General features: G+C 66.2%; 103 protein-coding genes (1 of these 103 only partly in view). 60 read left to right on the forward strand and 43 right to left on the reverse strand.

All coding sequences use genetic code 11. The features are described from left to right. Positions 1–144: 144 nt before the first annotated feature. The gene (locus tag AC1DIP_RS12955; protein WP_477733987.1) at positions 145–822 is read right to left on the reverse strand and encodes an alpha/beta hydrolase family protein; all 678 of its coding nucleotides are present in this window, start codon (positions 820–822) and stop codon (positions 145–147) included. A gap of 69 nt (positions 823–891) precedes the next feature. Here AC1DIP_RS12955 and ligD point away from each other — a divergent pair, with 69 nt between their 5' ends. Then, positions 892–1,914 carry a non-homologous end-joining DNA ligase gene (ligD, locus tag AC1DIP_RS12960; RefSeq protein ID WP_477734053.1) on the forward strand — a complete coding sequence of 341 codons (1,023 nt, stop codon included), beginning with the start codon at positions 892–894 and terminating at the stop codon, positions 1,912–1,914. Between the two features lie 30 nt (positions 1,915–1,944). Here the strand turns inward: ligD and AC1DIP_RS12965 are convergent, their stop codons facing one another. Beyond that, positions 1,945–2,565 carry an L-threonylcarbamoyladenylate synthase gene (locus AC1DIP_RS12965; protein WP_476210930.1) on the reverse strand — a complete coding sequence of 207 codons (621 nt, stop codon included), beginning with the start codon at positions 2,563–2,565 and terminating at the stop codon, positions 1,945–1,947. A gap of 154 nt (positions 2,566–2,719) precedes the next feature. Here AC1DIP_RS12965 and AC1DIP_RS12970 point away from each other — a divergent pair, with 154 nt between their 5' ends. The 5 genes from AC1DIP_RS12970 to AC1DIP_RS12990 all read left to right on the forward strand — a co-directional run bounded on the left by AC1DIP_RS12970 (position 2,720) and on the right by AC1DIP_RS12990 (position 5,975). Continuing rightward, positions 2,720–3,151 carry a VOC family protein gene (locus tag AC1DIP_RS12970; RefSeq protein WP_476210932.1) on the forward strand — a complete coding sequence of 144 codons (432 nt, stop codon included), beginning with the start codon at positions 2,720–2,722 and terminating at the stop codon, positions 3,149–3,151. Between the two features lie 83 nt (positions 3,152–3,234). Next, positions 3,235–3,723, forward strand: coding sequence for an HAD domain-containing protein (locus tag AC1DIP_RS12975; protein WP_477734054.1), 489 nt, complete (start codon positions 3,235–3,237; stop codon positions 3,721–3,723). A 152-nt stretch (positions 3,724–3,875) separates the two neighbouring features. Continuing rightward, the gene (locus AC1DIP_RS12980; RefSeq protein WP_477733988.1) at positions 3,876–5,123 is read left to right on the forward strand and encodes an inorganic phosphate transporter; all 1,248 of its coding nucleotides are present in this window, start codon (positions 3,876–3,878) and stop codon (positions 5,121–5,123) included. Then, positions 5,120–5,341, forward strand: coding sequence for a hypothetical protein (locus tag AC1DIP_RS12985; protein WP_476210936.1), 222 nt, complete (start codon positions 5,120–5,122; stop codon positions 5,339–5,341). The genes AC1DIP_RS12980 and AC1DIP_RS12985 overlap by 4 nt, the downstream gene beginning before the upstream one ends. A gap of 73 nt (positions 5,342–5,414) precedes the next feature. Next, the gene (locus AC1DIP_RS12990; protein ID WP_477733989.1) at positions 5,415–5,975 is read left to right on the forward strand and encodes a dihydrofolate reductase family protein; all 561 of its coding nucleotides are present in this window, start codon (positions 5,415–5,417) and stop codon (positions 5,973–5,975) included. An 11-nt stretch (positions 5,976–5,986) separates the two neighbouring features. On the opposite strand, the gene AC1DIP_RS12995 is transcribed toward AC1DIP_RS12990, so the two are convergent. After that, the gene (locus tag AC1DIP_RS12995; RefSeq protein ID WP_477733990.1) at positions 5,987–6,451 is read right to left on the reverse strand and encodes a hotdog fold thioesterase; all 465 of its coding nucleotides are present in this window, start codon (positions 6,449–6,451) and stop codon (positions 5,987–5,989) included. 217 nt (positions 6,452–6,668) lie between these two features. Here AC1DIP_RS12995 and polA point away from each other — a divergent pair, with 217 nt between their 5' ends. The 3 genes from polA to rpsA all read left to right on the forward strand — a co-directional run bounded on the left by polA (position 6,669) and on the right by rpsA (position 12,403). Continuing rightward, the gene (gene polA, locus AC1DIP_RS13000) at positions 6,669–9,311 is read left to right on the forward strand and encodes a DNA polymerase I (RefSeq protein ID WP_477734055.1); all 2,643 of its coding nucleotides are present in this window, start codon (positions 6,669–6,671) and stop codon (positions 9,309–9,311) included. 80 nt (positions 9,312–9,391) lie between these two features. Continuing rightward, a complete protein-coding gene (locus AC1DIP_RS13005) occupies positions 9,392–10,690 on the forward strand; it encodes a GNAT family N-acetyltransferase (protein ID WP_477733991.1) in 1,299 nt (432 codons plus the stop codon). Positions 10,691–10,927: 237 nt separating this feature from the next. Beyond that, complete coding sequence (gene rpsA, locus AC1DIP_RS13010) at positions 10,928–12,403, forward strand: 30S ribosomal protein S1 (protein ID WP_159632080.1); 1,476 nt, start codon at positions 10,928–10,930, stop codon at positions 12,401–12,403. A gap of 129 nt (positions 12,404–12,532) precedes the next feature. On the opposite strand, the gene AC1DIP_RS13015 is transcribed toward rpsA, so the two are convergent. From AC1DIP_RS13015 to AC1DIP_RS13030, 4 genes are read right to left on the reverse strand one after another with little or no spacing between them, the layout of a single operon-like run. Then, on the reverse strand, positions 12,533–13,033 hold the full coding sequence (locus AC1DIP_RS13015; RefSeq protein ID WP_477733992.1) for a GNAT family N-acetyltransferase: 501 nt from the start codon (positions 13,031–13,033) through the stop codon (positions 12,533–12,535). Then, positions 13,017–13,706 carry an IMPACT family protein gene (locus tag AC1DIP_RS13020; RefSeq protein WP_477733993.1) on the reverse strand — a complete coding sequence of 230 codons (690 nt, stop codon included), beginning with the start codon at positions 13,704–13,706 and terminating at the stop codon, positions 13,017–13,019. Before AC1DIP_RS13020 ends, AC1DIP_RS13015 begins: the two co-directional genes overlap by 17 nt. A 10-nt stretch (positions 13,707–13,716) precedes the next feature. After that, the gene (locus AC1DIP_RS13025; protein WP_477733994.1) at positions 13,717–14,997 is read right to left on the reverse strand and encodes an ABC transporter permease; all 1,281 of its coding nucleotides are present in this window, start codon (positions 14,995–14,997) and stop codon (positions 13,717–13,719) included. A 2-nt stretch (positions 14,998–14,999) separates the two neighbouring features. Beyond that, positions 15,000–15,938 (reverse strand): ABC transporter ATP-binding protein, encoded by a 939-nt coding sequence (locus AC1DIP_RS13030; RefSeq protein WP_477733995.1) that lies wholly within the window; start codon positions 15,936–15,938, stop codon positions 15,000–15,002. 57 nt (positions 15,939–15,995) lie between these two features. On the opposite strand from AC1DIP_RS13030, the gene coaE reads away from it, so the two are divergent. Further along, positions 15,996–17,210, forward strand: a complete 1,215-nt coding sequence (gene coaE, locus AC1DIP_RS13035; protein WP_477733996.1) for a dephospho-CoA kinase — start codon at positions 15,996–15,998, stop codon at positions 17,208–17,210. A gap of 79 nt (positions 17,211–17,289) precedes the next feature. Continuing rightward, a complete protein-coding gene (uvrB, locus tag AC1DIP_RS13040; RefSeq protein ID WP_476210955.1) occupies positions 17,290–19,404 on the forward strand; it encodes an excinuclease ABC subunit UvrB in 2,115 nt (704 codons plus the stop codon). Positions 19,405–19,515: 111 nt separating this feature from the next. Here uvrB and AC1DIP_RS13045 read toward each other — a convergent pair whose 3' ends face one another. Continuing rightward, positions 19,516–20,835, reverse strand: coding sequence for an ABC transporter substrate-binding protein (locus AC1DIP_RS13045; RefSeq protein ID WP_477733997.1), 1,320 nt, complete (start codon positions 20,833–20,835; stop codon positions 19,516–19,518). Positions 20,836–21,148: 313 nt separating this feature from the next. Between AC1DIP_RS13045 and AC1DIP_RS13050 the strand changes: the two genes are divergently transcribed. Together AC1DIP_RS13050 and AC1DIP_RS13055 are read left to right on the forward strand one after the other, a co-directional pair. After that, on the forward strand, positions 21,149–22,177 hold the full coding sequence (locus tag AC1DIP_RS13050) for a TerC family protein (protein WP_477733998.1): 1,029 nt from the start codon (positions 21,149–21,151) through the stop codon (positions 22,175–22,177). Positions 22,178–22,307: 130 nt separating this feature from the next. Continuing rightward, positions 22,308–23,651, forward strand: a complete 1,344-nt coding sequence (locus AC1DIP_RS13055; protein ID WP_477733999.1) for an MFS transporter — start codon at positions 22,308–22,310, stop codon at positions 23,649–23,651. Here the strand turns inward: AC1DIP_RS13055 and AC1DIP_RS13060 are convergent. The 3 genes from AC1DIP_RS13060 to AC1DIP_RS13070 all read right to left on the reverse strand — a co-directional run bounded on the left by AC1DIP_RS13060 (position 23,637) and on the right by AC1DIP_RS13070 (position 28,077). Then, positions 23,637–24,902 (reverse strand): alpha/beta fold hydrolase, encoded by a 1,266-nt coding sequence (locus AC1DIP_RS13060; RefSeq protein WP_477734056.1) that lies wholly within the window; start codon positions 24,900–24,902, stop codon positions 23,637–23,639. The genes AC1DIP_RS13055 and AC1DIP_RS13060 overlap by 15 nt on opposite strands. A 64-nt stretch (positions 24,903–24,966) precedes the next feature. After that, on the reverse strand, positions 24,967–25,473 hold the full coding sequence (locus AC1DIP_RS13065; protein WP_477734000.1) for an N-acetyltransferase family protein: 507 nt from the start codon (positions 25,471–25,473) through the stop codon (positions 24,967–24,969). Between the two features lie 63 nt (positions 25,474–25,536). Further along, positions 25,537–28,077 (reverse strand): DEAD/DEAH box helicase, encoded by a 2,541-nt coding sequence (locus tag AC1DIP_RS13070; RefSeq protein WP_477734001.1) that lies wholly within the window; start codon positions 28,075–28,077, stop codon positions 25,537–25,539. 96 nt (positions 28,078–28,173) lie between these two features. Between AC1DIP_RS13070 and AC1DIP_RS13075 the strand changes: the two genes are divergently transcribed. The 17 genes from AC1DIP_RS13075 (at position 28,174) to AC1DIP_RS13155 (ending at position 47,524) form a co-directional block, all read left to right on the forward strand. Beyond that, positions 28,174–28,953: a trans-aconitate 2-methyltransferase gene (locus tag AC1DIP_RS13075; RefSeq protein WP_477734002.1), complete on the forward strand. Its 780-nt coding sequence runs from the start codon at positions 28,174–28,176 to the stop codon at positions 28,951–28,953. Between the two features lie 154 nt (positions 28,954–29,107). Beyond that, a complete protein-coding gene (locus AC1DIP_RS13080; RefSeq protein ID WP_477734003.1) occupies positions 29,108–30,838 on the forward strand; it encodes an ABC transporter ATP-binding protein in 1,731 nt (576 codons plus the stop codon). 92 nt (positions 30,839–30,930) lie between these two features. Then, positions 30,931–32,649, forward strand: coding sequence for an ABC transporter ATP-binding protein (locus AC1DIP_RS13085; RefSeq protein ID WP_477734057.1), 1,719 nt, complete (start codon positions 30,931–30,933; stop codon positions 32,647–32,649). Continuing rightward, positions 32,646–33,026, forward strand: a complete 381-nt coding sequence (locus tag AC1DIP_RS13090; protein ID WP_476210970.1) for a GntR family transcriptional regulator — start codon at positions 32,646–32,648, stop codon at positions 33,024–33,026. The genes AC1DIP_RS13085 and AC1DIP_RS13090 overlap by 4 nt, the downstream gene beginning before the upstream one ends. A gap of 47 nt (positions 33,027–33,073) precedes the next feature. Next, a complete protein-coding gene (gene uvrA, locus AC1DIP_RS13095) occupies positions 33,074–35,995 on the forward strand; it encodes an excinuclease ABC subunit UvrA (RefSeq protein ID WP_477734004.1) in 2,922 nt (973 codons plus the stop codon). Positions 35,996–36,074: 79 nt separating this feature from the next. Next, complete coding sequence (locus AC1DIP_RS13100; protein WP_477734005.1) at positions 36,075–36,791, forward strand: HAD hydrolase-like protein; 717 nt, start codon at positions 36,075–36,077, stop codon at positions 36,789–36,791. Next, the gene (locus AC1DIP_RS13105; protein ID WP_476210975.1) at positions 36,778–37,446 is read left to right on the forward strand and encodes a 1-acyl-sn-glycerol-3-phosphate acyltransferase; all 669 of its coding nucleotides are present in this window, start codon (positions 36,778–36,780) and stop codon (positions 37,444–37,446) included. The genes AC1DIP_RS13100 and AC1DIP_RS13105 overlap by 14 nt, the downstream gene beginning before the upstream one ends. An 80-nt stretch (positions 37,447–37,526) precedes the next feature. Next, positions 37,527–39,527 carry an excinuclease ABC subunit UvrC gene (gene uvrC, locus AC1DIP_RS13110; protein WP_477734006.1) on the forward strand — a complete coding sequence of 667 codons (2,001 nt, stop codon included), beginning with the start codon at positions 37,527–37,529 and terminating at the stop codon, positions 39,525–39,527. A gap of 67 nt (positions 39,528–39,594) precedes the next feature. Continuing rightward, on the forward strand, positions 39,595–40,518 hold the full coding sequence (rapZ, locus tag AC1DIP_RS13115; protein ID WP_477734007.1) for an RNase adapter RapZ: 924 nt from the start codon (positions 39,595–39,597) through the stop codon (positions 40,516–40,518). Continuing rightward, positions 40,518–41,537: a gluconeogenesis factor YvcK family protein gene (locus tag AC1DIP_RS13120; RefSeq protein ID WP_477734008.1), complete on the forward strand. Its 1,020-nt coding sequence runs from the start codon at positions 40,518–40,520 to the stop codon at positions 41,535–41,537. Before rapZ ends, AC1DIP_RS13120 begins: the two co-directional genes overlap by 1 nt. A 9-nt stretch (positions 41,538–41,546) precedes the next feature. Beyond that, on the forward strand, positions 41,547–42,527 hold the full coding sequence (whiA, locus tag AC1DIP_RS13125) for a DNA-binding protein WhiA (protein ID WP_043454785.1): 981 nt from the start codon (positions 41,547–41,549) through the stop codon (positions 42,525–42,527). A gap of 102 nt (positions 42,528–42,629) precedes the next feature. Next, on the forward strand, positions 42,630–43,256 hold the full coding sequence (locus AC1DIP_RS13130) for a superoxide dismutase (protein WP_141181542.1): 627 nt from the start codon (positions 42,630–42,632) through the stop codon (positions 43,254–43,256). A gap of 259 nt (positions 43,257–43,515) precedes the next feature. Next, the gene (gap, locus tag AC1DIP_RS13135) at positions 43,516–44,526 is read left to right on the forward strand and encodes a type I glyceraldehyde-3-phosphate dehydrogenase (RefSeq protein ID WP_477734009.1); all 1,011 of its coding nucleotides are present in this window, start codon (positions 43,516–43,518) and stop codon (positions 44,524–44,526) included. Between the two features lie 10 nt (positions 44,527–44,536). Then, positions 44,537–45,763, forward strand: a complete 1,227-nt coding sequence (locus AC1DIP_RS13140) for a phosphoglycerate kinase (protein ID WP_477734010.1) — start codon at positions 44,537–44,539, stop codon at positions 45,761–45,763. A 106-nt stretch (positions 45,764–45,869) separates the two neighbouring features. Next, positions 45,870–46,685: a triose-phosphate isomerase gene (gene tpiA, locus AC1DIP_RS13145; RefSeq protein ID WP_476210987.1), complete on the forward strand. Its 816-nt coding sequence runs from the start codon at positions 45,870–45,872 to the stop codon at positions 46,683–46,685. Positions 46,686–46,733: 48 nt separating this feature from the next. After that, complete coding sequence (gene secG, locus AC1DIP_RS13150) at positions 46,734–46,991, forward strand: preprotein translocase subunit SecG (RefSeq protein ID WP_306904099.1); 258 nt, start codon at positions 46,734–46,736, stop codon at positions 46,989–46,991. Between the two features lie 140 nt (positions 46,992–47,131). Next, positions 47,132–47,524, forward strand: coding sequence for an RNA polymerase-binding protein RbpA (locus AC1DIP_RS13155; RefSeq protein ID WP_477734011.1), 393 nt, complete (start codon positions 47,132–47,134; stop codon positions 47,522–47,524). Here AC1DIP_RS13155 and pgl read toward each other — a convergent pair. From pgl to tkt, 6 genes are read right to left on the reverse strand one after another with little or no spacing between them, the layout of a single operon-like run. Beyond that, on the reverse strand, positions 47,477–48,295 hold the full coding sequence (pgl, locus tag AC1DIP_RS13160; protein WP_477734012.1) for a 6-phosphogluconolactonase: 819 nt from the start codon (positions 48,293–48,295) through the stop codon (positions 47,477–47,479). The genes AC1DIP_RS13155 and pgl overlap by 48 nt on opposite strands. Then, on the reverse strand, positions 48,285–49,226 hold the full coding sequence (locus AC1DIP_RS13165; RefSeq protein WP_476210992.1) for a glucose-6-phosphate dehydrogenase assembly protein OpcA: 942 nt from the start codon (positions 49,224–49,226) through the stop codon (positions 48,285–48,287). Before AC1DIP_RS13165 ends, pgl begins: the two co-directional genes overlap by 11 nt. Then, positions 49,223–50,782 (reverse strand): glucose-6-phosphate dehydrogenase, encoded by a 1,560-nt coding sequence (gene zwf / locus AC1DIP_RS13170; protein WP_477734013.1) that lies wholly within the window; start codon positions 50,780–50,782, stop codon positions 49,223–49,225. The genes AC1DIP_RS13165 and zwf overlap by 4 nt, the downstream gene beginning before the upstream one ends. A 15-nt stretch (positions 50,783–50,797) precedes the next feature. Further along, positions 50,798–52,429 (reverse strand): glucose-6-phosphate isomerase, encoded by a 1,632-nt coding sequence (locus AC1DIP_RS13175; protein ID WP_477734014.1) that lies wholly within the window; start codon positions 52,427–52,429, stop codon positions 50,798–50,800. 5 nt (positions 52,430–52,434) lie between these two features. Further along, entirely contained in the window at positions 52,435–53,550 is a 1,116-nt protein-coding gene (gene tal / locus AC1DIP_RS13180) for a transaldolase (RefSeq protein ID WP_477734015.1), read from the reverse strand. Between the two features lie 26 nt (positions 53,551–53,576). Continuing rightward, positions 53,577–55,694 carry a transketolase gene (tkt, locus tag AC1DIP_RS13185; RefSeq protein ID WP_477734016.1) on the reverse strand — a complete coding sequence of 706 codons (2,118 nt, stop codon included), beginning with the start codon at positions 55,692–55,694 and terminating at the stop codon, positions 53,577–53,579. A 521-nt stretch (positions 55,695–56,215) separates the two neighbouring features. Here tkt and AC1DIP_RS13190 point away from each other — a divergent pair. Further along, positions 56,216–57,175 (forward strand): heme o synthase, encoded by a 960-nt coding sequence (locus tag AC1DIP_RS13190; RefSeq protein WP_476210999.1) that lies wholly within the window; start codon positions 56,216–56,218, stop codon positions 57,173–57,175. A gap of 175 nt (positions 57,176–57,350) precedes the next feature. Continuing rightward, positions 57,351–59,618 (forward strand): SulP family inorganic anion transporter, encoded by a 2,268-nt coding sequence (locus AC1DIP_RS13195; RefSeq protein ID WP_477734017.1) that lies wholly within the window; start codon positions 57,351–57,353, stop codon positions 59,616–59,618. Between the two features lie 67 nt (positions 59,619–59,685). Here the strand turns inward: AC1DIP_RS13195 and AC1DIP_RS13200 are convergent, their stop codons facing one another. The 3 genes from AC1DIP_RS13200 to AC1DIP_RS13210 are packed head-to-tail and all read right to left on the reverse strand — an operon-like array spanning position 59,686 to position 62,370. Next, positions 59,686–60,630 (reverse strand): COX15/CtaA family protein, encoded by a 945-nt coding sequence (locus AC1DIP_RS13200; protein ID WP_477734018.1) that lies wholly within the window; start codon positions 60,628–60,630, stop codon positions 59,686–59,688. A 7-nt stretch (positions 60,631–60,637) separates the two neighbouring features. Continuing rightward, positions 60,638–61,405, reverse strand: a complete 768-nt coding sequence (locus tag AC1DIP_RS13205; RefSeq protein WP_477734019.1) for an ABC transporter permease — start codon at positions 61,403–61,405, stop codon at positions 60,638–60,640. Continuing rightward, positions 61,402–62,370, reverse strand: coding sequence for an ABC transporter ATP-binding protein (locus AC1DIP_RS13210; protein WP_477734020.1), 969 nt, complete (start codon positions 62,368–62,370; stop codon positions 61,402–61,404). The genes AC1DIP_RS13205 and AC1DIP_RS13210 overlap by 4 nt, the downstream gene beginning before the upstream one ends. Before the next feature lie 157 nt (positions 62,371–62,527). Here AC1DIP_RS13210 and AC1DIP_RS13215 point away from each other — a divergent pair, with 157 nt between their 5' ends. The 6 genes from AC1DIP_RS13215 to AC1DIP_RS13240 are packed head-to-tail and all read left to right on the forward strand — an operon-like array spanning position 62,528 to position 67,597. Continuing rightward, positions 62,528–63,334, forward strand: a complete 807-nt coding sequence (locus AC1DIP_RS13215) for a MarR family transcriptional regulator (RefSeq protein WP_476211007.1) — start codon at positions 62,528–62,530, stop codon at positions 63,332–63,334. Continuing rightward, the gene (gene sufB / locus AC1DIP_RS13220; RefSeq protein WP_477734021.1) at positions 63,334–64,797 is read left to right on the forward strand and encodes a Fe-S cluster assembly protein SufB; all 1,464 of its coding nucleotides are present in this window, start codon (positions 63,334–63,336) and stop codon (positions 64,795–64,797) included. Before AC1DIP_RS13215 ends, sufB begins: the two co-directional genes overlap by 1 nt. Continuing rightward, entirely contained in the window at positions 64,797–66,038 is a 1,242-nt protein-coding gene (gene sufD, locus AC1DIP_RS13225) for a Fe-S cluster assembly protein SufD (protein WP_477734022.1), read from the forward strand. Before sufB ends, sufD begins: the two co-directional genes overlap by 1 nt. 20 nt (positions 66,039–66,058) lie before the next feature. Further along, positions 66,059–66,415, forward strand: a complete 357-nt coding sequence (locus tag AC1DIP_RS13230) for a non-heme iron oxygenase ferredoxin subunit (RefSeq protein WP_477734023.1) — start codon at positions 66,059–66,061, stop codon at positions 66,413–66,415. Between the two features lie 42 nt (positions 66,416–66,457). Then, positions 66,458–67,252 (forward strand): Fe-S cluster assembly ATPase SufC, encoded by a 795-nt coding sequence (sufC, locus tag AC1DIP_RS13235; RefSeq protein WP_224026050.1) that lies wholly within the window; start codon positions 66,458–66,460, stop codon positions 67,250–67,252. Between the two features lie 12 nt (positions 67,253–67,264). Continuing rightward, a complete protein-coding gene (locus AC1DIP_RS13240; protein ID WP_110543073.1) occupies positions 67,265–67,597 on the forward strand; it encodes a metal-sulfur cluster assembly factor in 333 nt (110 codons plus the stop codon). A gap of 137 nt (positions 67,598–67,734) precedes the next feature. Here the strand turns inward: AC1DIP_RS13240 and ypfJ are convergent, their stop codons facing one another. Beyond that, on the reverse strand, positions 67,735–68,616 hold the full coding sequence (gene ypfJ / locus AC1DIP_RS13245; RefSeq protein WP_477734024.1) for a KPN_02809 family neutral zinc metallopeptidase: 882 nt from the start codon (positions 68,614–68,616) through the stop codon (positions 67,735–67,737). Between the two features lie 57 nt (positions 68,617–68,673). On the opposite strand from ypfJ, the gene AC1DIP_RS13250 reads away from it, so the two are divergent. Together AC1DIP_RS13250 and AC1DIP_RS13255 are read left to right on the forward strand one after the other, a co-directional pair. Beyond that, positions 68,674–70,080 (forward strand): class I adenylate-forming enzyme family protein, encoded by a 1,407-nt coding sequence (locus tag AC1DIP_RS13250; RefSeq protein ID WP_477734025.1) that lies wholly within the window; start codon positions 68,674–68,676, stop codon positions 70,078–70,080. Next, positions 70,043–71,263, forward strand: coding sequence for an acetyl-CoA C-acyltransferase (locus AC1DIP_RS13255; RefSeq protein ID WP_476211021.1), 1,221 nt, complete (start codon positions 70,043–70,045; stop codon positions 71,261–71,263). The genes AC1DIP_RS13250 and AC1DIP_RS13255 overlap by 38 nt, the downstream gene beginning before the upstream one ends. A gap of 22 nt (positions 71,264–71,285) precedes the next feature. Here the strand turns inward: AC1DIP_RS13255 and AC1DIP_RS13260 are convergent, their stop codons facing one another. The 4 genes from AC1DIP_RS13260 to AC1DIP_RS13275 form a co-directional block, all read right to left on the reverse strand. Beyond that, a complete protein-coding gene (locus tag AC1DIP_RS13260) occupies positions 71,286–71,909 on the reverse strand; it encodes an energy-coupling factor transporter transmembrane component T family protein (RefSeq protein WP_477734026.1) in 624 nt (207 codons plus the stop codon). Further along, on the reverse strand, positions 71,906–72,637 hold the full coding sequence (locus AC1DIP_RS13265; RefSeq protein WP_477734027.1) for an energy-coupling factor ABC transporter ATP-binding protein: 732 nt from the start codon (positions 72,635–72,637) through the stop codon (positions 71,906–71,908). The genes AC1DIP_RS13260 and AC1DIP_RS13265 overlap by 4 nt, the downstream gene beginning before the upstream one ends. A 3-nt stretch (positions 72,638–72,640) precedes the next feature. Beyond that, positions 72,641–73,288 (reverse strand): biotin transporter BioY, encoded by a 648-nt coding sequence (locus AC1DIP_RS13270; protein ID WP_477734028.1) that lies wholly within the window; start codon positions 73,286–73,288, stop codon positions 72,641–72,643. A gap of 144 nt (positions 73,289–73,432) precedes the next feature. Next, positions 73,433–74,335 (reverse strand): hypothetical protein, encoded by a 903-nt coding sequence (locus AC1DIP_RS13275; protein ID WP_477734029.1) that lies wholly within the window; start codon positions 74,333–74,335, stop codon positions 73,433–73,435. A gap of 157 nt (positions 74,336–74,492) precedes the next feature. Here AC1DIP_RS13275 and AC1DIP_RS13280 point away from each other — a divergent pair, with 157 nt between their 5' ends. Further along, positions 74,493–75,056 (forward strand): dihydrofolate reductase family protein, encoded by a 564-nt coding sequence (locus AC1DIP_RS13280; RefSeq protein WP_477734030.1) that lies wholly within the window; start codon positions 74,493–74,495, stop codon positions 75,054–75,056. A gap of 51 nt (positions 75,057–75,107) precedes the next feature. Here the strand turns inward: AC1DIP_RS13280 and AC1DIP_RS13285 are convergent, their stop codons facing one another. Next, on the reverse strand, positions 75,108–75,308 hold the full coding sequence (locus tag AC1DIP_RS13285) for a three-helix bundle dimerization domain-containing protein (protein ID WP_476211032.1): 201 nt from the start codon (positions 75,306–75,308) through the stop codon (positions 75,108–75,110). Positions 75,309–75,459: 151 nt separating this feature from the next. Between AC1DIP_RS13285 and AC1DIP_RS13290 the strand changes: the two genes are divergently transcribed. Both AC1DIP_RS13290 and AC1DIP_RS13295 read left to right on the forward strand, forming a co-directional pair. Further along, positions 75,460–75,897, forward strand: coding sequence for a VOC family protein (locus AC1DIP_RS13290; protein WP_477734031.1), 438 nt, complete (start codon positions 75,460–75,462; stop codon positions 75,895–75,897). 96 nt (positions 75,898–75,993) lie between these two features. After that, a complete protein-coding gene (locus AC1DIP_RS13295; RefSeq protein ID WP_477734032.1) occupies positions 75,994–77,001 on the forward strand; it encodes a DUF808 domain-containing protein in 1,008 nt (335 codons plus the stop codon). 24 nt (positions 77,002–77,025) lie between these two features. Here AC1DIP_RS13295 and AC1DIP_RS13300 read toward each other — a convergent pair whose 3' ends face one another. Then, positions 77,026–78,090, reverse strand: coding sequence for a spore photoproduct lyase family protein (locus AC1DIP_RS13300; RefSeq protein ID WP_477734033.1), 1,065 nt, complete (start codon positions 78,088–78,090; stop codon positions 77,026–77,028). Positions 78,091–78,297: 207 nt separating this feature from the next. Here AC1DIP_RS13300 and AC1DIP_RS13305 point away from each other — a divergent pair, with 207 nt between their 5' ends. Continuing rightward, entirely contained in the window at positions 78,298–79,896 is a 1,599-nt protein-coding gene (locus tag AC1DIP_RS13305) for an ATP-binding cassette domain-containing protein (protein WP_476211038.1), read from the forward strand. Between the two features lie 363 nt (positions 79,897–80,259). Here AC1DIP_RS13305 and AC1DIP_RS13310 read toward each other — a convergent pair whose 3' ends face one another. The 3 genes from AC1DIP_RS13310 to AC1DIP_RS13320 are packed head-to-tail and all read right to left on the reverse strand — an operon-like array spanning position 80,260 to position 81,830. Continuing rightward, positions 80,260–81,138 carry an SURF1 family cytochrome oxidase biogenesis protein gene (locus AC1DIP_RS13310; protein ID WP_476211040.1) on the reverse strand — a complete coding sequence of 293 codons (879 nt, stop codon included), beginning with the start codon at positions 81,136–81,138 and terminating at the stop codon, positions 80,260–80,262. Further along, a complete protein-coding gene (locus AC1DIP_RS13315; RefSeq protein WP_476211042.1) occupies positions 81,139–81,402 on the reverse strand; it encodes a hypothetical protein in 264 nt (87 codons plus the stop codon). Next, complete coding sequence (locus tag AC1DIP_RS13320; RefSeq protein ID WP_476211043.1) at positions 81,399–81,830, reverse strand: DUF3099 domain-containing protein; 432 nt, start codon at positions 81,828–81,830, stop codon at positions 81,399–81,401. The genes AC1DIP_RS13315 and AC1DIP_RS13320 overlap by 4 nt, the downstream gene beginning before the upstream one ends. Positions 81,831–81,983: 153 nt before the next feature. On the opposite strand from AC1DIP_RS13320, the gene AC1DIP_RS13325 reads away from it, so the two are divergent. Together AC1DIP_RS13325 and AC1DIP_RS13330 are read left to right on the forward strand one after the other, a co-directional pair. After that, complete coding sequence (locus AC1DIP_RS13325) at positions 81,984–82,709, forward strand: beta-ketoacyl-ACP reductase (RefSeq protein WP_477734034.1); 726 nt, start codon at positions 81,984–81,986, stop codon at positions 82,707–82,709. Positions 82,710–82,849: 140 nt separating this feature from the next. Beyond that, positions 82,850–83,602 (forward strand): SDR family oxidoreductase, encoded by a 753-nt coding sequence (locus AC1DIP_RS13330; RefSeq protein ID WP_477734035.1) that lies wholly within the window; start codon positions 82,850–82,852, stop codon positions 83,600–83,602. A gap of 70 nt (positions 83,603–83,672) precedes the next feature. Here the strand turns inward: AC1DIP_RS13330 and serB are convergent, their stop codons facing one another. Next, the gene (gene serB / locus AC1DIP_RS13335; protein ID WP_476211049.1) at positions 83,673–84,566 is read right to left on the reverse strand and encodes a phosphoserine phosphatase SerB; all 894 of its coding nucleotides are present in this window, start codon (positions 84,564–84,566) and stop codon (positions 83,673–83,675) included. A gap of 125 nt (positions 84,567–84,691) precedes the next feature. Between serB and AC1DIP_RS13340 the strand changes: the two genes are divergently transcribed. The 5 genes from AC1DIP_RS13340 to AC1DIP_RS13360 all read left to right on the forward strand — a co-directional run bounded on the left by AC1DIP_RS13340 (position 84,692) and on the right by AC1DIP_RS13360 (position 88,729). Beyond that, positions 84,692–85,477, forward strand: coding sequence for an ABC transporter ATP-binding protein (locus AC1DIP_RS13340; protein WP_141181567.1), 786 nt, complete (start codon positions 84,692–84,694; stop codon positions 85,475–85,477). Positions 85,478–85,497: 20 nt separating this feature from the next. Further along, a complete protein-coding gene (locus AC1DIP_RS13345) occupies positions 85,498–86,283 on the forward strand; it encodes a TSUP family transporter (protein ID WP_476211051.1) in 786 nt (261 codons plus the stop codon). Positions 86,284–86,290: 7 nt separating this feature from the next. Next, positions 86,291–87,100, forward strand: a complete 810-nt coding sequence (locus AC1DIP_RS13350; protein WP_476211053.1) for a TrmH family RNA methyltransferase — start codon at positions 86,291–86,293, stop codon at positions 87,098–87,100. A 176-nt stretch (positions 87,101–87,276) separates the two neighbouring features. Further along, positions 87,277–87,534, forward strand: coding sequence for a type B 50S ribosomal protein L31 (locus tag AC1DIP_RS13355; protein WP_018761303.1), 258 nt, complete (start codon positions 87,277–87,279; stop codon positions 87,532–87,534). Between the two features lie 97 nt (positions 87,535–87,631). Beyond that, positions 87,632–88,729 carry a lipoate--protein ligase family protein gene (locus AC1DIP_RS13360; protein WP_477734036.1) on the forward strand — a complete coding sequence of 366 codons (1,098 nt, stop codon included), beginning with the start codon at positions 87,632–87,634 and terminating at the stop codon, positions 88,727–88,729. Positions 88,730–88,838: 109 nt separating this feature from the next. On the opposite strand, the gene pepN is transcribed toward AC1DIP_RS13360, so the two are convergent. Next, complete coding sequence (gene pepN, locus AC1DIP_RS13365) at positions 88,839–91,472, reverse strand: aminopeptidase N (RefSeq protein ID WP_477734037.1); 2,634 nt, start codon at positions 91,470–91,472, stop codon at positions 88,839–88,841. A gap of 33 nt (positions 91,473–91,505) precedes the next feature. Then, positions 91,506–92,564: a putative sulfate exporter family transporter gene (locus tag AC1DIP_RS13370; protein WP_476211057.1), complete on the reverse strand. Its 1,059-nt coding sequence runs from the start codon at positions 92,562–92,564 to the stop codon at positions 91,506–91,508. A gap of 113 nt (positions 92,565–92,677) precedes the next feature. Between AC1DIP_RS13370 and AC1DIP_RS13375 the strand changes: the two genes are divergently transcribed. The 3 genes from AC1DIP_RS13375 to AC1DIP_RS13385 all read left to right on the forward strand — a co-directional run bounded on the left by AC1DIP_RS13375 (position 92,678) and on the right by AC1DIP_RS13385 (position 96,084). Beyond that, positions 92,678–94,234 (forward strand): circularly permuted type 2 ATP-grasp protein, encoded by a 1,557-nt coding sequence (locus AC1DIP_RS13375; RefSeq protein ID WP_307356585.1) that lies wholly within the window; start codon positions 92,678–92,680, stop codon positions 94,232–94,234. A gap of 75 nt (positions 94,235–94,309) precedes the next feature. Continuing rightward, positions 94,310–95,236, forward strand: coding sequence for an alpha-E domain-containing protein (locus AC1DIP_RS13380; RefSeq protein ID WP_141160461.1), 927 nt, complete (start codon positions 94,310–94,312; stop codon positions 95,234–95,236). Beyond that, entirely contained in the window at positions 95,233–96,084 is an 852-nt protein-coding gene (locus AC1DIP_RS13385) for a transglutaminase family protein (RefSeq protein ID WP_477734038.1), read from the forward strand. The genes AC1DIP_RS13380 and AC1DIP_RS13385 overlap by 4 nt, the downstream gene beginning before the upstream one ends. 44 nt (positions 96,085–96,128) lie before the next feature. On the opposite strand, the gene AC1DIP_RS13390 is transcribed toward AC1DIP_RS13385, so the two are convergent. The 3 genes from AC1DIP_RS13390 to glgC all read right to left on the reverse strand — a co-directional run bounded on the left by AC1DIP_RS13390 (position 96,129) and on the right by glgC (position 99,566). Further along, entirely contained in the window at positions 96,129–96,596 is a 468-nt protein-coding gene (locus AC1DIP_RS13390; RefSeq protein ID WP_476211059.1) for a pyridoxamine 5'-phosphate oxidase family protein, read from the reverse strand. A gap of 19 nt (positions 96,597–96,615) precedes the next feature. Continuing rightward, the gene (locus AC1DIP_RS13395; RefSeq protein WP_476211061.1) at positions 96,616–98,067 is read right to left on the reverse strand and encodes an SDR family NAD(P)-dependent oxidoreductase; all 1,452 of its coding nucleotides are present in this window, start codon (positions 98,065–98,067) and stop codon (positions 96,616–96,618) included. A gap of 89 nt (positions 98,068–98,156) precedes the next feature. Continuing rightward, positions 98,157–99,566, reverse strand: a complete 1,410-nt coding sequence (glgC, locus tag AC1DIP_RS13400) for a glucose-1-phosphate adenylyltransferase (RefSeq protein ID WP_476211063.1) — start codon at positions 99,564–99,566, stop codon at positions 98,157–98,159. Positions 99,567–99,668: 102 nt separating this feature from the next. Here glgC and glgA point away from each other — a divergent pair, with 102 nt between their 5' ends. After that, positions 99,669–100,874 carry a glycogen synthase gene (gene glgA, locus AC1DIP_RS13405; RefSeq protein ID WP_477734039.1) on the forward strand — a complete coding sequence of 402 codons (1,206 nt, stop codon included), beginning with the start codon at positions 99,669–99,671 and terminating at the stop codon, positions 100,872–100,874. A gap of 91 nt (positions 100,875–100,965) precedes the next feature. Here the strand turns inward: glgA and AC1DIP_RS13410 are convergent, their stop codons facing one another. Together AC1DIP_RS13410 and AC1DIP_RS13415 are read right to left on the reverse strand one after the other, a co-directional pair. Next, complete coding sequence (locus AC1DIP_RS13410) at positions 100,966–103,077, reverse strand: acyl-CoA dehydrogenase family protein (protein WP_477734040.1); 2,112 nt, start codon at positions 103,075–103,077, stop codon at positions 100,966–100,968. A gap of 1 nt (position 103,078) precedes the next feature. Further along, entirely contained in the window at positions 103,079–103,807 is a 729-nt protein-coding gene (locus AC1DIP_RS13415) for a TetR/AcrR family transcriptional regulator (protein WP_477734041.1), read from the reverse strand. Positions 103,808–103,869: 62 nt separating this feature from the next. Between AC1DIP_RS13415 and AC1DIP_RS13420 the strand changes: the two genes are divergently transcribed. Genes AC1DIP_RS13420 through AC1DIP_RS13430 form a run of 3 tightly spaced genes read left to right on the forward strand, consistent with a single transcriptional unit; the run spans position 103,870 to position 107,480 of the window. Then, positions 103,870–105,222 (forward strand): acetyl-CoA C-acetyltransferase, encoded by a 1,353-nt coding sequence (locus AC1DIP_RS13420; protein ID WP_477734042.1) that lies wholly within the window; start codon positions 103,870–103,872, stop codon positions 105,220–105,222. A gap of 9 nt (positions 105,223–105,231) precedes the next feature. Continuing rightward, positions 105,232–106,572: a 3-oxoacyl-ACP reductase gene (locus tag AC1DIP_RS13425; protein WP_476211071.1), complete on the forward strand. Its 1,341-nt coding sequence runs from the start codon at positions 105,232–105,234 to the stop codon at positions 106,570–106,572. Beyond that, complete coding sequence (locus AC1DIP_RS13430; protein ID WP_476211073.1) at positions 106,569–107,480, forward strand: MaoC/PaaZ C-terminal domain-containing protein; 912 nt, start codon at positions 106,569–106,571, stop codon at positions 107,478–107,480. The genes AC1DIP_RS13425 and AC1DIP_RS13430 overlap by 4 nt, the downstream gene beginning before the upstream one ends. Positions 107,481–107,519: 39 nt before the next feature. Here the strand turns inward: AC1DIP_RS13430 and AC1DIP_RS13435 are convergent, their stop codons facing one another. The 5 genes from AC1DIP_RS13435 to AC1DIP_RS13455 all read right to left on the reverse strand — a co-directional run bounded on the left by AC1DIP_RS13435 (position 107,520) and on the right by AC1DIP_RS13455 (position 112,142). Next, the gene (locus AC1DIP_RS13435) at positions 107,520–108,572 is read right to left on the reverse strand and encodes an FUSC family protein (RefSeq protein ID WP_476211074.1); all 1,053 of its coding nucleotides are present in this window, start codon (positions 108,570–108,572) and stop codon (positions 107,520–107,522) included. A gap of 93 nt (positions 108,573–108,665) precedes the next feature. Beyond that, positions 108,666–109,775: a serine hydrolase gene (locus AC1DIP_RS13440; RefSeq protein WP_476211076.1), complete on the reverse strand. Its 1,110-nt coding sequence runs from the start codon at positions 109,773–109,775 to the stop codon at positions 108,666–108,668. Between the two features lie 43 nt (positions 109,776–109,818). Next, on the reverse strand, positions 109,819–110,901 hold the full coding sequence (locus AC1DIP_RS13445; protein ID WP_476211077.1) for a glutathione S-transferase C-terminal domain-containing protein: 1,083 nt from the start codon (positions 110,899–110,901) through the stop codon (positions 109,819–109,821). Between the two features lie 29 nt (positions 110,902–110,930). Continuing rightward, on the reverse strand, positions 110,931–111,671 hold the full coding sequence (locus tag AC1DIP_RS13450; RefSeq protein ID WP_477734043.1) for a M50 family metallopeptidase: 741 nt from the start codon (positions 111,669–111,671) through the stop codon (positions 110,931–110,933). Between the two features lie 168 nt (positions 111,672–111,839). Further along, positions 111,840–112,142: a DUF4193 domain-containing protein gene (locus AC1DIP_RS13455; protein ID WP_018761323.1), complete on the reverse strand. Its 303-nt coding sequence runs from the start codon at positions 112,140–112,142 to the stop codon at positions 111,840–111,842. Positions 112,143–112,348: 206 nt separating this feature from the next. On the opposite strand from AC1DIP_RS13455, the gene AC1DIP_RS13460 reads away from it, so the two are divergent. Then, a complete protein-coding gene (locus AC1DIP_RS13460) occupies positions 112,349–113,488 on the forward strand; it encodes a glycosyltransferase family 9 protein (protein WP_477734044.1) in 1,140 nt (379 codons plus the stop codon). Continuing rightward, positions 113,485–114,153 carry the 5' portion of a glycosyltransferase family 9 protein gene (locus tag AC1DIP_RS13465; protein WP_477734045.1) on the forward strand. The gene runs 303 nt beyond the window's last position, so the window shows 669 of its 972 coding nt (coding positions 1–669); its start codon is at positions 113,485–113,487; its stop codon lies off the right edge, out of view. Before AC1DIP_RS13460 ends, AC1DIP_RS13465 begins: the two co-directional genes overlap by 4 nt.

Consider the following 114,153-nt stretch of genomic DNA (forward strand, 5'->3'; position numbering starts at 1 on the left):
ACCCCCTACCCGGCCAACAGGCACCAAAAGCCCGGAACCACCCAAAATACTTCAACCCCAGAAACCCCAACCCACAAAAGGAAGGGCTGGCCCGACAGCGAACGCCACGGACCAGCCCTACAAAGCACTTAGTTCAGCAGTCTCCTAGGTGTGTGCTGCGATGAACTCAGCCGCCGGGGCCGCCAGGGACGCGCCCACTTCATCGGCGGCCCGTTTCCGCCCCGCCACCGCAAACGAGTGGTCCCCGCCCTCTACCCACTGCAGGACGGCGTTGCGGCCGATCCGGGCGACGACATCCTCGAGGATGCCGGGCGTGGCAAACGTGTCCCTGGTTCCCTGCAGGAACAGCATGGGCACCGTCAGGCCGTACAAGTGTTCGTCCCGGAGTTTTTCCGGTTTCCCGGGAGCATGCAGGGGATATCCCAGGTATACAAGCCCGGCGGCGTCCATGCCCCCGGCGACGGCCATGGAGGCCATCCGACCCCCGAACGACTTGCCCGCCGCCCACAACGGTCCGCCGTCACCATGGGCATCAGCCTGGGCGCGGGCGGCGGCCATGGCAGCCCGCCAGGCAGCGATCACCGCCGGCGGACGGTCAGGGAACTTCCGTCCCGCCTCCCGGTAGGGGAAATTGAAGCGGAGCGTGGCCAAGCCCAGGCTGTTGAGCGCATCGGTGAAGCCGCGAAGGAACGGGTGCTCCATGCCGGCGCCGGCCCCATGCGCCACCACCACGGTGGCGGTGGGATTCGCGGGGCGGGCATGGACGGCGGAGAAAGAGGCTTCGCCCACGGCCAGGGTGAGCGGCTTATCGGATGCTGGCATGGACCCATCATGCCGGAGGCCAGGACGGATATGCCCATCCCGGCCGGCGGCGGGGTGTACGTTGTCCCCATGGCGAGTGAACAGACCACCATCACCGTGCAAGGACCCAACGGACCACGCGAGATGCGCATTTCCAGCCCCAGCCGCGTTCTGTGGCCGGACCTGGGCCTCACCAAGCTGGACCTGGCGAACTACATCTGCGATGTGGGGGAGGCGTTCATCGCCGCCAACGGGGACCGGCCAGTCTCCCTCCAGCGGTACTCCGACAACATCGACGGCGACATGTTCTTCTCCAAGAATCCGCCCAAGGGCACGCCGGACTTCATCCGCTCCGTCAAGGTGGTCTACCCCAGTGCGAGGTCCCACCCCCAGTTGGTGTTCGATGAGCCTGCCGCAGCCGTCTGGGCCGTCCAGATGAACACGGTGGTGTTCCATCCCTGGCCGTCGCGTGCCGGAAACACCGACAATCCGGACCAGCTGCGGATCGACCTGGACCCGCAGCCCGGCACCGATTTCGACGACGCCATCCCCGCAGCCCTGGTGCTGAAGGACGTCCTGGCCGAAGCCGGGCTGGCCTGCTTCATCAAGACCTCCGGGAACCGGGGCCTCCACGTCTACGCCCCCATCGAAACCACCCGCGAGTTCCTCGACGTGCGCCACGCGGTCATCGCTGCAGCCCGGGAAGTGGAACGGCGCATCCCGGACAAGGTCACCACGGCCTGGTGGAAGGAAGAGCGTGGCCGTCGGGTGTTCCTGGACTTCAACCAGGCGAACCGCGACCGTACCATCGCCGGCGCTTACAGTCCGCGCGCCCTTCCACACGCCCCGGTGTCCTGTCCGCTGGGCTGGGATGAACTGGAAACCGCGGATCCGAAGAACTTCACCATCCTTACCGTGCCGGAGCGGCTGAAGACGGTGGGCGACCCGTGGGCGGACTTCAGTGCCGCGCCCGGCACCATCGACACCCTGCTGCAGTGGTGGGACCGCGACCTCAAAGCGGGCCTCGGGGAGTTGCCCTTCCCGCCCGATTACCCCAAGATGCCCGGAGAGCCCCCGCGGGTGCAGCCCAGCAGGGCACGCAAGCAGGACTGACCGGGCGCACCGGCAGAAGGTCCGGGGGAGTTACTCGAAGCGTGACGGATCGCCCATCCCGTGCCGCACTACCTCGGCCACGCCGCTGGAGAAGTCGACCACCGTGGTGGGCTCGGCGCCGCAGTCCCCGGCATCAATCACGGCATCGACCTGATGGTCCAGGCGTTCCTTGATCTCCCAGCCCACCGTCAGCGGCTCCTCCTCGTCCGGCAGGAGCAGCGTGCTGGAGAGCAGCGGCTCGCCCAGTTCGGCCAGCAGGGCCTGGACCACGCGGTTGTCCGGGATGCGTACGCCCACCGTCTTCTTCTTGGGGTGCAGCAGCCGCTTGGGAACCTCCTTCGTGGCGGGCAGGATGAACGTGTAGCTGCCGGGTGTCACCGCCTTGATGCTGCGGAAGACGTCGTTGCCGATGTTCACGAACTGGCCCAACTGCGCGAAATCCCGGCACACCAGCGTGAAGTGGTGTTTGTCGTCCAGGTGCCGGATGTTCCTGATCCGGTCCAGGGCTTCCCGGTTTCCCATCTGTGCCCCCAGGGCGTAGCAGGAGTCCGTGGGGTAGGCGATCAGGCCGCCGTCCCGGATGATTTTTACCGCCTGGGCAATCGCGCGGGGCTGAGGGTCGTGCGGATGAACATCGAAGAATCTGGCCATGCCCCGAGCCTACGTTCCCCGCGCCCCGCCGCACCATACAGAGGGCCCGACAGGGGCCTGTTTCCCCTACCGGTCTTCACCCGGATCGGGCAGGATGTTGCTGGGCCCGGGTTTCGGGCCCAGCAACTTCCGGCACTGTGAAGGAGATCCCGACATGCCCACGATCCTCAATCCCTACCTGAGCTTCCGCGACAATGCCCGCGATGCCATGAACTTCTACCAATCTGTTTTCGGCGGCGAACTGACGCTCAGCACTTTCGGCGACTTCCAGGCCAGCGAGGATCCCGCGGAAGCGGAGAAGATCATGCACGGCATGCTGACCACCACCCAGGGCTTGGTGCTCATGGGCGCCGACACCCCGAACAGCATGGAGTACCACGCAGGATCTGCCATTTCGGTATCCCTGAGCGGCGACAGCGAGGCGGAACTCCGTGGCTACTACGAAAAGCTCAGCGGCGACGGGGGAACGGTGACTGTCCCCATGGAGCAGGCGCCGTGGGGCGACGTCTTTGGCATGTGCACGGACCGTTTCGGTGTCTCCTGGCTGGTGAACGTCAACTCAGGGCAGGCAACCGCGGCGCCGTGACCACCCGGCGGCCGGACGCCCGGCGGGTCCCGGGCCTGCACCCACCAGGGGCCGGAGCTGCCCCGGGTGGGTGCACGCTCTACCTGGACGTCGACGGAGTCATCTGTCCGTTCAGCCCCGAAGGGACCACCGGGTGGGGTTCCCCCTGGCAGCGCGCCGACGCCGGCTTGCTGCCCGTCGCCTTCGCGGCCGAGCTCGTGGCCGGGCTGAACTCCCTGGCCCGGATGCCGGGACTGCGGTGCGTCTGGCTGACCAGCTGGGAAGAACTGGCCGCCCAGTACCTGTGTCCCGCCGTCGGCCTCAAGGGCGGCGGGTGGCCGTACCTGGCCGCAGACGGCGCAGCCGGCGGGACCGGCTGGTGGAAACTCCGTGCCATCCAGGACGACGTCGAAGAGACCGGGCCGAGGGCCGTCGCCTGGGTGGACGACCAGCTGGCGTTCGAGGCCGAAGCGCAACGATGGGCGGGTTTCCTGGGGCGGCGCATCCTCACCGTCTCACCCCATCCACGGCTCGGAATCACGCCTGCGGAACTCGACCGGATCCGCGCATTTCTGGCCCAACCCGTGTTTTGACCTCATGCCGTGGACGCGTACGATCGATAAGGTTTCCCACCGGTTGTGCCAACACCACAAGTCATTCCACGCAAACAGCCGGTGAACTATGCTGTCCACGGCAGCCTGGTACGAGAAACTGCTGAACGTCGACTCTGCAGATTGGGCAACAGGTGGATATCACCTTCATGGTGGCGCTGGTCATTGGACTGGCACTATTTTTCGACTTCACGAACGGCTTCCACGACACCGCGAACGCCATGGCAACGCCCATCGCAACGGGTGCCATCAAGCCCCGGACAGCAGTGGCCCTGGCCGCCGTCCTGAACCTGGTGGGTGCCTTCCTCTCTACGGAGGTGGCCAAGACCGTCTCCGGCGGCATCATCCGCGAGGGGTCCGAGGGGGTGCAGATCACCCCGGAAATCATCTTCGCCGGGCTGATGGGGGCCGTTCTATGGAACATGATCACGTGGTTGAAGGGCCTGCCCTCCAGTTCCTCCCACGCCCTCTTCGGCGGACTGATCGGTGCCGCCGTTATCGGCTCGGGCTTCAACTCGGTCAACTTTGAGAGCCTGCTGCAGAAGGTCATCCTGCCGGCTGTCTTCGCCCCCGTTATCGCCGGACTTGCCGCCTACGTGTGCACCCGCCTGGCCTACGCCCTTACCGCGCGCCAGGATCCCGAGACAGGGTCCAAGCTCACCCAGAAACGCGGCGGCTTCCGTACCGGCCAGGTCTTCACCTCCAGCCTGGTGGCGCTGGCCCACGGCACCAATGACGCACAAAAGACCATGGGCATCATCACGCTGGTGCTGATCGCTTCCCACAGCCAGGCACCTGGCTCCGGTCCCCAGCTCTGGGTGATCACCTCCTGCGCCCTTGCCATCGCGGTCGGAACGTATGCCGGCGGCTGGCGGATCATCCGCACCATGGGGTCGGGCCTGACCGAGGTCAAACCCGCACAGGGTTTCGCTGCCGAAACCAGCACCGCCTCTGCCATCCTTGCCTCCTCGCACCTCGGCTTCGCCCTCTCCACCACGCAGGTGGCCTCGGGGTCCGTCATCGGCTCCGGGATGGGACGCCGCGGCACCACCGTCCGCTGGAACATGGTGGGCAAGATCGCGCTGGGGTGGCTCTTCACCCTGCCGGCCGCCGGCGTCGTCGGTGCCCTAACCGCGCTGCTGGTGGGTACCGGCGCCGTGGGTGTCCTGATCGCTGCGATCGCCGGCACCGCGGCGGTCCTGTTCATGTTCTTCTATTCCCGCAAGTCGTCCGTGAGCCACCAGAACGCGGTCGAGGTCGAGGAAGCCGGCCAGGCCGTCCGGTTCGCCAAGAAGAAGGCCCTGGCCCGCGCCCGGGCCGAAGCAAAAGCCAAGGCGCAGGCTGACGCCAAGGCCAAAGAATCCAAGGAGAATCAGCGATGAAGTGGTTGGAACTCCTGACCGTTGCAGGCACCACGCTCGTATCGGCGGCCATTGTGGTGACCCTCTACTCGCTTGGGGTCCGGTTCACGGCCATCGCCGGCGATGCCCAGCAGGCGTCCCCCGGGGTCAAGCGCTCCATCGCCTACCTGTGCTTCGGCCTGTGCGGGTTGGCTGTGCTTTTCGGGCTTTACCTGATCATCCCGTACTTCACCAAGTAGCGGCCCGGGCCTGCCGGCGGACACCGTTGGCCGGCCTGTTGGCCAAGGGGAGCCAGCTGGCTACGCTGGGGCCATGCCGCGCATCCAATACTTTGTGGCCGCGTCCCTCGACGGCTTCATCGCCACACCCACTGACGATCTCGCCTGGCTGCTGCAGTTCGACGGTTTCGAGGGCGGGACCGACAGTTACAACGACTTCATGGCCGGTGTGGGCTGCATTGTCATGGGCGGGGAAACCTACGCCTGGCTGATGGAGCATGAGCCCGGTACCTGGCCGTACGACGGTACGCCCTGCTACGTCTTCACCCACCACGAACACCGGGCACCGGACGGGGCAGACATCACCTTTGTGCGCGGGGACGTGCAGGAATTCACTGCCGACTTCCGCCAGGCGGCCCGGGACCGGAACATCTGGGTGGTGGGCGGCGGCAAGCTGGCGGCCCAGTTCGCGGACGCCGGCCTGCTGGACGAGATCATCCTCTCCGTCATTCCCGTGGTGCTGGGGGAGGGGAAGCGGTTGCTGCCCATGAAGGGCCCGACGCCGCCACTGGAGTTGGCTGCCTCACGCACCCTGGGCAGGGGGATCGTGGAGTTGCGGTACCTTCTGCAGCCCGGGACCGGCCAGCAGTCCTGAGGCCGCCCGCGTCAGCCGGCGTTGTCCCGCAGCAGGTTGGTGATCCGCGCCGTTGACAGGCGCCGCCCCTGGGCATCGGTCATGACGATTTCGTGGGTGGCCAGGGTCCGGCCCAAATGGACCGCGGTGCACGTGCCCGTGACCAGGCCCGTAGCGATCGACCGGTGATGCGTGGCATTGACTTCGATTCCGACGGCGTGGCGGCCCGGGCCCGCGTGCATGCCCGAGGCGAAGGAGCCCAGGGTTTCGGCGAGCACCACGTGCGCGCCGCCGTGCAGGATTCCGGCCACCTGCGTGTTGCCCTCAACCGGCATGGTGGCAACGGTGCGCTCCGGGCTCATCTCCAGGAAATGGATCCCCATCTTGACGACCAGCGCACCGACCCCGAAGGCGCCCAGCCAGTCGTGCATATGGCCGGGAATCCCGGCGGCTGCCAGCTCGTCGGCGAAAGGGCCCGGCGTGAAATTGTCTGTCATGGCAACTAGGCTGGCACCTGTGAGTGAAACAACCAAACCGGCTCCCTTCCCGTCCCAGGCCATCGATGAGGCCGCTGCCGGCCAGCGCCCCGCCGACGCCCCAAAGCCTGCAGTGAAGAGCGCCGCCCCCGCCGCCGGCGGGTCCGTTTCAGCCACCGAAGCGCCGGTGGTTCCCATCACCAGCCAGCCGCGGCTGCTGGTCCTTGATGGCCACTCGATGGCCTTCCGTGCCTTCTTCGCGCTCCCGGCGGACAAGTTCTCCACCTCCAACGGCCAGCACACCAACGCCATCCACGGCTTCACCTCCATGCTGATCAACCTCATCAAGGAACAGCAGCCCACCCACATCGCGGTCGCGTTCGACGTCTCCGACGAATCCACCCACCGCAAGACCGAGTACAGCGAGTACAAGGGCGGCCGGAACGAAACCCCGCGCGAAATGAGCGGCCAAATCGACCTCATCGGCCAAGTCATGGAGGCCTGGGGCATTAAGACCATCAAGATGCCCGGTTACGAGGCCGACGACATCCTGGCCACCCTTGCTGCCATGGGTGAGAAAGCCGGGTTCGAGGTGTTGCTCGTCTCCGGAGACCGGGACGCGTTCCAGCTCATCACGGACAACGTCTTCGTGCTGTACCCGCGCAAGGGTGTCAGCGACATCCCGCGGATGGATGCTGCCGCCATCGAGGCGAAGTACTTTGTCAGTCCTGGCCGCTACTCCGACCTCGCCGCCCTGGTGGGGGAGACGGCGGACAACCTTCCCGGCGTGCCCGGCGTCGGACCCAAGACGGCAGCCAAGTGGATCAACCTCTACGGCGGCCTCGAAGGCGTCCTGGAGCACGTCGATTCGATCGGCGGCAAAGTGGGCGATGCCCTGCGGGAGAACGTTGACGCCGTCAAGCGCAACCGCCGACTGAACCAGCTCCACACCGACCTCGACCTCCCCGTAACCTTGGAGGACCTCTACCAGCCGCGCCCGGACCAGGCTGCCATCGAGGACCTCTTCGACCAGCTTGAGTTCAAGGCCATCCGCGGCCGGTTGTTCGCCCTGTACGGCGACGCCGACACCCCCGCTGCGGAGCGTGAAAGCATCGAAACCCCGAATTACAGCACCCCCGCCGGTGCCGCGGAGCTGGCCGCCTTCCTGGCCGCCGGCACCGGGCAGCGGTCAGCACTGGCCGTGGACCTCGTGCCGGGCCGGATTGGCGAGGACGCTGACGCAGTGGCCATTGTCCGCGGTGACGCCGCAGTCTATGTGGAGCTCTCCGGACAGGACGCTGAAACCGAAAACGTGCTGGCCGCCTGGCTGCGCGATCCCGGGGCGCCCAAGGTGATCCACGGTTTCAAGGCTGCGCTCAAGGCACTGACGGCCCGTGGACTGGAGCTGGAGGGCGTGGTGGACGACACCTCCATCTCCGGCTACCTGATCCAGCCTGACCGGCGCACCTACGAACTCGCTGAACTCGCCCAACACCACCTCAACGTGGGCATACCGGCCGCCACGGCCAAGGCTGGTCAACTGGAGCTGTCCTTCGACGGCGACGACACGGCGGCCGCCGACGCCCTGGTCCAGGCAGGCGCCGTAGTGCTGGCCCTGAGCCGCTTCTTCGAGGACGAACTCAAGGACCGCCGCGCCGAGGAACTCCTGTCCACCCTGGAGCTGCCGGTCAGCCGCGTCCTGGCGGACATGGAACTCGCCGGCATTGCCATCGACATGGACAAGATGGAGGACCAGCTTTCCGACCTTGCCAGGGTGATCGACCAAGCCCAGGAACAGGCGTTCGCCGCGATTGGCCACGAGGTCAACCTGGGCTCGCCCAAGCAGCTGCAGACCGTCCTGTTCGACGAACTCCAGCTCCCCAAAACCAAGAAGATCAAGTCCGGCTACACCACCGATGCCGCGTCCCTGAAGAACCTGCTGGAGAAGACCGGGCATGAGTTCCTGGTCCAGCTCATGGCGCACCGTGAGGCCGCCAAGCTGCGGCAGATGATCGAGTCGCTGAAGAAGTCCGTGGCGGAGGACGGGCGGATCCACACCACCTACGCCCAGAACGTGGCAGCTACCGGCCGCATCTCGTCCAACAACCCCAACCTGCAGAACATCCCCATCCGCAGTGAGGAAGGCCGCCGTGTGCGCGGTATCTTCGTGGTCAGCGACGGGTATGAGTGCCTGCTGTCCGCTGACTACTCGCAGATCGAGATGCGCATCATGGCCCACCTCTCCGGCGATGCAGGCCTGATCCAGGCCTACAAGGACGGCGAGGACCTGCACCGGTTCGTCGGCTCCAACATCTTCCACGTCCCCACGGACCAGGTCACCAGTGCCATGCGTTCCAAGGTCAAGGCCATGTCCTACGGCCTTGCCTACGGCCTGACGTCCTTCGGCCTGTCCAAGCAGCTCGAGATCTCCGTCGACGAGGCCCGTACCCTCATGAAGGACTACTTCGACCGATTCGGCGCAGTCCGCGACTACCTCCGGGGCGTGGTGGACCAGGCCAGGGTGGATGGCTACACCGCCACCATTGAGGGCCGCCGCCGCTACCTGCCGGACCTCACCAGCACGGACCGCCAGCTGCGCGAGAACGCCGAGCGGATCGCGCTCAACAGCCCCATCCAGGGTTCCGCCGCCGACATCATCAAACGTGCCATGCTGGGCGTCCACGCCGAACTGGAGTCGCAGGGGCTTAAATCGCGGATGCTGCTCCAGGTCCACGATGAACTGGTCCTTGAGGTGGCCGCCGGTGAACGCGCCGCCGTCGAGAAGCTCGTCACCGAACAGATGGCTGCCGCAGCGGACCTCAGCGTGCCGCTGGAAGTCCAGATCGGCGTCGGGCCCAGCTGGTACGACGCCGGACACTAGGCCCTGACGCGGCGGCACCCCGCCATAAAGGATGCGTTCATGCTGGTCAGGCGCCGGATGCATTGACTAGGCTCGGACAAATGGGTGATCTGAGTGGAAACTACAAAATCCGGCGCTTTGAACCGGCTGCCAAAGAAGATCCTGCCTACCCGCAGACCGTCGACTGGATGCGGGCCGTTGCCTTCGGGTTCCATGACGCACGCCGCAGCGACGAACGGGTGGACCGGGGCATCGGGATGCAGCGCGCGGACGGGCGGGTGATGACCGGGGCCTACCAGGTTGGGCCAGTGGCCGACCACGCCCTGGCAGCCAACGTCCCGGTGGCAACCTTCGGTACCTTCGACAAGACAATGAACATCGGCTTTGGCCGGATGCTCGACACCCGCCTCGTCACCGCCGTGACAGTCCGGACGTCGCACCGGCGGAGGGGACTGCTGCGCCGCATGATGGCGGAGGAGCTGGAACTGGCCCGCCGGGAGGGGCTGGCGATGGCGGCGTTGACCGCGTCGGAGGCCTCGATTTACACCAGGTTCGGATTCGGAGTGGCTACGCGGGAGCAATCAATCAAGGTGGACACCAGCCGCCGCTTCGTCCTCAACCACCACGCCAGGGGCCGCGTTGACGTGGCCGATCCCAAGGTTCTCCTTGACCTGGCGCCGAAGGTCTTCGAGCAGTTGCACCGCCTCACGCCCGGTTCGATCGGCCGGCACGAGTTCTACCGCCAGCTCGCGTCCGGATCCATCAGCCGGGCCGAGGACGAGGATCCCAAGGTCAAAGTGGCGCTGCACTACGGGCCCGAAGGCGTGGTTGACGGCTACGTCTCGTATAAGTTCGCCGGCTGGGACACCCGGCCGTTCACCATGGAGGTGGTGGACCTGGTGGCAGCCACCGACCATGCGTACCTGGAGCTCTGGCAGTACCTGGGCGCCATCGACCTGGTCGAAAGTGTCACGTGGGAAGAGGCAATGGTCGATGATCCACTGCCATGGGCGCTCGAGGACTCCCGCTGTGTTGAAGCCTCCGAACCCCGCGACATGCTTTGGCTCCGGATCCTCGATGTCCGGCAAGCCCTGGAGGCACGGCACTACCCGGCCGACGGCCGGCTGGTGTTCGAGGTCGCCGACCCCCTGGGCTTCGCGCGGGGAACGTTCGCCCTGGAGGTCAAAGCCGGCCAGGCCGCCGTCGAACCCCTGCCCGACGGTGCGCCCGCCGACCTCGCCCTGGACGTCTCTGCCCTGTCCTCCATCTATCTCGGCGGGGTTTGCCCCGTGACGCTCAAGGCGGCCGGCACCATCGTCGAAGCGTCGCCGGGGGCTGCGTTCCGGGCGCGGCAAATGTTCGCGGTGGAACGGGCCACGCACTGCCTCACCCACTTCTAGGCCGGGCGGTACGGCTGCCCACCCGCTTTGACCCCCATTGCCGGCAGCGACTAGAATAAACGGGCGTGTACCACGTGCACGCGCTTGCGGTCCCTTAAAGACTGCATTGAAAGCAATCCACAAATCAGGATGACCCGGGGAATCCATCGGATTCACCGAGAATCGCGCCTGCGTTCCATAACGCGGGCGCGCCGGTTTGCCTGACCGACTAACTATCCACAACGGAGCCCCTACTACATGACCATCACCTCCACCGAGAAGCCCGGTACCCCCGTAGTCGCGATCAACGACATCGGTACCGCTGAGGACTTCCTCGCAGCTGTCGACGCCACCATCAAGTACTTCAACGACGGAGACCTCGTCGAAGGTACCGTCGTCAAGGTCGACCGCGATGAAGTCCTGCTCGACATCGGTTACAAGACCGAAGGTGTCATCCCCTCCCGCGAGCTGTCCATCAAGCACGACGTTGATCCCGGGGACGTTGTCTCCGTTGGCGATCAGGTCGAAGCCCTGGTGCTCACCAAGGAAGACAAAGAAGGCCGTCTGATCCTCTCCAAGAAGCGTGCTCAGTACGAGCGCGCCTGGGGCGACATCGAGAAGGTCAAGGAAGAAGACGGTGTTGTCACCGGTACCGTCATCGAGGTTGTCAAGGGTGGTCTTATCCTCGACATCGGCCTGCGTGGCTTCCTGCCCGCATCCCTCGTCGAGATGCGCCGTGTGCGTGACCTTGCTCCGTACATCGGCCAGCAGATCGAAGCCAAGATCATCGAGCTCGACAAGAACCGCAACAACGTGGTCCTGTCCCGCCGTGCATGGCTCGAGCAGACCCAGTCCGAGGTCCGCTCCACGTTCCTCAACAAGCTGGAAAAGGGCCAGGTCCGTCCCGGCGTCGTTTCCTCCATCGTCAACTTCGGTGCATTCGTGGACCTGGGCGGCGTAGACGGCCTCGTCCACGTTTCCGAGCTCTCCTGGAAGCACATCGACCACCCGTCCGAGGTTGTCGAAGTTGGCCAGGAAGTCACCGTCGAGGTTCTCGAGGTCGACCTGGACCGCGAGCGCGTCTCCCTGTCGCTCAAGGCTACGCAGGAAGATCCGTGGCAGACCTTCGCCCGCACCCACGCCCTTGGCCAGGTTGTTCCGGGTAAGGTCACCAAGCTGGTTCCGTTCGGTGCGTTCGTCCGCGTCGAAGACGGCATCGAAGGCCTGGTCCACATCTCCGAGCTCGCCGTGCGCCACGTTGAGCTGGCCGAGCAGGTTGTCTCCGTTGGCGACGAACTGTTCGTCAAGGTCATCGACATCGACCTGGAACGCCGCCGCATCTCGCTGTCCCTCAAGCAGGCCAACGAGGGCGTCGACGCCGACAGCACCGAATTCGATCCGGCTCTGTACGGCATGGCCGCAGAGTACGACGAAGAGGGCAACTACAAGTACCCCGAGGGCTTCGACCCCGAGTCCAACGAATGGCTCGAGGGCTACGAGAACCAGCGTGCAGCCTGGGAGCAGCAGTACGCTGACGCCCAGACCCGTTGGGAAGCACACAAGAAGCAGGTTGCCCAGCACGCTGCCGACGACGCTGCGGCTGCAACGTCCGGTGACAGCGATTCCGGCACCACCAGCTACTCCTCCGAGCCTGCTGCCACCGATTCCGGTGCCGGCACCCTGGCTTCGGACGAGGCACTTGCTGCCCTGCGTGAGAAGCTGACCGGCAACTAATTGCCGCCGGCCCGGACTTCCCGGGCTAACGCAACGGGCCTCCGCGAAAGCGGGGGCCCGTCGTGGTTTAAGCGGCAAGCGCGACGCTGCAGCAGGCCCGCGCTGTGGGCGCGTTCTCTGCTTCCGGGGCTAAAGGTCGATGACGGCGTGGACGGTGCCGTCGTCGTCGTGCGTCAATGCCGCGCCGGCTGCGGTGAGCAGCCGCTGGGCGCCATGGTTCCCGGCCAGGGTTCGTGCTGTGACGCGCTGCAAACCTGCCCGGCGGGCTTCTGCCAGGACCAATTCCAGCGCGGCGCCGCCAATTCCCTGGGAACGGAAACTCCGGCCAAGCCAGATGCCGGTCTCCGCTGAAGGGATCTTTGCGCCGGGTTCGCGCTTGAGCCGCACGGAGCCGGCAAGGTTTGGGCCCCTCAACACGGCCCATGACTTTTCCGCCGCAGGTCCGTCCAGCCCGCCGGCTGCGGCCCGGTGATATCCGAAGAACCAGGCGGTGCGCTCAAGGTTCCAGCCGGGCCCGCCCAGCGGGGGCGCCACCTCGTCGGGGGAGGCGTCGCCCTTGGCCAATTGGAGCAGCCGGTCCGCCATTGCTTCGTCAACGTCCGCCAGGGCCACGTCAGTCGAAAGGCTCATCGATCCACTCCGTTCCTTCGCCAGTGAGCGCGGCGGACCCGGCTGTCAGCTGCTGCAGGAGCCCGGATGCGGCAGCGATGGCGCCGGCGTCGTCTGCGACGGCAATCCGCAGCACCGTGCACCGGTCCTGGTAGCTGGTGCCCGCCATCACCATGCCCGCGGCGCGCAGCTCGTTCTCCAACCGCCCGGCAACCGCGTGCGGCACGGCCGTGGAACAGATCCGGCGCCTGCTGCGACGGACCAGGGGCGCCAGGTCCAGTGCTGCCGAGACTGACTCGGAATACGCCCGGACCAGGCCGCCCGCCCCGAGCAGGACGCCGCCAAAGTAGCGGACGACGACGGCACTGACGTCGCTCAGGTCACTCACCCCGGGTGCGGTTTCCCTCTTCAACAGCGCTTCGAGCATGGGGATGCCGGCAGTCCCGGCAGGTTCACCGTCGTCACTCGAACGTTGCACGGTCCGGTCCGGTCCAATGATGAACGCCGAGCAGTGGTGGCGGGCATCGTGGAACTCGCGGCGGAGGCCTGCCACAAGGTCACGGGCAGCGTCTTCGCTGGCCGCCCGCCGGAGGAACGTGATGAACCTGGAGCGCTTGACCTCAAGTTCGTGCCGGAAGTCCCCGCCGGCTGACAGCGTGGTGTAGGCGGTGGCCCGGCCCTCTTGCTCCTGCATCCGGCCCAGTCTAGTGGGGCGCCGGTTGGCGGGGTGCGTCGCCGGAACGGCGATGGAAGGTGCTCATGATGGACAGCTTCCCGGTGTACTGGATGGAGCCGTAGCGGAACAAATGAATGGCCAGGCGCAGGACCAGGATTCCCACGATGAAGAGCTCGGCAATGATGATCACTGATTCAACCGGGCTGAGCGTGCCGAAGCCGTTACGGAGCATCGCGGTTACCGGGGCCGACAAGGGGAAATACGTGAACACCTGGACGATGGGGGAGTGCGGGTCGCTGAGGATGAGGCTGATGGCATAGAAGGGGACAAAAATGAGGGCCATCAGCGGACCGAAGATGACCCCGGCTTCCTTGGCGTTCGGCATCACCGCACCGATCGCACCCAGCACGGCGGTGAAGAGTGTAAAGCCGCCCAGCAGGAGCAGGGCGCCCACCAGCAGCGGTCCCGGCTCGAAGACGACATCCCTGAGGTCGATGGCCGGAAGCGAGAGCCTGTCGCGGAAGAAGGCATACCCAATCACGATTGGGGCCAGGAACACGGAAATCTGTACCAGGCCAACCAGCAGCAGTGAAATGATCTTGCCCACGATGAGGGTGGTGGGATTCAGGGTGGTGAGGATCATCTCGGTGACCCGGTTCTCCTTCTCTTCCAGGGTGCTGTTCAGCATTTGGTTGGAGAGCAGGATGATCGTGATGTAGAAAAGCACCAGGAACATCAGGGGTGGTATCGCGGCACCAAACCCTCCTGCCACTTGCCCGTCCCGGTAGGTTTCGGTCTCCACCTTGATGTTGCCTCCGGCGGCCGCCGCAACGTCCGCCGAACCGATCCGTGCGTGGGCTGACATCACCAGGAGTTGCCTGGCCACCGCCTCGTACTTGCCGTTCTCAAATACGCCCTTGTCAGCGCCGTAAACCTGCACTGCCTCCGTGGCAGGGTTGGCCGGGAAAGCGAAAAACGCATCGAGGCGTCCCTCCTTCACCTCGCGAGCCCCGTCGGTGGAGCTGACCGCCTTGGTGCCGCCCATCGCGGCGGCAACCTGGTCCGGAATGATTCCCGACCTGTCCGTATAGCTGAATTCCAGGGCAGCGTTTTTCTGCGCATTGGCAGAGGCGCTCGTGGAGCTGTTGCTGATGAAGATCAACCCGAAGATGATGGCCATAACCACGGGAATCGCGAGGGTTGCGATCCAGAACCGCGGCTTTTTGGTGGTGCGGAAAAACTCGAAGCCCACTACGGTGCCGAGGTTGTGGCGGTTGGGGGAGGGTTTCCTGGCCGGTGCCGTCGTCATGGTCAAACCCCTGCTTCCGCGTGCTGGTCGCCGTACACCTGGATGAAGATCTCCTCGAGGGAGACCCTGGAGGTGGTAAAACCGGTGACCGGCAGTCCCGCGGCAACAAGCTCCCGAAGGACTGCTGCCTCATTGCCGCCGGGGCGCGGGGCGAGTTCCGCGCGGCCGTCTCCCTGCCGGACCACGTCGTACAGCGTGGAGGCGGGCAGGACCTGGTCGCCCCCATAGGAAAGACGGTAGACCGTGCCGCCGAATTGGTCCTGGACGTCAGCCACCGTCCCATAGGCGCGTGAGGTGCCGTCCTTGAGGAGGACCACACGGTCGCAGAGGCGCTCCACCTCCTCCATCTGGTGGGTAACCATGATCACCGTTGCCCCGCCGCGCTTGTGTTCCTCGATGATGTCCATCAGCAGGCGTCGGTTCACCGGGTCGAATCCCTTTGTAGGCTCGTCCAGGATCAGGAGTTCGGGGTCGTTCATGATGGTGACGCCGAGCTGCACCTTCTGCTGCTGGCCGCTGGAGAGTTTATCCAGGTTGATGGTTGCCTTGTCCGCCAGCTGGACGCGTTCCAGGTATGCCAGCGACCAGGTGCGGGCCTGCGATTTGCCCAGGCCCTTCAGCCGGCCGAAATACACCATGACATCCAGGACGTGTTCCTTCTTGTAGAGGCCCCGTTCTTCCGGAAGGTACCCAAGCCGGGCCCCATCACCGGGCTCGAAGGGCTTTCCGTCGATGTGGAGGATTCCGGACGTCGGCTGGTAGATGCCCAGGAGGGCGCGGAGGGTTGTGGTCTTTCCCGACCCGTTGCTGCCGAGGAAACCGAATGTCTCACCTGCATGGACATCGAAGGAGAGGTTCCGGATCACGGTGGTGTCACCGAAATCCATCCGGAAATCCTCGATATGAACCAGCGGCTCCACTGCCGCACCCCCTGCAGTCATGCCTTCAGCCTATCCGCATTGGCACCGGATGCAGCTGCGGATCAGTAGGGTGGGGGTGTGCTGAAAATCGGGTTGACGGGCGGGATCGCCTCGGGGAAGTCGGTGGCGGCCGCGCGGCTGAAGGAACGCGGCGCCGTGCTGGTTGACGCGGACGCGCTGGCCCGGGAAGTTGTGGAGCCTGGTACCGAGGGGCTGCAGCGCATCGCGGAGGAGTTTGGGGCAGGAATGCTAGACGACGGCGGGCGGCTTGACCGCGCCCGGCTCGGCGCGGCGGTCTTCGGCAATCCGGGGCGCCTCGCCGCGTTGAACGGCATCGTCCATCCGCTGGTGCGCGCCCGCGCCGCAGCCATGACGGCCGCGGCGCCCGGTGACGCCGTGGTGGTCCAGGACATACCCCTCCTGGTGGAGACCGGCCAGGGCAGCAGCTTCCACCTCGTGGTGGTCGTCGATGCACCGGACGACGTGCGGCTGCAGCGCATGCTCGAGCACCGGGGAATGACCGGGGAAGCAGCGCGTGCCCGGATGGACGCCCAGGCCACGCGCAGTGACCGGCTGGCCGCTGCCGATGCGGTGCTGGACAATTCCGGTACGGTGCAGCACCTGCTGGACCAGGTGGACCGGCTCTGGGACAGGCGGCTGGTCCCCTTCGCCCACAACCTGGCTGCGGGCCAGCGGGCCGCGCGGAATGGCGGCCCGGTCCTGGAACCGCACCGGGCTGACTGGGCGCAGCAGGCGGCCCGGATTGCGGCCCGGCTGTCGGCTGCCGCTCCGGAGCAGATTTTGGCGGTGGACCACATCGGATCCACCGCCGTGCCCGGCCTGTCCGCCAAGGACGTCATTGACCTGCAGGTGGCCGTGCCGGACCTTGCGGCCGCGGCTGCGATCGACCCGCTGCTGTCCGCCGCCGGTTTTCCGGCGGTACGGGGCGTCGAGGCCGACACCCCCAAGCCCAATGCCCCGGCCCCCGCTGAATGGTTGAAGCGGTTCCACGCCAACGCGGACCCGTGCCGTGCCGTCAACGTCCATGTCCGGGCGGCCGGTTCGGCCGGATGGCGGTACGCGCTCATGTTCCGCGACTGGCTGCGGAGCGATGCCTCAGCGCGGAACCTTTATGAAGCGCACAAGGCGGAGCTTGCGGCGGCGCACGCCGCTTCGGGCACCACCAGCTCCTACGCGGAGGCGAAGGAACCGTGGTTCACGGACGTCGCGTGGCCACTGATGGCCGCATGGGCCGAGGCAACCGGGTGGGAACCGCCGTCGTACGGTTCCTGACCCCGCTCCAGGCCCGGCGGATGTTCGCCGGTAACGGACGGGACCGTTCCATGTCGGTGCCCGGCGGTAAATTAGATTCATGAGCCTTGCGCAGGAGATCAACCGTGTTGTAGCGCCCTTCGAAGTGATCAGCGAGTTCAAGCCCGCGGGCGACCAGCCGGCCGCCATCGCGGAGCTGACGGAGCGGATCAACAACGGCGAGAAGGATGTGGTGCTGCTTGGCGCCACCGGTACCGGCAAAAGCGCCACCACCGCCTGGCTTATTGAGCAGGTGCAGCGGCCCACCCTGGTCATGGTGCAGAACAAGACCCTTGCGGCGCAGCTCGCCAACGAGTTCCGCGAACTGCTGCCCAACAACGCCGTGGAATACTTCGTTTCCTACTACGACTACTATCAGCCCGAAGCGTACGTGGCGCAGACGGACACCTTTATCGAGAAGGATTCCTCCATCAACGAGGAAGTGGAACGGCTCCGACACTCCGCCACCAACGCGCTGCTGACCCGCCGGGATGTGATCGTGGTGGCCACGGTGTCCTGCATCTACGGCCTGGGAACCCCCGAGGAATACATTTCCGGCATGGTGACCCTCCGCCGCGGCGCCGAGATGAATCGGGACGACCTCCTCCGCAAGTTCGTCTCCATGCAGTACGCCCGCAACGACATGGACTTTCACCGCGGCACTTTCCGGGTGCGCGGTGACACCGTGGAAATCATTCCCATGTACGAGGAACTGGCCATCAGGATCGAGTTCTTCGGCGACGAGATCGAGAGCATCCACACCCTCCACCCGCTCACCGGCGAGGTCATCCGCGACGAGGAAGAGATGTACGTCTTCCCGGCCTCCCACTATGTGGCCGGCCCGGAACGGATGGCTCGGGCCATCAAGCGGATCGAGGATGAGCTGGCAGACAGGCTCAAGGTGCTGGAAAGCCAGAACAAGCTCGTCGAAGCCCAGCGGCTGCGGATGCGCACCACGTACGACCTCGAAATGATGCAGCAGATGGGTTTCTGCAACGGCATCGAGAACTACTCGGCGCATATTGACGGCCGCGGGCCCGGCACCGCGCCGCACTGCCTGATCGACTACTTCCCGGACGACTTCCTGCTGGTGGTGGACGAGTCCCATGTGACCATCCCCCAGATCGGCGCCATGTACGAAGGAGATATGTCCCGCAAACGGAACCTGGTGGACTTCGGGTTCCGGTTACCTTCTGCCATGGACAACCGGCCGCTGAAGTGGGACGAGTTCCTGGAACGCGTGGGCCAGACCGTTTACCTCTCCGCCACCCCCGGCAAGTACGAGCTGGGCAAGGCGGACGGTTTCGTCCAGCAGATCATCCGGCCCACCGGCCTGGTGGATCCCGAGGTGGTGGTCAAGCCCACCAAGGGGCAGATCGATGACCTCCTGGGCGAGATCAAGACCCGCGTGGAGAAGGATGAGCGCGTCCTGGTGACCACGCTGACCAAACGCATGGCGGAGGATCTCACCGACTACCTGCTGGGCCACGGCGTGAAAGTCGAATACCTGCACTCCGACGTCGACACCCTGCGGCGCGTGGAGCTCCTGCGTGAGCTGCGGCTGGGGTCCTTCGATGTCCTGGTGGGCATCAACCTCCTCCGTGAAGGCCTGGACCTTCCGGAGGTGTCCCTGGTCAGCATCCTGGATGCGGACAAGGAAGGCTTCCTGCGCTCCTCCACCTCGCTGATCCAGACCATCGGACGTGCCGCCCGCAACGTCTCCGGCCAGGTGCACATGTATGCGGACCGGATCACCGACTCCATGGCCAACGCCATCGATGAGACCAACCGGCGCCGCGCCATCCAGGTGGCGTACAACAAGGAACACGGCGTCGATCCCCAGCCGCTGCGGAAGAAGATCGCGGACATCACGGACCAGTTGGCCAAGGAAGACGCCGATACCGATGCGCTGCTGGGCAGCTTCGACTACGGCAAGGGCAAACGTGGCATCACGGGGGCGAACAAGCCCGGGGCCAAGAAGGGCGCTGCACAGGTCCGTTCCGACGGGCTGGCGGCCGCGCCGGCCGAGGACCTGGTGGGCCTGATCGGGCAACTCACCGAACAGATGCACGGAGCCGCGGCGGAGCTGCAGTTCGAGGTGGCGGCACGGATCCGCGATGAGGTCAGCGAACTGAAGAAGGAGCTGCGCCAGATGCAGGCGGCAGGCCACGCCTAGCTTGGCGGTCCGGGCACCCTGTGCCGGCAGCGCGCCGGCCTGAAAGCCAGGAACGGCGGACACCCTGCTGGTGGGGTGTCCGCCGTTCTTGTTGGCGATGTGCTTCCTGACCTATTTCCTGGCCGAGTCGATCATGGCCTTTGCTTCCTGCATCAGGCCCTTCGCAGCGTCGGCGGGGGACTTGCGGTCGAAGAGGACGTCGGTGCTGTAGCGCTGGATCAACGCCTGGACTCCGGAAGAACCGGTGGGAGGGACAGGAGGGCCGCTCTTGAGCTCCGGCTTGACGTCCTTCAGGAATGCGGCAGCGGCCTTATCCGCGGGCGTCAGCTGTGGATCGATGGCCGCCTGGACATCCGTGTTCGTGGGAAAGCCGCGCTCGGTCAGGATTGTTTTCGCCGAATCCAGGTTGTTGAGCATGTAGTTGACAACTTCTGAAGCCTCCTTCGGGTGCTTGCTCCTCGAGGAAACGGACCAGAACATTGAGGGTTTGTAGGACATGCCGTTCTCCTTGGCGCTGCCGCCGGAGCTGGGGGCGCGGAGGATCTTCACGTCGGTCTTCAGTGCGGACTGCAGGGCGTTGACCTGGTTGGTCCACCACCAGGAAATTGCCGTCTTGCCGGTGGCGAACAGGGTCTGTTCCACGGGCGCACTGATGTCCTCCGTGGCGATGTTGGCCGGAGGGGCAGCTCCCTTGTTGCGCAGGTTCAGCACGTTCTGGAAGAAGGACGTGGCCGTGGCCTCCTTGAAGCCAAGTCCGCCATCGGCCGAGTACAGCGACTCGCTGTGCTGCATGGCCCAGGTGTTCAGGTCGGAGTCCGTCAGCGAGTAGGAACTGCCGTAGTTGGTCTGGCCCGCCTTGGCCGCCGCAGCGGCCACAGCGGCGGCAGTCTTTGCGTAGTCATCCCAGGTCCAGGTCTTGTCGTCCGGGACGGGCACCCCGTAATCCTGGAACATTTTGGTGTTGATCATCACCGCCTTGGCGTTCTGCCCCGTGCTCAGGCCGTACTGCTTGCCGCCCACCTGACCGGACTTCAAAGCGTCCTGGTCGATCTTCGACGTGTCGATGTTGCTTTGCCTGGACAGGTCCAGGAGTGCACCCCGGCCGCCGTACTCAGCGATGTAGGCCTGGTCCATCTGGATCACGTCCGGAGAGTCGTTCGCGGCGGTGGTGGTGGCGAGCTTGTCCCAGTAACTGCTCCACACGCCGGGTTCAGCCTGGATCTTGATGTTGGGATGCGAGGCCTGGAAGGCGTCGATCACTTGCTGCGTCTGTTTGTTCCGCAGGTCGTTGCCCCACCAGGTGAAGCGGACCGTGACGTTTCCGCCGCTGTCGGTCGACGACGCGGGCGTACAGCCGGCGGCGAGCATGGTGACCGTGGCGGCCGCGGCGAGCGTTTTGAGCACGATGCCGGAGCGAAGGGAAGTCTTCATTGACCCTGACTTTCTGAAAGTGACCCAGGTTGGACGAGAAACCGCTTTCTCGCTGCGAGAGATTATTGCAAGGGCCTTCGCCGGGCGTCAATGGAAATTGGAAAACGTTATCCCGCGGGTGCTGACCGGAGCGCTCCCGCGACTGCCTGGGGTAGAGTTATAGGCACGTAGGGGAGTATCCCAAGCGCTACGATCGTCAACACGCAGGGCAAAGCTGCCCTGCCGGGCGTAGCGGGCCGCCACATCAGCACACAGTGCAAACGCCGGCCGGAGAGACTTACACCATTTTGTGTACCCTGCGAAAGGCTTTCCCGTGCTCGATTTGCCTGTGTGGTTTGAGGTTGGCTCATTTGCCGTCCTCGGCCTGATTCTTTTGGTTGACCTTCTCCTGGTGGTGCGGCACCCGCACGAACCGTCCATGAAGGAAGCCGGCCTGTGGGTAACCTTCTACGTCACCCTTGCCCTGGCATTCGCCGGAGCCATGTTCGCATTCACCGGGCCCGAATTCGGCAGCCAGTTCGTCGCAGGCTGGGTAACCGAGTACAGCCTCAGCATCGACAACCTGTTCGTCTTCATCATCATCATGGCCAGGTTCTCCGTGCCCCGGAAATACCAGCAGGAAGTATTGATGGTGGGCATCATCATTGCGCTCATCCTGCGCGGCATCTTCATCATGCTGGGTGCCATCGTCATCGAACAGTTCAGCTGGGTGTTCTACATCTTCGGCGCCTTCCTCCTGTGGACAGCCTGGAAGCAGGCCCAGGACGAGGGTGAAGAGGAAGAGGACCGCGAGAACCCGCTGATTGCGAAGATCCGCAAGGTTATCCCGATGTCGGAGAAGTTCGACGGCGGCAAGCTGCGTACCGTCGTCAACGGCAGGAAGGTCTTCACCCCCATGGTGATCGTCTTCATCACCATCGGCCTCACTGACCTGCTGTTCGCCGTGGACTCGATCCCCGCGATCTTCGGCCTCACCCAGAGCCCCTTCATCGTGTTCACCGCCAACCTGTTCGCCCTGATGGGCCTGCGGCAGCTCTACTTCCTGCTGGGCGGCCTGATGAACCGGCTCATCTACCTCAAGCACGCCCTGTCCTTCATCCTGGCGTTCATCGGCGTCAAGCTTGTCCTGCACGCCATGCACGTCAACGAGCTTCCCTTCATCAACGGCGGACACCACATCGAGTGGGCACCCGAAATCCCCACCTTCGTCTCACTCGCCGTGATTGTGGGCACCATCATCGTCGCCGTTATCGCCAGCCTGCTCAGCTCCAAGGCCCAGGCCGCCAAGATCGATCCGCGCCTCGAAGAGGACGCCCGGAAGAGCCACAGCGACGCCGAGTAGGCACCTGCCCGCGTCAACACGACAGGTAATCCCGGCCGCCCACGCGGCCGGGATTACCTGTTTAAGCCTCCGCAGGACGCATCGGCCCACACCCCTGTGGGACGCGTGGACGCAGGACTATGCTCAGATCATGGGCCGCACGCTTGTGATGGATCCGGACGCGCGCCGTGTGCAGCGGCGAACCGTTTTGCTGCTGAGCGTGGCCCAGGTGTTTGGTGGACTCGGGACCGGATCAACCGTGTCCATCGGCTCCATCCTCGCCGTGGAACTCTCCGGTTCCAGCGCCTGGGCGGGTTCGGTGGCCACCGTGATGACCCTGGGCGCCGCCGCGGCGGCCCTGCCGCTGGCCTCGCTGGCGGAACGCCGTGGACGGCGGGCTGGCCAGGTGGCCGGCCTCTCGGCTGCCCTGGCCGGCGCTGTCCTCATGGTCCTGGCCGTTGCGTCCGGGCTTTTCGTCCTGCTGGTGCTCGGCTCGGCAGGCATTGGCGTCGGCACGGCAGCGAGCCTGCAGGCAAGGTTTGCCGCCGTGGACCTGGCCGGCGCCGAACACCGCGGCCGGGCACTGTCCACGGTGGTTTGGGCGGTCACGGTTGGTGCCGTCGCCGGCCCCAACCTCATCCAGCCCGGAACGGTCGTGGGAACACTCCTGGGCCTTCCCCCCATCGCGGGCCCATTCGTGATTTCCGGGGCCGGTCTCCTCATCGCCGCGGTGCTCCTGTTCGCGGGCCTGCGGCCGGACCCGCTCCTGCTGGCACGCCAACTTGCAGCGGCATCCACCGTTCCCACCGTGCCGGGGGAAGGGGAACGCCCGGCCGCAGCCCCGCCACACGGCCGGCGGTCGCTCCACCGCGGCCTGCAGGCCATTCGCGGTTCCCGGCCGGCGCTGCTCGCAGTTTCCGCCGTCGTCGCAGCCCACGCAGTGATGGTGGGCGTCATGTCCATGACTCCTCTTCACCTGCAGCACCTGGTGGAGGGGCCGGGCCAGCACGCGGACCACATTGCCGCCGGGGACGTACTGGTGATCATCGGGTTCACCATCTCCCTGCACATCGCCGGGATGTTTGCGCTGTCTCCGTTGATGGGATGGCTGACCGACAGGGCAGGGAGGCTGGAGACCATCATGATTGGCTTCATGCTGCTGATCGCTGCCGTCGCGGTCGCCGGCCTGGGGGAGTCCTCAACCGGCGCGGTGGCCGTGGGGCTGGTCCTGCTGGGCATGGGCTGGTCTGCGGCGACGATCTCCGGCTCCACGCTGCTGGCCGAAAGCGTCGGCAGGGAAGCCCGGGTGGCCGTGCAGGGCGTGTCCGACATGCTGATGGGCGCCGCAGGTGCCGTAGGCGGGGCGGCGTCCGGGCTCGTCCTGGGCTACGCCGGCTACCTCGGCCTGAACCTGCTCGGCGGACTGGTTGGCGCAGCCGTCCTGGGCGCCGCCGTCGTCACCCGAACATCACGCCGGCGGTCAGCGCCCGCCTGAGCGTGCCATGCCCAGCAGTCGGGCAAAAATCCGCTCACCGTCGTCGGCGATCCCGTCATGATGGAAGTCGGCAGTCTCCCAGACCTGCAGCCCGTTCACGGCGGTTGCCGTCTGCAGGGACAGATCCCGGTCCACGTAAATGTCATCCGTGTACACCGCCGCCGCGGCCGGAACTGTGTTAGCCGCCAGCACCGCGGGGTCGTACAGTGGCGTCCAATCCTGCTTGGCCGCCAGCAGGTCAGCCACTTCCCGCAGCGGCTCAAGTGCGGGGTCCTGTTCGAAGTACCACGGGTATACCATTTCGCCGGTCAGGAGCAGTGGCTCGGCGTCAGGCCTGAACCAGGGGTTCTCGCCGAGCATGCGCCAGGCTGACCAGTTGGTGGCCTGGTCCTGGCCGTAGATGGACTCGTGCATCAGCGCATACAGCGGGTTTGATCGTCGTGAGACCACCGCCTGCATCTGTTCCAGGAACGTGTCCGACAGCCGGGGAACACCGGACTTTTCCACGAACGCGTCCTCCAGCAGGTAATGCAGGCTGTCCACGCGGGTGTTGCCGCCCAGGAATGCGCCCGCCATCTGGAACCGCCCCACCGTGAGCGGGCTGCCGTCGGGCAGGAACTCCGGGGTGCGGCGCAGGTGGCCGGCGATGCGTTCCACCGTCTCCCGGTCTTCCGGATACCAGCCGAAGTATTCGTCGTTCCGTGCCGCCACGCGCTGATAGGTGGCCCGGTAGACGTCGTCCGCGCTGCCGGCGAGGGGGGCCAGGCCGCCCGTGATGAGGGCTTCGCGGAGTCCTTCCGGGGCGAAGGACAGGTACGTCAGGGCGCAGAAGCCGCCATAGCTTTGCCCATAAATGGTCCAGGGAGGGGAATCCAGGGCGTGGCGGATCAACTCCGCGTCCGCCACGATCGAGTCAGCGCGGAAGTGCTCCAGGAACGCGGCTTGTTCAGCGGCGGTCCCACGGGCGGGAAGGGTGTTGCGGTCAAGGGGAGTGGAGAGGCCGGTGCCGCGCTGGTCCAGCATCAGGATGCGGAAGTCCTGCGCTGCGGCCTTGCTCCAGCCGCCCAGGGAGCCCCACCGGTTGCCGCGCCCGCCCGGGCCGCCCTGCAGGAAGAGGAGCCAGGGAAGTTGAGCGGCAGCCTCGGGGGTGTGGGCCGCAGATACGTACTCACGGGCGAAAACCGTGATGGCCTCGCCGGCGGGCGCGGCATGGTCCAGGGGGACGGTGAAGTAGTGCTCCACCGTGCGCATCCCGCGGAATTCGTGCCTGGCCCTGACCTCGTGTCCCGCAACGGGGGCCGCCGCCCGGCGCACGTCAGCCACGGGCAGCAGCGGGAAGGGAGCTTGCCTGGCCGAAACGGTCCAGTTCCACGCCCGTCAGGCGGAACGTGGACCAGCCGTCCATGGGCCGGGCGCCGAGGCTGCGGTAGAAGTTGATGGAGGGCTCATTCCAGTCCAGCACGCTCCATTCCACGCGCGCGTAGCCGTTCTCCACGGCGGTCGACGCGAGGTGCTGGAGGAGGGCCTTGCCGTGCCCTTCGCCGCGGGCGTCCGGACTGACGTACAGGTCTTCCAGGTAGATCCCGTGCACACCCTCCCAGGTGGAATAGTTCAGGAACCACAACGCAAAACCCTGCACCTCGCCTGCACTGTCCTCGGCCATGGTGGCAAAGACACTCGGGTTCGATCCGAACAGGGCCCGCTCCAGCATTTCCGGGGTGTTCCGGACAGCATCGGGTTCCTTCTCGTAACGTGCCAGCTCGTGGATCATCCGGAGGATGGCGGGTACGTCTTGCCGGTTTGCGGGGCGGATTACACTCATTATCCGAGCTTACCGCCGGCTCCGTCGCGCCCGCCGCAGGGGATGCGCCGGGCCAGTCCGGGGCTAGAGCCGGTTCACATCCGTCACCCGCACCACGGCCGTTCCGGTCGCGTCGGAATCCGCCAGGTCCACCTCCGCCGAGATGCCCCAGTCGTGGTTGCCGGCAGGGTCGTCGAAGATCTGGCGCACCTTCCAGGTCCCGCGTTCTTCGGTGATGATCAGCAAACCGGGGCCGCGCGCGTCCGGTCCCGTCCCGATGTCGTCGTGTTCGTCGAAGTAGTCATCCAGCGCATCCTCCCAGCGCCCGGCACCCCAGCCGGCGGCGCCGTCGAGCTCTCCCAACGCCGTGGCGTCCTCGTCGGCGAACAGCTCCACGCGGCGGAACATTTCGTTCCGCACCATCACCCGGAAGGCGCGGATGTTGGAGGTGAGCGACGGCGGCGGGGGTGGTGGAGCGTCGTGCGGCGTGGGCATCACACCGGATGCCAGCTCTTCCCACTCATCCAGCAGGCTCGAGTCCACCTGCCGGACCAGCTCACCGAGCCAGGCGGTCAGGTCCGCCAGGTCCTCACGGAGCATGTCCTGCGGCACCGTCTGCCGGAGAGCCTTGAAAGCGTCCGCCAGGTACCGCAGCACGATGCCCTCGGACCTGGCCAGCCCATAGAACTGAACGAATTCGCCGAAGTTCATGGCCCGCTCGTACATATCCCGGACCACGGACTTGGGGGCGAGTTCGAAGTCGCCCACCCATGGTGCGGCCTTGCGGTACACCTCGAAGGCCTCGCCAAGGATTTCCGCGAGCGGCTGCGGGTAGGTTACGTCCTCCAGCATGGCCATCCGCTGGTCATAGTCGATGCCGTCGGCCTTCATGGCCGCCACAGCTTCGCCGCGGGCCTTCTTCTGCTGCGCCGAGAGGATCTGCCGGGGTTTCTCCAGGGTCGCCTCGATGACGGACACCACGTCCAGGGCGTACGACGGCGACTCCGGGTCAAGGAGGTCCAGTGCGGCAAGTGCGAAGGGGGAGAGCGGCTGGTTCAGGGCGAAGTTGGGCTGCAGGTGTACCGTCAGGCGGACTGTGCGGCCATCCGGGCCCTGTTCCTGCGGCGGGATCCGCTCGATGACTTCGGCGGCGAGGAGCTCGCGGTAGATTCCCAGCGCCTTCTTCATGAGCCGCAGCTGGGAGGAGCGCGGCTCATGGTTTTCGGTGAGCAGCCGCCTGGCGGCTGAGAAGGGATCGCCGGGCCGTTCCATCAGGTTCATCAGCATGGCGTGCGTCACCGTGAAGCTGGACGTCAGCGGGTCCGGGACAGATTCCACCAGCCGTTTGAACGTGGGCTCACCCCAGGACACAAAACCTTCGGGCGGCTTTTTCTTAACCACCTGGCGGAGCTTCTTCTGGTCGTCGCCGAACTTTGCTGTGGCCTTCGCCATGGCCTTGACGTTTTCAATCACGTGCTCGGGCGCCTGGACCACCACCGTCCCGGCGGTGTCGTAACCCGCCCTGCCGGCCCGGCCCGCAATCTGGTGGAACTCGCGTGAGTTGAGCAGCCTGGTTCGGACGCCGTCGTACTTGCTCAGGGCGGTGAGCAGCACGGTGCGGATGGGGACGTTGATGCCAACGCCCAGCGTGTCCGTCCCGCAGATCACCTTAAGGAGTCCGGCCTGGGCCAGCTGCTCCACCAGCCGGCGGTACTTGGGCAGCATGCCGGCGTGGTGTACACCGATTCCGTGCCGGACCAGCCGGTTCAGTGTCTTGCCAAAACCGGCGGCGAACCGGAAATTGGCAATGAGGTCCGCGATTTTGTCCTTTTCCTCCCGGGTGCACACGTTGATGCTCATCAGGTTCTGGGCGCGATCGATCGCCTCAAGCTGGCTGAAGTGCACCACGTAGACCGGCACCTGCCTGGTGGAGAGAAGCTCCTCCAGCGTCTCGTGGACCGGGGTCTGGTGGTAGTAGTAATGCAGCGGAATGGGCCGCTCCGCAGAACTCACCGTGGTGGTGGCGCGGCCCGTGAGCGCTGACAGCCCCTCTTCGAACCGGCTGACATCGCCCAGGGTTGCGGACATCAGGAGGAACTGTGCCTGCGGAAGCTCCAGGAGCGGGACCTGCCAGGCCCAGCCGCGCTGCGGGTCGGAGTAGAAATGGAACTCGTCCATGACCACCGCTCCGAGCTCCGCCGCGGAGCCCTCCCGCAGGGCGATGTTGGCCAGGATCTCGGCCGTGCAGCAGATGATGGGTGCATCCTGGTTAACCCCGGAATCACCGGTGATCATGCCGACGTTCTCCGCGCCGAAGATGTCGCAGAGCGCAAAGAACTTTTCGGACACCAGCGCCTTGATGGGCGCGGTGTAGTAGCTTCGCCGGTCCTGGGCCATGGCTTGGAAGTGAGCGGCAATGGCCACCAGTGACTTACCGGATCCCGTCGGGGTGGCGAGGATGACGTTGGCCCCCGTTGCCAGCTCCATGATGGCCTCGTCCTGTGCCGGGTACAGCGACAGGCCCCGGGATTCGGTCCAGTCCACAAAACGGCTGTACAGGGCGTCGGGGTCGACGGCGGCGGCGTTGGGGACGGACAGATCGCTCAGCTGGTCAACGAGTTTCATTGACTTCAACCTTAGTGCCACGTTGCGGGCCGAAGGGGCGCCCCGGCCGGGTTAGGCTTCGCCTTGCCCGTGTGCATGCTAGAACCTGGAGAATTCATGAAATGGGACCCCGCAAAGTACGTCCAGTTCGATGACCACCGGAACAGGCCGTTCTTCGATCTCACCGGACGGATCCATGCCGACCGTCCGGCACGGGTCGTCGACCTCGGCTGCGGTCCGGGGAACCTGACCGCCTCGCTGGCCGAACGGTGGCCCGAAGCCCGGGTGGTTGGCCTGGACTCGTCCGCCGAGATGCTGGCACGCGCAGCCCCGCTGGCAAAGGACGTTCCGGGACTGTCGTTTGAACAGGCGGACATCGCAACGTGGATGCCTCCGGCGGGGACGGACGTCGTGGTGAGTAACGCGGCGCTCCAGTGGGTCCCCGGCCACCAGGACCTGATGCGCCGGTGGCTCGATGTCCTCCCGCCCGGGGCCTGGTTTGCCTTCCAGGTGCCCGGAAACTTCAACGCCCCGTCCCATTCCCTGATGCGGGAGCTCGCAGCGTCCGAACGTTGGTCAGGCAAGCTGGGCGGCGTGCTGCGGGGCGGGGAAACCGTGGGGGAGCCGCGGGACTACCTGGGCATCCTGCTCGACGCCGGCTGGGCCGCGGATGCCTGGGAAACCAGTTACCAGCACGTCCTGCAGGGGCCGGACCCCGTGCTGGAGTGGGTCCGCGGCACCGCACTGCGGCCGGTGATGGGCGCCCTTGGGAGCGAGGATGCCAAGCGCTTTGAATCCGAGTACGCGGCGGCCCTGCGGGAGGCCTATCCGGGCGGGCCCCATGGCACGGTGTTTCCCTTCAGGCGGATCTTCGCCGTGGGCCGGAAGACGGGTTAGCGCCTGCCCTCCCAACATGTTTTCGGACCAGTCACAGCGTGTGACACCAGCTGAAAGTGATCTGGCTTACAATGGTCTCTGTAGTTGAGGGGTCAAGCCGCTGGCCCCTGGTCGGCCGTAGGCATGTACAGGGGGTATTTTGCTGGTCGGACTAATGAGGCGGCAGCTTGCCGGCCAACGCGGGCACGTATGGGCGATCATCGTCCTCCAACTGGTCCAGGCAGCGGCAAACCTGCTGCTGCCCACCGTGAACGCAGCCATCATTGATGACGGAATCGTGGCTGGCCAACCCCGGGTGATCTCCAGGCTCGGTGTGCTCATGGCAGCCATCGCGGTGGTGCAGGCGGCGTCCGCCATTGCTGCGTGCTATGTCGGCGCGCTTGTTGCGATGAAGATCGGGCACCGGCTGCGGGCGGACGTCTTCAACCGGATCCAGTCCTTCTCGTCACAGGATGTGGCCCTGTTCGGAACCCACAGCCTGACCACGCGCGCCACGAACGACGTCCAGCAGATCCAGGCGTTCGCCCTGCTTGTCTTCACCATGCTGTTCGCCGGGCCGGCCATGGGCATCGGCGGGATCGTCCTGGCCGTCCAGCAGGATGTGGCCCTGTCCGCGGTGGTAATCGTCATTGTCCCGCTGCTCCTGCTGGTCATGTACTCGATCGTCCGGCGCCTCATCCCGCTCTACCGGGAAGGGCAGGAGCTGCTGGACCGGTCGGGCGGCATCCTGCGCGAACAGATCATCGGGACAGATGTGATCCGGTCCTTTGTCCGCCAGGGCCATGAAATGCGGCGGTTCGCGGCCACCAACGCCCGGCTGACCGCCAACAACCTGCGTTCGGCACTCCTGGTGGCCGGGATGCTGCCCATGATCATGCTGGTGGTCAACATCAGCTCGGTGGCCGTGGTGTGGTTCGGCGGCCACCGCATCCAGGCGGGGTTGATGAACCTCGGCGCGCTCACGGCATTCATCGCCTACATCATGCAGATACTGCTGGCCATCATGATGTCAATGTACGTGCTGATGACGGCGCCGCGGGCCTCCGTTTGTGCCGAACGCATCCAGGCGGTGCTGGATACGGAGCCGTCTGTCAGCAGCCCAGCCGCGGCCGGGGGGCAGCTCCGGGTGGACACTACGCGGCCGGCAGCCGTAACTTTCCAGGGTGTCGGCTTCGCCTACCCGGGAGCTGAGGCGCCGGTGCTCGCGGATATCAGTTTTACCGCCGCTGCCGGCACCACCACCGCAATTGTCGGCTCCACCGGAAGTGGCAAGACAACGCTGCTGAACCTCATCCCCCGTTTCCTCGACCCAACCGAGGGCAGCGTCACCCTGGCCGGCCATGACGTCCGGAACCTGTCCCTGGAGCAGCTCCGCGCAGCCACCGCCGTAGTGCCCCAGCATTCCCATCTGTTTACCGGGACAATCGCCGACAACCTGAGGATGGCAGCACCCACAGCCCCCGACCACGAGCTCTGGGCGGCACTGGAGTCGGCGCAGACCATGCGGTTCATGGGAGACCTTCCACTGGGGCTCGCCACCCCCGTCGGACAGGGTGGAGCCAGCCTTTCGGGCGGCCAGCGGCAACGGCTGTGCATCGCCAGGGCCCTGGTGCGGAAGGCACCCGTCTACCTTTTCGACGACAGCTTCTCGGCCCTGGACTACGACACAGACACCAGGTTGCGGCTCGCGCTGGATGAGGCGCTTGCCGATGCAACGGTCATCATGGTGTCCGAACGCATCTCAGCCGTGGCAGGCGCAGACCTCATCCTCGTGCTCGACGACGGCCGCCTCGTTGCCCGGGGCACGCACCGCGAGCTGCTGGAAACGTCGGCAACCTACCGGGAAATTGCCGAATCACAGCTCGCGCTGGACGGCACCCTGTGACGGCAGGGGAGGGAGAAGCCAAGGACAAGGAGTACAGGTTCTGGCCCACTGCGCGCAGGCTCCTCGGCCTCCTGGTGCCCTTCCGGCTCCAGATGTTCGGGGCCATTGGAGCCACCTGCGCCTTCGCTGTCCTCAACGTGGCAGCCCCAAAGTACTTGGGAGACGCCACCGACGAAGTGGTGGCCGGCGTCATGCAGGGCAGCCTCGACCAACGACTCGGAGCCCTGCTGGCAGCGGTTGCCCTGATGTACGTATTCGCATCCCTGTTCAACTGGATACAGGGGGCGTTGACTGCGCGTGCGGTGCAGGGGCTCATGTATCGGCTGCGCGCGTCTGTGGAGGATAAGCTGCACCGCCTCCCGTCCACCTACTTCCGGGGCCGGTCCCGCGGGGATGTGCTGAGCCGTGCCACCAACGACATCGACAACATCGCCCAAGCACTGAACCAGGTCCTGACGCAGCTCATCGTGTCCGTCCTGATGCTGTGCGGCTCGCTGGCCATGATGCTGTGGATTTCGCCGCTGCTGGCGGCGATCGCCATCGCCACCGTCCCCGTCTCCACGCTGATCACCGTCCTGGTGGCCCGGCGGTCCCAGGAGCACTTCGCCCGGCAGTGGACAGAGACCGGCGAACTGAACAGCCACGTCGAGGAATTCATCAGCGGCCATGAAGTCATCAAAGCCTTCGGCCGCCAGGAATACGCGGCGGACGTCTTCAGCCGCAGCAACGGACGCCTGGCGCGGGCGGCCACCAAGGCGCAGTATGCGGCCGGGGTGGTCCAGCCGCCGATGGTGCTCATGTCCAACCTCAACTACATCCTGGTCGCGGTGGTGGGAGCCCTCCAGATTATCGCTGGAGCCATGACCATCGGCGGGGTCCAGGCGTTCATCCAGTTCAGCCGGTTGTTCAGCCAGCCCGTGGGACAGGTCGGCGGGCTGCTCAACGTGATGCAGTCCTGCGCAGCATCGGCCGCAAGGGTTTTCGTGCTCCTGGACGCGGGCGAGGACCCGCCGGAGCAGGGCAGCCATGGCACCGGCGGGCTGGCCGGCGGCCGCATCGTTTTCGACGACGTCACGTTCGGCTACCCCGGGGCCGTGCCCGCCGTGCGCAACCTCACCTTCGCCGTGGAGCCGGGCCAGGCGGTAGCCATCGTGGGACACACCGGTGCAGGCAAGAGCACCGTGGTGAACCTCCTGATGCGTTTCCTGGAACCTGCATCCGGCACCATCACCATGGGGGGCCGGGACATCGCGGCAATACCGCGCGACCAGTTGCGGGCCCAGTTCGGGGTGGTTCTCCAGGATACCTGGCTCTTCGACGGCAGCATCCGGGAAAACATTGCCTACGGACTGCCCGGGGCGCCGGACGCAGCGATTGTCGCGGCCGCGGAAGCCACCCATGCCGACCGCTTCATCAGGTCCCTGCCCCACGGCTATGCCACGATGCTGGAAAACGGAGGGGAGCCCCTGAGCCAGGGGCAGCGGCAACTCCTTACGATCGCCAGGGCGCAGCTGGCCGGGCGCGCCGTCCTCGTGCTGGACGAGGCAACCAGTTCCGTTGACTCCAGGACGGAACTGCTCATCCGCCAGGCGATGCAGCGGCTGCGCCACGGACGGACCAGCTTCATGATCGCCCACCGTTTGTCCACCATCCGGAACGCTGATCTAATTCTCGTCATGGACCACGGACGCATCGTCGAACAAGGCACGCACGAAAGCCTGCTCGGCGCCGACAGTTACTACGCGAAGCTCTACGACGCCCAGTTCGCCGAACGGGACGGCCGCAATGAGGTCCTGGAGGGCGGCCTGTGACCGCCCCGGACGGGTTTCCTGGAACCTGGCGCCCCAACCCTGCCAGCAGCGTGGCGCTGTTCGAACAACTGCGTCTCCAGGTGATCCACCTGGCGGACAACGGTGCGCTGGCGCCCGGCACCAGGCTCCCCGCCGTCCGCGCCCTCGCAGAGAAACTCGACGTCGCCCCGCACACGGTCGCCAGGGCATACAAGGAACTGGAGGCTGCCGGTGTCGTTGCCACCCGGGGCCGGAACGGGACAGTGGTTTCGGCCCGGGACGAGCGGCTGGGAGGCCTCTCGGAAGCGGCCGCCGCGTACGCCGCCGTCGCCAAATCCCAAGGTGCCAGCTTCGCCGAAGCCGTGAAGCTGCTGGCGGCCGCTTACGATGTTCCCTGAGGGCGGAACCGTCAGTGTTCGAAAAAGTTTTCGATTAGCATTATGGGGTGCCTAAAGCCTTAGCTGAAGAAACCCCTGCCCCCTCCACTTCCCTCGCCGTCCCTTCCGCTGCCCCGCAGCGGCCGGACCTCTCCCGCCTCGTGGTGAAGGGCGCGCGGGAGCACAACCTGCGCAACGTGGACCTCGACCTGCCCCGCGACGCCATGATCGTGTTCACCGGCCTCTCCGGATCCGGCAAGTCCTCGCTGGCGTTCGACACCATCTTCGCGGAGGGCCAGCGGCGCTACGTCGAATCGTTGTCCGCCTACGCACGCCAGTTCCTTGGCCAGGTGGACAAGCCCGATGTCGATTTTATCGAAGGCCTGTCCCCGGCAGTGTCGATCGACCAGAAATCCACCAGCAAGAACCCGCGGTCCACGGTGGGCACCATCACTGAGATCTACGACTACATGCGCCTGCTGTGGGCCCGTGTCGGCAGGCCGCATTGCCCCGTCTGCGGTGAGCCGGTATCCAAGCAGACCCCGCAGCAGATCGTGGACCAGCTCCTGGAACTCGACGAGGGCACCCGCTTCCAGGTCCTGGCGCCGGTGGTACGCGGACGCAAGGGCGAGTTCGTGGACCTCTTCAAGGAACTCAGCGCCAAGGGCTATTCCCGGGCACGCGTGGACGGAAACCTGGTCCAGTTGAGTGATCCTCCCAAGCTGGGCAAGCAGTTCAAGCACACCATCGAGGTGGTGGTGGACCGGCTCGTGGTCAAGGACGGCATCAGCCAGCGGCTCACCGATTCCATCGAGACCGCCCTGGGCCTGGCCGAAGGCCGCGTCCTCGCCGAATTCGTGGACGTCGAAGCAGACGCGCCGGAACGTATCCGGGCATTCTCGGAAAATCTTGCCTGCCCCAATGAGCACCCCCTCGCGATCGACGAGATCGAGCCCCGCTCCTTCTCGTTCAACAACCCGTTCGGCGCCTGTGCCGCCTGCAGCGGAATCGGCACCCGGCTGGAAGTGGATGAGGAACTCATCGTTCCCAACCCGGAACTGTCGCTGTCGGAGGGTGCCATCGCCCCGTGGTCGCTGGGCACTGCCACCACCGAATACTGGAACCGCCTCCTGGAAGGCCTGGCCAAGGAAGTAGGCTTCTCCATGACCACGCCGTGGGAGAAGCTGGGCAAGGACGTGCGCCAGACCGTCCTGCACGGCAAGGACCACAAGGTGGTAGTGCAGTACCGCAACCGCTTTGGCCGCGAACGCAAGTACAGCACCGGCTTCGAAGGGGCCATCCAGTACGTCCACCGCAAGCACGGCGAGACGGACTCGGACTGGGCCCGCGACCGGTACGAGGAATACATGCGGCAGGTTCCCTGCCCTGCCTGCAACGGCGCACGCCTCAACCCGGCATCACTGTCGGTATTGATCAACGGCAAGTCCATCGCCGAGGTCGCCGCCCTCCCCATGCGGGACTGCGCGGAGTTCCTGAACAACCTGGTGCTGACCGGACGCGAAGCCCAGATCGCCCACCAGGTCCTCAAGGAGATCCAGGCCCGCCTGACCTTCCTCCTGGACGTCGGCCTCGAATACCTCAACCTTGAGCGTCCGTCCGCCACCCTCTCCGGCGGCGAGGCCCAGCGCATCAGGCTCGCCACCCAGATCGGCTCGGGACTGGTGGGTGTGCTCTATGTTCTCGACGAGCCCTCCATCGGCCTGCACCAGCGCGACAACCGCCGCCTCATCGAAACCCTCACCCGGCTCCGCGACATGGGCAACACCCTCATCGTCGTCGAGCACGACGAAGACACCATCCATGTGGCCGACTGGATTGTGGACATCGGACCCGGCGCCGGCGAACACGGCGGCCAGGTGGTCCACTCCGGAACCTACAAAGAGCTGCTGGACAACCGGGAATCGCTGACCGGCGATTACCTGTCCGGCCGCAAGGCCATCGAGGTACCGAAGAAGCGCCGGAAGTACGACAAGAAGCGCGAGATCAGGGTCGTCGGCGCGCGGGAGAACAACCTTGTCAACGTCGACGCCGCCTTCCCGCTCGGCCTGTTCACTGCGGTGACCGGCGTGAGCGGTTCGGGTAAGTCAACCCTGGTCAACGAGATCCTCTACAAGGTGCTGGCGAACAAGCTGAACGGTGCCAAGCAGGTGGCCGGCCGGCACAAGACGGTCCAGGGCCTGGAACACCTGGACAAGGTGGTCCACGTGGACCAGAGCCCCATCGGCCGCACCCCGCGCTCCAACCCGGCCACGTACACCGGCGTTTTTGACAACATCCGCAAGCTTTTCGCCGAGACCACCGAGGCCAAGGTACGCGGCTACCTTCCGGGCCGTTTCTCGTTCAACGTCAAGGGCGGCCGCTGCGAGGCGTGCTCGGGTGACGGCACCCTGAAGATCGAGATGAACTTCCTGCCGGACGTGTATGTCCCGTGCGAGGTGTGCCACGGAGCCCGCTACAACCGGGAAACCCTGGAGGTGCACTACAAGGGCAAGACCATCGCCGATGTCCTCAACATGCCCATTGAGGAGGGTGCCGAGTTCTTCGCCGCCTTCTCACCCATCGCACGCCACCTGAACACCCTGGTGGATGTGGGCCTGGGCTACGTCCGCCTGGGCCAGCCGGCCACCACCCTCTCCGGCGGTGAGGCACAGCGGGTGAAGCTCGCGGCTGAACTGCAGAAGCGGTCCAACGGGCGCAGCATCTACGTCCTGGACGAGCCCACCACCGGCCTGCACTTCGAGGACATCCGGAAGCTGCTCATGGTTTTGCAGGGGCTGGTGGACAAGGGCAACACGGTGATCACCATCGAACACAACCTCGACGTCATCAAGAGTGCCGACTGGCTGGTTGACCTGGGGCCGGACGGCGGTTCTGGCGGCGGCCAGATCGTTGCGGCAGGAACGCCGGAGCAGGTGGCCAAGTCCGCCACCAGCCACACCGGCAAATTCCTGGCCGAAATACTGGGCTGACAGGACGAAACCACAGCGAAGTATTCCTCGACGGGAATGCGAGTTTCAGGCACTCCTGCTGTCGTGAGAAACTAGCCCGGTGACTTCAACAACAGTGCCCGTGATCTTTGACCTGGACGGCACTCTTGTCGATCCCGCCGGTGGAATAACCGAGGGGATTGCCTCAGCCCTCCGCGGGCTGGGGCTCCCGGTTCCCGGCCAGGACCTGCTCGATGCAATGATCGGCCCCAAGTTGAGCGACTCCCTGCTTAACGTGGCCAACGTCCCGGCCGAACACCTTGAAGAGGTTGTCCGGCTCTACCGCGAGCACTACGTCGCCAAGGGCATCGCCCAGAGCAGGCTGTACCCGGGCATCCGCGGGATCCTCGAGTCTTTTGCGGAGGCAGGCCGGCCCGTGGCGGTGGCAACCCAAAAGCCCCAGCGGCTGGCGCGCAAGGTGCTGGCGCACCACGGCATCGACGGCTTCTTCCACGGCATCCATGGCTCGGCTGATGACGAAACGGCAATGGAAGGCGTTCCGCTGGGCAAGACCCAGATCATCGCCGCCGCCCTGCGCGACCTTGATACGCAGCACGCCATCATGGTGGGCGACCGCGCCCAAGACGTGGCCGGAGCGATCGCCAACGGGCTTGACTGCATTGGCGTTGTCTGGGGATTTGCCCCGGACCGGGAGCTGGAGGAAGCCGGATCCGTCGCCGTCGTCAGCACGGGGGATGAGCTGGTGGCCGTCATTGAGCGGCTCCAGGCTGTCCACACCGCGGCCATGAGCGGGGTGAGTAACGATGGAAATGTTTGATGCCGTCCGCTGGACCACGCGCAACCTGATCGGCGGCACCTGCCGGCCCACCGTCGTCGGACTCGAAAACGTCCCGTCCGACGGCCCCTTCATCGTGGCGCCCAACCACCTGTCCTTCTTCGACAGCGTGATTGTCCAGGCGCTGATGCCCCGCCCCGTGGCATTCTTCGCCAAGGCCGAATACTTCACTACGGGCGGAGTCAAGGGCAGGGTCATGAAAGCCTTCTTCGAGTCCGTGGGCTCCATTCCCGTGGAGCGCGGTGAACAGGCCGCCAGCGTCCAGGCGCTCAAAACCCTGCTGGACATCCTCGAGTCCGGCCGTGGCATCGGTATCTACCCGGAAGGGACCCGTTCCCGGGACGGCATCCTGTACCGTGGCCGCACCGGTGTCGGCTGGCTCGCGCTCACCACCGGGGCACCCGTGATTCCCGTCGGCCTGATCGGGACCGAGAAGCTCCAGCGCGCCGGCGAAAAGGGCGTCCGGCCCCAGCACTTCACCATGAAGGTGGGGGAGCCGCTGTACTTCGACAAGACGGGACCGGACCACTCACTGCCGGCCCGCCGCGAAGTGACGGACCGCATCATGGACGCGATCGCCGCCCTCAGCGGCCAGGAGAGGTCCGCCAGCTACAACCAGAGCAAGTCAGCAGAGTAGTCCGGCGCTCCGGGGCTGCCCGGCCGGTACGGATGCGCCGGCCGGCAAGGACACCCGACTGGACTCAGTAGACTTGATAGGTGGCAAATCCAGCAAGTTACCGGCCCAAGACTGGTGAAATCCCCACCAACCCGGGCGTGTACCGGTTCCGTGATCCGCACGGCCGGGTTATCTACGTGGGCAAGGCCAAAAGCCTCCGGTCCCGGCTGAACTCGTACTTCGCCAATCCGGCCGGGCTGCTGCCGAAAACCTATGCGATGGTCCATGCGGCCAGCAGCGTGGAGTGGACCGTGGTGGGCAGCGAGCTCGAGTCGCTGCAGCTCGAATACACGTGGATCAAGGAATTCAAGCCGCGCTTCAACGTGGTGTTCCGGGACGACAAGACCTATCCCTACCTTGCCGTGACCATGAGCGAGAAATACCCCCGGGTGCAGGTCATGCGGGGGGACAAGCGGAAGGGAACCCGCTACTTCGGCCCCTACACCGCCGGTGCCATCCGGGAAACCATGGACACCCTGCTCCGGGTCTTCCCCGTCCGGAGCTGCAGCGCCGGCGTCTTCAAACGCGCCCAGGCCAGCGGCCGGCCATGCCTGCTGGGATACATCGACAAATGCTCAGCACCCTGCGTGGGCCGCATCAGCCCCGAGGACCACCGGGCCCTGGCCGACGATTTCTGTTCCTTCATGGGCGGTGAAGCCAAGAGATTCATCAACAAGCTGGAAAAGCAGATGGCAGACGCCGTCGCGAAGCTCGACTACGAGCACGCCGCCCGGCTGCGTGACGACATCACCGCCTTGCGGAAGGTATTCGAACGCAATGCCGTGGTGCTGTCCGAGGACACCGACGCCGACGTCTTCGCCCTGCACGAGGATGAGCTGGAGGCGGCCGTCCAGGTGTTCCACGTCCGCGGTGGCAGGATCCGCGGCCAGCGCGGCTGGGTGGTGGAAAAGGTGGAAGACTTCACCACTCCGGACCTGGTGGAGCACCTGCTGCAGCAGGTCTACGGTGAGGACGGCGACACGCACGGCCGGCTGCCCCGCGAAGTCCTGGTTCCGGTCGCGCCGAGCAACCCGGAAGACCTGGCCAAATGGCTGGGCGGGATCCGCGGTGCAAAAGTGGACATCCGGGTGCCCCAGCGCGGGGACAAGGCGGCGCTGATGTCCACCGTCCGCGAAAACGCCGAACACGCGCTCAAACTCCACAAGACACGCCGCGCAGGGGACATCACCGTCAGGTCGCAGGCCCTGCAGGAGCTGCAGGAAGCCCTGGACCTCCCCGTTCCCCTGCTCCGGATCGAGTGTTTCGACGTCTCGCACGTCCAGGGCACCAACGTGGTGGCCTCCATGGTGGTGGTGGAGGACGGGCTCCCGAAGAAGTCCGACTACCGCAAGTTCTCCATCACCGGCGCCGCGGCCGCCGATGACACTGCCGCCATGCATGACGTCCTGACCCGCAGGTTCCGCCACTACCTCCAGGACAAGTCGGCACAAGTGGACGAATCGGTGCTGGCAGCGGACGGCCAGGACCCGGCACCGGACACCGCTGCCCTCGACACCACCACTCCTGCGCCCAAGGCCAAGTTCGCCTACCCGCCCAATTTGGTGGTGGTGGATGGCGGCCAGCCACAGGTCAACGCCGCCGCCCGCGCCCTGAAGGACCTGGGCATCGATGACGTGTACGTGGTGGGTCTGGCCAAGCGGCTTGAAGAAGTGTGGCTTCCCGACAGCGACTTCCCTGTGATCCTGCCCCGCACATCACAGGGCCTGTACCTGCTGCAGCGGATCCGTGACGAGGCACACCGCTTCGCCATTACGTTCCACCGGCAGAAGCGCGGCAAGGCCATGACGGTGTCCGCGCTGGACGCCGTTCCAGGCCTGGGCGCCTCCAAGCGCAAAGCCCTGCTGGCACACTTCGGATCGGTCAAGGGCGTGAAGGCGGCCACCGTGGAAGAGCTTGCCGAGGCGAAGGGCATTGGCCCCGCCCTGGCCGGGGCCATCGTCAACCACTTTGCAGCAGAGGGTCCCGAGGCGGTGACCGTGCCCGCCATCAACATGGCGACCGGCGAAATCATTGAAACTTAGCTAGGGTAAAGGGCGGGACCTGCCATCGCGGGGCCCGGCAGGACAACGAGGAAACGGGGCAGGCTTCATGGCAGACACGACGGCGGAATCCGGAGCAGGCCACGACGGGCTGGAGCCCGTCAAGCCGCTCGAAGCGGAACTGCTGGTGGTCACCGGAATGTCCGGCGCCGGACGAAGCACCGCCGCGGACGCGCTGGAGGACCACGGCTGGTATGTCGTGGAGAACCTGCCGCCGCAGATGCTTGGCACGCTCGCCGAGCTTGTCTCCCACGCCCCGCAGTCGATTCCCCGGCTGGCAGTGGTCGTCGATGTCCGCAGCAAAGGCCTGTTCGCGGACATCCGGGCGGCGCTGGGCGCCCTCGCGGCCAGCGGCGTCACTTTCCGCGTCCTGTTCCTCGACGCCAGCGACAATGTCCTGGTCCGGCGGTTCGAACAGGGCCGCCGGCCGCACCCCCTCCAGGGCGGCGGCCGGATCCTGGACGGCATTGCTGCAGAACGCGAGCTGCTGCAGGAACTGCGCGACAGCTCCGACGTCGTCCTCGATACCTCCAACTACAACGTCCACGGGCTGGCCACTGCCATCACGGAACTGTTCAGCGAAACCGGCCCGGTGGCGTTGCGGCTCAACGTCATGAGCTTCGGGTTCAAGTACGGGCTCCCGGTGGATGCCAACTATGTTGCCGACGTCAGGTTCATCCCCAACCCGCACTGGGTGCCGCAGCTCCGTCCGCAGACCGGCCTGGACAAGGACGTCAGCGACTACGTCCTGGAGGCCGAAGGCGTCAAGAACTTCGTGGACCGCTACGTCCTCGCCCTGGAGCCGGTCCTGGAGGGGTACCGCCGGGAGAACAAGCACTACGCCACCATCGCCGTCGGCTGCACCGGCGGCAAGCACCGCTCCGTTGCTGTCGCAGTGGAACTTTCAAAGAAGCTCGCACAGTATCCGCGGGTCACGGTGACCACCGCGCACCGGGATCTGGGCCGCGAGTAATGGCACTGTTCACCGGAGCCCTGCCCCTGGTGCCGCCGGCCGCAGGTAAGGGCTCGGGCCAGCAGGACAAGGGCCCCAACGTCGTGGCCCTGGGCGGCGGCCACGGCCTGGCGGCCTCACTGTCGGCACTGCGCCTGCTCACCTCCGAGCTCACGGCAATCGTCACGGTAGCGGACGACGGCGGCTCCTCCGGGCGCCTGCGCGAAGAGTACGGCGTCCTCCCGCCGGGAGACCTGCGCATGGCGTTGTCCGCGCTCTGCGACGACACCGACTGGGGACGCACCTGGCGCGACGTCATGCAGCACCGGTTCCGCGCCGGGAAGGGCCCCGGCGGCTCCCTGGACGAGCACGCCATGGGCAATCTGCTGATCGTTACGCTGTGGGAACTGCTCGGCGACGCCGTCGCGGGGCTCAAATGGGCCGGTGCGCTGCTGGGCGCCCGTGGCCAGGTCCTGCCCATGTCCACCGTCCCGCTGACCATCGAAGGCGACGTCAGGGTCACCGCCCCGGACGGGAGCACAGCCCTGCAGACCCTCCGCGGCCAGGCCCGCTGCGCAGTGGCCGGATCGCTGGAGGAAGTCCGGCTCCTGCCCCCCGCCGCGCCCGCCTGCCCTGAAGCCCTGACGGCAATCGAACTCGCGGACTGGGTGGTCCTTGGCCCCGGCTCCTGGTACACCTCCGTCCTGCCGCACCTGCTCCTGCCGGAGATGCGCCAGGCACTGTGCAGCACCCCCGCCAAACGCTGCCTCACCATGAACCTCGCCACGGACACCAAGGAAACCACCGGCATGAGCGCGGCCGACCACCTCCACGTCCTCCGCCGCTACGCCCCTGAGTTCAGCGTGGACGTGGTCCTGGCCGATCCTGCGTCCGTGCCCGACCGGCAGGAGTTCGAGAAGGCCGCCGGCATGATCGGCGCGGAGGTTGTCTTGGGTAAAGTAGGGGCGTCGGGACGCCGCCCCGTCCACGAGCCGCTCAGGCTGGCCACGGCGTACCAGGACATTTTTGGGAACAGTTAGGAAGGTGCCATGGCACTGACAGCGTCGGTCAAAGAAGAACTGTCCCGTTTGGACATCAAGAAGTCATCAGTGCGCAAGGCTGAGGTCTCCGCAATGCTCCGGTTCGCCGGGGGACTGCACATCATCTCCGGCAGGATCGTCATCGAGGCGGAAGTGGACCTGGCGTCCACCGCACGCCGGCTCCGGGCCGCCATCGCGGAAGTCTACGGACACCAGAGCGAGATCATTGTGGTCTCCGCAGGCGGGCTCCGCCGAGCCAGCCGCTACGTGGTCCGGGTGGTCCGCGACGGCGAGGCGCTGGCCCGGCAGACCGGCCTCCTGGACGGACGGGGCCGCCCCGTGCGCGGGTTGCCATCCGCCGTCGTCAACGGTTCCGCCGCGGACGCCGAAGCCGTGTGGCGCGGGGCGTTCCTGGCGCACGGTTCACTCACCGAACCCGGCCGGTCGTCGTCGCTGGAGGTCACCTGCCCCGGTCCCGAATCGGCACTGGCCCTGGTGGGTGCCGCCCGCCGGCTCGATATCCAGGCCAAGGCCCGTGAAGTCAGGGGAGTGGACCGCGTCGTGATCCGGGACGGGGACACCATCGCCGCCCTCCTGACCCGGATGGGCGCCCACGATGCCCTCATGGTGTGGGAGGAGCGCCGCATGCGCAAGGAGGTCCGGGCCACCGCCAACCGGCTCGCCAACTTTGACGACGCCAACCTCCGCCGCTCCGCGCAGGCAGCCGTCGCCGCCGGTGCCAGGGTCGAACGCGCCCTGGAAATCCTCGGCGACGACGTCCCCGACCACCTCAAGTACGCCGGTGAGTTGAGGGTGGCGCACAAGCAGGCAAGCCTTGACGAGCTGGGCCGGCTGGCCGACCCCGTGATGACCAAGGATGCGATCGCGGGCAGGATCCGCCGTCTGCTGGCCATGGCGGACAAGCGCGCGCTTGACCTGGGCATTCCGGGAACGGACGCCAATGTGACGCCTGAAATGCTGGACGAGTAGGCGCCCCATAGAATCAGAAATAATTCCGGGCACCAGCTGCCCGGATGCACAATCCGAGAGTTACCAACCGGGCCTTCCTGGTCCACGATATTGGAGGATTTTGTGACCGAGTACGTATTGCCGGAACTCAGCTACGATTACGCCGCCCTCGAACCGCACATCTCTGCGCGGATCATGGAACTGCACCACAGCAAGCACCACGCCACCTACGTGGCAGGCGCCAACAACGCCCTGGCCCAGCTGGCCGAGGCACGTGAAAAGGGCGACTTCGCCAACATCAACCGGCTCTCCAAGGACTTGGCGTTCCACACCGGCGGCCACATCAACCACTCGGTGTTCTGGAAGAACCTCTCCCCGGACGGCGGCGACAAGCCCGAGGGCGAACTGGCTGCCGCCATCGACGACGCCTTCGGCTCCTTCGATGCCTTCCGCGCCCAGTTCTCCGCGGCTGCCCTCGGCCTGCAGGGATCGGGCTGGGGCTTCCTGGCCTACGAACCCATCGGCGGGAACCTGGTCATCGAGCAGCTCTACGACCAGCAGGGCAACGTGGCGCTGGGCACCACCCCGCTGCTGATGCTGGACATGTGGGAGCACGCGTTCTACCTGGACTACGTCAACGTCAAGGCTGACTACGTCAAGGCGTTCTGGAACATCGTCAACTGGGCGGACGTCGCCCAGCGCTTCGAGGCAGCACGCGCCAACGCCACGGGACTCATCACCCTCCCGTAGTGACCGGCGTTATACACCGCTGTAACAAACTTCACATTCCGACTTAAACCGGCCGGGATGTGGACCGTCCGCCCCCGCACTTGCGGGGGCGGACCCAGTTAAACGTAAGATAGGTCACGGAAGGCGGTTAGCCTTCAGCAATGAGGCTGGTCGCCCTCCGTGTAAATCATCTCTGCCCAATGGCGTGCGGGATCTGTTAGTTGGCTTGAACGCCCGCTCAACTAGTAGTGCTTTTCAAAGCACCAAGGAGACTGTAAAAGTGACGACCCGTATTGGTATCAACGGCTTCGGCCGCATTGGCCGCAACTACTTCCGCGCAACACTGGCCCAGGGCGCGGACCTGGAGATCGTTGCCGTCAACGACCTCACCAGCCCCGAAGCCCTGGCCCACCTTTTCAAGTACGACTCCGTCGGTGGCCGGCTGAAGGAAACCATCGAGGTCAAGGACGGCAACATCGTCGTCAACGGCAATGTGGTCAAGGTCCTGGCGGAACGCGATCCCGCCAACCTCCCCTGGGGCGAACTGGGCGTTGACATCGTCATCGAATCCACCGGTTTCTTCACCAAGGCAGCAGACGCGCAGAAGCACATCGATGCCGGCGCCAAGAAGGTCCTGATCTCCGCACCCGCCTCGGACGAGGACATCACCATCGTGATGGGCGTCAACCACGACCTCTACGACAACGCCAAGCACAACATCATCTCCAACGCGTCCTGCACCACCAACTGCCTCGGCCCGCTGGCCAAGGTGGTCAACGACGAGTTCGGCATCGAGCGCGGGCTCATGACCACGGTGCACGCCTACACCGCTGACCAGAACCTCCAGGACGGCCCGCACAAGGACCTGCGCCGTGCACGTGCCGCAGCCATCAACATGGTTCCCACCTCCACCGGTGCGGCCAAGGCCATTGGCCTGGTCCTGCCTGAGCTCAAGGGCAAGCTGGACGGCTACGCCATCCGCGTTCCCGTGCCCACCGGCTCCGCCACCGACCTCACCGTCACCGTCTCCCGCGAAACCACCGTCGAGGAAGTCAACGCAGTCCTCAAGCGTGCTTCCGAGTCCGACGAGCTGCAGGGCTTCCTGACCTACACGGAAGAGCCGATCGTGTCCTCCGACATCGTTGGTGACCCCGCTTCCTCGATCTTCGACGCCGGCCTGACCAAGGTCATTGGCAACCAGGTCAAGGTTGTTTCCTGGTATGACAACGAATGGGGCTACTCCAACCGCCTCGTCGACCTCACGGAGCTTGTAGCAGCCAAGCTGGGCTAGGGTTAGACACATGACATCACACACCCTCAACGAACTGATCGCTGAAGGTGTCCGCGGGCGGTACATTCTGGTTCGAAGTGACCTGAATGTGCCGCTCGACGGCTCTACAGTCACTGACGACGGCCGCATCAAGGCCTCACTCCCAGTGCTGGCAAAGCTCACGGACGCCGGTGCCCGCGTGCTGGTAACAGCCCACCTCGGACGCCCCAAGGGGGCCCCGGAGGACAAATACTCCCTGCGGCCTGCAGTGGACCGCCTCGCCGAACTTGCCGGCTTCAAGGCCACCCTGGCTGCCGACACCGTCGGCGACGCCGCCAGGGCAGCTGCCGCGTCCTTGCAGGACGGGGAAGTACTGGTCCTGGAGAACGTCCGGTTCGACGCCCGCGAGACCAGCAAGGACGACGCCGAACGCGGTGCCTTCGCTGACGAACTGGTGGCCCTCACCGGCAGCAACGGCGCCTATGTGGACGATGCCTTCGGTGCCGTCCACCGCAAGCACGCCAGCGTCTACGACGTCGCCACCCGACTCCCGTCGTACCAGGGCGATCTGGTGCACACCGAGGTCGAAGTCCTCCGGAAGTTGACCGCCGACACGCAGCGCCCCTACGTGGTGGTTCTGGGCGGTTCCAAGGTCTCGGACAAGCTCGCGGTCATCGACAACCTGATCGGCAAGGCTGACACCATCCTGGTGGGCGGCGGCATGCTCTTCACGTTCTTGGCCGCACAGGGCCACAAGGTTGCTTCAAGCCTCCTCGAGAAGGACCAGATCCCCGTGGTCCAGGACTACCTGAAGCGCGCCGCGGACGCCGGTACTGAATTCGTGGTTCCCACGGACGTGGTGGTGGCAGAGAAGTTCGCGGCCGACGCCGCGCACGAGACAGTGCCGGCTGACGCCATTGAGGGCAGCAGCTTTGGTGCCCAGGGCATCGGCCTGGACATCGGACCGGATACCGCTGCGGCCTTCGCCGAGCGGATCAAGGGAGCCCGTACGGTCTTCTGGAACGGTCCGATGGGTGTCTTCGAATTCGAAGCATTCTCTGCAGGCACCCGCGCCATCGCTCAGGCCCTGACGGAAACCGACGGGTTCACCGTAGTGGGCGGCGGCGATTCCGCTGCAGCAGTGCGCACCCTGGGATTCAGTGATGACCAGTTCGGCCACATTTCCACCGGTGGCGGCGCCAGCCTGGAATACCTCGAAGGCAAGGAACTCCCCGGCCTGAGCGTCCTGGACCGGTAGAACCACCGCTGCTGTCCGGCAGTAACGGACTTCGCAGTCCTCCGGCCGGCAGGTTGCCCGCGGCAGCCTGCCGGCCGAACACATATCAAGAACTTTTGGAGATCACGTGACTACGTCAACGAACGGCGCTTTCGACCGCAAGCCCTTCATCGCGGGCAACTGGAAAATGAACATGGACCACGTGCAGGGCATCACCCTGCTGCAGAAACTCGCCTGGACGCTGTCCGACGCCAAACACGACTACAGCCGCGTCGAGGTTGCAGTCTTCCCGCCGTTCACCGACCTCCGCGGCGTCCAGACCCTGGTCCAGGGCGACGACCTGGAGGTCGCCTACGGTGGGCAGGACCTTTCGCAGTTCGATTCGGGGGCGTACACCGGCGACATTTCCGGGCAGTTCCTGAACAAGCTTGGCTGCAAGTACGTCCTGGTGGGCCACAGCGAACGCCGCACCATCCACAACGAGTCGGATGACGTCCTCAACGCCAAGGTCAAGGCAGCTTTCAAGCACGGCGTTACCCCGGTCCTCTGCGTCGGCGAGGGGCTGGAGATCCGCCAGGCCGGGACCCACGTCGAGCACACGCTGCAGCAGCTCCGCGCCGGCGTAGCGGGCCTCACCAACGAGCAGGCAGCCGACCTGGTGGTTGCCTACGAGCCCGTCTGGGCCATTGGCACCGGCGAGGTGGCCGGTCCGGAGGACGCACAGGAAATGTGCGCCGCCATCCGGGCCGAACTGGAAAAACTGTTCGGCGCTGACGTGGCGGCCAAGACCCGCCTGCTCTACGGCGGTTCGGTCAAGGCCAGCAATGCTGCCGCCATTCTTCAGGAGCGCGACGTCGATGGCGTCCTGGTGGGCGGTGCCAGCCTTGACCCCGCCGAGTTTGCTAATATTGTCAGGTTCGAGAGCCACTTGGTGACGGACTAGCCTGCCACCGGTACATACTCCCGCAATTCCAACTTTCGAAAGGCCGTCGTGGACGTTCTTCATGTCATTCTGCAGATCCTCCTGGGGATCACCAGCCTCCTGCTGACGCTGCTGATCCTCCTGCACAAGGGACGCGGCGGCGGGCTGTCCGATATGTTCGGTGGCGGCATGAGTTCGGGGCTCAGCTCTTCGGGCGTGGCAGAACGCAACCTGAACCGCTTCACCATCATCCTGGGCGTGACCTGGGGCGTCGTGATCATCGCACTCGGCCTGATCATGCGGTTCAGCGGTACTGCTGACTCGTAAAGAATTCGCTGGATAGGGTCCAGTGGCACTCCCGCCACGCGGCTCCCGACCCTAAACTGTGGCTGTCGGTTCACCCGGCAGCCACAGTTTTTTGGTTTAAGCTGCAGGGCTCCGGTTACGGGTTCGAGGAAGGAGTTTCCATGGTCCATCCGTCATCAGGCTTTCGGGGCACCCGGGCCGGGGTGGTTGCAGGCTCCGGTTCGAGCCTGCAGTCCAACGACGTGTCGGCGGGTTCCCTCCCGCGGATCCGTGTGTCTTATTGGTGCGCCAAGGGCCATGAGACCCAGCCGGTGTTCCTGAAGATGCCTGAGGAACAGATTCCCCGAACCTGGGACTGCCGGAGATGCGGCTCGCCGGCATCCAGAGACGGGCAGGCGGCGGCCGACGATCCGTTTGAGGACGGCTACAAGAGCCACCTTGACTACGTTAAAGAACGGCGCTCCGGCCAGGACGCCGAAGACGTCCTGGCCGGAGCGCTGGAGAAGCTACGCGCCCGCGGCGTCCTTCCGGACCAGTTGCTCGGGGACGCGTGAGGCTGCGTTTTCGTCGATAAGCCACAACGTGCGGGAGGTTCCGCGGGGCCCGGATGCGGGAACCTGCACCGGGTTGGCCCCGGCCAGGGCGAGTCCCACGGCTCCTGCCTTGTCCTCACCGGCCACAACCATCCAGACCTCTGCTGCCGTGTTGATGGCAGGCAGGGTCAGGGAGATGCGCAGCGGGGGCGGCTTGGGGGAGTTCCGCACACCCACCACGGTGCGCTCCTTCTCGCGGACTCCGGCCTGCTCCGGGAACAGCGAAGCAATGTGGGCGTCAGGACCCACACCCAGCAGGACCACGTCCAGGCGGGGGAGTGCGGATGGTTCCTCAGGCCTGTCATCGGACATGTCAGCCGCGTGCTCGGCTGCTGCGGCGTCGCGCAGCTGGCGTGCATAGTCCTCCGCCGCTTCCTCGGGCGTGCCAAACTCATCGGACGAACCCGGCGAGTGGACCCGGTCCGGGTCCACGGAAATATGCGAGAGCAATGCGTCGAAGGCCTGCTTGGTGTTCCGCTCCGGATCCGCGGAACCGACGAAGCGTTCGTCACCCCACCAGAAGTTGACCTTGGACCAGTCGACGGCAGGCGCTGCCGGGGAGTCCGCAACAGCTTTCAGCGTGCCGATTCCCACGGTTCCCCCGGTGAGCACCACCGTGGCTTCTCCGTACTTGTCCTGGACATCAACGAGCTTGGTGATCAGGCGTGCCGCTATGGCGGCCATGAGGACGGACGAATCAGGATGGATACTTACTCGTGGGTCAACGCTCACTGGGTCGGACGCTCCTTAGATTGGTACGTGGCAGTCCAATAGTAATCACTTCGCCAAATACTTCGTCGGGGTCCAGCCGGCGCAGTTCCTCGGCGAGGCAGTCGCGGAGGCTGCGGCGCGGGAGGGAGATCCGCTGGGCGGGTTGGCCCGGCTGGGTGAGTTCGGCGATGGAAAGTCCCGGGCGGAACAGCTGGACGTCGCCGCCGGGCCGGCTGAGGCGGACGCGGCGGATGCCGGTCCCGGCCGGGTCCGCGACGATGGTCACCGGGGCGTCCAGGGTCAGGGTGAGCCAGGCTGCCAGCAGGATGGTGGACGGTGAGTCCGAGGCGCCCTCGACTGCTACCGCGGTCACCGGCGAAGAGTCCACTTCGTCAAGGGCGGCAGCGAGCTGGATGCGCCAGTTGGTCAGCCGTGTCCACGCGAGGTCGGTGTCCCCGGCCTTGTAGGTTTGGTGGATCCGTTCCAGGGCAGCCTGCGGGTCGGGTTCGTTCGCGGAGTCGGTGATCCGGCGGTGCGCGATCGCTCCGATGGATGTTTCGCAGGCGTTCTCGGGGGCGCCGTGCGGCCACCAGGCCACGATCGGTGCGTCCGGGAGCAGCAGCGCCGCGACCAGGGACTCGCTTTCGTGGGCGAGCTGGCCGTAGCCGCGCAGCACGATGACCTCGGATGCGCCGGCGTCCCCGCCAACCCGGATCTGCGCGTCCAGCCTGTCCTGGGACTCCTTCCCGGCGTCGGCGAGCACGATGATCCGGCACGGGTGTTCCCGGGACGCGTCGTTCGCAGCCTCGATCGCTTCTTCCTCGAGCCCGGACTTGGTTACCACGACGAGGGTCAGGACCCGGCCCAGGGCGATCACACCGCCCTGCTCGCGCAGGGCCATGAGCTTCTTGGAGACTTTCGAGGTAGTGGTGTCGGGCAGGTTTACGATCATGGCCTTCTCCAGGTTCGTCCGTCACGGGCCAGCAGCTCATCAGCGCTGGCCGGGCCCCAGGAACCGGGGGCGTAGGGTTCGGGCTGTTCGGACAGTGATGCCCAGTATTCCTCGAACGGGTCAAGGATCTTCCAGGACAGTTCCACTTCCTCGTGCCGGGGGAACAGCGGCGGCTCACCGAGCAGCACGTCCAGGATCAACCGCTCATACGCCTCCGGGGAAGACTCGGTGAACGAGTGGCCGTACCCGAAGTCCATGGTGACGTCCCGGACTTCCATCTGCGTGCCGGGGACCTTGGACCCGAACCGAATCGTCACGCCCTCATCGGGCTGGACCCGGATCACCACCGCGTTCTGCCCGAAATCGTCCTCACCGTGATCGGTGAACAGCAGGTTCGGGGCGCGCTTGAACACCACGGCGATCTCCGTGACGCGCCGGCCCAGGCGCTTGCCCGCGCGCAGGTAGAACGGCACCCCGGACCAGCGGCGGGTGTGGATGTCCACCCTGACCGCGGCATAGGTTTCGGTGGTCGAATCGGCAGGAATGCCTTCTTCCTCCAGGTAGCCCAGGACCTGCTCGCCGCCCTGCCAGCCTCCGCTGAACTGGCCCCGCGCCGAGTGCGTCGACAAATCCTCCGGAAGCTTGACCGCTGCCAGGACTTTTTCCTTCTCCGCCCTCAGGTCATCGGCGTTGAACGAGATCGGCTCCTCCATCGCGGTCAGCGCGAGCAGCTGCAGCAGGTGGTTCTGGATCACGTCCCGTGCCGCGCCGACACCGTCGTAGTACCCTGCCCGGCCACCGGTACCGATGTCCTCGGCCATGGTGATCTGGACATGGTCCACGTAGTTGGCGTTCCACAACGGCTCGAACAACTGGTTCGCGAAGCGCAGCGCCAGGATGTTCTGCACCGTTTCCTTGCCCAGGTAATGGTCAATCCGGAACACAGCGTCCGGCGGGAACACCGATTCGACAATGTCATTGAGCTGCCGGGCCGATTCCAGGTCATGGCCGAACGGCTTCTCGATCACCACGCGGCGCCACTTGTCACCGTCGGCCTGCGCGAGGCCGTGCTTGGAGAGCTGACGGCAGACCTGCTCGAACGCTTTCGGCGGGATCGACAGGTAGAACGCGTGGTTGCCCCGGGTGCCCCGGACGTCGTCAAGTTCCTTGATCGTTTCGCCGAGCCGCTCGAAGGCCGCGTCGTCGTCGAACTCGCCCTGGACAAACCTGATGCCCTCGGACAGCTGGTTCCACACCGCCTCATCAAACGGGGTGCGGGCATGGGCCTGCACCGAGGCCTTCACCTCGGCGGCGAAGTCCTCCTTGTCCCACTCCCGGCGGGCGAAGCCCACCAACGCGAAACTGGGCGGCAACAGGCCACGGTTGGCGAGGTCGTACACCGCGGGCATGAGCTTCTTGCGGGCAAGGTCGCCCGTGACCCCGAAAAGTACCAACGAGGACGGACCGGCGATCCGGTTCAAACGGCGGTCACGCGGATCACGCAGCGGATTACGCCCGCGGCCCGTGCCTTTCCGGCCGTATTCAGTTTCTGGCATGGTTGCTTTTGTGCCTTAGCTTTCGGTTGCGGATGCGCGGGTGGACAGTGCAGTGACGACGCCCTGCAGCTGCGCCACGCCGGCGGCACGGTCGGTGAGGTGGAGGCGCAGCACGGGACGGCCGTGCTCACCCAGGACCTGGGCATCGCCTGCAGCCTGGGCAGCAATGAGCTCACCAAAGGTGAACGGCCGGTCCGGGATGCCCAGGTCCTCAGCCGGGGCGGCAGTGACCTGGAGGAACACGCCGATGGCAGGGCCACCCTTGTGGAACTGTCCGGTGGAGTGCAGGAACCGCGGGCCCCAGCCGAAGGTCACCGGGCGGCCGGTGGCAGCTGCCAGATCGTCGCGGATGCCTTCGAGTCCGGCGAAAGCCAACCGGTCAAAGTACGCCTGCACGCTCAGGTAGCTGTCGGAAGCCAAGGTGCCCAGGAGCGCCTTGACGGCACCTTCCGCCGTTGCTGCGTCGCCGAGCCAGTCGCCGCCGCGCACCTCAATGGCGCCGTCGACGAAAGCTGCGGGAGTCGGTTCCGGCTGGGCATCCAGCAACCCGCGTGCCGCTACCTTGGCGGCTTCGACGTCGGGCTGGTCGAACGGGTTGATCCCCAGCAACCGGCCCGCAACGGCGGTGGCGAACTCCCACACCATCATCTGGGTGGCAAGGCCGCCGGCAATGGCTGCCTGGTTCGCGCCGAGTTCGATGTCGGCATCGGCTGCCACGAGCCGGACCACCAGCACATCGGGAGCGCCTGATGTTACCTCCGGGGCCTGCGGACCTGCGACCACCGGCAGGATGCCCGTGCCGAGCTTGCCGGTGGATTCGGCGATGAGCTGTTCAGCCCAGTCGGCGAATCCAACGATGCCGGAGCCGTCCTCTGCGATGACGATCTTGTTCCGCAGCGGGCTGGTTCCACCCAAGGTGGCACCCAGGGCCAGGCCGATGTTGTCCGCGGCATCGTCGTTGAGGATCTCGGCAGCTTCCTCCGCCTCGTCCAGGAAAGCCTGGATGTCCACGCCCGCCAGGCCGGAGGGGACCAGGCCAAACGCTGTCAGGGCCGAGTAGCGCCCACCGACGTTGGGATCGGCGTTGAAGACCGCCCGGTAGCCGGCCTCCCGGGAAGCCTTGTCCAGCGGTGAGCCGGGGTCGGTCACGATGATGATCCGGCTCTTGGCGTCCACGCCGGCCTCGGTGAAGGCCTGCTCGAAGATCCGGCGCTGGGAGTCCGTTTCCAGGGTGGAGCCTGACTTGGACGACACCACAATTGCCGTCTGGGCCAGCCGGTCGGCGAGGGCGGCACGGACCTGGTCCGGGTCCGTGCTGTCCAGCACTGTCAGCTCGACGCCCGCCGTGCCCGCGATGACCTCGGGGGCCAGCGAGGACCCGCCCATGCCGCAAAGCACGATCCGGTCCACGCCCTCGGAGCGCAGCGCGTCCCGGAGTTCCAGGATGTCCTTGACCAGGGGCTGTGAAACCGTGGCGGCCTCCACCCAGCCCAGGCGGACCGCTGATTCGGATTCGGCATCCGGACCCCACAAGGTGTGGTCCTTCGCAAAGATCCGGGTGGCAACCCGGTCCTGGACCAGGCCGGGAAGGTGCTGTTCAAGCGCCTGCTGGGCAGCGCCGGTGGCGTCGTAGCTGAGAGTGCTCATAGGTGTTAGGAAGCCTTTCGTGCAGAAGCGAGGGCGCCTTCGACGTCGGCCAGGAGTTCCTTCCAGCTGGCCACGAACTTGTCCAGGCCTTCGGTTTCAAGGAGTGCGACGACGTCATTGTAGGAGACGCCGAGCTTCTCAAGGGCGTCGAGGGTGGCGTTCGCCTCCTCATAGGTGCCGGAGACGGTGTCGCCGGTGACCACGCCGTGGTCGAAAGTGGCATCCAGGGTTTTTTCCGGCATGGTGTTCACGACGCCGGGGGCCACGAGTTCGGTGACGTACAGCGTGTCCGGGTAGGCCGGGTCCTTGACGCCGGTGGAGGCCCACAGGGGGCGCTGGGGGAGTGCACCGGCGCCGGCCAGCAGGGTCCAGCGTTCGGTGGCGAACAGTTCCTCGTAGACCTGGTAGGCCAGGCGGGCGTTGGCGAGGCCTGCTTTGCCCTTGAGGGCCTTGGCTTCTTCGGTGCCGATCTTGTCGAGGCGCTTGTCGATCTCGGAGTCCACGCGGGAAACGAAGAAGGACGCCACCGAGTGGATCTTTGAAAGGTCGTGGCCGTTTTCCTTGGCCTGCTCCAGGCCGGACTGGAAGGCGTTGATGACTGCGCGGTAGCGCTCCAGGGAGAAGATCAGCGTGACGTTGACGCTGATGCCCTCTGCCAGGGTGGCCGTGATGGCTTCGAGGCCCTCGACGGTTGCGGGGATCTTGATGTGGACGTTGGCCTTGTTGACGCGCTGGTAGAGGTGCTTGGCCTCGGCGATGGTTCCTGCGGTGTCCCAGGCAAGACGCGGGTCGACCTCGATGGAGACCCGGCCGTCGATTCCCCGGGTGGCCGCGGCGACTGGGGCGAAAAGGTCGCAGGCGTCGGCGACGTCGGTGGTGGTGATCTCGAAGATCGTGTCCTCCACGCTGGCACCCTCCGCTGCCTTGGCGGCGATGATGTGGTCGTAGTCCGTGCCCGACGTGATGGCGGCGTGGAAGATCGAGGGGTTGGTGGTAACGCCAACCACGTTCTTTTCTTCGATGAGCTTGCGGAGGGTGCCGGTTTCCAGGCGTCCGCGGGAGAGGTCGTCGAGCCAGATGGAAACGCCGGCGTCGGAGAGCTGCTGGGTGGGAGTTGTCATTGTTCTATCTCCTAAAAGTTTAGGTTTCAGGCCTGCAGGCCGGCGAGGGAGTCCTTGGCGGCGGCGGCCACTGCTTCCGCCGTGATGCCGAACTCCTGGAAGAGGCGCTTGTAGTCCGCGGAAGCGCCGTAGTGCTCCAGGCTGATGGAGCGGCCTGCGTCGCCGACGAATTCGCGCCAGCTAAGGGCCAGCCCGGCTTCGACGGACACGCGTGCCTTGACTGCCGCGGGCAGGACCGATTCGCGGTAGGCGGCGTCTTGCTTCTTGAACCATTCAACGCAGGGCATGGACACCACGCGGGCTGCGGTGCCGTCGGCCTGCAGCGCCTCGCGGGCCTGGACAGCCAGCTGGACCTCGGACCCTGTGGCAATCAGGATCACGTCGGCCGGCACCGTGGCGCCGTCCTTCGATGCCTCGGCCAGCACGTAGCCGCCCTTCGCCACGCCTGCCGTCGACGCGAAAGTGTCGCCGTCGGCGTCGCCCTCGCCGCGTTCCCACGTGGGGATGTTCTGGCGGGTCAGGACGATGCCTGCGGGGTTGGCGTGGTTTTCCAGCATGGTCTTCCACGCGGCTGCCACTTCGTTGGCGTCACCGGGGCGGACGACGTCCAGGCCCACGATGGCGCGCAGAGAGGCGAGCTGTTCCACGGGCTGGTGGGTGGGGCCGTCCTCGCCCAGGCCGATGGAGTCGTGCGTCCAGACGTACAGGGACGGGACACCCATCAGGGCACCGAGGCGGATGGCAGGACGCTGGTAGTCGCTGAAGATCAGGAACGTGCCGGAGAACGCCCGGGTGTTGCCGGCCAGGCTGATGCCATTCACGATCGCTGCCGCAGCGTGCTCACGGATACCAAAGTGCAGCACCCGGCCGTACGGGTTGCCGGACCAGGCGCCGGTCTGCTTGGAGGCCGGGACGAAGGACGGTGAACCTTCGATGGTGGTGTTGTTGGACTCTGCCAGGTCGGCGGAGCCGCCCCACAGCTCGGGCAGGACCGGGCCGAGGGCGTTCAGGACCTTGCCGGAGGCTGCGCGGGTGGAGACATCCTTGCCGGCCGGGAAGACCGGAAGCGCGGCGTCGACGTCGGCAGGGAGTTCCTGCGCCTCGATCCGCTGGAGGAGGGCGGCGCCTTCGGGGTTGGCTGCCTGCCAGGCGTTGAAGGATTCTTCCCATTCCTTATGCTCGGCCGCGCCGCGTTCCACTACTGCGCGGGCGTGGTCCAGGACTTCCTGGTCCACCTCGAAGGACTTGGCGGGGTCGAAGCCCAGCACCTCCTTCAGTGCGGCCACCTCTTCGGCGCCGAGGGCGGAACCGTGGATCTTGCCGGTGTTCTGCTTCTTGGGGGCCGGGTAGCCGATGATGGTGCGCAGCGAAATGATGGACGGCTTGGAGGTCTCGGCCTTGGCCGCGAGCAGGGCACTGTAGAGCTCCTGGACGTCTTCCTTGTATTCGCCGGTCCGGGTCCAGTCCACGCGCTGGGTGTGCCAGCCGTAGGCTTCGTAGCGCTTCAGGACATCCTCGGTGAACGCGATGTCGGTGTCGTCCTCGATGGAGATGTGGTTCTCGTCGTAGATCACCACGAGGTTGCCCAGTTCCTGGTGGCCTGCCAGCGAGGACGCCTCGGACGTGACGCCTTCCTGGAGGTCGCCGTCGGAGGCGATGACCCAGATGGTGTGGTCGAACGGCGACTCGCCGGCCGGCGCATCGGCGTCGAACAGGCCACGCTGGCGGCGCTGGGAGTACGCGAAGCCCACCGAGGACGCCAGGCCCTGGCCCAGCGGGCCCGTGGTGATCTCCACGCCGGCGGTGTGCTTGTACTCGGGGTGTCCCGGAGTCAGCGAGCCCCAGGTGCGCAGGGCCTCCAGGTCCTTCAGTTCCAGCCCATAGCCGGAAAGGAAGAGCTGGATGTAAAGGGTCAGGGACGTGTGGCCCGGGGAAAGGATGAACCGGTCACGGCCAAGCCACTGCGGATCACGCGGGTCGTGGCGCATCAGCTTCTGGAAGAGAAGGTATGCGGCGGGTGCCAGGCTCATGGCAGTTCCGGGGTGGCCGTTGCCCACCTTCTCGACGGCGTCCGCGGCCAGGACACGGATGGTGTCCACGGCGCGCTGGTCCAAGCTGGTCCATGACAGTTCTTGCTCTTCCAAATGTGGCACGAAAACCGGGCCCCTCTCTGTGCTGGCGTTCGGTGGTACACCGGATCCGGTCAAGGGTGCTCTGCTTGGCGCCCGCTGCGGTGTGTACCAGCCGTTCACCATCGAAACGTTGATCCTTGCATTCAGTCACGGACAGCAACGGGAATGCGTTTTCCACCGCTTTCTTGCTGCGTGCTGATCTGGTGACAGCTTAGCTCTTATCCATCCTTCGGGCGCCGCAAATCTCACGTTTTGGACGCAATTTCCCCTTTTGTGAATCACTATTCCGGCGCGGTGACTTAATCTGCTCGAATGGGCCCGCGAGCAATCAATTGCGCATATTGCGGGGCAGGGGAAGTGCTTGCGGCGCGGTATGATATTCGGAGGCCAACGCCGGGCGCGCATCCCTAATTGCCGCCCGGAGTTTCCCGGCTGTTGCACGCACCTTGCGCTTTTCCATCCCTGAGTGCCGTGCCCGGGTCCGGGCCGCACGACCGGAGCTGCCCTGCAGCCTCAACTGCCACACAGAACGGGTGACTGCCACCGTGAGCACAACAGATACGCCGCTGAACGCATCCCGGGCCTCCGGCATCGGGTTTGCCCGTAAGGCCAAGGCGTATCTCGCCCTCACCAAGCCTCGCGTGATCGAACTGCTCCTGGTCAGCACGCTTCCCACCATGATTTACGCCGAGCGGGGCTTCCCTTCCATTGGGCTGATCCTTGCCACCCTGGTAGGCGGCGCCTTCGCCGCCGGCAGTGCGGGGGCATTCAACTGCTACATCGACCGGGACATCGACAAGCTGATGCACCGGACGGAAAACCGGCCGCTCGTCACGGGTGAGGTCACCCCGCGGGAAGCATTGGTCTTCTCCTGGCTGCTGGGTGCGGCGGCCATCGTGATCCTCTGGTTTGGCGCCAACCCGCTGTCGGCGTGGCTGGGCCTGGGGGCTATCTTCTTCTACGTCGTCATCTACACCATGATCCTCAAGCGCCGCACGGCGCAGAATATCGTCTGGGGAGGCGCCGCAGGCTGCTTCCCGGTGCTGATTGCATGGGCCGCCGTAACCAACTCCGTCGAATGGCCCGCCGTCATCCTGTTCATGGTGATTTTCCTCTGGACGCCTCCGCACTACTGGCCCCTGTCGATGCGCTACGGCGAGGACTACCGGAACGCCAACGTCCCAATGCTCGGCGCCATTGCCGGCGCCAAGGTGGTGTCCGTCCAGGTGGTGTTGTACGCCTGGGCCATGGTGGCCTCATCCCTGCTGATGATCCCGGCGGGCGGGGCCGGCTGGGTGTACACGGCAACTGCGGTCATCGCGGGCGCCTGGTTCCTCTACGAGTCCCATGCACTGTACTCCCGCGCCCACCGGGAGGATATTTCCGACAAGCGCGCCATGAAGGTGTTCCACGGTTCCATCAGCTACCTGACGCTGCTCTTCATCGCCCTCGCGGTGGACCCGTTCGTCGGGAGCGCGGTCATGCCCGGCTAGCCGGCGCCACCCGGGCCCGCGGCGGCCTCCGCTTAACAGCGGGGGCCGCCGTTCCGGTTTAAGGCCGGGATCCAGCGCATATGACAGTTTTGTCATATGCATCACTTTAACTGTCATTGCCAGTGACGGGCTGCTTACGGTGGAGCGGACCCTTTCCGCGACCTAAGGAAACTCCATGGAAGCCCGCCCCTCCGCCGACCGTACCCCAAGCCACAGCCCGCCGGGAGGTGGCGGACGCAGCCGCCGCTTCCGGTTCCGCGCTGCGTTCCTTTCCCACCTTGGTGCCGACGTACCGGCGTCACTGGTGGTGTTCCTCGTTGCCCTCCCGCTGTCGCTGGGGATTGCAGCGGCCTCCGGTGCGCCGATCATGGCCGGCCTGATTGCGGCCGCCATTGGTGGGATCGTGGCTGGAAGCCTCGGGGGTTCACCCCTCCAGGTGAGCGGACCGGCGGCAGGGCTCACCGTCGTCGTGGCCGGCCTGGTCCAGGAGTTCGGCTGGCAGGTGACCTGCGCCATCACCGCGGCCGGCGGCGTCGTCCAGCTCCTGTTGGGCTTCAGTCGGGTAGGCAGGGCAGCCCTGGCCGTATCGCCGGTAGTGGTCAAGGCCATGCTCGCCGGCATCGGTGTCACCATCATCCTGCAGCAGCTGCATGGGATCCTTGGGTCCCGGCCTGCCGGATCTGCGCTTGAGAACCTTGCCGGACTGCCGGCGGCCATCACCAGCCTCGAACTGCACGCGGCCCTGCTGGGGCTGGCCGTCGTGGCCATCCTGCTGTGCTGGAAGTTCCTGCCGGCGGCCATCCAGCGGGTCCCCGGCCCCCTGGCCGCCGTCGCAGCGGGCACCGCACTGGCCGTCGCGTTGGCGCCCGGGGTTGAACGAATCTCATTGGACGGGTCCATCGTCGACGCCATCGCCCTGCCGCAGCTCCCTGACGGAAACTGGCGCGCCTTCGCGTTCGCCGTCATCACCATGGCACTGATCGCCAGTATTGAGTCCCTCTTATCCGCGGTTGCCGTGGACAAGATGCAAACCGGCCCGCGGACCAACCTCAACCGGGAGCTTATTGGCCAGGGCACGGCAAACATCCTCTCCGGCTCGCTGGGTGGCCTTCCCGTCACGGGCGTGATCGTGCGCAGCGCCACCAATGTGGAAGCGGGCGCCGCCACCCGCCTGTCCGCGGTGCTCCATGGCGTGTGGGTCCTCGCCTTCTCGGCGCTCTTCGCGGGCCTGATCCAGCTGATCCCGCTGGCCGTCCTGGCCGGCCTGCTGGTGGTGATCGGGGCGCGCCTTATCAAGGTGGCGGACATCCGCACCAGCCTGCGGACCGGGGACCTCCCGATCTATGCCGCAACCCTGGTCTGCGTGGTGTTCCTGAACCTGCTCGAGGGCGTCATGATCGGCCTCGCCCTCGCCGCCGCCAACGTGCTCTGGCGTGTCCTGCGGGCCCAGATCCATGCCCACCCGCCGGCCGCCCCGTCGTCGCCCTGGCGCGTGACCATCGCCGGTTCCTGCAGCTTCTTCGCGCTGCCAAGGCTCAACCCTGTCCTTGCGGTTGTACCGGCCGGCAAGGAAGTAGTGGTGGAGCTGAACGCAGACTACATTGACCACCCGTTCCGCGAAGCGCTGCTTGCCTGGCAACTGCAGCACCAGTCGACCGGCGGCGCGGTGAGCATTGAAGAGCACGGCAACACCGTCTTCCAGGATGCGGGACACCAGGCGCCCAGGCGTGAAAATGCCACCGAGTTGCCGCTTCCGCCGCGGAAGGAACCCCTGCTGGTGGGGGTCAACAAATACCACCGCCGGTTTGCCCACCAGGTCCGTCCGCTGGTTCATGACCTGACCGACGGCCAGAATCCTGACAGCCTGTTCGTCGCCTGCGTCGATTCCCGCGTCAACCCGAACCTGATCACCAGCAGCGGCCCCGGCGACCTGCTCACGCTGCGGAACATCGGCAACGTGGTGGGCAGCCACGGGCAGGAGGCCTCGATTGACTCGGCCCTGTCCTTTGCCCTCAACGGCCTGCGGGTGCAGTCCCTGGTCATTTGCGGGCACTCCAACTGCGGCGCCATGAAGGCGCTGCTTGCGGAAGCCGACGGCGGAGACAACGGTTCGCTGGGCCCGGCGTTCACGTCATGGCTGGACCATGCCCGGCCCAGCTATGCGGCACTGCTGGCAGGGCACCCGGTGGGCCGGCAGGCCGCAGCAGCGGGCTACGGCACCCTGGACCAGCTCTCCATGGTCAACGTGGCCGTGCAGTTGGCAAAGCTCCAGGACCATCCGGTGGCAGGGCCTGCGCTGGCCGATGGAACGGTCCAGGCCACGGGACTCTTCTATGACATTGCCACGGCCCGGGTACTGCGGGTCTCCGCGGACGGCATCGAGAACCTGGATCCTGCCTTCGACGCCGCCACCAAGGGCAGCGCCGTCGCGGCCGGCCGCTGACCTGCGGCCTTAAGACGTGAAGGCGCCCCGGTCCTGGACTGGACCGGGGCGCCTGGCGCGGCTTGGGCTATTTCAGCGTGCTGGACCGGGCGATGTCCCAGGCGTTCGTCGATGCTGCCATGAGCAGGGCCGCGCCGAGCATGTGGGCCGCCACCAGCAACGCGGGAATGCCGTTGTAGTACTGCGTGAAACCGATGATGGCCTGGAGGACGGTGACTCCCAGGAGCATCAGGACCGCCGTCCGGAAGGGGCCAGTGATGCGCCGCCGGATGACCAGCACCAGCGCCACCACCGTTCCCGCGGTAACCAGGTAGGCCGGTACGGCGTGGATGTGGGAGAACAGGTCCCAGTCAAGGTCATTGCGGGGAGCATCGGCGTCACCCGCGTGCGGACCTGCACCCGTGACCACCACGCCGAGCATCACGGCCACGGCGGAGAAGAGCGCGACGGCGGCCGTCACCGGGCGCAGCACGGGCGGCAGTTGGGCGGGTCGGCATGCGGGGAAGCGGCCGGTCCGGCCGAAGGCGCGGTTCACCAGCAGGGTGGAGAACACCACCAGGGCCATCGACACCAGGAAGTGCAGGCCCACCACCCACGGATTGAGGTTGGTAAGCACGGTGACGCCGCCGATGACGGCCTGGGCCGGGATGCTGGCGAGCAGTCCGAGGGCCAGCAGGAAGAGGTCCTTGCGTTCCTTGCGCAGGTTCCACAAGTAGACCAGCATGAGCGCGGCCACGGCGGCCAGCGCGAAGGTCAGGAGCCGGTTGCCGAACTCGATGAAGCCGTGGATGCCCATCTCGGGAGTGTTCATGATCGAGTCCGAGGTGCAGCGGGGCCAGGTGGGGCAGCCAAGGCCGGACGCCGTCAGGCGGACGGCCCCGCCCGTGACAACCAGGAGCGTCTGGCCGATCAGGGAGGCAACGGCGAGGCGCCGGATGCGGGCGTCCACCGTGCGGGGGAGCCGCGACGCCAGGCGGCCGGCAATCTGGGGGAGGCGTGAAGCCGTGGTCACGATTATCTCAATTCCACTTGAACCAACGGATGGCTGCGGCTCCGGCAATGACGGTCCAAAGCAGCAGGATCAGGGCGGCGCCGCCGTTCACGGCCCCGCCCAGAAAAGCGGCGCGCATCGATTCCCCGAGGGCGCCGGAAGGCAGGAAATGGACAACGGCCTGCGCCGCGGCGGGCAGTCTTTCCGCCGGAATGACGATGCCGCCCATGGCTCCGAGCAGGATCCACAACAGATTGGTGATCGCCAACGTCGCTTCCGGCCGGACAGTTCCGGCCACCAGCAGCCCCAGCGCGGTGAATGCCGCCGCGCCCAGCGCAAGCAGCGCAAGGCCGGGGAGCCAGGCCGACGCCGTCGGCTGCCAGCCCAGCGCCAGGGCAACCAGCCCCACCACCACCACCTGGAGGCACAGGACGGCCAGGACCGAGAGGACCTTGCCGGCGATCAGGCCGCCGCGGCCCAGGGGCGTCGTGGACAGGAACCGGAGCACCCCGTAGCGGCGGTCGAAGCCGGTGGCGATGCCCTGGCCGGTGAAAGCCGTGGACATGGCGCACAGGGCGAGGATCCCCGGAACGGCAACGTTGATGCGGCTGGAGCCCATACCGTCCAGGAAGGGCGTCACCGTCAGGCCGACCAGTGCCAGCAGCGGCAACACCACGGCCAGGATCAGCTGCTCGCCGTTCCGCAGCATGGTCAGTGCCTCGTATTTGCCTTGCAGGAGGACGCGGCGCAGCAGGGACGCGGGCTGCTGCGTCTCCCGGATCGCTGCGGTGCTCATCGGATTTCCTTTCCTGAGATGTCCAGAAAGACGTCTTCAAGGCTACGCGCCTGGAGGCTCATCGATGCCGGCATGATGCCCTTTGCTTCCCACCACTGGGCCAGGGCGGAGAGGTGGCCAGGTGTGAGGGCACCGGTGACGGCGTAGCTGCCGGCGCGGGATTCGGAGACATCGACGTCGTCCGGGAGCACCGCAGCCAGGTCCAGCCCGGCGGGTGCCTCGAACACCAGGGTCCGGCCATGCTCGCCGGCCTGGTCCGCCACCGGGCTGCGCTGCAGGAGCTCTTGGACGGTGCCTTCGGCGACGTTGCGGCCGCCGTCAATGATGTACACGTAGTCCGCAAGGCGCTGGGCGTCGTCCATGAGGTGGGTGGTCAGGATGATTCCCATGCCGCCGTCACGCAGCTCGGCGATCAGGTCGAACACCAGCTGCCGGGACTGCGGGTCAAGGCCGGCGCTGGGTTCATCCAGGAAGAGGACTTCGGGCCTGCCGATCAAGGCTGCGGCCAGTGCCAGGCGCTGCTTCTGGCCCCCGGAAAGCCGGCGGACGCTGGTCCGGCTGAAGGTATCGATCCCCAGCCTGCCCACCAGGTCTTCGAGTGGCCAGGGGCGGGCGTACAGGCCGGCGATATGCCGCAACAACGGGATGGGCCGTGCCGACGGCGGGAGCCCGCCGTCCTGCAGCATCACGCCAACGCGGGAGCGCAGGTCAGCGCCTGCGGTGGCCGGGTCCTGGTCCAGCAGGGAGATACTGCCGCCGGTACGTTTCTGCAGGCCCTGGGCGCATTCCAGCGTGGTGGTCTTGCCGGCTCCGTTTGCGCCCAGCAGCGCGGTGACCTGCCCGCGCTCGGCGATGAGGGAGACGCCACTGACAACCCTGAGCATCTTTCCGTCCAGGCTGGAAAGGGGGCCTACGTCCTTGATGAGCCCATGGATGGACAGGACGGGGGACTGGGGGGATCGCACCACAGTATTCTACGGGATGTAGTATTCAGTGCCGTCCGGCCCGCTCGGGCGGAGCCCCTGGAAACTGCCTGGGAGTCATTTTCCGTACGGAGCCAAGGTCAGCCTGCCCTTACTGGAGTGCGGGACTAAATTACGACATGATTGTGTTGTGTATTCCATGACCAACGCTACCGCTGTGCCTGTGGCCGGGCCGGGACCCGCTCCGTCCGGTCCTGTAGCAGACGCTGACGAGCGCACCCGGGACCGGGTCCTCGCTGCCGTCCTGGAACACGGGCCTGTCAGCGCCGCCGAACTGGGAGACATGCTCGGGTTCACCCCGGCCGCTGTACGGCGCCACCTGGACCACCTCTCCAGGGCCGGAGTCATCGAGGTCAAGCGCCTCGCCAAGCCGGGAGCCGGCGCCGGTCGCCCCGCACGACGTTACGTCCTCAGCTCCCAGGGCCAGTCCAGCCTGGGCAACGACTACCTGGACATTGCAGCCCTTGCACTCCAACAGCTGCAAAAGGTGGCCGGTCCCGACGCCGTACGGGCATTCGCCGAAGAACGGTTCGCTGACATGGAACGGCGCTATGCCCCGGAAATAGAGCAGGCCGGACCGGACATCAGGGACCGCGCCACCGCACTGTCAGCCGCGCTGAGCCGCGACAACTTCGTGGCCTCCGCCGCCTCCATCGAGGCAAAGGCACCCCTGCCCGCGGCGCTCTCCAGCGTCCAGCTCTGCCAGGGCCACTGCCCCATCCAGCAGCTCGCCGCCCGCTTCCCGGTGTTCTGCGACGTCGAAACCGAAGTCTTCTCAAGGCTGGTGGGAGTGGACGTACGCCGGCTCTCCACCCTGGCCCGTGGTGGCCACGTCTGCACCACCCACATTCCCACAGGCAGGCTGTCTGCCAGGCCGGCCACCGCGCCGGCGGCAGCCCCCGCCCGCCTGGACGAAGTAACCAACCATCAGCAAGAAAGGCCGTGATGACGGACCAACTATCAGAGAAAGCAGTAGCCGAAAACACTGTGATCTCGGAGATTCTGGAAAAGAATCCCGAGCTCCACGGCATCGGCAACTACGAGTACGGCTGGGCCGACAAGAACGACGTCGGCGCCAATGCACGGCGTGGTCTCGATGAAGAGGTAGTCCGGGACATTTCGGCCAAGAAGAGCGAACCGGAATGGATGCTGGACCTCCGCCTCAAGGGCCTGAAGTACTTCGACCGCAAGCCCATGCCCACCTGGGGTGCAGACCTCTCCGGCATCGACTTCGACAACATCAAGTACTTTGTCCGCTCCACCGAGAAGCAGGCTGCCACCTGGGAAGACCTCCCGGAGGACATCCGGAACACGTACGAGAAGCTGGGCATCCCGGAAGCCGAGCGCAGCCGCCTGGTTTCCGGTGTTGCCGCCCAGTACGAGTCCGAGGTTGTGTACCACCAGATCCGCGAGGACCTCGAGGCACAGGGCGTGATCTTCCTGGACACCGACACCGCGCTGAAGGAGCACCCGGAGATCTTCCAGGAGTACTTCGGCACGGTCATCCCGGTGGGCGACAACAAGTTCGCCTCGCTGAACACCTCGGTGTGGTCCGGCGGTTCCTTCGTGTATGTGCCCAAGGGCGTCCACGTGGACATCCCGCTGCAGGCGTACTTCCGCATCAACACCGAAAACATGGGGCAGTTCGAGCGGACCCTGATCATCGCCGATGAGGACTCCTACGTCCACTACATCGAAGGCTGCACGGCGCCGATCTACACCTCGGACTCCCTGCACTCCGCCGTGGTGGAAATCATCGTCAAGAAGGGCGCCCGCGTCCGGTACACCACCATCCAGAACTGGTCGAACAACGTCTACAACCTGGTGACCAAGCGCGCCGTCTGCGAAGCAGGCGCCACCATGGAATGGGTTGATGGCAACATCGGCTCCAAGGTCACCATGAAGTACCCGGCCGTCTACCTCGTGGGTGAGGGCGCCAAGGGCGAAACCCTCTCGATCGCGTTTGCCGGCGAAGGCCAGCACCAGGACACCGGCTCCAAGATGGTCCACATCGCGCCGAACACCAAGAGCTCCATCGTCTCCAAGTCGGTGGCCCGTGGCGGCGGCCGTGCAGCCTACCGCGGCCTGGTCCAGATCCGTGAAGGAGCCAAGCACTCCGCCAACACAGTGCGCTGCGACGCCCTCCTGGTGGACACCATTTCCCGGTCGGACACCTACCCGTACATCGACATCCGCGAGGACGATGTGCAGCTGGGGCACGAGGCCACCGTTTCCCGCGTCAGCGAGGAGCAGCTGTTCTACCTCATGTCCCGCGGCATGCCCGAGGACGAGGCCATGGCCATGATCGTGCGCGGCTTCATTGAGCCGATCGCCCGCGAACTGCCCATGGAATACGCCCTCGAGCTGAACCGCCTCATCGAACTCCAGATGGAAGGATCCGTCGGTTAATGACTGCCGAAGCAACTACCGAAAAGGCGCGCATCGGCGCACCGTCGATCGCCGGTTTCACCGAGGAAGGCGAACACCTGGTCGCCTCCAAGGTTGACCGCCACCACAGCCACGGCACCCAGGTCATGGCCTCCCGCGCCGAGCGGCTCACCAGCCACGACGTGGCCGACTTCGCCCTGCCCAACGGCCGGGAAGAGGAATGGCGCTTCACCCCGGTGCGCGAACTGGCCAACCTCCTGTCCGACTCCCCGTCGGAGCAGGGCGCACTGGGCGTTTCCATCGAGGCACCCGCCGCCGTGGTGCAGCGGACCCTCCGCGCAGGTGAGGCCCCCCGCGGTGCCACCCTTGTGCCGGCCGACCGTGCCGCCGTCGTCGCCTCCGCCAACACGGCGGAAGCCCAGCTGATCTCCATCCCGGCCAACGCAGAGCTGGACGCACCCGTGCGCCTGGTCCTCACCGGCAACGGGGCGGACCGCCGCAGCAATTCGCACCTGGTCATCGAAGCCGGGGCCAACAGCCGTGGCGTGGTCATCATCGAGCACGACGGCACCGCCGACCACAACGGCAACGTTGAGGTCCTGGTCCGCGAGGGCGCCCACCTCACGGTCGTCTCCGTGCAGCTGTGGGAAGACGACGCCAAGCACCTGGCGCAGCATGACGCCGAGGTCGCCAAGGACGCCGTGTACAAGCACATCGCCGTCACGCTTGGCGGCAAGATCGTCCGCCTGAACTCCAACGTCCGGTTCGCCGGGGAAGGAGCCGAGGCTGAGCTCCTCGGCCTCTACTTCGCCGATGCCGGCCAGCACCTGGAGCACCGTTCGTTCGTGGACCACAACGTAGCCAACTGCAAGTCCAACGTCTTGTACAAGGGCGCGCTGCAGGGCAAGGGTGCGCACACGGTCTGGGTAGGCGACGTGCTGATCCAAAAGCAGGCCGAAGGCACCGACTCCTACGAGAAGAACCAGAACCTGGTCCTGACCGACGGCTGCCGCGCGGACTCCGTGCCCAACCTCGAAATCGAGACCGGCCTGATTCAGGGTGCCGGCCACGCGAGCTCCACCGGCCGCTTCGACGACGAGCACCTGTTCTACCTGATGGCCCGCGGCATCCCCGAAGATGTTGCCCGCCGGCTGGTGGTCCGCGGCTTCCTGAACGAGATCATCCAGCAGATCAAGGTCCCGGCCCTCGAAGAGCGCCTGACCGAGGCTGTGGAACGCGAACTCACGGCAGTCGACTACTAGATACAGGCAGGCAGGAACGTATGAGCGGCAAACCCAAGGGTGAGCTGGTGTGCAGCGCCAATGACATCAAGGTCAAGCAGGCGCTGCGCATCCTGGTGGACGGCTATCCAGTAGCCGTGGTCCGGGACTCGATGGGGGACATCCACGCCATCGGTGACACCTGCTCACATGCGGACATCTCCCTGTCGGAGGGCGACGTGGAAGGCTGCGCCATCGAGTGCTGGGGACACGGCTCCCAGTTCGACCTGCGCAGCGGCCAGCCGCTCCAGCTCCCCGCCTACGATCCCGTGCCGGTGTTCGCCGTCGAACTCGACGGCGACGACGTCTACGTGGACGTCACCAACGTTTTGAACGGCGCAACGGTAAACAACTACTGAGCGCCCGCAGCACCAGACTTACGAGCAAAAAGAAAGAAGAGCATGTCAACTCTTGAGATCAAGGACCTGCACGTCAGCATTGAGACGGAGCAGGGCACCAAGGAGATCCTGAAGGGCGTCAGCCTGACCATCAGGACCGGCGAGACGCACGCCATCATGGGCCCCAACGGCTCCGGCAAGTCCACCCTCGCCTCGACCATCGCCGGCCACCCGCGCTACACCGTCACCAGCGGCACCATCACGCTGGACGGGGAGGACGTGCTGGCCATGAGCGTTGACGAGCGCGCCCGCGCCGGTGTCTTCCTGGCCATGCAGTACCCGGTAGAGGTTCCGGGCGTCACCATGACCAACTTCCTGCGCACCGCCAAGACCGCCATCGACGGCGAAGCACCCAAGCTGCGCACCTGGACCAAGGACGTCAAGGACGCCATGGAGAAGCTGCGCATCGACGCCGACTTCGCCCAGCGCAACGTCAACGAAGGCTTCTCCGGCGGCGAGAAGAAGCGCGTGGAGATCCTCCAGCTGGAACTCTTCAAGCCCAAGTTCGCCGTGCTCGACGAGACCGACTCCGGCCTGGACGTCGACGCGCTGAAGATCGTCTCCGAGGGCGTCAACCGCGCACACTCCGAGGGCAACATGGGCACGCTGCTCATCACCCACTACACGCGTATCCTGCGCTACATCAAGCCTGAATTCGTCCACGTGTTCGTGGATGGCCAGGTTGTCGAGGAGGGCGGCCCCGAGCTGGCCGACCGTCTCGAGGAAGAAGGCTACGACCGTTACGCAAAGGGCGCCGGCGCAGCTACCATCGCGGCCGAGGCCGCAGTACAGGCCTAGTTAGGACTTGTCATGACCGAAATCAAGCCGGGCCGTACGGCCCTGGAGGACGTCGAAGAGGCGCTCAAGGACGTCATCGATCCTGAGCTTGGCGTTAACGTGGTGGACCTCGGGCTGCTGTACGGCCTGAAGTACTCCGATGAGGACGGCGCGCTCCTGATCGACATGACCCTCACCACCGCCGCCTGCCCGCTCACCGATGTGCTCGAGGAGCAGGTGGGCCAGGCGCTGGACGGCGTCGTGGACGACTGGCGCCTGAACTGGGTATGGATGCCGCCATGGGGTCCCGAGCGGATCACCGATGACGGCAAGGACCAGATGCGGGCCCTCGGCTTCAACATCTAAGTCCCTACCGCTTTAAGTACGACGACGGCCGGTCACCTTCTCCGCGAAGGTGGCCGGCCGTCGTCGTTGGTTCACCGATTGCTGCGCAACCGCCGTTTTAGGGTGCCATAAGGGCGGCTACGGAGCAATCGATAGGGCTACAGGGTTGCTGCGCTGAACGTGTCGCACTGGTTGATGTCGCCGTACTGGTAGCCCCGGGAGAACCAGCGCTGGCGTTCCTCGCTGGAGCCGTGGGTCCAGCCTTCGGGGGAGACGCGGCCGGTGGCAGCCTTCTGGATCCGATCGTCACCTACCGACGCGGCGGCAGACAATGCGTCGTTCACATCCTGCTGGGTAAGGGGTTCCAGGTAGGGCTGGCCCGTGGCCGGGTCCGGGGTGGTGGAGGCGTACTTGGCCCAAAGACCGGCGTAGCAGTCTGCCTGAAGTTCGGTGCGTACGGAACCTGACTCCGGGCCCTGGGGGTCCTGCTGTGCCCGCTTCAGGTCACCGAGAAGATTCTGGACGTGGTGGCCGAACTCGTGGGCCACCACGTATTCCTGTGCGAGTGGGCCGCCGGAGGAACCAAACCGGTCCACCAGTTCCTGGAAGAAGCCGGGATCGAAGTATGCCGTGGTATCCGTGGGGCAGTAGAACGGGCCCACCTCGGAGGTTGCGGCACCGCACGCGGTGTTGGTGCCGCCGCTGAAGATCACTGCTTCCGGCCGGGGGTACTGCACCTTGTATTGCTTCAGGTAACCGGGCCAGAACGCGTTCAGGCTGTTGACGGTGCCCGTGATCCTGCAGTCCAGGCGGGCGTCTGCGTCCGCGCCGGTGCTGCACGCAGGTGCCGTGCCCTGGGACTGTCCCGACGAGCCGCCGTCCACCAGTCCGCCGAGCATGTTGGGGTTGATTCCCAGGAGGATGGCAACGAGCAGGACCAGGCCGCCGCCGATGCCGCCGCCGACTTTCACGCCGGTGCCCATGCCCCGGCGGTCCTGGACCTGGGAGGGATCAAGCTGCACGTTGTCATTGAAACTCATAACGTCACATTACCCGCGGGCCGGGCGCTCAATCTGCCCTGCCGGTAAAGTTGGTCCGTGCCTTTCCTCGACAAGCTCCAGCGCTGGGCCGGGCAGCGGCCGCACGACACCGCCGTCGTGATCGCCGGACGCCGCCTTGACTGGGAGCAGCTGCGGGACGCCGCGGCAGAAAAGGTGGCCGGCACCAAATCCGTCACGGCACTCTCTGAGGCCAATTCCGTGGACTTTGCCGTGAATCTCGCAGCCGCCGTGGCAGGCGGCCGGCAATGCGCCGTCCTGGATCCGGCGTGGCCCGTGGGCCTGCAGGAGGACATTGTCCGGCGGGTGGAGGCGTGCGCCGACCCCGCACCGGTGTCTCCGGACGACGGGCTGGCCGACGGGCCGGCGGCATCCACCTTCCTGGTCGGCCTCACCTCCGGAACCACGGCTGTGCCCAAGGCGTTCACCCGCTCCCGGCGGTCCTGGCAGCAATCCTTCGACGCGTCGATCGAGTTTTTTGGGCTCCGGCAGGATGACGTGACCCTGGCGCCCGGTCCGCTGGCCGCCAGCCTGAACCTCTACGCCCTGGCCGAGTGCCTCTACGCCGGTTCGGAGTTCCAGACGCTGGAGACGTTCGACGTCGGCGACGTCCACGCGGCCATCACCCACGACCGCGTCACCCGGCTGGTCCTGGTGCCCACCATGCTGCGGATGCTCAGCGAGCGCGGCATGACCGGTTGCGTCGATGCCTCCGGCGTGCGGACCATCATCTGCGCCGGTTCGAAGCTTGACGCCCGCACCCTTGAAGCTGCCCGCCGCTGGGCGCCGAATGCCACTATCTACGAGTACTACGGCGCCTCTGAACTGAGTTTCGTCTCCGGACTGGGACTGGCGCCCGGCCAGGCTGCCACCGCCGGCGGCACCGGAATTGGCCGGCCGTTTCCCGGGGTCGACGTCCGGATCCTGGATGACGACGGCGCACCCGTCCCCGTCGGCGGCTACGGCAACATCTGCGTCCGCAGCGGCATGGTAAGCAACGGCTACCTGTGGGGCGACGACGGCGAAGCGCTGCGGTGCTTCGGCGACTGGTACACGGTGGGCGACCAGGGCTACCTGGCGGACGGCGGGCTGCACATCCTAGGCCGCCGCGCCGACATGATCCTCACCGCGGGACGGAACGTCTACCCGCATGAGGTGGAGCTGGCGCTGGCGGCGGTCCCCGGGGTCTCGGCAGCTGTTGCTGCCGGGATGCCGGATGATTTGCGCGGCCAGCGCGTGGTGGCCGGCGTGGTGCCGTCCCACGGTGGAATCAGCGCCACCCAACTGCGGGCGGCCCTGGAGGATATCCTGTCGCGGCACAAGCGGCCGTTGCAGTACTACCTGCTCCAGGAATTGCCCACCACGGACCGCGGCAAGGTCAGCCGGGACCTCCTGCTGGAGTGGATCAATGCCCGCGATCCCAGGGTGCGTGCCCTTGGCGCCTGACGTCCAGCCGCCGGACCTCCTGCCGCCCGAACGGCAGCCGGTCATCATCGCCGCGAGACGGACCCCGGTCTGCCCCGTCAACGGTGGCCTGCGGAGCCTGCGCGCCCACGAACTCCTGGCTCCGGTCCTCCGGGAACTGGTCGCTGCGGTGGCGCTTGACCCCGCGTCCGTCACCGACGTTGTTATCGGGAACGCCGTGGGCGGGGGCGGGAACGTTGCACGGCTTGCCCTGCTGGAAGCGGGACTGCCGGCCGGCGTGCCGGGAATCACCGTTGACCGGCAGTGCGGTTCAGGCCTGGATGCAATCGTCCTTGCCGCACAACTGGTGGCGGCCGGCGGCGGACCGCTTTACCTGGCAGGGGGAGTGGAAAGCACCAGTACCGCGCCCCTGCGGGCCCACAGGACGGACGACGGCGGCCCCGAGTTCTACCGCCGCGCCCAGTTTGTGCCGGACAGCTTCGGGGACCCGGACATGGGAGTGGCCGCGGAAACGGTGGCCCACGAGTACGGTGTTTCCCGGGAACGCCAGGATGACTTCGCGCTGGCCAGCCACCGGAAAGCCCTCGCTGCCATCCGGGACGGCCGCTTCACGGACGAACTCGTGCCGCTGGAGACGCCTGCGGGGACCGTCTCGTCGGACGGCGGCCCACGGGCCGGCCTGACCCCTGCTGTCATGGCACGGTTCCCGGCCGCCTTCGTGCCGGGAGGAACCGTTACCGCCGGAAACTCCTGCTTTGACGCGGACGCGGCCTCCGCCGTCGTCGTAACGTCCTTGGCGCGGGCGCGCCAACTGGGGGTGCCTGATGGCCTGCTGGTGCGCGGCACCGGAACCGCCGGGGTGGCTCCGCAGGTGCTCGGGATGGGCGCTGTTCCGGCTGCCAATGGCGTGTTGGCCGCCGCAGGCGTGAAAGCCGGCGAGCTGGACCTGGTGGAATTCAACGAGGCGTTCGCCTCGCAGACCCTCGCGTGCCTCGATGAGTTGGGGATCGATCCGGGCCGGGTCAACCTCGATGGCGGGGCGCTGGCGCTGGGGCACGCCTACGGTGCGTCGGGTGCCGTGCTGGTGACCCGGCTGCTGGCCCAGGCGCGGCGGGCGGACACCGAGGGCGCCCTGGGGCTGGCCATGATCAGCATGGCCGGTGGAATGGGCACGGCGGCGCTCCTGGAGTACCGGCGGCTGTAACGCCGCCTGGCGTCCGGGCCGGTCAGTCTTCCGCTTCGCCCAAGCCGCGGGCGGCCAGCGCCTCACCTGTTTGGCGGGCGTAGGCCACGGACGTGATGAAGACCGGCAGGACCAGCGCACGGGGGTTGCGCTCCAGTCCCCGGGCCTTGGCGGAGTCGCGCACGTCAGCGAAGGTGCCCGCGATGAAGGGAATGCTGCGGAACATGATGCCGATGGTCAGGGCGAAGCGTTCGGGATCGGCGCCAAACCTTTTGAAGGGGCGCGCCAGGTGGACCACGCCGTCCAGGAGCCGCTGGATCGGCGTGGTGGCGGTGAGCAGGGATGCCGCCACGACGCAGACCAGGATGTTCAGCACGATCCGGCCCGCTGTGGGTCCGCCAAGCTGCCACCACTGGAAGAGACCAATGACCAGGAGCACGGGGGCCAGTGGGCGGACGGCGTGCCACAGCCGCTTGGCCCCCGCGCCCGTGGCGAGGAACAGGCCGCAGAGCAGGGCCAGGATCACCCCGGAGATGCGCCAGTCCACGATGAGGAAGGAAAGCAGGCCACAGCCGATGACCAGGAGGAACTTGAGCGCCAGCGGTGCCCGGTGTACCAGTGAGGTCCCGGGCACGTAGTTGGCCAGGAGGAAGCCGTGGCCCCTCATGTGGAATCCCGCCTTGTGGCGTCAAGGCCCTGGAGGCACCATGCGCGGTAGGCTGCCACGGCGTCCGCCGGGGCGCCGTCGAAGGCCACGCGGCCCTGGTCGATGACCAGGACCCGGTCCATGTCCAAGGCCAGGTCAAGGTCGTGGGTGGACATAATGATTTGCTGGTCCAAGTGCGCCAGCGTCCTGCGGAGCAGCTCGCGGTTGCGCAGGTCCAGGAGGGTGGAGGGCTCGTCCAGCACCAGCACCCGGGGGTTCACTGCCAGCACGGCGGCGAGCGCCATCAGCTGCCGCTCACCGCCGGACAGTTCATAGATGCTTTGGTCCGCCAGGTGCAGCAGGCCCAGGCGTTCGAGGGCTTTGTCTGCCAGCCGCTGACGCTCCGCACCGTTCTTTGTTGAGCGGCGCAGGGACAATTCCACGTCTTCCCGGCCGGTGGGCATCACCAGCTGGGACAGGGGATCCGTGAAGACGAACCCCACGTTGCGCCTGACCTTCCGGACGGCACCCACTGTGTCGTCGCCGTCGACCGTGACGGTGCCGCTGGAGGGCTGGATGAGTCCGTTGATCAGGCGCAGCAGCGTGGATTTGCCCGATCCGTTGGCGCCGATGACGCCCACCCGGGCTTCGTCCAGCCTGAGGCTCACCGCGTCCAGCAGGACCTTGGGCTGCGGGGAGTTCTCGCTTTCGACGGCGACACCCACGTGGTCAAACGTTACTGCCGGCATGCGTTATCCCTGGGCACTTTGGGCGGGCTGGGTGCGGCGGCGGACGCGGCGGACCAGGACGTCGGGGAAGGCCCGGTGGAGGGCGACGGCGACGGCGGCGGCAAGGAGGTTCTTGATGATGTCCCCCGGATAGAATATGAGGTCGCCGAGGAAGGCCTGCTCCAGGGTGGCCTTGGAGTTCAGGGCAATTCCCAGGACGCCCAGCGTGTGCACGAAGATCACGCTCGTGACCGTTGCGGCCAGGAAGAACCACAGGGCGCGGGCCTTCGTGGTGCGCCGGATGACCACCGTGGCCAGCCAACCCACCACCGCGGCGGCGATGGGGAAGGCGATGATGTAGCCGGCCGAGGGCCCGGCAAGGATGGCCAGGCCGCTGCGGCCCTGGCTGAAGATGGGCAGGCCGGCCAGGCCCAGGAGAGTGTAAAGTCCGACGGCGGCGAATCCGCGGGCGGGGCCCAGCACCAGGCCGGTGAGCATCACGGCCAGGGTCTGGAAGGTGATGGGGACGCCGAAGCCGTTCAGGGCCAGTCCCGGCACCAGGGCTGCGCCGGCAACGAGGGCGGCGAAGACGGCGATCAGTCCCAGGTCGGTGCCGTTCCAGCGGCGGCGGCCGGTTTGGCCGGATTTCGTGGTGATGTCAGTGCTGCTCATGGCGGTCCTGTCGGGGTTGTACAAGCGGAATCTAATGTACAGCCGACGCTACCGGGGCGGAACGGGGACGATTTTGTAGGGGTCCTACTAAGGGCGGGTGTGGGTGCTTTCGGGTAGGCACAAAGGGGGGGGGGGCGCGCCGCGTTATCCGTCCGTTGTGATGGAGCTCAGCACGGCCTGGAGGCCTGGACTGATGTGCACCGTGAGTGTGCCGTCGTCGCGCACGTAGGTAAGTTGCTCGTAGCCCGTGCCGTTCCACCAGTAGACGTGCGGGCTCACCGACCCGGCCGCATCCGCGTAGCCCAGCATGGTGAAGCGGGCCATTCCGTTAAGCACAGGGATGACGGTGGCATCCTCAATGATGTGCCAGACAACTTGGTGCCTGTTCGGGAGGCTCATCAGCCACCCAAAGTCTTTTGCCGCGCACTTGCCCGTGAGTTCTGTGGCCAAACCGGGGAGAAGCAGGGCGCGGCTTGCTGTGTATACAGATTCACCCAGGAGGGCATTGAAGGCGCCTCCTCCGGGCGCGGGGAGGGTTTCGAGTTGTTCGGTTTCCAGGTTGCGGAGGTTTTCGATGCCCTGCCTTTGCAGGGCTTCCCATCCACCGAACCTGTTGGCGTTGTCGTGATTGAAGACTGCAACGGTGTCTGGAAGGTCCAGGGCGAGCATTTCGACGATGCCTGGCGCGAACTCCCTGTGCGGGTAGCTGTCCAGCCCCGGGATGCTTGCCTCGTCGTAGAGGCGGCCGAAGGTACGGCTCTGGACGTCCTGAGGCGCCAGGACGCCGAACGGATCGGGTGCCTCAAAGCTCGCCAGTACGCGTTCCAGGTGATCGGCGATCAAGCCGCGCCACATGGACTGGGGCTGCTCATAGCAAATGGCCCCGATGTTCCAGAAGCCGAACTCCCGCCCGGAAGCGTCGACGGCATGGCCAGGGTGGATCTGGACTTCGAGACCCGACCCGGCGAAGACTTCGCGGGCGATGACCCGGAACTCGTTGGCCTTGGAATGCGTGAAAAATGTCAGGGCCGAGTCGGGCGTCTCCACCTCCGGCGATTTCCTCTTGAAGATACCCACCGTTGCTCGCTCTCGGGATCCGGGACAGCTGGAAAGGGCCAGTCTACGGATTTTCCGTATTTACAGCGGGCACCGGCAGGGAATCTTGGTCTGTACAGCGACTGCAGACCCGGGGGAGACTGGCGCCATGCGTAAGCTGACCTTCGCCATGAACGTGAGCGTCGATGGCTACATCGCCGCACCCGCCGACGACCTTGGCTGGAGCGTGCCGGGTGACGAGCTGTTCCAGTGGTGGTCCGACCGGGTGGGCGCGACGGGCCTGGCACTGTACGGGCGCAGGCTCTGGGAGACCATGAGCCCGCACTGGCCCACCGCCGACCAGCAGCCTGGCGCGACCCCGGCGGAGATCGAGTTCGCCCAACGCTGGCGGGACATGCCAAAGGTGGTGTTCTCCTCGACCCTCAGCGCCGTCGACTGGAATGCCCGCCTGGTCACCGGCGACGCGATCACCGAGATCACCCGGCTCAAGGCCGAAGACGGCGGCCCGATGGATATAGGGGGAGCCACGCTCGCGGCAGCGGCCATGCGGGCCGGGTTGATCGACGAGTACGTGACCGTCACCCATCCGGTCCTGGTGGGCGGCGGCAAACCCTTCTTCACGGCCCTGGACAACTGGGTGAACCTGGCCCTGGCGGACACACGGGTACTTCCCAATGGTGTAGTCATGGCGAGGTACCAGACCAGGCTCTGAGTTCCCGCGATTAACCAGCAGGGCCGCAACCCATTGATGCCGGAAGCACCCTTACAGCAGTCCACCTTCCAGACGCCTGGTAGCAGCACGTTCCACAAGCATGGGCACCAAGGTCCGCACGGGCCCGGCGTTGAAGGCCGAGTATTCTTCGCAGACGGCGTCCTCGACGTCTCTCCGGGAACAGCAGGGAAACTTGCCCGCAAGCGTGTTGATGACGGATATCAGCGCACGTTGTTCCTCACCGCGGTCCATGCCCACCTCTTCTTCGAAGTCGATCTTTGCTAGTCCATCGAGTATTTAGGACGTCGAGAGAAATGTCCAGTGACGCGGTGCTGCACATTGCTGACTTCAAAAAGAGGGCAGTCCTCGACCGGGACAATCCGGGCTTGGTACCGTGTGGCCCATGCCGATCAAACTAGAGAATGTAGGCATCGCGGTCCGCGACCTGGAAGCCGCCATCGCTTTCTTCACCGACCTCGGGCTCACTGTGCTGGGCCGGCAGACCGTGAGCGGGGAATGGGCCGATACTGCCGTCGGCCTGGACGGCAACCACGCCAGGATCGCCATGCTCCAGACCCCGGACGGAGCCGGCCGCCTCGAACTGTTCGAATACATCCACCCCGACGCGATCGAGACCGAGCCCACCCTGCCCAACGAGATCGGAATGCACCGCGTTGCCTTCTCCGTCGACGACATCGGCCAGGCCCTGGAGATCGCCGCAAGGCACGGCTGCCACCCCCTGCGCGGCGTGGCAACCTATGGGGACGCCTACAAGCTCAGCTACGTCCGGGGACCAAGCGGCATCATCGTGATGCTGGCCGAGGACCTGACAAAGCGCTGAGCCCGCTGGCGGGCTGCAATATACTCCGAACATGCCCATCACGCACCCAGCCCTCAATGCTCAACGCCCTGACCTCGAGACCCTCGGGGGCCGTCTGTGAGCGGCGGCCTCGTAGCCCTTCTGGATGACGTGGCGGCCCTGGCCCGCATCGCGGCAGCATCGGTGGATGACGTAGCAGCCGGTGCCGCCAAGGCAGGTGCCAAGGCGGCCGGCGTCGTCATCGACGACGCCGCGGTCACCCCGCAGTACGTCTCAGGTGCGGACCCGTCCCGTGAACTGCCGATGATCAAGAAGATCTTCTGGGGCTCCATCCGTAACAAGCTCCTGATCATCCTGCCCGCCCTGCTGCTCATCAGCGCCTTCATCCCCTGGATCATTCCGTTCATTCTCATGCTCGGCGGCACCTACCTCTGCTACGAGGGGGCCGAGAAGGTCTGGCACAAGCTCCGCGGCGGCCATCACGAGGAGGACGAAGCTCCGGCGGTGGAACGCGGGCACGATGCCGAGGCCAAGGTAGTCAAGGGCGCCATCACCACCGACTTCATCCTGTCCTGCGAGATCATGGTCATCTCCATGAACGAGGTGGCCACGGAGTCCATCTGGGTCCGCGCATTCATCCTTGTCCTGGTGGCCTTCGCCATCACGGTGCTCGTGTACGGGGCCGTCGCACTCATCGTCAAGATGGATGACATCGGCGTCCACCTGGCGGGCAAGGAGTCTCCCCGCTCCAAGCGCCTCGGGAGGTTGCTGGTCACCGGAATGCCGGCCGTGCTGGCTACCATCACGTTCGTGGGAACCATCGCCATGCTCTGGGTCGGCGGCCACATCATGCTGCAGGGCGCGCACGACCTCGGCTGGCACGCACCCTATGAACTGGTACACGCGATCGAGCATCCGGTGGCCGGCGTCGCCGTCGTCGGTGGTCTTTTGGCCTGGCTCGTCGACACCCTCTGCTCAACCGTCGTCGGGCTCGCCTGGGGCCTCATTGTCCTGGCGGTGGTGGGCCCGCTTCTGAAGGTGCTGCCGTTCGGCAAGGCAAAAGGCGGGCACAGCGAGCCTGCCGCGCCCGCCACGAACAGTGGGGCCGACGAACACCAGGCCTGACAGCTGCCGCATCCGGTACGCGTCCTAGAACGCGTACCGGATGCGGCAGTACGGCGTGATCTCCTCGATGAGCGCACTCAGCTGCGCCACATAACCAGCCTTCGCCCGCGCCCGGTAGCGGACATTGTTGAACCCGTTGGAGGATGTCTTCGACTCCTGCAGGTCGGGACGCCACAGAACCTGTTCAGCCTGCGGGTGCCAGCCCAGGTTGACTTCGTGCAGCTGCTCGTTGTGGGTCAGGAAGATGACCTCCGCCGCAAGCTGGGCCTTGGCTGCCCGGGTCAACGTCGCGTCGAGCCGGCGGAGAAGTTCTTCCCAGTCGGCCAGCCAGGTGTCGGTGATGATGACGGGGGAGAAGTTCACGTGCACTTCGTAGCCGGCGTCGACGAAGTCATTAATCGCTGCCATCCGTTCCGTCACCGGCGACGTCCGGACGTCAATGAACTTGGCCAGGTCAGCCGGCATCAGGGAGAAGCGGATCCGGGTGTGGCCGCCGTGGTCCCACGCCAGCATCTCCGGATTGACGAACTTGGTGGCGAAGGACAGCTTGGCGTTGGGCAGTTCGCGGAAGAGTCCCACAAGCTCCTGGACGTTGTCGCTGAGAAGCGCGTCCACCGAGCAGTCGCTGTTCTCGCCGATGTCGTACACCCACAGTTCCGGGTCGCACTGGTTGGGCTCCAGTTTTAGCCCCTGGCGGGTGGCGTGCCGCTCAAGGGCCGCAGCGATCTGGCCGATATTGGCGAACACCGTAATTGGATTGCTGTAACCCTTGTGCCGCGGAACGTAGCAGTACGCGCACGCCATCGCGCAGCCGTTCGCCGTGGAAGGCGCAATGAAATCCGCCGAGCGGCCATTCGGTTTGACGGTCAACGACTTTTTGACCCCCAGCACCAGCGCTTCCGTTTTGATCCGGGACCAGCGCGGCACGTTGGTTTCGTCACCATGCAGGTCCGGTATGTTCCAGTGGCTGTCCACCAGTACGACGTCGGCTCCGGGCCAGCGCGCGACAATCTCCCGGCCACGTGGCAGCTCCAGGGCAGCCGGCTGCGCGTAGATACGCCGGATCTGCAGCAGCCGATCAAATTCCATGACCCCATTCTGCTTGAACCTTTGCGGCGCAACCCGCAGTTAAGCCCATGGCCCATCGCCGGGCTGTGGAGTTTCTGCTGTTGAAACTGGCCTGGTCCGCCGGACGGTAGACTGAAGTGTGCCGTTTTCCGGCCACTCTGCCCCAGCGTCCCTTCGCACACAATGCGCGGACCGTGGCGTTCCCTGTTGTGAAAGGCCTTACCTGCTGTGATTACTGTCCAGGATCTTGAACTGCGCGCCGGTGCCCGGCTCCTCATGGACCAGGTGAGCTTCCGCATCGATAAAGGGGACAAGATCGGCCTTGTGGGCCGCAACGGTGCTGGCAAGACCACATTGACCCGCGTCCTCGCGGGCGAAGGGCTCCCAGCCGCCGGCAAGGTGACCCGCAGCGGCGAAATCGGCTACCTGCCCCAGGATCCGAGGACCCCCGACATGGAGCAACTGGCGCGGGACCGCATCCTCTCCGCCCGCGGCCTGGACGTCGTCGTCGGTAAACTGCGCAAGGCGCATGACGAAATGGCGAGCGATGACGCAGACGTCCAGCGCAAGGCCATGAACCGCTACGACCGGCTGGAGTCCGAGTTCCTCGCCGCCGGCGGCTACGCGGCCGAGGCCGAGGCGGCGTCGATCTGTTCCAACCTTGCCCTGCCTGACCGGTTGCTGAACCAGCCGCTCAAGACGCTCTCCGGTGGACAGCGGCGCCGCGTGGAGCTGGCCCGCATCCTGTACTCGGATGCCGAAACCATGCTCCTGGACGAACCGACCAACCACCTCGACGCCGATTCCATCGCCTGGCTGCGTGACTTCCTGAAGAACCACCAAGGCGGCCTGATCGTGATCAGCCACGACACCGACCTGCTTGCAGCCACCGTCAACAAGGTGTTCCTGCTGGACGCAAACCGCGCCCAGATCGACTTCTACAACATGGACTGGAAGCGCTACCTCCTCCAGCGCGAGACTGACGAGCGGGCCCGGAAGCGTGAACGGGCCAACGCCGAAAAGAAGGCGCAGGTCCTCATGGACCAGGCCAACAAGATGCGGGCCAAGGCCACCAAGGCCGTCGCCGCGCAGAACATGGCCAAACGCGCCGAGCGGCTGCTCAGCGGACTGGAAGCTGTCCGTGAGCAGGACCGCGTGGCAGCCCTGCGGTTCCCGGACCCGTCACCCTGCGGCAAGACCCCGCTTACTGCGGACGGGCTCAGCAAGTCCTACGGGTCGCTGGAGATTTTCACGGACGTGGACCTGGCCATCGACCGCGGCTCCAAGGTGGTCATCCTGGGCCTCAACGGTGCCGGCAAGACCACCCTGCTGCGCATGCTCGCCGGCGTGGATGCCCCCGACACCGGCGAGGTCATTCCCGGCCACGGCCTGAAGGTGGGCTACTACGCCCAGGAACACGAGACCCTGGACCACAACCGCACGGTACTGGAAAACATGCGCTCATCCGCGCCGGACATGAAGGACGCCGAGGTCCGCGGCATCCTGGGCTCATTCCTGTTCTCCGGCGACGATGTAGACAAGCCCGCAGGCGTACTCTCCGGCGGTGAGAAGACACGCCTGGCCCTGGCCACCATCGTGGCCTCAAGCGCCAATGTGCTCCTCCTCGACGAGCCCACCAACAACCTCGACCCCGCCAGCCGCGCGGAAATCCTCGGCGCGCTCCGGAACTACACCGGCGCCGTCGTCCTGGTCAGCCACGACGAAGGTGCTGTCGAGGCGCTGAACCCCGAACGGGTCGTCATGCTTCCGGACGGCGTGGAAGACCTCTGGAACGAGGACTACCTGGACCTGATCACCCTGGCCTAGCTGTCCTGAGAGTGAGGGCTGCGTTCGCACCCCCGGCCGCGTGAGCCTCCGGGTGAGTTCAAGACCCCTCACTTCCTGCCCCACGCAGTCGTGGCAGCTGATGAGGTTGTTACTCAGCACGCAAGGCCTTGACCACTCGCAGGCCGCGTGGTTCCACTATCGTTGCCGGGTTCGGCTGGTCAGGTCGGGGTGACCCCTCTGGCGTTCGCGCTGGCTTGCCTGGCACGAGCGCAGCAGCGTGGGTGATTTACGTAGCGTGCGTCAAGGCGACGAACGAGCCAGCACGCGGGAAATCACGCACGTTGCGAAGCGGACGGAAGAACCGCAACTGGCTAAGGGACCGCCGTCGCGCTTCTCCACGTCCTAGTACCCCTGCGCGTCCAGGAGGGCGTCTTCTTCTTCCTCTGCCGTCGCCTTCTTCCGTTTGCGCGGCGGTGCGGGCTGGCGGCGGGCCGCAGGGACAGCGGAGTGGACCGCCCCGTCCAGGACCGTCTCGTCCTGGTCCTCGGCGTCGATGGCTGCGTTACGTGCCTGCTGCCGCGCCGCGTAGCCGAAGCCTACGAACATCAGAACCCCGAATGCGAACCACTGCAGCGAGTAGGACAAGTGCGTCCCCTCGTCAGTGGACGGCTTGGGGAAGGCAACCGGCGTATCCGCCGGCGCCGGCGTCTCCGAGGCCAGCTGGCCGTAGGCGCCCGTGAAGATCGGATAACCCAGCTGCGCGGAGTAGGTGGGAAGGTCGATGGATGCCAGCTGCCCCTCGGGCGCCCCGCGCTGCAGCTCCGGCTCACCATGCTTCAAACGGACGACGGCGGTCACGTCACCGGAGGGCGGGACGGGAACGGAGTCAGGGCTGCCTGGATTCTTGTTGCCGATGGGCAGCCAGCCGCGGTCGATGACCACCGTTTCCCCATTGGCGAGACGGAACGGGACCACCACCTCGTACCCGGGCTGCCCGTTGAGCGGCCGGTTGCGGACAATCCGCTGGCCGGCGGCGTCGTAGGAGCCCTTCAGCTCCACCTGGGTCCACTCTTTGGCGGGGTCAAGCTGGGTGAACTGGTCCCGTGCCTGGGCAAAGGGAATGGGAGCGGCCGAGTAGTTGCTCACGACGCGGTTGATCTCGGCCAGGGTCTCGGCGCGACGGTCCATCTGCCAGCGGCCAAGGAACACGCACGCGGTGGCAAAGACCGCGGCCAGCAGGAGATAGCCCAGCCACTTGCTGGAAAAGAGGAAACGGTACATTCAGATGTCCTGCTCCAGTGAGGCTTCCCCGGGGGCGTCGAGCGGGAGGGTTTCCTTCCAGAGGCCACGCGTCTGCAGGTAGTCCTCCAGCCAGTCCCGGTGGTCGGCGCAGGCCAGCCAGGTCTTGCGGCGCTCGGGGGCATGGATTTTCGGGTTGTTCCAGAGAAGCTGCCAGGATGCCTGGGCCCTGCATGCCTTCCGTGAGCAAACGGCGCCGGCCTCCGAGGCCAGGTCCGATCCTGCCGCGAAATCGAAAATACTCATGATGCCTGCCGCTCCTCCCCGTGCTCCGGGTCCTCGTCCTTCACCAGCTCGCCCTGCAGGACGGCGCTTCCCGGTTCGTCGTCCTCCACCGGGGCTGCAGGGCTTTCCAGCTCGGCCAGCGGCGCGGAGTCCAGCAGCAGGTCACTGGGCGTCTCGGCTTTGTCGCTGCCGTTGGCGATGATCACGGCGATCCAGGGCAGGAACACAGCCCCCGCCACCGCAATGATCTTCAACCAGCCATCCACCACGAATATCAGGATCAGGCACACCATGCGGATGCCCATGGCCAGGGCATACTTGATCATCCGCTGGCGCATATCCTCCGAATGCGCGCCGGCGGCGTCAGTGATGCTGTGGACTTCGCTGTCGCCGGAGAACCGGCCCGGTTCTTCGGGCGCGGAGTGTCCCGCATGGTTTTCAAGGGTCACGGTGAATGATCACGCTCCAAAGGCTTCCCTTAATTCTCGCACCATCGGCAGTGCTGCCCAAACCCGCCGGGAGCCTGCAGCTAAGATCGGAGGCAGCCCAAACCACACCCCGCTACCGCGGCGCAGCCTGCCGCAGAATTCCGGAGCCCTTTTATGACTGAAACAGCTTCCGCACCCCGCAGCGTCCTGGTGACCGGCGGCAACCGCGGTATTGGCCTGGCCATCGCCCAGGCGTTCCTCGCCAACGGTGACAAGGTGGCTGTGACCTACCGCAGCGAAACCCAGCTGCCGGAGGGCATCTTTGGCGTCAAGGCGGACGTTACCGACGAGGCTTCCGTGGACGCCGCCTTCAAGGAAGTGGAAACGGCCCACGGTCCGGTGGAAGTCCTGGTGGCCAACGCCGGCATCACCAAGGACACCCTGTTGCTGCGCATGAGCGAGGATGACTTCACCTCTGTCATTGACACCAACCTGACCGGCGCCTTCCGCGTCATCAAGCGGGCGTCCAAGGGCATGATCCGGCTGCGCAAGGGCCGCGTGGTCCTCATCTCTTCGGTCTCAGGCCTGTACGGCGCCCCCGGACAGATCAACTACTCCGCGTCCAAGGCCGGACTGGTGGGCATCGCCCGCTCGCTCACCCGCGAACTCGGGTCCCGCGGCATTACCGCCAACGTGGTGGCACCAGGGTTCATCAACACGGACATGACCGCCGAGCTCCCCGAGGCCACCCAGAAGGATTACCTGGCCAGCATCCCCGCCGGCCGTTTCGCCGAGGCGGCCGAGGTGGCCAACGTGGTCCGCTGGATCGCCAGCGACGAGGCCGCGTACATCTCCGGTGCGGTTATTCCGGTGGACGGCGGCCTGGGCATGGGCCACTGACCCTTCGGCCTCCGCCGCTGCAGGAAACTAGCCCCGACGTCCTTATTTGTCGAAGTCAGACAAAGGATGTTGGCAACGTCCGCTGGCATGATGGACTGCAGGCCACAACAATTTAGACGTTTCGAACAAAGGAAGCTCGTATGGGACTGCTGGACAACAAGACGGCGATCGTCACCGGATCATCGCGGGGCATTGGCGCCGACGTAGCCAAGATCCTCGCTGCGGAGGGCGCCGCCGTCGTGGTCAACTACCGCCAGAAGGCGCCGCGCGCCAACAAAGTGGTCCAGGGCATCGAAGCTGCCGGTGGCCGCGCCGTCGCCGTCGGGGCGGACCTCACCACCCAGGAAGGCGTGCAGGCCCTGGCCAGCGCCGCCATGGAGAACTTCGGCTCCCTGGACCTCCTGGTCCTCAACGCGTCCGGCGGCATGGAAACCGGGATGGGGGAGGACTATGCGCTCAAGCTGAACCGCGACGCCCAGGTGAACATGCTCAACGCCGCCGTGCCCCTGATGAAGGAAGGCTCCCGCGTGGTCTTCGTGACCAGCCACCAGGCCCACTTCATCGACACCGTCCCCACCATGCCGGCCTACGAGCCGGTGGCCCGCAGCAAGCGAGCCGGCGAGGACGCGCTGCGGGACCTGATCCCCAACCTGGCCGACAAGGGCATCTCCCTGGTGGTGGTCTCCGGGGACATGATCGAAGGGACCGTCACCGCCACGCTCCTGGACCGCTCCACCCCGGGCGCCATCGAGGCCCGCCGCGCGGAGGCCGGCAAGCTGTACTCAGTGGAGGAGTTCGCGCAGGTTGTGGCCGGGATGGCAACGGCCGACGTCGAATCCGGCCACACCGAGTACGCCGGCGGAGCGGACTACTTCGGCAAGAGCGGCCAGTAGCCAGCATTCAGCAAACAAAATGCCCGGTGCGACTGCACCGGGCATTTTGCCGTCATCCGTCAGGGACGCCTCAGACCCCGGCGATGTGACGGACGGCGTCCAGGTAAGGCATGTTCAGGGCGGCGTCGGCCACGGCGCGGACAGCGGGCTTGGCGTTGAAGGCCACGCCGATTCCGGCGGCGCCGAGCATATCCAAATCATTGGCGCCATCGCCCACGGCGATGGTGTGTTCAAGCGCAATGCCCTCGGCCGCAGCCCATTCCCGCAGGTATTTCTCCTTGGCCGCCCTGTCCACCACCGCGCCCAACACCTTGCCGGTCAGCGCGCCGTCGACAATTTCCAGTTCGTTGGCCTGCCAGTAGTCCAGGCCCAAGTCCCCGGCAATAGGTTCCAGAATCTGGTTGAAGCCGCCGGACACCACAGCCACAATGTGGCCAGCCGCTTTGAAGGCGGCCACGAGCTGATCGGCACCTTCGCTGAGCTTCACTTCTTTGCGGACGAAATGGACGACGTCGGCGGGCAGCCCCGCGAGCACGGCCACCCGCGCGTGGAGGCTCTGGGCAAAGTCGAGTTCGCCGCGCATGGCAGCTTCTGTTACGGCCGCCACCTCTTCACGCTTGCCGGCGTACGCGGCCAGGAGTTCGATGACCTCCTGCTGGATCAGGGTGGAGTCCACATCCATGATCAGCAGCTTCCGGGCAGCGGAGCGAAGCCCGCATGGCACCAGGGCGGTGTCGAAACCACCGGTTGCGGCATCCGCCACGGCCCGGCGGAGGGCGTCCAGGCCCGCGGCCGTGGCATCGGGAAGGGCCAGGTCAAGGACCTGGACTCCGAACCGGGTGTCACCGGCGGAGGATTCGGACAGCACTTCCGCGCCGTGTGAGGCAAGGACGGAACGCAGCTGCTCCAGCCCGGCGGGGGTCATATTCAGGCCATAGCTGACCGCAGTCACGTTCGAAGTCATGCCTGCAATCTTAGCCAGCGCGGGTGGGGTGCCCTGAATCCGTTGCGGGCGTGCGCAGCGGAACCCTTCGGGGCCCTTTACACCGGTTATCAGTCGTCCTCTTTTTTGTCCTAGTGTCTATTCCTATGAGTGATGTTCTGGAACTGGACTCCGTCAGCGTTGTCCGAGGTAAAAAGACCCTGCTGGACAAAGTCGACTGGCAGGTCAACGAAGGCGAACGCTGGGTCATCCTGGGACCCAACGGCGCCGGAAAGACCACCCTCCTCCAGATCGCCGCGGCCCGCCTGCACCCCAGCAGCGGCAAGGCCGGAATCCTCGACGAAACGCTGGGCCGTACCGACGTCTTCGAGCTTCGCCCCCGCATCGGGCTTTCCTCGGCTGCACTTGCCACCCAGATCCCGGAGCACGAGAACGTCCTCAACGTCGTGGTCACTGCCGCCTACGGCGTCACCGGCCGCTGGCGGGAAGGCTACGAGCGCGACGACGAACGGCGCGCCTTCCGGCTCCTGAACGACTGGGGCATGGGCCCGCTGCTGAACAGGACGTTCGCCACCCTGTCCGAAGGGGAGCGCAAGCGCGTCCAGATCGCCCGGGCCCTCATGACCGACCCCGAACTGCTGCTGCTGGATGAGCCCGGCGCCGGACTGGACCTGGGCGGCCGCGAGGAACTGGTCCACAAACTGGGCGAGCTGGCCCGTGACGAGTCGGCTCCGGCCATGGTCCTGGTCACGCACCACCTCGAAGAGGTCCCGCCCGGCTTTACGCACGCCATGCTGCTGCGCGACGGCGGCGTAGTGGCTGCCGGACCCATCACCGAGGTCCTGACGGAAGAGCACCTGAGCACCACCTTCGGGCTTCCTTTGGATGTCTCCGAAAACGCGGGACGCTACACCGCCACAGCACGCCGCTAGACAGGGCCTGCGCTACTACCTTGGAACTTTTCAGCAGCATCATTGTGTTCATCGCCGGCCTGTGGGCCGGCACCATCAACGCGGTGGTGGGATCCGGCACCCTGGTCACCTTCCCGGTGCTCATCGCCCTGGGCGTCGCTCCGGTGACCGCCTCCATGAGCAATGCCATGGGCCTGGTGTTCGGAACGGGCGCCGGCGCTTTCGGATACCGACGCGAGCTGGCCGGCCGGGGACGGCAGGTGCTGCGGCTCCTTCCCGCCTCGGTCCTGGGCGGCGTCACCGGCGCCTGGCTCCTGCTGCACCTGCCGGAGAAGGTCTTCCACTACGTCGCCCCGGTCCTCCTGGTCCTTGCACTGCTGATGGTGGTGTTCCAGCCGCGGCTCCAGGACTGGGTGCGCAACCGCGAGGCCAACCCCGAACATGCGGTCCGGGACAAGCGGCACGTGTTCCTCCTGGTGGTCCTGGTCTACCTGGCCGGGGTCTACGGGGGCTACTTCGTCGCGGCGCAGGGAATCCTGCTGGTCGGGATCCTCGGCGTGTTCCTCACAGGCACCATCCAGAACGCCAATGCCATGAAGAACATCCTGGTCCTCGGCGTGAACATGGTGGCTGCCATCTCCTACCTGTTGTTTGCCTTCGACCGCATCAACTGGCTCGTGGTGCTGCTGATCGCCATCAGCTCCACCATCGGCGGCCTGGTTGGTTCGAAGGTGGGCCGGAAGCTTTCGCCGCGGGTCCTGCGCGCCGTGATCTTCAGCCTGGGCATCGTGGCCCTCGCCGTCATGATCGCCAACCTGCTGAAATAATCAGCCGGTGACCTTCCACTACCTCGAATCCGCCGCTGACCCGCGGGTCAGCGATTACACCACCCTGACCGACGTGCACCTGCGCAAGCTCCGGGAACCGGCCGAGGGGATGTACATTGCCGAGTCCTCGCGGGTTCTGCGCCGCGCCCTTGCCGCCGGCCACCAGCCCCGGTCATTCTTCCTCGCGGAGAAGTGGATGGCTGACCTCGAGGACGTCTTCCAGGCCTACCCGGACGTTCCGGCTTTCATAGGCACTGCTGCCCTGTTGGAGGAAATCACCGGGTTCCACCTGCACCGCGGCGCCATGGCGGCCATGCAGCGCCCGGCTCCGGTACCGCTGCCGGACCTCCTCGCCGGGGCGCGCCGCGTGGCTGTGCTGGAGGACATCGTGGACCACACCAACGTGGGCGCCATTTTCCGTTCAGCGGCGGCGCTGGACATCGACGCCGTACTGGTCTCGCCCCGTTGTGGGGACCCGCTGTACCGCCGCAGCGTCCGGGTCAGCATGGGCACCGTGTTCCAGGTTCCCTGGGCCCGCCTGCAGGACTGGCCCGGCGACCTCCAGGTACTCAAGGACCACGGCTTCAGCGTTGCGGCGCTGGAACTGACGCCGGACGCTGAGGACCTCGACGCCGTCGCCTCCCGCAACGTGGACAAGCTCGCCCTGGTGCTTGGCACCGAGGGTGCCGGCATGAGCCCGGAGACTCTCGCCGCCGTAGATCTCGCTGTCAAAATCCCCATGCGCAACGGCGTGGATTCGCTGAACGTTGCGGCTGCCTCGGCCGTCGCCTTCTGGGAGTTGCGCGTCCGCCGCTGACCTGCGGGGGCGCCATATGCCGGGGGATGCGGCTGGTTCGTCAGCCCCATCGTCATCGGCTATGATTGATAGCTGGTTGTACTGCTTTTTCGGCTTCGGCTGATGCGACAGACCGCAGCCATCCCATTCATACCTGGCAGCTGGCAAAATCCAGTTGCGCGAACAAAGGTCCCATTATGAAGTCTGATACCCACCCGAAGTACGAAGCTGTTGTCTTCAACGACCTGGCCTCCGGCACCAAGTTCCTGACCCGCTCCACTGTGTCTTCCTCGAAGACCATCGAGTGGGAAGACGGCAACACCTACCCGGTCATCGACGTCGAAATCTCTTCCGAGTCCCACCCGTTCTACACGGGCAAGCAGCGCATCATGGACTCTGCAGGCCGCGTCGAGCGCTTCAACGCTCGCTTCAAGGGCTTCGGCGGCAAGAAGTAATTCCTTCGCCAAGCTTGTTTGCAGAAGGCCCGCACCGGAAACGGTGCGGGCCTTCCGCGTTAACGGCGCACCTGCATTCTGGGGCAGGATGGGAAGCGTGAGCGAGTCCGGATTTCCTGCCAGTAATGCCGACAGCAACCAGCGCCTGCACGGGGAGTACAAGGTTCCCGGCGGCAAGCTGGTGGTGGTGGACCTGGCGGTGGTCGACGGCGCCCTGGCAAACGTCTCCGTCAGCGGCGACTTTTTCCTGGAACCTGACGAGGCCCTGGAGGACATCAACCGCGCGCTGACCGGGCTTCCGGACACCACACCGGCCGCAGACCTCGCTGCCGCCGTCACAGCCGCCCTGCCGGCCGGAGCCGTGCTGTTCGGCTTCTCCGCGGACGCGGTTGCCGTGACGGTCCGGCGTGCCTTGGCCAAGGCGACCTCCTGGGGAGACCACGAGTGGAACGTCATCGCTCCCACCGTGCTTCCCACGGAAATCAACGTGGCCCTGGACGAGGTGCTCACCGAGGCCGTGGGGGCGGGGGAGCGCACACCCACCCTCCGGTTCTGGGACTGGCAGGAACCGTCGGTGGTCATCGGCAGCTTCCAGTCTGTGCAGAACGAGGTGGATCCCGAAGGCGTGGCCAGGCACGGCATCAACGTGGTGCGCCGGATCAGCGGCGGCGGAGCGATGTTCATGGAGGCCGGCAACTGCATCACCTACTCGCTCTACCTGCCCCAGACCCTGGTGGACGGACTGAGCTTCGCCGATTCCTACCCTTTCCTTGACGCCTGGGTCATGGCGGCGCTGGAACGGCTGGGCATCAACGCGTTCTACATCCCGCTGAACGACATCGCCACGGACCAGGGCAAGATCGGCGGCGCCGCCCAGAAGCGCCTGGCCAATGGCGGCATGCTGCACCACGTCACCATGAGCTACGACATCGACGCCGACAAGATGGTGGAGGTCCTCCGGATCGGCAAGGAGAAGCTCTCCGACAAGGGCACCCGGAGCGCCAAGAAGAGGGTGGATCCGCTGCGCCGCCAGACCGGCCTGGCCCGCACGGCCATCATCGAGGCCATGATCGAGGTCTTCAGCGAGCGCTACGGCGCCACGCCGTCAACACTGGCCGGACACGAGCTCGCAGCTGCCGAGGACCGGGTGGCGGCGAAGTTTGGCACCCCGGAATGGCTCCACCGCGTCCCCTAGCTCCATCCACTGCTGAGTAACTGCCGTTTTGGGGCCCCAAAACGGCAGTTGCTCAGCAACCGATGAGTGGGCCCACGCCGGCAGGGTACCCTAGCCGAGCGCAGCGAGGTTAGGGGGCCGGTTGGGGAACGACGGCGGCCTGTGCCGTGAGTGCCCGCAGCAGGTGGCTGCGCTGCTCCACGATGATCCGGCGCAGTGCGTGCGGGGCGTCCGGGTTGGCGTCCAGCCAGGCATCGGTCCGCCGGACTACGGGGTGGTCTTTGGGCTCCCCGCCGTCCGCGAGGTCCTGGGCCGCGGGGTAGAGACCCCGGACAATCCGGCTGGCGATCTCGATGCTCCGCGAGTCCCACACAGTCCGCAGGCAGTCGAAGTAGGGCTCCACGTAGGGTTCCAGCAGCACCGGCGGCGCGGTGGTGAACCCGCTGATGGTGGCGGTCAGGAGCTGGTTGGACAGCCCGGTCCCGTGGACGGCCGCATCCCATGCCGCAGCTTTGACATCGGGGTCGGGCCGGGACGCCATGGCTGTTGCGTGCCCCGCCCGGCCGGAGGCTGTGGTGTCGCGCGCCAGTTCGGCGTCGAGCTCGGCTGCAGACGCCTGGCCGTTGGCTGCCAGGGCATGCAAAAGCTGCCAGCGCAGGTCGGCGTCCACCGTCAGCCCCTCGACGGCTGATGTGCCGTCCAAAAGGCCGCGGAGACGGGGGAGCAGGGCGCCGTCATGGCTGCTGAGGGCAGCGACGGTGCGGGCCCAGGCGAGCTGCTGGTCCGAACCCGGGGCGGACCGGTCCAGCCCGCCGGCGGCCGCCGCCAGGAAGGATGCGCGCACCCTGACACGGGTGCCGGCGGGCGTGTAGCGTTCGACGGCGGTGGTGGCGTTGTCGAGGACGTTCAGGAGCACGCCGATGCCCGTCTCAGCCACAGCAAAGGCTGTCACGGCGTCCACGTACATTGATGCGGGGCTTTCGCCGTCCCGTGCCGAGTTCCACAGCGCCGTCCAGCACAGGGCCCGGGCCATGGGATCGGCGATGCGGTCCAGCGAGGCGCGCACAGTGGCCTCGGAGGCAGGGTCCAGGCGGACCTTGGCGTAGGTCAGGTCGTCATCGTTGACCAGCAGGAGCGCGGGCCGCCGCTGGCCGGCGAGCTGTGGGAGTTCCGTCCGTTCACCGGCCACGTCCGTTTCGATGGTTCCGGTCCGCACCAAGGCACCCTCGTTGTCGAAGTCGTACAACCCCACGTGCAGGCGGTGCGGACGCAGCTCTTCCCGTCCCGTGACCGGGTCCACCCCCGCCTGGACGATAGCAACCTGCCCCAGCACGCCGTCGTCGTCGGTTCCCTGCTGAGTGGCCTCCACGAACAGGGTGGGGAGTCCGGATGTCTGCAGCCACTGCCGCGCCCAGCCGGACAAATCCCGGCCGGAGGCGGCATCCAGGACGGCCAGGAGGTCGGCTAGCGAGGTGTTCCCATAGGCGTGTTTGCGGAAGTACTCCCGGGAACCGGCGATGAACGCGTCGAACCCCACGTAGGCCACCAGCTGCTTGAGGACCGAGGCGCCCTTGGCGTAGGTAATGCCGTCGAAATTCTGTTTTGCCGCTTCAAGGTCCGGGATGTCCGCCACGATGGGGTGCGTGGTGGGCAGCTGGTCCTGCACGTAGGCCCAGGCCTTGCGCTTGTTGGCGAAGTTGACCCAGGCGGTGTCCCAGCCCGTCGCCCGGTCCACGGCCAGCGTGCCCATGTAGTCGGCGAAGGATTCCTTCAGCCAGAGATCATCCCACCATTGCATGGTCACCAGGTCCCCGAACCACATGTGCGCCATCTCGTGCATCAGGGTATTGGCGCGTGCCTGGTACTGGGCGTCGGTGGCGCGGGAGGTGAAGACGTAGCTATCAGTGAACGTGACCAGCCCGGGATTCTCCATGGCACCCAGGTTGTATTCGGGGACGAACGCCTGGTCATACTTGCCCCACGGGTACGGGAAATCGAAAAGGCGGTTGAAGAAGTCCAGGCCCTTCTTCGTAAGGCCGAAAAGCTCATCGGTGTCGAAGGATTCCGCCATGGAAGCCCGGCAGTAGAGCCCCAGCGGAACGTCCAGCTTGGTGCCGTCGTCGAGCGTTCCCTCCCAGCGGTCCTCCGCCCTGAAGTAGGGGCCGGCCAGGATGCTGGTGATGTAAGTGGACATCGGCAGGGTGGTGCCGAAGTCCCAGCGGGCCGTCGCCGGATCGCTGGTCAGTAAGGCCCGGGCCACCTCGGCGCCGTTGGAGGCCACCTTCCACTCCGCCGGAGCCATCACGTGGAAGGTGTACGTTGCCTTCAGGTCGGGCTGTTCGAAGTTGGCGAAGACCCGGCGTGCGTCAGCCGGCTCGTACTGGGTGTACAGGTAGGTCTGGCCGTCGGCGGGGTCAACGAACCGGTGCATGCCTTCACCGGAGCGGCTGTAGAGGGCGGTGCCGGTGACGGCCACCTGGTTCTCGGCCCCGAGGTTGTCCAGCCTGATCCGTGCGCCGTCCACCACATCCCCGACCTGCAGGCTCCTGCCGTTGAGGAGGACGCTGTGGACGCTGCTGCCGATGAAGTCCAGGAAGGTGCTGCTGCCGGGCTCGGCGGTAAAGGTGATGACACTGCGGCTGGTGTAGCCGGGGACGGCCGGATCTGCTGCCTGCCGCACATCGAGCGAGACGTCGTAGCTGGTGGTCCTGATCAGGGCTGAACGTTCGGCGGCTTCGCGGCGCTGCAGATTCTCATGTGACACCCGGCTATCTAATCACGCTGCCGGTGCGTCCGCTCAGCCCGCGATCAGGAAGGCGGCCGCCAGGCCCAGCACGGCAATCAGGAGCCAGGAGGCCAGCGCGGCCAGGAGCGCCTGGCCTCCCGTATGCAGCAGTGTGCGGATCCGCACCGCCGATCCCAGCCCGAACAGGGCCGCCCCCAGGAGGATGTCCTGCAGCGTGGCGCCGATATCAAGCCAGGCCGGCGCCAGCCAGCCGGAGGACCGCAGCGCCACCATCGCCACAAAGCCCAGCACGAACAGCGGCACCACCGGCGGCATCCTGGATGTGGTGCCGTTGGCTGCGCCCAGGGCCCGTTCACCCTTCCTGTGGTGCACGCCTGCAATTGCGGCCACAGGTGCCAGCAGCAGCACCCGGGTGAGCTTGACGACGACGGCGATCGCCAGCGCGGCAGTCCCTGCGGTTTGTGCTGTGGCCACCACCTGGCCCACGTCATGAACGGACGCCCCGGTCCAGGCCCCGAAGACCGTGGCCGTCAGTCCCAGGGGGTGGGCGAGGAGGGGCAGTACGCCGATGGCAAGGGTGCCGCAAAGCGTCACCAGGGCCACAGGCAGCACGGTTTCCGCGTGCCGGATGCGGCGGACGGCGGCCACGGCGCCGATGGCTGACGCGCCGCAGATGGAGAACCCGGTGGCCACCAGCAGCGACGTTACCGGCGGGAGGCGGAACAGGCGCGAGATGGCATACGTGCCGCCGAAACTGGCCGCCACGACGGCCACGATCAGGACAAGGGACAGCCACCCCAGGTCAAGGACGTCCATGATGCTGACTTTCAGTCCCAGCAGCACAATCCCGCCGCGCATCAGGTGCTTGCCGGCGAAGTCCAGCCCCGCGCGGGCGCGGCCCCCGGTCCAGCCCGCCGTACCGGGCAGGTTGGCGGCAAGGACGCCAAGGACCACCGCCAGGGTCATCGCAGGCAATGCCGGCACAAGCCCGTGCACCAGGAATGCCAGCGCAACGGCGGCTGCCGCCGTCAGCAGGCCCGGAGCCAGCTGCGCCGCAAGGGGCCGGAAACGGCCGTGGCCCGGCTCGGGGACGCTTCTGCTGACTGGCACTCACCTACTGTGCCCGACGAGGCCAGTAAAGTACGAACCGGACTGCCGGTGACAACACGCCAGAATGGATGGCAGTAATGAACTCGAAACAAAAAGATGGTTGGCTATTGGACATGTCAGACCTATTCCAGGATTACTCCGAGGCCGCAGGCCGCACCGGAGCGTACGACGAAATGTTCGCCCCGGGGCAACAGGCCAGGGACTCGTACGGGCAGGTGGCGGAGGCCCTCCGGAAGCTCTCCCTGGCAGACGTCAGCGCACGCGCGGACTCCATGGCCCGCACCTTCCTGGACCGCGGTGTAACTTTCGACTACGCGGGCGAGGAACGGCCCTTCCCCCTCGACATCGTGCCCAGGGTCATCCCCGCGGCTGAGTGGGACGTCCTGGAACGCGGCGTGGCCCAGCGCGTCCGTGCCCTGGAAGCCTTCCTGAACGACGTCTACGACAAGATGACCGTGGTGTCCGACGGCGTGATTCCCCGCCAGCTCGTGACCACCAGCGCCCACTTCCACCGGCAGGTCCACGGGTTCGAACCGGCCGGCGGGGTCCGGGTGCACATTTCCGGCATCGACGTTGTCCGGGACGCGGCCGGCACCTTCCGGGTCCTGGAAGACAACGTCCGCGTTCCCTCCGGCGTCAGCTACGTGCTGGAGAACCGGCGCGCCATGGCCAAGGGCCTGCCCGAAGCGTTCGGCCAGCAGCTCATCCGGCCCGTGGAGGAATACCCCCGCCGGCTGCTCTCGGCCCTGCGCAAAACCGCGCCGGCCGGCGTGGACGATCCCACCGTCGTCGTCCTGACCCCCGGCGTCTTCAACAGCGCCTACTTCGAGCACACCCTCCTGGCCGGCCTCATGGGCGTGGAGCTGGTGGAGGGCCGCGACCTGATCTGCCGCGGAAACCGCGTGTACATGCGAACGACGGCCGGCGAGCAGCGGGTGGATGTGATCTACAAGCGCATTGACGATGACTTCCTTGATCCGCTGCAGTTCCGTTCCGACTCGATGCTCGGCTGCCCCGGCCTGGTCAACGCTGCCCGCGCCGGCGGCGTGACGATCGCCAACGCGGTAGGCAATGGCGTGGCCGACGACAAACTGGTTTACAGTTACGTGCCTGACCTGATCCGCTACTACCTCAGCGAGGAGCCCATCATCGCCAACGTGGACACCTATCGCCTCGAGGAAAAGGAAGCCAGGGAGTACACCCTGGACAACCTCGCGGAACTGGTGGTCAAGCCGGTGGACGGCTCCGGCGGCAAGGGCCTGGTCATCGGCCCGGATGCCTCCCGGGACGAACTGGACGCCCTGCGCCAGCGGATCATCTCCGATCCCCGCGGCTGGATCGCCCAGCCGGTGCTGCAGCTCTCCACCGTTCCCACCCTGGGCGGGGACAAGTTCGGCCCGCGCCACGTGGACCTGCGTCCCTTCGCGGTGAACGACGGCGACGACGTCTGGGTGCTCCCGGGAGGCCTCACCCGCGTTGCGCTGAAAGAAGGCTCCCTGATCGTAAACTCCAGCCAGGGCGGCGGTTCCAAGGACACATGGGTCCTTGCCGACTCGCCGCAGATGCCGGTGGAAACCATGCCCCGCCAGTCCGTCACGGTCCGCGAACGCGTCTCGGTATGGCCGGTGGAGAGCAACTGGCGGGACCGCCAGTCGGAGCAGCAGCAGTGAGGCGCGCACACGAAGACGTTGCCGCCGTCGGGCCTTTCCTTGTCAACATTCCGGGCACGCAGGAGGTAGCCGCGAATGCTTAGCCGTATTGCCGAGTCCCTTTTTTGGATCGGCCGTTATGTGGAGCGGGCCGACGGTACCGCCCGCATCCTGGATGTCCACCTGGAACGCCTCAACCACCTCCCCATGGAGGAGCGGAAGAGCGTGGCGCAGGAACTCCTGGCCGTCATGGGAGCCAAGCCGCAGAGCGAGGATTTCGGCCTGCCGGAACTCCTTCACGCCCTGGCGTACGACAAGACCAGCGCCACCTCGATCGCCGGTTCACTGGGGGCCGCCCGCGAAAACGCCCGCCGTGCCCGCGAGACCGTATCCTCCGGGCTGTGGGAAAGCCTGAACACCACGTACTACGGGCTGAGCCAGCACCGCAAGGACGTGGTGGGCACCTACCGGTTCTGCAACTGGACCCTGGAGCGTACCGCGATGGTCAGCGGGCTTGCCGACACCACCGTGAGCCACGACGAGAGCTGGCTCTTCCTGGTGCTGGGCCGTTCGCTGGAGCGCGCGGACATGACGGCGCGGATGCTTTCCACCCGGGATGTCCTCTCCGCCGGCATGTCGTGGGTGAACATGCTCCGCTGCGCCGGTGCCTATGAATCCTTCCTCCGCACCCGCCGCGCCGCGTTCGGAGACCAGCACGCCGCCGAGTTCCTGCTCCTGGACCGGCTGTTCCCGCGGTCCATCGTCTACGCGCTGCGCGATGCCGACGAGTGCCTCGCCAAGCTGGACCCCTCCGCCCAGCGCGTGGGTTTCATCAACGATGCGCGCCGCATCGTGGGCCAGGCCCGCACGTTCCTTGAGTTCCACCGCACTGACGACCTCATGTCCGAGCTGCCCGAACACATGGAGCGCGTGCAGAAGGCCGTGTCCCAGGCCTCGGACGCCATTTCCCGTAAGTACTTCAATCAGGCGGACGAACTTGCCTGGGTGGGAGAAGTGTCATGACCCGGTTGAGCATCGTCCACAGGACGGCCTACAAGTACAACAAGCGGGTGACGCTCTCCTACAACGAGGCCCGGATGACGCCGCTGACGGATTCGCAGCAGGTGGTGCTGGAATCCGTGGTGAAGGTCTCTCCCTCGCAGGCGGCAGTGAGCACCTACCGCGACTATTGGGGAACCCGGGTCACGGCCTTCGACATGCAGATGCCGCATGAAAACCTCGAGGTGGTCTCCAACATCACCGTGGAGGTGCACAGGGCGGAGAAGATTCCTGCCGAGGCGGACATTGTGGGCTGGGACCAGCTGGCATCCCCCGAAACCCTCGACGCATTCAGTGACTGGCTGCCCCAGTCCCGGCTCAGCGGGCCCGGTGACGAAGTCCTGGGAATCATCCCGGGAGTCGTGGCAGGGAAGAACCCGCACGAGGCCGCCATGGCGGTGTTCGCCTGGATGCGCGGGGAGATGACCTACATGTCCGGCTCCACCGCCGTTACCACCAACGCGGAGGAAGCCTGGGGCCAGCGCCAGGGGGTGTGCCAGGACCTGGCGCACCTGGCCATCGGCGCCCTGCGCAGCTGCGGCATTCCGGCCCGCTATGTCTCCGGGTACCTGCACCCCCGCTCCAGCGCCGGGATCGGCGAGACGGTGGCCGGGCAATCACATGCCTGGCTGGAATGGTGGGACGGGGACTGGCGCAGCTGGGACCCCACCAACCACAAACCTGCCGGTGACTTCCATGTCACCGTGGCCAGGGGCCGCGACTACCGGGACGTCCCCCCGCTGAAGGGGATCCTGTCCGGGGGCGGCGGCTCGGCCTTGAAGGTCAGCGTGGAGATCACCCAGCTCGCCTGACGCATGGGTTCCCCGGCCGCCTGGCCGGGGAACCCGTCGTCGGCCTATTCCTGGGACGCCCTGGCGGAACCGCTGATCTGCGTCCACCACGTCATCGGGTCCGTCACCTTGAAGCGGCGGCCCGTGACACTGTCCGGGGTGATGCGGACGAACGCGTCCTTCCGCCCGGCCTGCCAGGGGAAGAGGTAGAGGCGGGAGGTCTCCAGCACGTCCTCGGTGCTCTTGACCAGGGCAGCGGTGCCCTTGATCACCACACTCCACGCCAGACCCGTCTCAGAGTCGACGCCGTCCGCCTCCACCGCCACAGGGGCATCGCCGGAGGCCGCCGACAATTTGGTGCCCTGGCTGGTGCGGAAGACCAGGGTGCCGCCGTCCACCGTGAAGTTGACCGGGAAGATATCCGGCCGGCCGTCAACGAGGACCGCGAGCCTGCCTACGGAGACTGTCCGCAGCAGTGCCCAGCATTCGTGGTGTTCGAGATTCTGCACTTGGGTGGATGACTCGTTGCTCATGCCGTGAGCATACCCCGCATCACCAGGGGCTGGGCTTGTAATCCTTCAGGAAGACCCCGTACTGGTCCTCACCGTTTTCACCCATGACAATCGGGTCGTAGACACGGGCCGCGCCGTCCACCAGGTCAAGGGGGGCGTGGAAGCCCTCCTCCATGAGCCGGACCTTGGTGAAGTGCGGGCGCTCGTCCGTGATCCAGCCGGTATCCACGGCAGTCATCAGGATGCCGTCGGTATCCAGCATCTCCTGGGCGCTGGTGCGGGTCATCATGTTCAGCGCCGCCTTGGCCATGTTGGTGTGGGGGTGGCCGGGGCCCTTGTAAGCGCGGGAGAACTGCCCCTCCATCGCGGAAACGTTCACGATGTATTTGCGCCGCGCCGTGGACCGCTTCATGGCGCCACGGAGCCGGCTGACCAGCAGGAACGGTGCGGTGACGTTGCAGAGCTGGACCTCAAGCATTTCCAGGGGATCCACCTCGTCCACCACCTGCGTCCAACTGTTGATGCTGGCAAGGTCCGGGACCAGGCCGCCGGCGTCAATCGCGGTGCCCGCGGCGATGCGCTCCAGGGAGGCAGATCCGGTGGACAGCGCCAGCGACGTGACGGCATCGCCGGCAAGGACCGGGTGGTCGGTGACGCTGCCGGCCAGTGCCAGCGGGTGCTTGTCATGCGCATGGCCGAACGTCAGCAATTCAGGGCCGCCGTTGGCCTGCTCCAGGGCCGCCGGAAGCGGTTCATCCTCGGCGTCCACCAGCGGCTTGTAGGCGTTGCCGGACCGGCGCACGGTCTGGGCCGCGTTGTTGATGATGATGTCCAGCGGACCGGCCTGGTCGAGGGAGTCGGTCAAGGCCATGACCTGGGCAGGATCGCGCAGGTCGATGCCCACGATCCGCAGTCGGTGGAGCCACTCGCCACTGTCTTCCATGGCCGCGAAGCGACGCGCGGCATCCTTGGGAAACCGGGTGGTGATGGTGGTGTGCGCACCGTCGCGCAGCAGCCGGAGGGCAATGTACATGCCGATCTTGGCCCGTCCTCCGGTGAGCAGGGCGCGCCGCCCGGTGAGGTCGGTCCGGGCATCGCGCTTGCTGTGGCTGAACGCAGCGCATTCGGGGCACAGCTGGTGGTAGAAGGCGTCCACCTGGGTGTAGTGCTGCTTGCAGATGTAGCAGGGGCGGGACCGGAGGAGGTGTCCGGCGACCTTCCCTGTGGCGGACGGCGCCAGCTTGTTGCCGCGGGTCTCGTCGTCGATGCGGTCCGGGGCAGCGGTGGCCGTCTGGGCAATGACGGCCCGGTCCGCCTCGGCGATCGAATCGCGCTTGGTGACGCGCCGGTGGCGCTTGACGGCCTTGAACATCTTCCCCGTGGCGCGGCGCACCGAGATGTAGTCCGGGTGCTCCTCGTCGTAGGCGTGGATGGTGTTCAGGACCTTGAGGCAGGCCTGGATGTCCTCAGGGGTCAGATCGGGGGAGCTCATTGGGAAAATTTTACAGCGTACGCCGCAGGCCGGGGCACCATCAGTGGTGCCCCGGCCTGCGGATGCCGTCGGGGGAGGCTAGCTCCGGGTCAGCCCAGCCGGGCGGCAGGTGCAGCCTCCGCTGCTGCGGCAGCGTGCGTCCCGGCCACCTTGTCGGCGGCCTCACGGACACCGGAGTACTGCTCCGCGGCGGCCTTGATGGCATTGGGCAGCAGGCTCAGGTGGCTGGCGGCGAGCTGGCGTTCCTCCTCGCCCGGTTCCGGCACTTCCTGGCCCTTGGCCAGGACGGTGATGCCGGACTCGGTGACCTTGAAGCCGCGGGCCCGGTCCAGCTCAGGATCCAGGCCGATGGCGGCTCCGGCCGGAACCTTGACGTTCTTGTCCAGGATGGCCCGGTTGATAACGGCCCCCGCGCCCACCTGGACCTTGTCCATCAGGACCGAATCGATGACCCGGCCGCTGGTGGCGACGTACACGTCGTTGGACAGGACCGAACCCTCCACCACTCCACCGGAAATCACCACGCCACTGGAGACGATCGAATCCAGCGCCGTGCCAACGGTATTGTTCTTGCCGCGGACGAACTTGGCCGGCGGGGAGATGCTTTGCCGGGTGTAGATGGGCCACTCGGAGTTGTAGAGGTTGAAGACAGGCAGCGGGGAGATGAGGTCCATGTGGGCGTCATAGAAGGAGTCGATGGTACCGACGTCCCGCCAGTAGGTGCGGTCGCGTTCCGTGGAACCGGGGATCTCGTTGAGGGTGAAGTCGTAGACGCCGGCCTCGCCACGGTTGACGAAGTAGGGGATGATGTCCCCGCCCATGTCGTGCTTGGTGTCCAGCCGCTCGGCGTCCACGTGGAGCGCTGCAACCAGGGCGTCGGCGTCGAACACGTAGTTGCCCATGGAGGCGAGGAACTGTGACGGATCGGCTGCGAGCCCGGGCGTGCTGGAGGGCTTCTCCACGAACGCGGCAATCTTCTGGGCGTCGTTCTGGTCCACTTCGATGACACCGAACTGGTCGGCCATGTGCAGCGGCTGGCGGACGGCCGCCACGGTGGCCTTGGCGCCGCTGCGGACGTGCTGGTCCACCATCTGGGCGAAGTCCATGCGGTAGACGTGGTCCGCGCCCACCACGACGACGATGTCGGGGTTGGCGTCATGGATCAGGTTCAGGGACTGGTAGATGGCATTGGCGCTGCCCAGGAACCAGCTCTTGCCGACGCGCTGCTGTGCGGGCACGGAAGCGACGTAGTTTCCGAGCTGGGTGGACATCCGCCATGCTTCGGAAATATGCCGGTCGAGGCTATGGGATTTGTATTGGGTGAGGACCACAATCTGCAGGTAACGCGAATTCACCAGGTTGGAAATCGCAAAATCGATAAGGCGGTAACTGCCGGCGAAAGGCACCGCGGGCTTGGCCCGGTCTGCCGTCAGAGGCATCAGTCTGTTTCCCTCGCCACCTGCGAGGACAATGGCCAGGACTTTTTTGGTCAACGGCATAATGGTCGCTCCTATACGCCTTCGTAACTCCCCAAGACAGTCCGGTAGGCCCGGACTCCTTCACACTAGAACAGTTATCCGTGAACGACTACCTTGGGTCTTGTGCGAATAGACATTGTGACTAAAGAGTTCCCGCCGGAGATCTACGGCGGCGCCGGGGTGCACGTAGCCGAGTTGAGCAGGGTGCTTAGTAAGCACGTTGACCTGCAGGTTCGTGCTTTCGGCGCTCCCCGCGACGCCGACTACCACGGCGCCACCGTGACGTCGTACCAGGTTCCCGGGGACCTGGACGGGGCCAACGCGGCGGTCCAGACCCTGGGCGTGGACCTGCGCATCGTGCCGGATGTGCAGGGCGCGGACCTGGTCCATTCGCACACCTGGTACGCCAACATGGCCGGCCACCTGGCCTCCCTGCTGCACGGAATTCCGCACGTTCTCAGCGCCCACAGCCTCGAGCCGCTGCGGCCCTGGAAGGCCGAACAGCTCGGCGGCGGCTACGCCCTCTCCTCCTGGGTGGAGAAGACGGCCTACGAAGCGGCGGCGGCCATCATCGCCGTGTCGGAGGGCATGCGCCAGGACATCCTGCGCAGCTACCCGGACGTTGACCCGGAAAAGGTCCGGGTGGTCCACAACGGGATCGACGTGGCTCTCTGGCAGCGTGATGAGAACGACGACGCCGTCCGTGCGCTGGGCATCGACCCCGCCAAGCCGAGCGTCGTCTTTGTGGGAAGAAACACACGCCAGAAGGGCGTTCCCTACCTCCTGCGCGCGGCAGCGAAGCTGCCCGCCGATGTCCAGCTGGTCCTGTGCCTGGGCGCGGCGGACACTCCGGAACTGGCCGCCGAAACAGCGGCCCTCATCGAGGAGCTGCAGAAGCAGCGCACCGGCGTGGTGCTGATTGAACGGATGCTGCCGCGCCACGAACTGATCCAGGTCCTCAGCCACGCCACAGCCTTCGCCTGCCCCTCCATCTACGAGCCGCTCGGCATCGTAAACCTTGAAGCCATGGCCTGCGGCGCCGCAGTGGTGGCCAGCGCCACCGGCGGCATCCCCGAGGTGGTCCAGCACGGTGAAACCGGCCTCCTGGTGGACCTGGTACAGGTCACCGATGGTACGGGGACGCCCCTGGACCCGGAGAAGTTCGTCGCGGAGTTCGCGGCCGCCCTGACCGAAGTGGTGTCCGATCCCGCCCGCGCCCGCGCCATGGGCCAGGCAGGCCGCGAGCGCGCCGAAAAGCACTTCTCGTGGGAGTCGATCACGGAAACCACGCTCGAGGTGTACCGCTCGGTGTTGCCCGCCGGGGCCTGAGCGTCCCGGAGATACAAACCACGACGGCGCCGCTCCCTTTGGCAGGGGGCGGCGCCGTCGTTTTTTGCCCGGTTCCCGGTGTCCGCCCGGGTCAGGCCTTCCGGCCCGCGGCCCTGGCGATCAGGACTTTCTCGGCCACCGGGGCTTGCCCGCTGGCACGCTCAGCGCGGACGTGCGCACGCGCCTCGTCCTGGCGGCTCTTTTCAGCGCCCGTGGCGATGGCAGCCCGGACGTGTTCCCCGCCGTACCCGAAGGCCTCGACCAGGTCGAGGGCATGCGGTCGGATCTTCTCCAGCAGCCTGTTGATGTAGCCGCCCACAGTGCGCGCCCGCTGCATGGAGAGCCGGCCGTTCATGAGGTACCAGGACAGGTTCTTCTCAATCAGGGACAGGCCGAAGAGGTCACGCAGCCAGGTGAGGACCAACCTGGTTCCCGGATCCTCCACCTCCCGGAGCGCCTCGGTGAAGGCCTCCCACTGCAGCAGTTCAGCGTGCGCCTGGGCGGCGTCGATGAGTTCATTCTGGTGCCGGTTGAACAATGCAGCGCCCTTGTCCTGCGGCAGGCGCTTGCTGCCCTTCAAGGCGGCCCCGGCCTCAGCCACCATGGTCTGCACCCGGTCCGTGAGCAGGGCGCGCTGGCCTTCCTCGTCGCGGAGGGCAATTGCGGCCTTCTGCACTGACCCCGTGTCAGCCATGAATTGGGCCACCTGGCGCAGGCCCGTGCGGTGCACAGCGGCGCCCGCCGCCTGGTTCACCACGTACCGGGCCAGCACGCCGAAGTCCACATTCCTGAACTCCTTGGCGTAGTCGGCCAGCAGGCGCTTGGCCACCAACTGCAGGAGCACGGTATTGTCACCCTCGAAAGTGACATAGACGTCCAGGTCGGCGCGCAGCGAGGCGAACCGGTTCTCGATCAGGAAGCCGGCGCCGCCACACGCTTCACGGCATTCCTGGAGGGTGTCCAGGGCATGCCAGGTGCTGAGGGGCTTCAGCGCCGCAGCCAGGGTTTCCAGGTCCTGGCGGTCCGCGTCAGTGTCGTGGGCGCCGGAGAAGACGTCGTCGAACTTCTGCAGCAGCTGCTCGTGTGCAAAGCTGGCCGCATAGGTGGTGGCCAGGCGGGTGAACAGGCGCCGCTGGTGCCGCTGGTAGTCGAGCAGGACTTCTTCCTCCGTGTGCGAGGAAGCGTTGAACTGGCGGCGTTCGGTGGCGTACTGGATAGCAGCCTTCAGCGCGACCTTGGAGGCGGCCACGGCGGCGCCGTCCAGAGACACGCGGCCCTGGACCAGGGTGCCCAGCATGGTGAAGAAGCGCCGGCCGGGGCTGGCGATGGGTGAGGTGTAGGTTCCGTCCGCGTCGACGTTGCCGTACCGGTTCAGGAGGTTGGTCCGGGGGACGCGGACGTTCTCGAAGTGCAGCCGGCCGTTGTCGATGCCGTTCAGGCCGCCCTTGACGCCATCGTCCTCCCCGCCGATTCCGGGCAGGAATTCCTTGGTGTCCGCATCCCGGAGGTCCACGTAGAAGGCGTGGACGCCGTGGTTCACGCCGCGGGTGACCAGCTGGGCGAACACCACGGCGCCGAGGCCGTCGTTGGCCGCGTTGCCGATGTAGTCCTTCCAGGCGGCGCGGAACGGGGTGTTGATGATGAACTCTTCGGTGGCGGCTTCGTAGGTTGCGGTGGTGGCGATGCTGGCCACATCCGAGCCGTGGCCGGTCTCCGTCATCGCGAAGCAGCCGGGGATTTCAAGGCTCATGATTCCGGGCAGCCACTTGGTGTGGTGTTCTGCGGTCCCCAGGTGCATCACGGCGGATCCGAAGAGTCCCCACTGGACCCCGGCCTTGATCTGCAGGGAAGGGTCCGCCACTACCAGTTCCTCGAAGCCGGCGATGTTTCCGCCATGGTCGTCGGATCCGCCCAGCTCCGAGGGAAAGGCGCGGTGCACTGCTTCATTGTCCACGAGGTACTTGAGTTGTCCGAAGACCCGGGCGCGGTGTTCGGTGTGCGTCAGGCCCTCAGTCTTGTGCAGTTCGGGCCGGCCGGCCAGGTCGCGTGCCTGGAGCCGGACATCGGCCCATTTGCCCAGGAGCTGCCTGCCCAGCGCCTCGACGTCGACGGCGGGTGCGGCGTTTTCGCCCGCGGGCTTTGCTGCAGGGGTTGCGGCGGGGCGGAGTCCCTTGCGCGCGGGGCGGTCCACTACGTCAGTCATGTCACAGTCCTTCTTTGGCGGATAACTTGGTGGTCGGTGAAGCGGTGGTGAGTTCGGGGACGATGCCCACGCACAGCCACGCCGTGATCTGGCGGGCCATGGTCTCCTGGTCTGGTTTGGCGGGGGAGTCCGGGGTGCTGAGCCATTGTTCGCCGGCGTTCCGGACCAGGCCGATCGCGGCCTTGGGCCAGTAGCCGATGACGGTTTCCTTGACGTCCGCCAGGTGGGACCGCATGGGAGTGGCGATCATGTCCGCGATGGCGTCGAAGAAGGGGCCCAGCGGTCCGCCTGCTGCGGCAGGGTGCGGCGGGTTGGCGGCATCAGCCGGCGCATAGCTGGTGACAAAGGTATAGACGTTGGGGCTGGTGGCGGCCATTTGGAGATAAGCCGAGACCATCGCGAGCAGGCCTTCCCGGGGCGTGAGTGCACTTTGCGCGGCCTCCTGGATGCGGTGCTGCATCTGGCTGAGGACGACCTCGCCTACTGCCTGCTGCAGCCCGGCCTTGTCCCCGAAGTACCGGTAGAAGACGGACTTCGATGTCCCGGCTGCCGTGGCGATGTCTTCCATTGAGGCATCGCTGCCGAGCGCGTGCACGGCGCGGCGGGCCTGCTTGATGAGCTCCCTGCGCCGTTCCTCCCGGTGGCTTTGCCAGCGCGACGAACGTCCGTCGGGGCTGGCAGGCGACGGCAGTTCGATGGTCAAGGGGGAGTGCGTGTCCTGAAGGTTCACGATACCCAGCGTATCAGGTACGCTGGGTATCGGTAACCACTTGTGACCCAGAGGAGCCCTCCATGTCCACAGAAGGACAGTCCACCCACGCAGGCGGATCAGCCCTGCCTGCCGTCCCGGCAACCCGCAGGGCGGTGATTGTTGGCGCCAACAGGCTTCCGTTTGCCCGCGCCGGCGGTGCCTACGCCAAGTCCTCCAACCAGGACATGCTGACGGCGGCCCTCGATGGCCTGATCGCGCGGTTCGGGCTCCAGGACGAACGGATCGGGCAGGTGGCGGCCGGCGCGGTCCTGAAGCACTCCCGGGACTTCAACCTCACCCGGGAGGCAGTGCTGGGGTCGGCGCTCTCGCCGGAAACGCCCGTGTATGACCTCCAGCAGGCGTGTGCCACGAGCCTGGAGACCGTGGTGGGCCTGGCGAACAAAATCAAGCTCGGGCAAATCGATTCGGCCATCGCCGGCGGCGTGGATTCGGCCTCCGACGCACCCGTGGTGGTCAGTGAGGGACTCCGCGAGGTCGTTCTGGACCTTCACCGGGCCAAAACCCTTCCCCAGCGGCTCCAGATCCTCAGCCGGCTCCGGCCCAAGGACCTGGCCCCTTTGGCCCCGGGCACTGCGGAGCCGCGTACCGGCCTGTCCATGGGCGAGCACCAGGCCCTGACTACCGCCCAGTGGAAGATCTCCCGGGAAGCGCAGGATGAGCTGGCACTGAACAGCCACCACAACCTGGCCGCCGCCTACGACTCCGGGTTCTTTGATGACCTGATGACCCCCTACCGGGGACTGACGCGTGACGGGAACCTCCGGGCGGACACCTCGCTGGAGAAACTGGCATCCCTCAAGCCGGTCTTCGGCCGCAACCTTGGAGCGGATGCCACCATGACGGCGGGCAATTCCACCCCGCTGACGGACGGTGCGTCCACGGTGCTGCTGGCCTCGGACGAATGGGCAGACGCCCGCGACCTACCCAAGCTGGCAGCCGTGGTCGATGCCGAGGCTGCCGCTGTCGACTTCGTCCATGGGAAGGACGGGCTGCTGATGGCTCCCGTCTTCGCCGTGCCCAGGCTTCTGGCCCGGCAAGGCCTGACGCTGGCCGACTTCGACTTCTTCGAGATCCACGAAGCGTTTGCCGCCACGGTGCTCAGCACGCTGGCAGCCTGGGAGGATGACGAGTTCGGGCGCACCCGCCTGGGGCTCGACGGTGCGTTCGGCAGCGTCGACCGCTCGCGCCTCAACGTCAACGGGTCCTCACTCGCAGCAGGCCACCCCTTTGCCGCCACCGGTGGCCGCATCGCGGGCACGCTGGCCAAGATGCTCCAGGCCAAGTCTGCTGCCACCGGGAAGCCGGCCCGGGGCCTGGTGTCCGTCTGCGCCGCCGGCGGCCAGGGCGTCGTCGCCATCCTGGAATCTCTGTAGGGGGCGGCCGTGGCAGATACGTACACCCAACTGGTCAACAGCGGCATGGGCCGCAGCCTTGCAAAGAAACTCGGCCTTCCGCAACCTGCGGTCCTGCGCCGCTACCAGCCAGGGCAGCCCCTGGTAACCGGACCGGTCGTGGTCCTGGGAACCACCCCGGGGGCGGATAAGCTCGCCGCGGAGCTGCTGTCCTGGGACCTCGACGTCCGGCGGCATGCTGTTCCCGCCGAAAAGCTGGGCGCCATCATCCTGGTCCTCGACGGGCTGGAACACCCGACAGACCTTGAAAAGCCCGTGCTGGCGGCGGCAGGCTCCCTCCGGGACCTGCGCGCCGGCGGGCGGATCATCACGCTTTCCCGCCCGGCGTCGGAAGCGGCTACACCCGAAGCTGCAGCAGCCCGGCAGGGAGTGGATGGCTTCCTGCGGTCCCTGGCCAAGGAACTGCGGGGCGGCGCAACCGGCAACGGCGTGATCCTTGCGGACGGCACCACCGCCACCAGTCCCAGCGCCCTGGGCGCCCTGGCGTTCTTCCTCTCCGGCCGGTCAGCATTCGTGGACGGACAGTTCCTGACCGTCTCATCAGAGGACGGCAGCCTGCCCGCTGATCCGGAACGGCCGTTGGCAGGGAAGGTGGCTGTCGTCACCGGCGCTGCCCGCGGCATCGGAGCCCAGATTGCCAGGACGCTGCACCGCGACGGCGCCACCCTGATCCTGGTTGACATTCCTGCCGCAGGGGACCAGCTGGCCTCGGTGGCCAACGAGGTGCGGGCCACCGCACTTCAGCTGGACATCACCGGTGCCGACGCCGGCCAGCGGATCATCGACCATGCCGTTCAGCGGCACGGGCGGCTGGACATCGTGGTGCACAACGCGGGCGTTACCCGGGACAAGCTGCTGGCCAACATGGACCAGGCCCGGTGGAACTCGGTCATGACCATCAACATCGCCGCCCAGCTCCGCATCAACGAAACCCTCCTGGCCTCCGAACACTTTCGGCAGTCACCGCGTATTGTTTCAGTGGCCTCCACCAGCGGCATCGCCGGAAACCGGGGCCAGACCAATTACGCTGCGTCCAAGGGAGGGGTCATGGGAATGGTGCGGGCCACAGCCCCGCTGCTGGCGTCCCGCGGCGGCACCATCAACGCAGTGGCTCCCGGCTTCATCGAAACGGAGATGACGGCCCGGATCCCCTTCGCCGTCCGGGAGGTGGCGCGCCGGTTGAACTCACTGCAGCAGGGCGGGCTCCCGTCCGACGTCGCGGAAACCATCGCGTTCCTGGCCAGCGATGCCGCGGGCGGGATCAACGGAGAGGTGCTGCGTGTGTGCGGGCAGAACCTGGTGGGGGCATGACGGTCAAGCAGCCGGTGGTCCTGGCCGAGATGCCCTCGTTGTCCAAGCTTTACGTCAACGCTGCCGCGCAGGCCGCAAGACGCAGGCTGCTGGGAACACATGACTCCGCAGTCCTCCCGGCGGAGAGCCACGAAGTCAGGGGCGTCACCGTCGGGGTGGAAAACCTTACGGCTTACCAGCACCTGATCGGCGAAACGGCCAGTGACGTCCTGCCCGCGGGGTTCATTCACGCCATCGCATTCCCCTTGGCCATGAGCGTCATGAACCGGGACGACTTCCCGTTGCCCCTGCTGGGGATGATCCACCTGCGCAACAGTGTGGAGCAAAGATCACCGCTGTTGTTCACCGATGTCCTTGACATGACCGCCCGCGTGGAAAACCTCGGCGGCCACCGTGCGGGGACACAGCTGGACGTCGTGGCGGAAGTCCGGCGCGCCGGCTCCGGCGAGGTCAATTGGCGCGGAGTTTCAACATACCTCGCCAAGGGCGTCTTCCTCCCGGGGATCGACAAGCCCTCAGCCATACCTCCCAAAGCTGATTTCACGGCACCGGACCCGACGGCGCTGTGGCACCTCGGCGTGGATACGGGCCGTGCGTATGCAGCGGTCTCAGGGGACTTCAACCCCATCCACCTCAGCGTGCTCTCGGCCAAGGCCCTGGGCATGCGGCGATCGATAGCGCACGGCATGTACCTCGCGTCCCGTGCGCTCGCAGATGTGGGCCCCGCCCGGGGCGACTCGTTCATGTGGGACGTGGAATTCGAGGCCCCGGTCTTCCTGCCTTCCCGGGTCGCCCTGGAGATCGGGACCGAACAGACCGGCTCCGGGGCATGGAAGCACTCCAGTTTCGTTGCATGGAGTCCACGCTCCGGGCGGCGCCATTTCAGCGGGACGGTTTCGGCCCTGTAGGACCTGGCCTTCAGCTTCCGGCCTGGGGCCAGGGCCTGCCTAGTCCTGCGGCTGGACGGCCCGCAGGATCCGGTGGAGGCTGAGGAGGACCGATTCTGAGGCAGGGACGGTTCCCTGTTCTGCCGGCCTGTCGGCGGTGGCAGCCATGCAGGCTTCCACCGCCGCCCTGGCAGCGTCGTAGCGGTCCTTCAATTCCTGGGCGTCACCGTCGGTGTCCGTGGAAACCAGTTCCCCGGTGGCGGTAATGGCGTCTGCCAGCGGTTCATTGTCCTGAAGGGGAATCTCGTAGGGCACGTCGTCCTCCCAGATCACATCGGACAGCACATCCGTCATGTCCTGGATATGGAAGGTGACCCGTTCCAGGTTTCGCAGGTCCCGGTAGTCCCGGTCCATGTCGCGCGGGTGCAGCTTCCGCCGGGGGTTGGCGCGCCTGCTGGCATCCGCCTCCTTGACCAAATGACGCACTGAACGCGCCGCTTCCGCCAGTTCGTCCGACCTGCGCGACCAATCCTCGTGCTCAGGGGGCCATTTTTCCACCAGTGCCGCGCCCATGTCCGTCAGCTGCCGGCCAAGGGCGAGCCGCAGGTCGGCAAGGCTCGATGCGGCGGCGTTGAGGTGCAGCGGAGGAAAGATCAGGAAATTCACCGCAATCCCGACAGCCACGCCCGCCGCCATCTGCACAAGGTAGCCGTAGGAGAAATCTTCGGCGTTGCTGCCGCCCACCAGCAGGACCAGGAGCGCCGCCGTGGGGATCCAGTCACTGCCTGAGCCGATGCCCGGCAAGCCGCCCAGCAGGACGCCCACCCCCATGAACAGGGCGACCGTCAGGGGCGACGGTTCGCTGATGCTGACCAGGACGAAGGCAAGACCGATTCCCATCGCCAGCCCCGCCAGCGCCTGTGCCCCCTGCTTCACTGACCCGGCCACGTTGTGATACATGGCCACGAGGGCGCCCAGCGGTGCGTAGTACGCGTAGTGCGAGGCGGCGCCAGGCATGAGGGGTGCGATGGCGAACGCCAGCCCCGCGGCTATGGCCGCTTTCCCTGCCAGTTGGAGCCGCTGTGCCGCGAAGGCAGCAGAAAGCCCCGCCACTGATTGTCTAAGAAGTTGGGTCCCCCGAGCCCACCGTGCATCCGGCCGTGCCTGAGTATTGCCCATCCGGACAACAGTAGGGCCGGGGGTGGCTCAGGACAAACCTGCTGCTGAGCGCGTTACCGCAGTTGCCAGCCTGTGGGCACGGCCCGGGGTGCGGCCTTCTTCCGCGCGCCGGGGGATGTAGCCGAAGCCCAGCCCGTAGGAGGGGTCGGCGAAGCCCAGGGCAGCGTTGGCTCCCTCGTGGCCGAAGGCCCGGTGGCTCCCGAAGTTCCGTGAGGGGTGGGGTTTCATGAAAACGACCGCGAAGGCATTGTCCAGGCCGGAGGACCGGTCCAGGCCCCAGACCTGTTCCCGAGTCATGGCCGTAATGGTCCCGCCGGAGAGGAACGGCTCCGTGCCACCGACACCGGTGGTGGCCGCTGCGTACAGGCGCGCCAGCCCCTCCGCGGAGCCAACGCCACCCGCGGCGGACATGCCCGCGGCACGCACGGAGCGGATATTGGGCAGTTCCATGATGGTGCTGACCGGGGCATTGCTGTTCAGGCCGTCGAGGCTGAGCGGATCCATCCACGCTTCGGCCGGCCCTGCTTCGTACAGGACGTCCTGGTACCTGCCGTCCTGGCTGTCCGGCAGGCCCAGGAAGAAGTCCACGTCCTGCGGCTTCCGGATTCTCTGGTCGTAGATGTCCTGCAGGGCCTCGCCCGTGGTCCGCCGGCACAGTTCTTCCATCAGGATGCCAATGGTGAGGGCGTGGTAGCCGAACTGGCGGCCGGGCTCCCAGGCGGGAGCGGCAGCGGCGAGCCGGGCTGCGGCCCCGGACGTGGTGAACTCGTCCAAGCTAAAACCGCCCTCGACCCCCAGCAGCCCCGCCTGGTGCGACAACGCCTCCCTGACGAGCAAACGGTCCTTTCCGTGGACCGCAAACTCGGGCCAGTAGTGGGCCATCGTCCGGTCAAGGTCAAGGACACCGTCCTGGACCAGCAGGGCGATGACCAGGGCGGCGACACCCTTGGAGCAGGAGTAGGCGCCGGTCAACGTATCCGGTGCCATGGCCGGGCCGCCGGTCAGGCGTACCACCGGCACCCCGTTCCGGTAGGCGGCCAGCTGCGCGCTGTAGCGGGAGTCCTCCGCGAGGAAGGACTCAAACAGTGCCAGGACACCCTCGTACCCCGGCGCTACGAAACCCAGAGAAGTCTGCATGCCTCCAGTCTACGAGGAAAGCGGTTTCCGTCCGCGGATGAGGTCAGCGGGAAGCTCCGTGTCCGGCTGCGACTTCCTCGCCGGGCCGCACAGGTCCCGGTGCGGTGCCGTCGCCGAACGGGCGTCCGCCCAGCGCCTCCCGGCCGTGCTCCGTCAACCATCCGGCAAGATCCGGGCCGGCAGGGACAATGCCGGTGGGATTGATGTCCTCATGAACGATGTAATAGTGGCGCTTGATCTGCACGAAGTCGATGGTGTCCCCGAAGCCCGGAGTCTGGAACAAGTCCCGCGCATAACCCCACAGGTTGGGCATTTCGCTAAGCTTTTGCCGGTTGCACTTGAAATGTCCGTGGTAGACGGGATCGAACCTGGCCAGGGTGGTGAACAGCCTGACGTCCGCCTCGGTAATGGTTTCACCCACCAGGAAGCGCTGCCGCGAGAGGCGGTCCTCGAGCCAGTCCAGCGCGGCCCACAGGCGCTGGTACGCCGAGTCGTAGGCCTCCTGTGATCCAGCGAAGCCGCACCGGTAGACGCCGTTATTGACCTCGGTAAAGACGCGCTTGTTCACGTGGTCGATTTCTTCGCGGAGATGCGCGGGGTAGAGCTGCGGGGCGCCCGGCCGGTGGAATTCTGTCCACTCGGTCGAGAAATCAAGGGTGATTTGGGGGAAATTATTGGTCACCACTTCACCACTGCGCACGTCGACGATAGCGGGAACGGTAATTCCGCGGGGGTAGCCGGGGAACCGCTTGAAGTAGGCGTCCTGCAGGCGCTCGATTCCCAGGACCGGGTCCACTCCACCCGGGTCCAGGTCGAATGTCCAGGAACGTGCATCGTGGGTGGGCCCAGGCTGGCCAAGGGAGATGGCCTCCTCGAGCCCCAACAGCCTGCGGACAATGACGGTGCGGTTGGCCCATGGACAGGCCCTTGCGGCAATGAGGCGGTAGCGCCCGGACTCGACCGGCCAGCCCGGCTCACCGTTGCTGCCGGGCGCGGCATTCCTGGTGATGCGGTCCTCGATGTAGTTGGTGTCCCGGGTGAATTCCGCCCCGCCTGTCACGTAGGCTCCCCGGGTGCTGTGCGCGTCGGCGGTGTCTGCTGGTGTGCTTTCCGTTTCCTGGCTCATGCCATTAGCCTATGCGCCGGCTTCACGCCCTAGGCGCCCTGCCGGAGGATTGCCACGAGGGGCTGCCACGCCACCAGCCAGGAAGCGGCCACGAGGAGCGTGAACAGGGCAATCCAGATGCCGGACGGAACGGAGGTGGCCCGGTACAGGAGATACGCGTCCGAGCTGTTGAGACGGTCGCGACGGCGTAAATGCACGTGGGTGAGCTTGACCAGGTCACGTACGGCGGCCACGAGGAGTGCCAGGCCGAAGATCACGGCGGCATGGCCAACCACGGAGGGCGGCGCAAGGAAGGTGAGGGCACCGGTCCCGGCGATCGCGGCCCCCGTGATCACGAATCCCGCAAGGTTGCGAAGGAAGAGGAGCGAGGCAGTCAACACCACCGCGCTGGCCGCCATGGCTGCCGGTCCCCATCCGTTGAGCCCGGACCAGACAAATGCGGCACCCGCCAGCGCTGGCACCGGATATCCCCAAAAGCAGGACCAGGCAGCGGCCAGCCTGCTCCTGCTGTAGGTGGTGGTGGTTCCGGAGTGGTCAAGGCGAAGCCGGATCCCGGAGAGCCGCTGCCCCGAGGTAAGGGCAGCGAATGCGTGGCCCAGTTCGTGGGTGGCGGTAGCCAGGAGGCCGAAATAGCGCCAGCTGCGCCGGGGGATGGACAGCACGACGGCGGCCGCCAGCGACAGCATCAGCTCGGCGAATGTGATGTTGGGTACGTTGGTTTGGGTGAATGCCGCGCTGAAGGTATTCCAGAAGCTGGCAGGGCTGTCCAATATGGCCTCCTGGCTGCGTGTCGGCGTCGTAAGTCCTGTGCCCCACGCTACGCACCCAAGCTGGACGCGGGCAGGAACCTGGTCAATGCTTAAAGCCGAAAGGCACGCCAGGTTCGGCGTGCCTTTCGTACGGGGCCTGGCGTTGCCGCCCTGGTACAAACCTGCTGATTAACCTTCGCACTCCGTGCAGTAGCTGTGGCCGTCTTTTTGCCGGGCGATCTGGGACCGGTGGCGGACCAGGAAGCAGGAGTAGCAGGTGAATTCGTCCTCAGCCTGGGGGATGACCTGGACTACGAGTTCCTCAGCGACAAATTCGCCGCCAGGAACTCCGGCGCCGTCCAGCCCGTCAGCCTCGTCCAACTCCTGCACAACGCTGCGGGCGTCCGGAGCATTCGCTGACTGGAGCTGCTCGAGTGAGTTGTCCTGCGATTCCTTGACGTCGGAACGCAGTTCATCGTAATCGGTTGCCACTTTGGGTGCTTCTCTTTTCTTAGTTGGGCTGTCGGGTATGAAACGTACAGCATGAACCCGGTATTCCCCAACAGGAAGCGTAGATCCGTTGCCGGTTGGGTACGGGTGCAGAGGAGCGGCCACGGGTTTCCCGAACCGATATTCGGCTGCGTGGGCAGGAGAGGGACGGCCATGCGGTTTCCTCCCCGGGACGGAAGGGGCAGTTTTTGGAGCAACTCACTGCGGAGCTTGGCGGCGCCGAACAAATCGGTGCGGGGGTAGGCCCGGTGCTGGAGAAGTTCGACGCTGTGTCCCGGATAGCGGTCCTGCGGGGAGGGGGCCTGGGAGATCTTCTCTTCGCAATTCCAGCGATGGCTGCGTTGAAGGCGGCCTACCCGGCAGCACACCTGACACTGCTGGGCACTCCAATCCATGAGGCGGTTCTCGGGGCGGTGGAAGGCCCTGTCGATGAAGTGGTTATCCTGCCCTTCGCCGAAGGAGTCCGCCCGGGGGAGGAGGATGCCGGCGAGCTGGATCACTTCTTTGCCGGCATGCGCGGGCGCGCCTTCGATCTGGCCGTCCAGCTCCATGGAGGTGGACGGTTCTCGAATCCCTTCCTGCTGCGGCTGGGAGCCCGCCACACCGTAGGGACGCGGACGGCCGACGCCGCCATGCTTGAGCGCAGCGTTCCCTACCTCTATTACCAGCACGAACCCCTCAGGGCTCTGGAAGTGGCGGGTTTTGCGGGCGCGTTCCCCGTCGACCTTGAGGCCCGGCTGGCGCCCGCCGGGCAGGAATTCCCGCCAGCCCGCCCCGGGGACCGCGCCCACCCACTCGTCGTGATCCATCCCGGCGCCACCGATCTCCGCCGTCGTTGGCCCGCCTCAAAGTTCGCTGAGCTTGCTGCCGCCTGTGCGGCCGATGGTTCACAAGTGGTCCTTATCGGGGATAGGAGCGAACAGGGCCTGGCAGCGGAAATCGCGGACAGTGCCGCTTCAGCAGCAGTCCGTTCCCTGGCCGGCGCCCTTGACATGGCAGGGCTCGTGGCGTTGCTGGTGGACGCCGACGTCGTGGTGGCAAACGACAGTGGGCCCAGGCACCTTGCGCAGGCGCTGGGCGTGCCCACAGTCGGCATTTTCTGGGTGGGCAACGTGATCAACGCCGGAGCGCTGGGGCGGAGCCTCCACCGTGTCCACGCCTCATGGGTGACGGCGTGCCCGACATGTGGTGTCGATGTAACCCAGGTCGGCTGGACGGCAGAACGGTGCGTCCACGACGATTCACTGGTGGCCGGGGTGGGCGTTGCTGAGGTCTACGGGGACGTCCGGAGCCTCACGGCCGGCAAGCTCGCAAAGCAGGATGCATGACGGGCGGGGCAGCGGCACACACAGCAGTCGTTCAAGAGCCGGCAGACGGCAGGCCGGAGCTCCTGGTTCTGCGCGCCCTCAAGCTCGGAGACCTGCTGGTGGCCGTGCCGGCGTTGAAAGGCCTCCGACGGGCCTTTCCCGGGCACCGGCTTCGGTATGCTGCGCAGGGGTGGTTGTCCGACGCCCTGGGCCTGGTGGGCGGCTATGAACTGCTGCCCACGCACGGCCTGGACGAGCCGCTGGCACTGCCACCGGGCGTGGTGGACGTAGCCGTCAACCTTCACGGCAGCGGCCCGGAGAGCCAGGGCCGAATAGAGGCGTTGAAGGCCCGGCGGACCCTGGGACATCACAGTGCACACTGGAACGGGCCGCAGTGGCGGCCGGAACTGCACGAACGCGAACGCTGGGTACGGCTCCTTGAATGGCATGGGATAGACGCCGATCCGTTGGACGTGCAGTTGGATACGCCCCAGGTACCCAGTCCCGTGCCCGGGGCCACTGTCCTGCACGTGGGGGCAGCGTACGGCAGCAGGCTTTGGCCTGCGGAGCGGTTTGCGGCGGTGGCGACGACACTGACCGAGGCGGGACACCAGGTAGTCTTCACCGGCGGCAGTTCCGAGAGGGACCGGGCGGAGGAAGTGTGCCGCCTCGCAGGAATCCCGGGT

This window comes from Pseudarthrobacter sp. 05T312 (genome assembly GCF_056396685.1).

What these genes read in the sequence shown, in the direction of transcription:
- AC1DIP_RS13025 (WP_477733994.1), bottom strand. Translation starts at nt 14,997, where the DNA reads ATGACGACGGCACCGGCCAGGAAACCCTCCCCCAACCGCCACAACCTC.
- AC1DIP_RS13240 (WP_110543073.1), top strand. Translation starts at nt 67,265, where the DNA reads ATGACCGAAATCAAGCCGGGCCGTACGGCCCTGGAGGACGTCGAAGAG.
- AC1DIP_RS13290 (WP_477734031.1), top strand. Translation starts at nt 75,460, where the DNA reads ATGCCGATCAAACTAGAGAATGTAGGCATCGCGGTCCGCGACCTGGAA.
- sufD (WP_477734022.1), top strand. Translation starts at nt 64,797, where the DNA reads ATGACTGCCGAAGCAACTACCGAAAAGGCGCGCATCGGCGCACCGTCG.
- AC1DIP_RS13340 (WP_141181567.1), top strand. Translation starts at nt 84,692, where the DNA reads ATGAGTGATGTTCTGGAACTGGACTCCGTCAGCGTTGTCCGAGGTAAA.
- tal (WP_477734015.1), bottom strand. Translation starts at nt 53,550, where the DNA reads ATGACAACTCCCACCCAGCAGCTCTCCGACGCCGGCGTTTCCATCTGG.
- AC1DIP_RS12970 (WP_476210932.1), top strand. Translation starts at nt 2,720, where the DNA reads ATGCCCACGATCCTCAATCCCTACCTGAGCTTCCGCGACAATGCCCGC.
- AC1DIP_RS13325 (WP_477734034.1), top strand. Translation starts at nt 81,984, where the DNA reads ATGACTGAAACAGCTTCCGCACCCCGCAGCGTCCTGGTGACCGGCGGC.
- AC1DIP_RS13005 (WP_477733991.1), top strand. Translation starts at nt 9,392, where the DNA reads ATGGGTGATCTGAGTGGAAACTACAAAATCCGGCGCTTTGAACCGGCT.
- AC1DIP_RS13120 (WP_477734008.1), top strand. Translation starts at nt 40,518, where the DNA reads ATGGCACTGTTCACCGGAGCCCTGCCCCTGGTGCCGCCGGCCGCAGGT.
- ligD (WP_477734053.1), top strand. Translation starts at nt 892, where the DNA reads ATGGCGAGTGAACAGACCACCATCACCGTGCAAGGACCCAACGGACCA.
- glgC (WP_476211063.1), bottom strand. Translation starts at nt 99,566, where the DNA reads ATGCCGTTGACCAAAAAAGTCCTGGCCATTGTCCTCGCAGGTGGCGAG.
- AC1DIP_RS13395 (WP_476211061.1), bottom strand. Translation starts at nt 98,067, where the DNA reads ATGAGCTCCCCCGATCTGACCCCTGAGGACATCCAGGCCTGCCTCAAG.
- AC1DIP_RS13080 (WP_477734003.1), top strand. Translation starts at nt 29,108, where the DNA reads ATGAGGCGGCAGCTTGCCGGCCAACGCGGGCACGTATGGGCGATCATC.
- AC1DIP_RS12995 (WP_477733990.1), bottom strand. Translation starts at nt 6,451, where the DNA reads ATGACAGACAATTTCACGCCGGGCCCTTTCGCCGACGAGCTGGCAGCC.
- AC1DIP_RS13065 (WP_477734000.1), bottom strand. Translation starts at nt 25,473, where the DNA reads ATGAGTGTAATCCGCCCCGCAAACCGGCAAGACGTACCCGCCATCCTC.
- AC1DIP_RS13330 (WP_477734035.1), top strand. Translation starts at nt 82,850, where the DNA reads ATGGGACTGCTGGACAACAAGACGGCGATCGTCACCGGATCATCGCGG.
- AC1DIP_RS13410 (WP_477734040.1), bottom strand. Translation starts at nt 103,077, where the DNA reads ATGACTGACGTAGTGGACCGCCCCGCGCGCAAGGGACTCCGCCCCGCC.
- AC1DIP_RS13205 (WP_477734019.1), bottom strand. Translation starts at nt 61,405, where the DNA reads ATGAGCACCGCAGCGATCCGGGAGACGCAGCAGCCCGCGTCCCTGCTG.
- AC1DIP_RS13390 (WP_476211059.1), bottom strand. Translation starts at nt 96,596, where the DNA reads ATGAGCAACGAGTCATCCACCCAAGTGCAGAATCTCGAACACCACGAA.
- AC1DIP_RS13020 (WP_477733993.1), bottom strand. Translation starts at nt 13,706, where the DNA reads ATGCAGGAGCAAGAGGGCCGGGCCACCGCCTACACCACGCTGTCAGCC.
- AC1DIP_RS13265 (WP_477734027.1), bottom strand. Translation starts at nt 72,637, where the DNA reads ATGCCGGCAGTAACGTTTGACCACGTGGGTGTCGCCGTCGAAAGCGAG.
- AC1DIP_RS12955 (WP_477733987.1), bottom strand. Translation starts at nt 822, where the DNA reads ATGCCAGCATCCGATAAGCCGCTCACCCTGGCCGTGGGCGAAGCCTCT.
- zwf (WP_477734013.1), bottom strand. Translation starts at nt 50,782, where the DNA reads ATGCCAGAAACTGAATACGGCCGGAAAGGCACGGGCCGCGGGCGTAAT.
- AC1DIP_RS13195 (WP_477734017.1), top strand. Translation starts at nt 57,351, where the DNA reads ATGGAAGCCCGCCCCTCCGCCGACCGTACCCCAAGCCACAGCCCGCCG.
- AC1DIP_RS13355 (WP_018761303.1), top strand. Translation starts at nt 87,277, where the DNA reads ATGAAGTCTGATACCCACCCGAAGTACGAAGCTGTTGTCTTCAACGAC.
- AC1DIP_RS13270 (WP_477734028.1), bottom strand. Translation starts at nt 73,288, where the DNA reads ATGAGCAGCACTGACATCACCACGAAATCCGGCCAAACCGGCCGCCGC.
- uvrB (WP_476210955.1), top strand. Translation starts at nt 17,290, where the DNA reads ATGAGCCTTGCGCAGGAGATCAACCGTGTTGTAGCGCCCTTCGAAGTG.
- AC1DIP_RS13260 (WP_477734026.1), bottom strand. Translation starts at nt 71,909, where the DNA reads ATGAGGGGCCACGGCTTCCTCCTGGCCAACTACGTGCCCGGGACCTCA.
- AC1DIP_RS13380 (WP_141160461.1), top strand. Translation starts at nt 94,310, where the DNA reads ATGCTTAGCCGTATTGCCGAGTCCCTTTTTTGGATCGGCCGTTATGTG.
- AC1DIP_RS13310 (WP_476211040.1), bottom strand. Translation starts at nt 81,138, where the DNA reads ATGTACCGTTTCCTCTTTTCCAGCAAGTGGCTGGGCTATCTCCTGCTG.
- AC1DIP_RS13030 (WP_477733995.1), bottom strand. Translation starts at nt 15,938, where the DNA reads ATGACTGCAGGGGGTGCGGCAGTGGAGCCGCTGGTTCATATCGAGGAT.
- AC1DIP_RS13445 (WP_476211077.1), bottom strand. Translation starts at nt 110,901, where the DNA reads ATGAGCCAGGAAACGGAAAGCACACCAGCAGACACCGCCGACGCGCAC.
- rpsA (WP_159632080.1), top strand. Translation starts at nt 10,928, where the DNA reads ATGACCATCACCTCCACCGAGAAGCCCGGTACCCCCGTAGTCGCGATC.
- AC1DIP_RS13255 (WP_476211021.1), top strand. Translation starts at nt 70,043, where the DNA reads ATGCCCGCGATCCCAGGGTGCGTGCCCTTGGCGCCTGACGTCCAGCCG.
- AC1DIP_RS12990 (WP_477733989.1), top strand. Translation starts at nt 5,415, where the DNA reads ATGCCGCGCATCCAATACTTTGTGGCCGCGTCCCTCGACGGCTTCATC.
- whiA (WP_043454785.1), top strand. Translation starts at nt 41,547, where the DNA reads ATGGCACTGACAGCGTCGGTCAAAGAAGAACTGTCCCGTTTGGACATC.
- AC1DIP_RS13070 (WP_477734001.1), bottom strand. Translation starts at nt 28,077, where the DNA reads ATGAAACTCGTTGACCAGCTGAGCGATCTGTCCGTCCCCAACGCCGCC.
- AC1DIP_RS13105 (WP_476210975.1), top strand. Translation starts at nt 36,778, where the DNA reads ATGGAAATGTTTGATGCCGTCCGCTGGACCACGCGCAACCTGATCGGC.
- AC1DIP_RS13140 (WP_477734010.1), top strand. Translation starts at nt 44,537, where the DNA reads ATGACATCACACACCCTCAACGAACTGATCGCTGAAGGTGTCCGCGGG.
- AC1DIP_RS13300 (WP_477734033.1), bottom strand. Translation starts at nt 78,090, where the DNA reads ATGGAATTTGATCGGCTGCTGCAGATCCGGCGTATCTACGCGCAGCCG.
- AC1DIP_RS13045 (WP_477733997.1), bottom strand. Translation starts at nt 20,835, where the DNA reads ATGAAGACTTCCCTTCGCTCCGGCATCGTGCTCAAAACGCTCGCCGCG.
- AC1DIP_RS13075 (WP_477734002.1), top strand. Translation starts at nt 28,174, where the DNA reads ATGAAATGGGACCCCGCAAAGTACGTCCAGTTCGATGACCACCGGAAC.
- AC1DIP_RS13430 (WP_476211073.1), top strand. Translation starts at nt 106,569, where the DNA reads ATGACGGTCAAGCAGCCGGTGGTCCTGGCCGAGATGCCCTCGTTGTCC.
- AC1DIP_RS12965 (WP_476210930.1), bottom strand. Translation starts at nt 2,565, where the DNA reads ATGGCCAGATTCTTCGATGTTCATCCGCACGACCCTCAGCCCCGCGCG.
- AC1DIP_RS13230 (WP_477734023.1), top strand. Translation starts at nt 66,059, where the DNA reads ATGAGCGGCAAACCCAAGGGTGAGCTGGTGTGCAGCGCCAATGACATC.
- polA (WP_477734055.1), top strand. Translation starts at nt 6,669, where the DNA reads ATGGCCTTCCGTGCCTTCTTCGCGCTCCCGGCGGACAAGTTCTCCACC.
- AC1DIP_RS13285 (WP_476211032.1), bottom strand. Translation starts at nt 75,308, where the DNA reads ATGGACCGCGGTGAGGAACAACGTGCGCTGATATCCGTCATCAACACG.
- AC1DIP_RS13215 (WP_476211007.1), top strand. Translation starts at nt 62,528, where the DNA reads ATGACCAACGCTACCGCTGTGCCTGTGGCCGGGCCGGGACCCGCTCCG.
- AC1DIP_RS13385 (WP_477734038.1), top strand. Translation starts at nt 95,233, where the DNA reads ATGACCCGGTTGAGCATCGTCCACAGGACGGCCTACAAGTACAACAAG.
- sufB (WP_477734021.1), top strand. Translation starts at nt 63,334, where the DNA reads ATGACGGACCAACTATCAGAGAAAGCAGTAGCCGAAAACACTGTGATC.
- AC1DIP_RS13155 (WP_477734011.1), top strand. Translation starts at nt 47,132, where the DNA reads ATGGTCCATCCGTCATCAGGCTTTCGGGGCACCCGGGCCGGGGTGGTT.
- AC1DIP_RS13165 (WP_476210992.1), bottom strand. Translation starts at nt 49,226, where the DNA reads ATGATCGTAAACCTGCCCGACACCACTACCTCGAAAGTCTCCAAGAAG.
- AC1DIP_RS12985 (WP_476210936.1), top strand. Translation starts at nt 5,120, where the DNA reads ATGAAGTGGTTGGAACTCCTGACCGTTGCAGGCACCACGCTCGTATCG.
- AC1DIP_RS13420 (WP_477734042.1), top strand. Translation starts at nt 103,870, where the DNA reads ATGTCCACAGAAGGACAGTCCACCCACGCAGGCGGATCAGCCCTGCCT.
- AC1DIP_RS13175 (WP_477734014.1), bottom strand. Translation starts at nt 52,429, where the DNA reads ATGAGCACTCTCAGCTACGACGCCACCGGCGCTGCCCAGCAGGCGCTT.
- AC1DIP_RS13375 (WP_307356585.1), top strand. Translation starts at nt 92,678, where the DNA reads ATGTCAGACCTATTCCAGGATTACTCCGAGGCCGCAGGCCGCACCGGA.
- ypfJ (WP_477734024.1), bottom strand. Translation starts at nt 68,616, where the DNA reads ATGAGTTTCAATGACAACGTGCAGCTTGATCCCTCCCAGGTCCAGGAC.
- AC1DIP_RS13280 (WP_477734030.1), top strand. Translation starts at nt 74,493, where the DNA reads ATGCGTAAGCTGACCTTCGCCATGAACGTGAGCGTCGATGGCTACATC.
- AC1DIP_RS13440 (WP_476211076.1), bottom strand. Translation starts at nt 109,775, where the DNA reads ATGCAGACTTCTCTGGGTTTCGTAGCGCCGGGGTACGAGGGTGTCCTG.
- sufC (WP_224026050.1), top strand. Translation starts at nt 66,458, where the DNA reads ATGTCAACTCTTGAGATCAAGGACCTGCACGTCAGCATTGAGACGGAG.
- AC1DIP_RS13060 (WP_477734056.1), bottom strand. Translation starts at nt 24,902, where the DNA reads ATGCGCACGGTGGAGCACTACTTCACCGTCCCCCTGGACCATGCCGCG.
- AC1DIP_RS13085 (WP_477734057.1), top strand. Translation starts at nt 30,931, where the DNA reads ATGTTCGGGGCCATTGGAGCCACCTGCGCCTTCGCTGTCCTCAACGTG.
- serB (WP_476211049.1), bottom strand. Translation starts at nt 84,566, where the DNA reads ATGACTTCGAACGTGACTGCGGTCAGCTATGGCCTGAATATGACCCCC.
- AC1DIP_RS13015 (WP_477733992.1), bottom strand. Translation starts at nt 13,033, where the DNA reads ATGAGCCTTTCGACTGACGTGGCCCTGGCGGACGTTGACGAAGCAATG.
- rapZ (WP_477734007.1), top strand. Translation starts at nt 39,595, where the DNA reads ATGGCAGACACGACGGCGGAATCCGGAGCAGGCCACGACGGGCTGGAG.
- AC1DIP_RS13055 (WP_477733999.1), top strand. Translation starts at nt 22,308, where the DNA reads ATGGGCCGCACGCTTGTGATGGATCCGGACGCGCGCCGTGTGCAGCGG.
- AC1DIP_RS13315 (WP_476211042.1), bottom strand. Translation starts at nt 81,402, where the DNA reads ATGAGTATTTTCGATTTCGCGGCAGGATCGGACCTGGCCTCGGAGGCC.